At 50.9% G+C, this 81,901-nt stretch carries 73 protein-coding genes, 1 other RNA gene and 2 pseudogenes (1 of these 76 running past the window's edge); 29 read left to right on the forward strand and 47 right to left on the reverse strand.

Annotated features, from left to right (window positions below; translation table 11 throughout):
- Nucleotides 1-6, forward strand: the final stretch of a protein-coding gene (locus tag DDT52_RS16390) for a hypothetical protein (RefSeq protein WP_210732730.1). Its footprint begins 462 nt before the window's first position; the window shows 6 of its 468 coding nt (coding positions 463-468); the start codon falls outside the window, past its left edge; its stop codon occupies nt 4-6.
- Between the two features lie 328 nt (nt 7-334).
- On the opposite strand, the gene DDT52_RS16395 is transcribed toward DDT52_RS16390, so the two are convergent.
- The 4 genes from DDT52_RS16395 to DDT52_RS16410 form a co-directional block, all read right to left on the reverse strand.
- A complete protein-coding gene (locus DDT52_RS16395) occupies nt 335-1,105 on the reverse strand; it encodes a hypothetical protein (RefSeq protein WP_136157302.1) in 771 nt (256 codons plus the stop codon).
- A 58-nt stretch (nt 1,106-1,163) separates the two neighbouring features.
- The gene (locus DDT52_RS16400) at nt 1,164-1,829 is read right to left on the reverse strand and encodes a hypothetical protein (RefSeq protein ID WP_136157303.1); all 666 of its coding nucleotides are present in this window, start codon (nt 1,827-1,829) and stop codon (nt 1,164-1,166) included.
- Nucleotides 1,830-2,091: 262 nt separating this feature from the next.
- The gene (locus DDT52_RS16405) at nt 2,092-2,580 is read right to left on the reverse strand and encodes a GNAT family N-acetyltransferase (protein ID WP_136157304.1); all 489 of its coding nucleotides are present in this window, start codon (nt 2,578-2,580) and stop codon (nt 2,092-2,094) included.
- A complete protein-coding gene (locus DDT52_RS16410) occupies nt 2,577-2,870 on the reverse strand; it encodes a type II toxin-antitoxin system TacA family antitoxin (RefSeq protein WP_136157305.1) in 294 nt (97 codons plus the stop codon). The genes DDT52_RS16405 and DDT52_RS16410 overlap by 4 nt, the downstream gene beginning before the upstream one ends.
- A gap of 438 nt (nt 2,871-3,308) precedes the next feature.
- On the opposite strand from DDT52_RS16410, the gene DDT52_RS16415 reads away from it, so the two are divergent.
- Both DDT52_RS16415 and DDT52_RS16420 read left to right on the forward strand, forming a co-directional pair.
- Nucleotides 3,309-4,580, forward strand: coding sequence for a tyrosine-type recombinase/integrase (locus tag DDT52_RS16415; protein WP_136157306.1), 1,272 nt, complete (start codon nt 3,309-3,311; stop codon nt 4,578-4,580).
- 8 nt (nt 4,581-4,588) lie between these two features.
- A complete protein-coding gene (locus DDT52_RS16420; protein ID WP_136157307.1) occupies nt 4,589-4,912 on the forward strand; it encodes a hypothetical protein in 324 nt (107 codons plus the stop codon).
- A gap of 91 nt (nt 4,913-5,003) precedes the next feature.
- On the opposite strand, the gene tnpA is transcribed toward DDT52_RS16420, so the two are convergent.
- Nucleotides 5,004-5,390 carry an IS200/IS605 family transposase gene (gene tnpA, locus DDT52_RS16425; RefSeq protein WP_136157308.1) on the reverse strand — a complete coding sequence of 129 codons (387 nt, stop codon included), beginning with the start codon at nt 5,388-5,390 and terminating at the stop codon, nt 5,004-5,006.
- Entirely contained in the window at nt 5,347-5,571 is a 225-nt protein-coding gene (locus DDT52_RS20980) for a hypothetical protein (protein ID WP_168709794.1), read from the reverse strand. Before DDT52_RS20980 ends, tnpA begins: the two co-directional genes overlap by 44 nt.
- A 252-nt stretch (nt 5,572-5,823) precedes the next feature.
- Between DDT52_RS20980 and DDT52_RS16435 the strand changes: the two genes are divergently transcribed.
- Nucleotides 5,824-6,384, forward strand: a complete 561-nt coding sequence (locus DDT52_RS16435; RefSeq protein ID WP_136157309.1) for a YebF family protein — start codon at nt 5,824-5,826, stop codon at nt 6,382-6,384.
- A 51-nt stretch (nt 6,385-6,435) separates the two neighbouring features.
- On the opposite strand, the gene DDT52_RS21395 is transcribed toward DDT52_RS16435, so the two are convergent.
- The 9 genes from DDT52_RS21395 to DDT52_RS16480 all read right to left on the reverse strand — a co-directional run bounded on the left by DDT52_RS21395 (nt 6,436) and on the right by DDT52_RS16480 (nt 12,751).
- The gene (locus DDT52_RS21395) at nt 6,436-7,305 is read right to left on the reverse strand and encodes a lipid II-degrading bacteriocin (protein ID WP_136157310.1); all 870 of its coding nucleotides are present in this window, start codon (nt 7,303-7,305) and stop codon (nt 6,436-6,438) included.
- Between the two features lie 15 nt (nt 7,306-7,320).
- Nucleotides 7,321-7,878, reverse strand: a complete 558-nt coding sequence (locus DDT52_RS16445) for a DUF2514 family protein (RefSeq protein ID WP_136157311.1) — start codon at nt 7,876-7,878, stop codon at nt 7,321-7,323.
- Nucleotides 7,875-8,486: a glycoside hydrolase family 19 protein gene (locus DDT52_RS16450; protein ID WP_136157312.1), complete on the reverse strand. Its 612-nt coding sequence runs from the start codon at nt 8,484-8,486 to the stop codon at nt 7,875-7,877. Before DDT52_RS16450 ends, DDT52_RS16445 begins: the two co-directional genes overlap by 4 nt.
- Before the next feature lie 5 nt (nt 8,487-8,491).
- Nucleotides 8,492-8,815, reverse strand: a complete 324-nt coding sequence (locus DDT52_RS16455) for a phage holin, lambda family (protein ID WP_425591561.1) — start codon at nt 8,813-8,815, stop codon at nt 8,492-8,494.
- Between the two features lie 134 nt (nt 8,816-8,949).
- A complete protein-coding gene (locus tag DDT52_RS16460; RefSeq protein ID WP_136157314.1) occupies nt 8,950-9,363 on the reverse strand; it encodes a type II toxin-antitoxin system HicB family antitoxin in 414 nt (137 codons plus the stop codon).
- A gap of 48 nt (nt 9,364-9,411) precedes the next feature.
- The gene (locus DDT52_RS16465) at nt 9,412-9,588 is read right to left on the reverse strand and encodes a type II toxin-antitoxin system HicA family toxin (protein WP_136157370.1); all 177 of its coding nucleotides are present in this window, start codon (nt 9,586-9,588) and stop codon (nt 9,412-9,414) included.
- A 340-nt stretch (nt 9,589-9,928) separates the two neighbouring features.
- The gene (locus DDT52_RS16470) at nt 9,929-11,212 is read right to left on the reverse strand and encodes a glycoside hydrolase family 68 protein (protein WP_136157315.1); all 1,284 of its coding nucleotides are present in this window, start codon (nt 11,210-11,212) and stop codon (nt 9,929-9,931) included.
- A 271-nt stretch (nt 11,213-11,483) separates the two neighbouring features.
- On the reverse strand, nt 11,484-11,822 hold the full coding sequence (locus DDT52_RS16475) for a phage holin, lambda family (protein ID WP_109053928.1): 339 nt from the start codon (nt 11,820-11,822) through the stop codon (nt 11,484-11,486).
- Nucleotides 11,823-12,064: 242 nt separating this feature from the next.
- On the reverse strand, nt 12,065-12,751 hold the full coding sequence (locus tag DDT52_RS16480; protein ID WP_136157316.1) for an antitermination protein Q: 687 nt from the start codon (nt 12,749-12,751) through the stop codon (nt 12,065-12,067).
- 288 nt (nt 12,752-13,039) lie between these two features.
- Between DDT52_RS16480 and DDT52_RS16485 the strand changes: the two genes are divergently transcribed.
- Nucleotides 13,040-13,738 carry a LexA family transcriptional regulator gene (locus DDT52_RS16485; protein WP_136157317.1) on the forward strand — a complete coding sequence of 233 codons (699 nt, stop codon included), beginning with the start codon at nt 13,040-13,042 and terminating at the stop codon, nt 13,736-13,738.
- A gap of 115 nt (nt 13,739-13,853) precedes the next feature.
- Here the strand turns inward: DDT52_RS16485 and DDT52_RS16490 are convergent, their stop codons facing one another.
- From DDT52_RS16490 to prfC, 7 genes are all read right to left on the reverse strand, one after another.
- A complete protein-coding gene (locus DDT52_RS16490) occupies nt 13,854-14,570 on the reverse strand; it encodes a 4'-phosphopantetheinyl transferase family protein (RefSeq protein WP_136157318.1) in 717 nt (238 codons plus the stop codon).
- Between the two features lie 105 nt (nt 14,571-14,675).
- Nucleotides 14,676-15,953: a NupC/NupG family nucleoside CNT transporter gene (locus tag DDT52_RS16495; protein ID WP_136157319.1), complete on the reverse strand. Its 1,278-nt coding sequence runs from the start codon at nt 15,951-15,953 to the stop codon at nt 14,676-14,678.
- Nucleotides 15,954-16,305: 352 nt separating this feature from the next.
- Nucleotides 16,306-17,118, reverse strand: coding sequence for a TatD family hydrolase (locus tag DDT52_RS16500; protein WP_136157371.1), 813 nt, complete (start codon nt 17,116-17,118; stop codon nt 16,306-16,308).
- A gap of 18 nt (nt 17,119-17,136) precedes the next feature.
- Entirely contained in the window at nt 17,137-17,325 is a 189-nt protein-coding gene (locus DDT52_RS16505) for a CsbD family protein (RefSeq protein ID WP_136157372.1), read from the reverse strand.
- Between the two features lie 395 nt (nt 17,326-17,720).
- The gene (locus DDT52_RS16510) at nt 17,721-17,882 is read right to left on the reverse strand and encodes a DUF1328 domain-containing protein (RefSeq protein ID WP_109053922.1); all 162 of its coding nucleotides are present in this window, start codon (nt 17,880-17,882) and stop codon (nt 17,721-17,723) included.
- 145 nt (nt 17,883-18,027) lie between these two features.
- A complete protein-coding gene (gene osmY / locus DDT52_RS16515; protein ID WP_136157320.1) occupies nt 18,028-18,639 on the reverse strand; it encodes a molecular chaperone OsmY in 612 nt (203 codons plus the stop codon).
- Between the two features lie 516 nt (nt 18,640-19,155).
- Entirely contained in the window at nt 19,156-20,745 is a 1,590-nt protein-coding gene (prfC, locus tag DDT52_RS16520) for a peptide chain release factor 3 (protein WP_136157321.1), read from the reverse strand.
- A gap of 225 nt (nt 20,746-20,970) precedes the next feature.
- Here prfC and tam point away from each other — a divergent pair, with 225 nt between their 5' ends.
- The gene (tam, locus tag DDT52_RS16525) at nt 20,971-21,744 is read left to right on the forward strand and encodes a trans-aconitate 2-methyltransferase (RefSeq protein WP_136157322.1); all 774 of its coding nucleotides are present in this window, start codon (nt 20,971-20,973) and stop codon (nt 21,742-21,744) included.
- Between the two features lie 58 nt (nt 21,745-21,802).
- On the opposite strand, the gene DDT52_RS16530 is transcribed toward tam, so the two are convergent.
- On the reverse strand, nt 21,803-22,501 hold the full coding sequence (locus DDT52_RS16530; RefSeq protein ID WP_136157323.1) for a YtjB family periplasmic protein: 699 nt from the start codon (nt 22,499-22,501) through the stop codon (nt 21,803-21,805).
- A gap of 174 nt (nt 22,502-22,675) precedes the next feature.
- On the opposite strand from DDT52_RS16530, the gene serB reads away from it, so the two are divergent.
- From serB to nadR, 3 genes are all read left to right on the forward strand, one after another.
- Nucleotides 22,676-23,653: a phosphoserine phosphatase gene (gene serB, locus DDT52_RS16535; protein WP_136157324.1), complete on the forward strand. Its 978-nt coding sequence runs from the start codon at nt 22,676-22,678 to the stop codon at nt 23,651-23,653.
- Between the two features lie 18 nt (nt 23,654-23,671).
- Nucleotides 23,672-25,057: a DNA repair protein RadA gene (gene radA, locus DDT52_RS16540; protein WP_109053907.1), complete on the forward strand. Its 1,386-nt coding sequence runs from the start codon at nt 23,672-23,674 to the stop codon at nt 25,055-25,057.
- 124 nt (nt 25,058-25,181) lie between these two features.
- A complete protein-coding gene (gene nadR / locus DDT52_RS16545; RefSeq protein WP_136157325.1) occupies nt 25,182-26,438 on the forward strand; it encodes a multifunctional transcriptional regulator/nicotinamide-nucleotide adenylyltransferase/ribosylnicotinamide kinase NadR in 1,257 nt (418 codons plus the stop codon).
- On the opposite strand, the gene DDT52_RS16550 is transcribed toward nadR, so the two are convergent.
- The 3 genes from DDT52_RS16550 to zapA all read right to left on the reverse strand — a co-directional run bounded on the left by DDT52_RS16550 (nt 26,410) and on the right by zapA (nt 27,656).
- Entirely contained in the window at nt 26,410-27,024 is a 615-nt protein-coding gene (locus DDT52_RS16550) for a 5-formyltetrahydrofolate cyclo-ligase (RefSeq protein ID WP_136157326.1), read from the reverse strand. The two genes, nadR and DDT52_RS16550, sit on opposite strands and share 29 nt — an antisense overlap.
- 44 nt (nt 27,025-27,068) lie before the next feature.
- A non-coding RNA gene (gene ssrS, locus DDT52_RS16555) (6S RNA) lies at nt 27,069-27,252 on the reverse strand.
- Between the two features lie 74 nt (nt 27,253-27,326).
- Entirely contained in the window at nt 27,327-27,656 is a 330-nt protein-coding gene (gene zapA, locus DDT52_RS16560; RefSeq protein ID WP_109053904.1) for a cell division protein ZapA, read from the reverse strand.
- A gap of 188 nt (nt 27,657-27,844) precedes the next feature.
- Here zapA and DDT52_RS16565 point away from each other — a divergent pair, with 188 nt between their 5' ends.
- From DDT52_RS16565 to ubiI, 4 genes are all read left to right on the forward strand, one after another.
- Nucleotides 27,845-28,429: a YecA/YgfB family protein gene (locus DDT52_RS16565; protein ID WP_136157327.1), complete on the forward strand. Its 585-nt coding sequence runs from the start codon at nt 27,845-27,847 to the stop codon at nt 28,427-28,429.
- 61 nt (nt 28,430-28,490) lie between these two features.
- Nucleotides 28,491-29,810: a Xaa-Pro aminopeptidase gene (pepP, locus tag DDT52_RS16570; protein WP_136157328.1), complete on the forward strand. Its 1,320-nt coding sequence runs from the start codon at nt 28,491-28,493 to the stop codon at nt 29,808-29,810.
- Between the two features lie 55 nt (nt 29,811-29,865).
- Nucleotides 29,866-31,044 (forward strand): 2-octaprenyl-6-methoxyphenyl hydroxylase, encoded by a 1,179-nt coding sequence (gene ubiH / locus DDT52_RS16575; protein ID WP_136157329.1) that lies wholly within the window; start codon nt 29,866-29,868, stop codon nt 31,042-31,044.
- Between the two features lie 38 nt (nt 31,045-31,082).
- Nucleotides 31,083-32,294, forward strand: coding sequence for an FAD-dependent 2-octaprenylphenol hydroxylase (ubiI, locus tag DDT52_RS16580; protein WP_136157330.1), 1,212 nt, complete (start codon nt 31,083-31,085; stop codon nt 32,292-32,294).
- A gap of 52 nt (nt 32,295-32,346) precedes the next feature.
- Here ubiI and DDT52_RS16585 read toward each other — a convergent pair whose 3' ends face one another.
- Complete coding sequence (locus DDT52_RS16585) at nt 32,347-33,384, reverse strand: NADP-dependent oxidoreductase (protein WP_136157331.1); 1,038 nt, start codon at nt 33,382-33,384, stop codon at nt 32,347-32,349.
- Nucleotides 33,385-34,402: 1,018 nt separating this feature from the next.
- On the opposite strand from DDT52_RS16585, the gene DDT52_RS16590 reads away from it, so the two are divergent.
- From DDT52_RS16590 to DDT52_RS16610, 5 genes are all read left to right on the forward strand, one after another.
- Nucleotides 34,403-34,945 carry a YagU family protein gene (locus DDT52_RS16590; RefSeq protein WP_136157373.1) on the forward strand — a complete coding sequence of 181 codons (543 nt, stop codon included), beginning with the start codon at nt 34,403-34,405 and terminating at the stop codon, nt 34,943-34,945.
- 302 nt (nt 34,946-35,247) lie between these two features.
- Complete coding sequence (locus tag DDT52_RS16595; RefSeq protein WP_136157332.1) at nt 35,248-36,876, forward strand: ABC transporter substrate-binding protein; 1,629 nt, start codon at nt 35,248-35,250, stop codon at nt 36,874-36,876.
- Nucleotides 36,854-37,816 carry an ABC transporter permease gene (locus tag DDT52_RS16600; protein WP_136157333.1) on the forward strand — a complete coding sequence of 321 codons (963 nt, stop codon included), beginning with the start codon at nt 36,854-36,856 and terminating at the stop codon, nt 37,814-37,816. Before DDT52_RS16595 ends, DDT52_RS16600 begins: the two co-directional genes overlap by 23 nt.
- Nucleotides 37,806-38,669, forward strand: coding sequence for an ABC transporter permease (locus DDT52_RS16605; RefSeq protein WP_136157334.1), 864 nt, complete (start codon nt 37,806-37,808; stop codon nt 38,667-38,669). The genes DDT52_RS16600 and DDT52_RS16605 overlap by 11 nt, the downstream gene beginning before the upstream one ends.
- Complete coding sequence (locus tag DDT52_RS16610) at nt 38,666-40,336, forward strand: dipeptide ABC transporter ATP-binding protein (RefSeq protein WP_136157335.1); 1,671 nt, start codon at nt 38,666-38,668, stop codon at nt 40,334-40,336. The genes DDT52_RS16605 and DDT52_RS16610 overlap by 4 nt, the downstream gene beginning before the upstream one ends.
- 6 nt (nt 40,337-40,342) lie before the next feature.
- On the opposite strand, the gene DDT52_RS16615 is transcribed toward DDT52_RS16610, so the two are convergent.
- The 3 genes from DDT52_RS16615 to DDT52_RS20985 are packed head-to-tail and all read right to left on the reverse strand — an operon-like array spanning nt 40,343 to nt 42,221.
- Nucleotides 40,343-41,197, reverse strand: coding sequence for a helix-turn-helix domain-containing protein (locus DDT52_RS16615; protein ID WP_136157336.1), 855 nt, complete (start codon nt 41,195-41,197; stop codon nt 40,343-40,345).
- Nucleotides 41,198-41,218: 21 nt separating this feature from the next.
- A complete protein-coding gene (rhaS, locus tag DDT52_RS16620; RefSeq protein WP_136157337.1) occupies nt 41,219-42,055 on the reverse strand; it encodes an HTH-type transcriptional activator RhaS in 837 nt (278 codons plus the stop codon).
- Nucleotides 42,056-42,068: 13 nt separating this feature from the next.
- Nucleotides 42,069-42,221 carry a hypothetical protein gene (locus DDT52_RS20985; protein WP_168709799.1) on the reverse strand — a complete coding sequence of 51 codons (153 nt, stop codon included), beginning with the start codon at nt 42,219-42,221 and terminating at the stop codon, nt 42,069-42,071.
- A 280-nt stretch (nt 42,222-42,501) separates the two neighbouring features.
- Between DDT52_RS20985 and rhaB the strand changes: the two genes are divergently transcribed.
- From rhaB to rhaM, 4 genes are all read left to right on the forward strand, one after another.
- Nucleotides 42,502-43,977 carry a rhamnulokinase gene (rhaB, locus tag DDT52_RS16625; protein ID WP_136157338.1) on the forward strand — a complete coding sequence of 492 codons (1,476 nt, stop codon included), beginning with the start codon at nt 42,502-42,504 and terminating at the stop codon, nt 43,975-43,977.
- Entirely contained in the window at nt 43,974-45,236 is a 1,263-nt protein-coding gene (locus DDT52_RS16630; RefSeq protein WP_136157339.1) for an L-rhamnose isomerase, read from the forward strand. Before rhaB ends, DDT52_RS16630 begins: the two co-directional genes overlap by 4 nt.
- Before the next feature lie 4 nt (nt 45,237-45,240).
- Nucleotides 45,241-46,065, forward strand: coding sequence for a rhamnulose-1-phosphate aldolase (gene rhaD, locus DDT52_RS16635; protein WP_136157340.1), 825 nt, complete (start codon nt 45,241-45,243; stop codon nt 46,063-46,065).
- A gap of 73 nt (nt 46,066-46,138) precedes the next feature.
- The gene (gene rhaM / locus DDT52_RS16640; protein WP_136157341.1) at nt 46,139-46,453 is read left to right on the forward strand and encodes an L-rhamnose mutarotase; all 315 of its coding nucleotides are present in this window, start codon (nt 46,139-46,141) and stop codon (nt 46,451-46,453) included.
- 81 nt (nt 46,454-46,534) lie between these two features.
- Here rhaM and DDT52_RS21400 read toward each other — a convergent pair whose 3' ends face one another.
- The 6 genes from DDT52_RS21400 to nikA form a co-directional block, all read right to left on the reverse strand.
- The gene (locus tag DDT52_RS21400) at nt 46,535-48,091 is read right to left on the reverse strand and encodes a methyl-accepting chemotaxis protein (protein ID WP_136157342.1); all 1,557 of its coding nucleotides are present in this window, start codon (nt 48,089-48,091) and stop codon (nt 46,535-46,537) included.
- Between the two features lie 265 nt (nt 48,092-48,356).
- Nucleotides 48,357-49,154, reverse strand: a complete 798-nt coding sequence (locus DDT52_RS16650) for an ABC transporter ATP-binding protein (RefSeq protein ID WP_247595568.1) — start codon at nt 49,152-49,154, stop codon at nt 48,357-48,359.
- Nucleotides 49,117-49,977 (reverse strand): ABC transporter ATP-binding protein, encoded by an 861-nt coding sequence (locus tag DDT52_RS16655; protein ID WP_136157343.1) that lies wholly within the window; start codon nt 49,975-49,977, stop codon nt 49,117-49,119. Before DDT52_RS16655 ends, DDT52_RS16650 begins: the two co-directional genes overlap by 38 nt.
- Nucleotides 49,977-50,804: a nickel/cobalt ABC transporter permease gene (gene opp1C, locus DDT52_RS16660; RefSeq protein WP_109053885.1), complete on the reverse strand. Its 828-nt coding sequence runs from the start codon at nt 50,802-50,804 to the stop codon at nt 49,977-49,979. Before opp1C ends, DDT52_RS16655 begins: the two co-directional genes overlap by 1 nt.
- A gap of 1 nt (nt 50,805) precedes the next feature.
- Nucleotides 50,806-51,738 carry a nickel/cobalt ABC transporter permease gene (gene opp1B / locus DDT52_RS16665; protein ID WP_136157344.1) on the reverse strand — a complete coding sequence of 311 codons (933 nt, stop codon included), beginning with the start codon at nt 51,736-51,738 and terminating at the stop codon, nt 50,806-50,808.
- A gap of 200 nt (nt 51,739-51,938) precedes the next feature.
- Complete coding sequence (nikA, locus tag DDT52_RS16670) at nt 51,939-53,558, reverse strand: nickel ABC transporter substrate-binding protein (protein WP_247595569.1); 1,620 nt, start codon at nt 53,556-53,558, stop codon at nt 51,939-51,941.
- 680 nt (nt 53,559-54,238) lie between these two features.
- On the opposite strand from nikA, the gene mgtA reads away from it, so the two are divergent.
- Nucleotides 54,239-56,944 carry a magnesium-translocating P-type ATPase gene (gene mgtA, locus DDT52_RS16675; RefSeq protein ID WP_247595573.1) on the forward strand — a complete coding sequence of 902 codons (2,706 nt, stop codon included), beginning with the start codon at nt 54,239-54,241 and terminating at the stop codon, nt 56,942-56,944.
- 33 nt (nt 56,945-56,977) lie between these two features.
- Here mgtA and DDT52_RS16680 read toward each other — a convergent pair whose 3' ends face one another.
- The 3 genes from DDT52_RS16680 to DDT52_RS16690 form a co-directional block, all read right to left on the reverse strand.
- Nucleotides 56,978-58,276 (reverse strand): type II toxin-antitoxin system HipA family toxin, encoded by a 1,299-nt coding sequence (locus DDT52_RS16680; protein WP_136157346.1) that lies wholly within the window; start codon nt 58,274-58,276, stop codon nt 56,978-56,980.
- A 3-nt stretch (nt 58,277-58,279) separates the two neighbouring features.
- A complete protein-coding gene (locus tag DDT52_RS16685) occupies nt 58,280-58,528 on the reverse strand; it encodes a helix-turn-helix domain-containing protein (RefSeq protein ID WP_136157347.1) in 249 nt (82 codons plus the stop codon).
- A gap of 163 nt (nt 58,529-58,691) precedes the next feature.
- On the reverse strand, nt 58,692-59,792 hold the full coding sequence (locus tag DDT52_RS16690) for a DUF1615 domain-containing protein (RefSeq protein ID WP_136157348.1): 1,101 nt from the start codon (nt 59,790-59,792) through the stop codon (nt 58,692-58,694).
- Between the two features lie 160 nt (nt 59,793-59,952).
- Here DDT52_RS16690 and DDT52_RS16695 point away from each other — a divergent pair, with 160 nt between their 5' ends.
- The 4 genes from DDT52_RS16695 to DDT52_RS16710 all read left to right on the forward strand — a co-directional run bounded on the left by DDT52_RS16695 (nt 59,953) and on the right by DDT52_RS16710 (nt 65,522).
- Nucleotides 59,953-60,723, forward strand: a complete 771-nt coding sequence (locus DDT52_RS16695; protein WP_136157349.1) for an HNH endonuclease — start codon at nt 59,953-59,955, stop codon at nt 60,721-60,723.
- Nucleotides 60,724-61,312: 589 nt separating this feature from the next.
- Nucleotides 61,313-62,308 (forward strand): LysR family transcriptional regulator, encoded by a 996-nt coding sequence (locus DDT52_RS16700; protein ID WP_109053879.1) that lies wholly within the window; start codon nt 61,313-61,315, stop codon nt 62,306-62,308.
- Nucleotides 62,309-62,554: 246 nt separating this feature from the next.
- On the forward strand, nt 62,555-63,994 hold the full coding sequence (aspA, locus tag DDT52_RS16705; RefSeq protein WP_136157350.1) for an aspartate ammonia-lyase: 1,440 nt from the start codon (nt 62,555-62,557) through the stop codon (nt 63,992-63,994).
- Nucleotides 63,995-64,220: 226 nt separating this feature from the next.
- A complete protein-coding gene (locus DDT52_RS16710) occupies nt 64,221-65,522 on the forward strand; it encodes an anaerobic C4-dicarboxylate transporter (protein WP_136157351.1) in 1,302 nt (433 codons plus the stop codon).
- Nucleotides 65,523-65,721: 199 nt separating this feature from the next.
- Here DDT52_RS16710 and DDT52_RS16715 read toward each other — a convergent pair whose 3' ends face one another.
- From DDT52_RS16715 to DDT52_RS16730, 4 genes and pseudogenes are all read right to left on the reverse strand, one after another.
- Nucleotides 65,722-67,119 (reverse strand): MFS transporter, encoded by a 1,398-nt coding sequence (locus DDT52_RS16715; protein WP_136157352.1) that lies wholly within the window; start codon nt 67,117-67,119, stop codon nt 65,722-65,724.
- A gap of 785 nt (nt 67,120-67,904) precedes the next feature.
- A pseudogene (locus DDT52_RS16720) lies at nt 67,905-69,366 on the reverse strand (FAD-binding protein); the annotation flags it as partial.
- Nucleotides 69,367-69,473: 107 nt separating this feature from the next.
- Nucleotides 69,474-70,319 carry a sugar phosphate isomerase/epimerase family protein gene (locus DDT52_RS16725; RefSeq protein ID WP_136157354.1) on the reverse strand — a complete coding sequence of 282 codons (846 nt, stop codon included), beginning with the start codon at nt 70,317-70,319 and terminating at the stop codon, nt 69,474-69,476.
- Between the two features lie 8 nt (nt 70,320-70,327).
- The gene (locus DDT52_RS16730; RefSeq protein ID WP_136157355.1) at nt 70,328-71,110 is read right to left on the reverse strand and encodes a 3-ketoacyl-ACP reductase; all 783 of its coding nucleotides are present in this window, start codon (nt 71,108-71,110) and stop codon (nt 70,328-70,330) included.
- A 211-nt stretch (nt 71,111-71,321) separates the two neighbouring features.
- On the opposite strand from DDT52_RS16730, the gene DDT52_RS16735 reads away from it, so the two are divergent.
- Nucleotides 71,322-71,969 (forward strand): TetR/AcrR family transcriptional regulator, encoded by a 648-nt coding sequence (locus tag DDT52_RS16735; protein WP_136157356.1) that lies wholly within the window; start codon nt 71,322-71,324, stop codon nt 71,967-71,969.
- A 272-nt stretch (nt 71,970-72,241) separates the two neighbouring features.
- On the opposite strand, the gene DDT52_RS16740 is transcribed toward DDT52_RS16735, so the two are convergent.
- Entirely contained in the window at nt 72,242-75,514 is a 3,273-nt protein-coding gene (locus DDT52_RS16740; protein ID WP_136157357.1) for a DEAD/DEAH box helicase, read from the reverse strand.
- Nucleotides 75,515-76,838: 1,324 nt separating this feature from the next.
- Between DDT52_RS16740 and DDT52_RS16745 the strand changes: the two genes are divergently transcribed.
- The gene (locus DDT52_RS16745) at nt 76,839-78,065 is read left to right on the forward strand and encodes a phospholipase D family protein (protein ID WP_136157358.1); all 1,227 of its coding nucleotides are present in this window, start codon (nt 76,839-76,841) and stop codon (nt 78,063-78,065) included.
- Here the strand turns inward: DDT52_RS16745 and DDT52_RS16750 are convergent.
- The 3 genes and pseudogenes from DDT52_RS16750 to DDT52_RS21280 all read right to left on the reverse strand — a co-directional run bounded on the left by DDT52_RS16750 (nt 78,062) and on the right by DDT52_RS21280 (nt 81,663).
- Complete coding sequence (locus DDT52_RS16750) at nt 78,062-78,652, reverse strand: DNA adenine methylase (protein ID WP_247595570.1); 591 nt, start codon at nt 78,650-78,652, stop codon at nt 78,062-78,064. The genes DDT52_RS16745 and DDT52_RS16750 overlap by 4 nt on opposite strands.
- Before the next feature lie 242 nt (nt 78,653-78,894).
- A complete protein-coding gene (locus DDT52_RS16755; RefSeq protein ID WP_136157360.1) occupies nt 78,895-80,142 on the reverse strand; it encodes a type II toxin-antitoxin system RelB/DinJ family antitoxin in 1,248 nt (415 codons plus the stop codon).
- Between the two features lie 282 nt (nt 80,143-80,424).
- Nucleotides 80,425-81,663 (reverse strand): annotated as a pseudogene (locus DDT52_RS21280) (tyrosine-type recombinase/integrase).
- Nucleotides 81,664-81,901 lie beyond the last annotated feature (238 nt).

The following is an 81,901-nucleotide window of genomic DNA, read 5'->3' on the forward strand; positions in this document are numbered from 1 at the left end:
GAATAAAAAACGGGCGCTAAAAAAGCGCCCTTATAAGTTTGTTGGTAGTCGCAGCATTTCCTTAGCACTTAGGGTTCAGAAACCGACTCTTGTCGTAACTACCCGGCAGGTGACCAGCCACCTGACTGCCCGGCACAGAAGGCCACTTTCTGGTTGATGCCCCCTGAGAATGCTCTTGCAGTAAGGTAATTGTAGCCCGTATGGCGCAGATATTCAACTAAAGGTTGAATGCAGATTAAAGGCTAACTTTTACCGACCGTATCTCAAACCTTTCCGGCGCGAGGATTTCTGTTAATAGGTCGTCGTTCATACTGTCTTTGGACTAAGGTCGTAACTAATCGGCTTCAATAATTTTAATAAACCACCTGGGTATTTCCTCACGCGCGTCATCTGAACTCGTGTAAACGGGAATGCAGTGCCAAAACGCATAAAGCGTGTCGACTAAAGCATTGAGCTGGTCTTCGCTGACAACCAGATCATCATGATTTGTATACTTCCAGTCAGCAGCATCCTGCAGGTTACGCCGGAAGTACTCTGGATGGGTGTTTCTGAGCGCCATAAACGATTTGCCACTACCGTGCTTATAGACATTGACAATATTTCCATATGTGACAAGCAAAGGGTAGAACGGCTGGGAGGTAATGGTGATCCCCAGAGATTCAAGTAGCTCGATCAGTGTCGGCAAATTGATTTCCCAGATTTTGTGCTCAATACGTTCGCGGTCAATCCAGTGTTGCAGCTCCTTTACAACCCATGCACGCAAATCTTTATCCCAGCGGTGATAAAGGCCAGAAAGTATCGCCAGATAAACATCGGCCTGCATATCATCCAGCATCAGGCCGTAGTTAATGCCTTCATGGTAGGCTTGTTCTGCAATTGCTCCGACATCATCAACATCTGGATTAAAGTGCAGTCCGGCTTCTTCATACCATTTATCGCTGTGGCGGTGTGCTGCGCCTTCTATGTCAGCGAAATGAGGAAATATTAGTTCTCTAGCCTGTGTGACGTAAAAAGTATATCTTTCCAAGATATAGTCTCTATCCATTGAGGCTAAATAAAAGGTTGTCCATTTTTGGACGTGTCCATTCGTGGATTCCTGACTCATTATTTATACCCTTAAATAGGGATTAATACTTATATTAAAGCGATTCAGGGTTATTTTATTAATGTTCCTTACCCCACAGTTCAGCCTTTACTAGCTGATTCCAGACCATTTTTAATATTTGACCTGTTTGCTGATTTACAAACAGCGATGATCGTGCTCCGTGAGGGTAGCCCAATATCTGTCCCTTCATATTTTCCCATGATGGAGAAAACTCAGTATCTTTCCAGTGTGGTATTTCTCGTTCAAGCAAAAGCCCTAAAGCAGTTCGGCTTGGCACAGTGCCGTCCTCACAAAACTTGTTGACCCATTTACATTTTATCAGGAGAGGTACGGCCCCCTCAGCGTGTAAAACTATTCCATCAATTTTATTAATGGTGAAATCTGCACAAGGATGTCGCAAAGAGTTAATTGATTTAATCAACTGATCAACACCATGGGGATAGGGACAGGTTAAAATTCCATTTGCAAGATATACAGAATGATCCAAATTTCTGAAAATTCCATCCTGCATTGGGACCATGGGGGCATAATTTTTGGGGTCTGTTTCTAACATAAATGGATGCCATGCCGGATAACCGTCAACAAAGGGACCGCACTCCTGAGAAATTTTAGCTAACGTCGTTCTAATATGGGATCTTTGTTTTGAAGTAGCCTCATACGGTGTCAATTGCTTCACCGCCATTTCATAGCCATTTTCTATGGCATCGTCCGCTCTAAAGGCCATGGAGCTTTCCTCGATAACAAATAATAAAGCACACTATATCCATATTGCGCACATAAAATCAATGTTAGCGTATTATTTATTTTTTATGCATTAAATTGAATTTTTGTGTGTGACTTTTAACTATACCCCAATTAAGTGCCTCCCAGTAAACAGGACTAGGCTAAACTGGGGTTGTCTGACCTTCCTTTCCTTTACAAAAGAGGCAAGCCAGCCATGTAGAAGGCCCGCTATACGAAGAACAAATCGCTTTATGCGGGAGAAATCAAACACTCTCTACTAAGTCCCCCAACGTCACCATCAGCATCATCGAATCAATCGGCGAAGGCTCAAACCTCACCCGCAGGTAAAATTCCCGTGCCTCAGCAGACAGCGCGTGAACCAACATCCCACGAATACCGATAATCTCCGCCACCTGAATCACCCGCAGCCCGGCATCTCGCACCAGCGCCCGTCCGACGCCCTGACCGTGCAATGATGTATCTACCACCAAACGGCCCAACACCGCGATCGGGATCAGATCAGGCATATTGCGGCGTAAGCGTCCAGGCGCGGCAGTTGTCATCACTGCACTAGAAGCCAATGAGTAATACGCCATCACCTTCGAGTCGTCGCAGCAGACGAACGTTCGGGATGCGCCGGTTAGCTGATTTTTCATCGCCCGCTGTTTTAGCCAGTTGTCCATTGAATCCACGCCGCAACAAAAAAAGGAGAGAATATGCCCGGCGTGAAGGGGCTCAGGGGCTAAGATCACTTTTTCTGTTCCCACGGAGCGGGCGTTTGCATGGTTTTACGCAGCGCGGCGTTGGGTGCGGGAGCTTGATCCAGACGGACAAGAAATTCCTGATAGGCGTCCGGGTCCGCCATAATGATGTGCTGCTCGATCAACGCTTCCTCTGCGGCGGCGTGCGCGGCCTCCAGCACAAAGTCAGTGCGGTTTTTCCCTTTAGCCTTCGCCGCACGATCGATAAGATCGCGCTCGGCAGGCTTGATGTGTAAATTCAACGTCTCACACTTGTCAGAAACGTTGTTTGTCACTGGCATAATGAAATCCCCCGACTTGTCCTCTGGATATCAATTATCCAGCACATGTAACGCTAATGTCATTACGATTTACAGATAGCATGGGGAATCGAACCAAAGAAACTAACCGGACACGACGACAAGTGCAGCGCCCCCCACCCTTTGATCTACATACTATAAAGCGGGTCAATCTGCGGGTCTTGACAACCCGCGGGAATAAAATTTATGATGGAATTCAACTTAATAGAAAACTGAATGACCCCGAGTCCGGGCACCAATCATTCAGAAACGGACGCCCTTTGGCGTCCGTTTTGCTTTATAAAGTCAACAAGTTATCCCCTTCCGGTTGTCTACTGCTATCCGTTAAAATCTACTGGCAGCGCCTCCTATTTGTTGGTAAAAATGTTGGTAATCTCAGTTCGATGGGATTTTTACCAACATTTGCACAGGAGGCTTGCTATGCGCTTAACTGATATTGCTGTAAAAAACGCCAAGCCTTCCGACAAGCAGATCAAGCTATCAGACGGTAAAGGCCTGTATCTTCTCGTTCATCCCAACGGCTCTAAATACTGGCAAGCTGCTTATCGCTATGATGGTAAGCAAAAAGTCTTCTCAATTGGCACTTACCCTACCGTATCACTCGCAGAAGCTCGTACAAGCCTCTTAGAAATGAAATCTCTGTTAGCTAATGGTGTTGACCCGTTGCAGCAAAAAAAGGCTGTAAAAGCTGAGGAGCGCGGAGATTTTACGTTTGAAACTGTAGCGCGGGACTGGCACAAAAAAATGTCAGTTAGTGAGCGCTGGATACCTCAGCACAGCGAACGGATTTTAAACAGCCTCATTAATCATCTTTTCCCTACTATAGGCTCAAAAGATATCACCAAGTTGACTACGCGCGATCTTCTGCTTCCTCTTCGTAAAATTGAGGGCAAAGGCCAGCACGAAACGGCTTCACGCCTGAAACAACGTATTACAGCTATCATGCGTTATGCTGTCCAAGAAGATATGATTACCCATAATCCAGCCAATGAACTTGGCGGCACATTAATCACACCTAAAAGAACGCATTACCCAGCACTTGAACTTGAGCAGATACCCGATCTACTTGCACGTATTGATGCCTATAATGGCCGTAGATTAACGGTATTGGCTTTAAAGCTCACTATGCTTGTATTCATCCGGTCAAGTGAACTACGATTTGCCAGATGGTCGGAAATCGACTTTAAAAATGCGTTATGGGTTATTCCACCGGAAAGGGACGAGATCGACAATGTTAGATTTTCTGAGCGAGGATCTAAAATGCGAATACCTCATTATGTGCCGTTAAGCCTTCAGGCTATTGAAATATTAAAAGAGCTAAAAGAGATTAGCTATGATATTAGCAATGGTGAGGGATTGATATTCATCGGTTGTCATGATTATCGCAAACCCATGAGCGAAAATACGGTTAATAAGGCATTGCGACTTATGGGCTATAACACTCAAACTCAAATTTGCGGACATGGTTTCCGCACTATGGCTTGTAGTAGTTTGGTTGAATCAGGTATATGGGCTGAAGACGCTATAGAAAGACAAATGAGCCACAAAGAGCAAAATAACGTTCGAGCGGCTTATACTCACAAAGCAAAGCATATTACGCAACGTAGGCTAATGCTTCAATGGTGGGCTGATTATCTGGACGCAAACAAACAAATGCACATTATGCCTTTTGAGTTCGCAAAAAATTTATAGGAGGATTTATGGATACTGTGATTTTCAATAACAATGAAGATGCGTATAAAGAGTGGTTAAATGATAATCCTGAAGGATACGTTGTTAACCTGTTAGAGACAGTCAAAGGTACGGAAAGGAAATCTGACATAAATAGCACATGCATCCACCGTGTGAATTGTTTCTCGATTAACCCTTTAGTGTCAGATAAAGAAAAAACTGGATTTACAACAGGTCAGTATCAAAAAATATGTTCTTTATCAGAGGAATCTGCATATACAAAAGCTAAAGAACTTACAGGAATGAAAATGATCAAACACTGTTCTTTTTGTTTTAAACGTGTAGATATATAACTGTGAATACTAAAAATTAGAAGAGGCTTCAGCCTCTTCTAATTTAATTTACAGGCTCCGGAAAAGCGCATAAAAAGAGCCAGTCAGTTGCTTAACTGACTGGCATTACCTGGATATAGGCTGTATTTTTACCCACCGTATCTACGTAATACCCCCTGCACCAAAACTCCCTGTTTCTGTATTTAAATTTCAGTTCACCAAACTGCTCATAAAGCATCAGGCTACTTTTTCCCTTCAGGTATCCCATAAAACTCGACACACTTATTTTTGGGGGGATCTCCAGAAGCATATGGATGTGATCCACGCAACACTCCGCCTCCAGAATGTTCACATTCTTCCATTCACATAACTTTCTTAATATGCTGCCTATCGCCCTACGTTTTTCTCCATAGAACACCTGCATTCGGTACTTCGGTGCAAAAACTATATGATATTTACAGTTCCATCGGGTATGCGCTAAGCTCTTTTCGTCCCTCATTGGGATCCCCTTTCGACTTCTTGTTTAACTTTTGCAGTTGCCAGACCGCAAGGTGTTTTAACAAATCAAAAGGGGTTTTTATAACCGGCTTATAGCTGAAAGCTTTACGGAACCCCCAGCCTAGCTGGGGGTTTTCTGTGCACAAATCATAGCAGGCAGTGAATGTCTGCTGTAATGCCATAACATCAGTCTGCCGGATGGATATCGATATAGTATTCCTTGCCCTGCTCAAACTGATTGAAAGCGTCGGGGTTAGAGATATGCATCTGCAACTGCCCACCGGGCGTGTACTTTGACCAGGTTTCATTTTCTGCACTGCCGGAAGTTACAGCCCCATATGAACAACGCGGGATGAATCATCTTCTGCCTTCTGAATGAAATGGCAGATGAATTTTGCTTTAACGGACATGGGTTATTACCTCGGTTTCTTTGAATGAATACGTTATTTCGCTACCACACCCTGCGCTTGCATAAGGCACATACGCAATCAAATACAGATGCTCTTTTAGTTCTTGCTAGGATTTATTGTGCGGCTGAGTACAAACTAGCCGACCTTGGTAACGATGGCGGTCTTGACTTTCCTGTGCAAGCGTATAATTTACTATTAACATTGTTTTTTAAAGTAAAAATCATGGGATGGAAAACAAAGACAGCTTTATGTATTTTGGTGATTGCTGTTGCCGACTTTGGTTACGGATATTATCGTTGGCATACAGGACCTACGTGCGATGAAGTCACCTACGAAGAGGTGATTGACGCTGTAAGAAACGATCTGGTTAAATATCAAGTTCCACGATGGAAAGAATTCCAGGCAGATAAACTTGGTACCGACAAACCGGAGATCAGCTTCAGTAAAGGCGCATCATATACATCCGGAGATGTCTATAGTATTTCTGTGACTGTATCTGGACCACTGGAAGGACACCATACGGTTGCCATGTATATTTGCAGACTAGGTGGCGTTGAATATTCAGCCGGAACCAGAATTTATTGAGCTCATCCAACGATGAAAAGCAGCCACGCAAATCGTGACTGCTTACTCTGTTTAGAACAGACATCCATCTTTTGTCAACGATTCCCCATTCCGCCCATTTTCATTGATTATCAAATCGCCGGGAATATGGATCTTGTAGGGGGTTCCACCGAGCTCACGCAGTATCGTCGTTGACCACTCACCTAACGCATCGCGATGTGTACTGGCGTTAGCGTTGTATGTGTCACCACTCGTGTTAATCGTACCGTTATAATTCCAGCTACCATCGGCAGACACATTAAGTGTACCGTAAGTGGTCATGTTGATGTGACCGAGATACGCAGCTATAAAAAAACTGTCATTCATTGTGTTTCGGGGGAATTTGGAGTCAATCTCAAAGCTCCCAATTCCCCCACCGTTGATAATATCCATTATCTCAGGAATTTCGGTGACGCTGATATTGAAACCAACATCGTTTATATTTATAGACCTGTCTGTCCCATCCCCAAATACATAATGGCGGAACGCATCAACTGGAGCGAGCAATCCTTTCACTAACTCCCCCGCTCCTGAACTATTAATGAAATCAGATAACGAGTTGGAAATTGATTCATATTCGTTATACAGATCTTCCAAAATGTTTTGATTTTGTGAATTATCATAGAGAAAACTTTCACTACCCGTTTTAATAACACAATCGCTAGTGGGATAGGAAACACAGGTCAATAAAAATCCATTTTGTTGCGACTTACACAAAAAAGTACCATCAGACTGCTCCACCGAGCCACTTACAAGTATTGCGGCGCAGGTAGCACACGCTCCTGCTCGACAGGAGTAAGGCAACTCGATTCCCTGCCGTTCGGCAGCGTTTAATATTCGTTCATCATCTGAACATTCAAACTCATTACCAGTCGTGATATCCTGAATTCGGTAAACTGTCATTTTTTTACTCCATAACTATTGTTGAAAGATCGGTGAATTGGTTATTGCCCCGTAGGATTGCTCACACGTCAGGCCCGCTACTCTTGCCCGGTCAGCGTACGCTGCCAGCTCTCCCGCTCTGTCGTCAGCGCGCTGGAGCATGTCGGCGAGCAATATGCCGGTACTGGTTCTTGCCGCGCCTGCGGCGGCAGTTGCGGATATGCGGCCGGTTTCACTTGCTGCGAACTGGCGCCTGATTGTTGCGATGGTGTCGCGCAGGCTGTCAGCAGCAGACTGAGCACTAGCAGCATCAGTCTGTGCCTGTTCAATTTCACGTTGCGCATTAGTCGATATCGTATTGATCGCTTCCTGTCGTCGCCGTTCTTCCTGGCGCTCATCAGATTGTCGTTTTGCCAGCGCTTCAGCATCTGCTGTATTGCGCTGGTCCCACTTTTGTTGCCACGCAGCATTGGCATCATTCCGACCGGCTGTATATCGCCAGTGACTGAATCCCCAGATCAAAAAAGCCACCAGCGTTATTAGTGCCAGTGGCTTCCAGTATTTTTTTAGTAGTGCCGTAACGATTGCGCTCATACCAACACCCGCCGCGCCAGATCAAAACGCTCGCGCCTGTCGTCTATTCCATTCCGCCCGCCGTTAATAACCAACGTTACACGTTCAACGTCGGCGGCGTATTGCCCCAGCCGTTTTGATTTCCAGAACCAGCCAGCAGAACGTATGGCGTTAATATCCTGTTCCAGTAGTTCCGGGGATGTGACTAAATCCAGCGCCAGACCGTTACCACACGACCGGTAATTATCTAACCCGGTAATCTGAATCAGACCACGCCCGCGAAATTTCCAGCCATCAGCCTGTGATTTGTTGCCCAGCCGATTGGAGTAAACCAGATTAGCAATGGCAGCCTGGTTGGCTGGGTGCACCGATGTTCGACCAAGCATATCTGCCTGATACTGAGTGATACGTTTACCGAACGTCGCCACCAGCGCGGCGGGCGTGTAATTCAGCGACTCAACGATGCGAGAGAATCCGCCGGACTCATGCCCCACCTGTGCGATAAATTGCGCTTGATCGACTGGAGTAGAGATGCTGAATTCATCAAATGTTGCCTTTAGATGTGGAAACCATCGCGCAGCTAACCCGGCGCTGATGTTAGCCGCCTTTTGAAACTGATCTTTTGTCATAATGATTATGCCTGCGGGTTGTCGCCAGTCTTGTTGCCAATGGCGCGGCGGAGAATAGAACTGATGTAGTCAATGCCGAGGAAACCGATAAATACACTCCCTATCGATGCCCATGACGAATCCCAGCCGAGAGCCGCCAGTCCATCATTGATGTAATAGGCCACCAGCGAACACATAGCCGCATCAAGTAGCCGGCGAGGCCAACTGTCTCGACCAACGTATGCCCCACGCAACAGCGCCATAACCGCCGCAGCTGTGGAATAACCGACCTCTTTCTGAGAAAACCACGCAATAATTTGCGCCCACTGGTCGGGGTTTTTGTCCGGCATCTTCATATCCTTACCTCCCCAATGGTCGGCGCTGAGTGTGATTTACGGGAAAAGAAAAAGGCCCTGCCGTAGCAGAGCCTTGAATATTGCCTATGCGTGGAGTTACTTAACGCATAGTGATTTGGGTTAACACATTAGGCGGCGACCAATTCCAGACGCTTACCCAGTAAGGTGAGCGCTTTCTGAATTGTGTCTATTTTCGTTGAGTGATGCAGGTCAAACAGCCGTGTCACTTCCTGCTTTTTAACCCCCATGCGCGACGCCAGCTCAACCTGAGTTAAGCCGGAATCAATAAAGGCATTCAGCATAAGCACTTTTGCCGCTACGCTGGCTGGCACCTCTACGTAGTCACCGGTAATTTCTCCCAGCAGCGGTACGCGCTGGTTATCCTCGAAGTAAAAATCAAAGGACGTCACCAGCGCATCAAGTGCCATCGCCAGCGCTTCTTTTCGCGTATCGTCCTGAGTTAGCGCTTTCGGGATATCCGGGAACGAAACCATATAGCCGCCCAAATCCGGGTCTAACTCTAAATTTACTGGATATCGCATATCGTTATGATGAATCTCCGCGAGTACCAGCCCCGCAGGGCTGGTTTGTTATTTCAGGCCAAGCTGCTTAAGTATGGCCTTTCGCAATGGTTCTTTTCTCTCAGCGCCGGGGTGTCTTGGCATTACTCTTCGTTTCCCGTTGTATCTCAGTTTCAGATAGTTAGTACCGTTTGAAACTTCAACTCCCTGAGATTCAAGCCACCGCCTGAACTCGCTTTGCTTCACCATTCCTCCATTCTGTTGAACATGTGATTACTTAAAGGAGGGTGTTTTTTCTGTGTCAGTTGAAATTTTTCTATTTCCAACTCCACACCAGATCTATCGCTTCTTTAACCGTTGCCACTGAGCCTGGTTTTGTATCCCGCGCGTTGATACCACTTCGGATTAGTTGGATTCCCAGAGTGACGCACCTGGAATTCACAAGCTCATTGTGTTGAGACTGTCATGTTGCGGCTCCTTCTTGGATTGAACCACTTCTGGAACGACTCACACCGTTAAACGCACGGTGCGTAGCAGCCAGTACGGGTGATTAGACTGGGGCGGCGTCAACCGCCCCAAGTGGTGATTACTTCACTTCAACATCAATCATGGGAGGAATATAACCGTAGTCATACTCTTCAAGCACGAAGGTCTGTACGCCTTTCAGTTTGATCTGCACCGTCGGGGCTTCCGTGCCACCAATGCGATAGGTTTCTTCGCCCGTAGGAACGGAATCAATGAAAGAGGTCACCAGACCGTTAGGCATTACGTAGTGCGAATAAGTCTGGTAGGGCTGAGAAGGCGGGTTACCCAGCACCAGACCGGAACCATTCAGCGGCACATACGGTCCGAACAGATCCTCACTCACAAAACCGTACACGCCGTCAGGCCCGGTCAGCCCGTCGCCATAGGTATATTTATGACTGATAGTGAATAGATAATATTTCCCATCCTGGAAAACAAAGTGCGGGCGCTCGGTTTGATCGTTGACACCGACCGCCGTCACCAGCGGCGGCAGCAATTCCCAGTCGTCGCCATCCTCATCCCGGCAAATGGCAATACCGACGCAACCGGTCTGGAAACGCGAGTTACCAGCGTCTTCATAACCCGGCGGAACATCGCCCAGCTCATCCGGGCCGACGACATGCGTACCACGCACGCCGGCAACATTGCCTTCAAACAGCATATACAGCTGGCCGCTTTTCGGATCGCGGAACGGGCACGGATCGCGGAAGGCCCAGTACGGGTTCTGGCTTTCGGTCTGATACATTTTCCCGTCGGCCTCGAACAGCGATTTGACTTTCTTGAATCCCACCATTTCCACGCCATTTTCGGTGGTCACCACGCGTCCACGTACTTTTACGATGGTCGCACCCGGCGTCACCGCCGTGTAGTAAAGATCCACGTCGCCACGCTCGTTCAACAGGATCGGTGTTCCCGCCCATTCACGCGTGGTGGGCGAAATCCCCTCTTCCATTACGCGTCCGCCCATGATCCAATCTTTACCGGTACGGGAGAACCAGAAGTACATTTTTGCCCGTCCATGGCGATCGTTCCAGTCGCGGGTAATGTCATAATTGCCCTCTTCGTCCAGGTATTCGGGATCGGTTGAGTTGCGATCGGCGGTCAGGGTGAAAATCACGGACCAACCGTTAACCGAGGCGATATTGCCGTCCATATCGCGTAACGGCATGGTATCCCAGATAAATACCTCATCGCTCATGACCGGAAAATCACCACGAACCAGCGGCTGAGTGGTGGTCGGGTCATTTTCGTTGACCTTTAACGCATCAGCACGCGACCAAATCGTGGGTTTATGCGGCTGAGCAGATTTAAGGGAAGTTTTTTTACCTTGATTAATCGTATTCATAATATGTCTCGCTCTATAAAAAAATAAAACCCGCCCGAACAAATAATGATATTTGCTCAGCTTCGGGTTGTTTGGAGGCATTACGTTTATAAAAAACAGGCGTAATACCGGATTTAAAAAGAAAACAAACAGATGCAATCCGCAGAATAGCGGACAACATAAAACTGCAATAAACAATATTTCACTACGCTATCTCTTGCATGTCCTCCTTAATAAACAAGTTAAAGACGATATAAATTCACAATAAAAAAGGCGCCAGGCGCCTTTAAAATCATTTATTTATTTTCTTATCATTTTCATCACGGCCATTAATAAATCTCAATATACCGTAACGAATCTGTTTTACGCCGATAAAGCCAATTATTCCTCCCAACGCGGGCGTCAGCGTTTTTGGCAAGGAGTAATACTCAAGCGATGCAACCGCCGTCAGCGTCAATGCCCCACATAGCGCGGCTTCCAGCAACATCCTCTGCCAACTGCCACCGGTGTATGCAACACGGAGTATCGCGATGAAAACAGCCAATAATACGCCACCGGTGGGGACATCTCCACGCCACCAGGACTGTATTAATTCATAAGCGCCTGCCCAGCTGAAGATATTCATTTGCATACTTACCTTCCGAAAAGCGAGTAGTAAAATAAGACAAGTCTTATTCAAGACGTTATTTAAGCCATAAAAAAAGCCCCGAAAAAATTTCGGGGCTTAAATAAAAAAACCTGCCATCGGCAGGTTTTTGCTGTTCTCCATCAGAGAGAACCGAATCAATAAATCTCCATCATGGGAATAAATTTAACCATTTTCAGACACGAATGCAAGCCTTAATTTAAAAAAATTGATCTTATTTTTATATGTTATCGTGACGATGAAGTGATCACTGAAAATAACTGTTCCGCCGCACCAGCTTCCTGATGACAATGCGCGACCAGAGAGTCATAAAATACCTTCCAATTCCGCGACCATGTCCGCTGGGTTAAATCAGGCGCCAGCGTTTTTATTACTTTATACACTGCCGCCGACGTCGGTGGTTTCAATCCAGAACCACCACAGCGGGGACACATTTTTTCTACCGTTTTTCCGCTGGCTTTTGACGCCATCAGGTCGGTGATCTTTCCTCTGCCGCCACAGCGGCAACGATACAACGGATCGTCCGCAGTTCTGCAATATTGCTCAACCGCCATTTTTGCCAGCAAGACCATGCAATGCGCCTTCTGACGGCCCGCCGCTTTCCCCACCAAAGCCGGCGCCCGCTTGAGTGCAAACCGGGCAATGCCTTCTATCGCCCTGTTCCGTTCTTTAGGATCCTTGTCGTAACGGGCCAGAATCAGACTCAGGCCTAACGCCTCGCGCGCTTGCACCATCCCCAACGCCAGCAGAATATCGCTGTCGCGGTTCTTCGCCGCAGGCGTTGGCGCGGCCCGGCTGACGGGCCGGTCGCCACCACTCGGCCGGTAGCCATACGACGGCATGGCTTCTCGGCAGGTAAACATTGCCGAGGCCGATTTGGGGCCGCACAGGCTAAGCGCATGTTCAATATTCATTATGGGAACCTCCTATACCACCTAACATTGTTATCTCCGATAAGCGACCCGAACGCCGGGAATAAGCCCAACCGCATTGCCACATCCAGCCAGGTTTACCGTACTCCCGGATACGTACCGCCATAACCAGCGCAGGCAACGATTCTGCTTAGGTAACGCTACTGTCATTGCGTCAAAAATCAGGTCATTTTTTTGTTGATTTTATCCGCTATAAAGCAGACTATAGACAACGAAAATCAACAATACAATGAATAAATCAACATAGTGTTTATTTTTAAGTTGGTGAAAATGACAGAGCTTAGCGAACGCCTGCGCTACCTGATGCGCGAAGAAAAAATGAAGCAAAAGGATTTGGCGGAAATGATTGGCACCTCGCCGCAGACGGTGAATAACTGGTTAAAACGCGGCACGCTGAGCCGTGAATCCGCACAGGCCATCAATGAAAAAACCGGTTATTCACTGGACTGGTTGCTTAATGGTGTCGGTCAGCCGAAACCGGGAAGCAGTAATTTCAAGGCTTCCCGCCTGCATGTGACCGAATGGGAAAGCACCGATAACGATGACGACGAATTTGTGGAAGTATCGTTACTTGGCGTCCGGCTATCCGCTGGCGGCGGCGCGTATGATATTGATGAAGATGAAGTCTATGCCCTGCCTTTTCGCGCTCACACGCTGCGACGGCTGGGAATTCGGGTTGAAGATACCCGGGTGGTGACGGTGATGGGCGATAGCATGGAACCCAAACTGTCGGATGGCGATAAAGTTGCCGTCAATCTCTCGGATCGCCAAATCCGGGACGGCAAAATGTACGCCATTCGCATGGGAGAATTGCAGCGCGTCAAAGCACTCATCAAACGTCCTGACGGCAGTATCATTGTGCGCTCTTACAACCCGACGTATGGCGATGAGATTGTCACCAAAGAACAGATTATCAACGGTGAGCTGGCCGTGATTGGGCGCGTATGGTGGGTATCCGCGCTGGTATAAGCCACGCGGTCATAGAGAAACCGCTGACCGGGTAGTGGTGGCGCCGAACGGATGTAAATCCTCATCGACAATCCAGTGCGGATAGCCAGATAGCGTAAAAAAGCCGATGAATTTTTCAACAATACAGAAACGTGGTGACATCATGCGGTCTGAGCAGATAGACCCCTTTGAACCGACGACCGGCGTAAAACTGCGGCGTCAGATCGGCCAGCAACTCCAGTTCAAAAGTCTGTTTGGTGCAGTCTAATGCCACCATCCTGGCATCAAGAAAATCAAAGTAACGTTTGACCTGTGGATACAGCGCCTTGAACAGGCTCTCTTTGGCAGAAAAACTCAACGTCAACAGGCAGCGGAATGCTTCCTCCCGTTCGTGAAACCATTGATATTCTTCTTCATCAACAATACCCGGCCAAAGAGATTGCGCCCGCGCCTCGGACATATATGCCTCAATATCCACCCCGACGCAGGAGAGTGCATCACTTTGGAGATGCGCAGCACACAAGACGCTTTCCGCATGGTGGCTCAAAGAGCCGGTAATATTCTCAGGCCACTGCGGAGAACGATCGTCACCGCTATTCAGGACGAAATTCGCATACCCCAGTTCACGCAGGACATGTCTGGCCAAATACCGTCCAGCCAGATACTCGGCGCGACGTTTGGGTACAGAACGCTCAAGCGCCTCTGAAAAAGGGATACCGGCTTGAGAAAACAAGGCATCGGAATAAGCAGACAAACGGAAATGACAGCGAGCGACAATACCGGGATATGTGGCGCCATCCATTGCCTGCGGGAAAGTTATCCATTCAACATCATCAATAAAAGCAGAAAGCATGTCAGGTTACTCTTGAAGGGGAAATCACACTCAGGGCAATCCAGCACCTCAACCTTCAATGAATAATGGGCGACTCCCCGCCCATCATCACTCAATCAAGAACCATTACAGCGCTAAAAAGAACCCTGCGATGCTGGCGCTCATCAGGTTGGAAAGCGTCCCCGCGATCACTGCTTTCAAACCAAACCGGGCAATATCCTGACGTCGGCTCGGCGCCATACTACCCAGTCCTCCAATAAGGATAGCTATCGATGACAGGTTAGCAAACCCACAAAGTGCGAACGAGATAATCGCCTTGGTATGATCGGACAGCACCTGCAAACCAGCGGCGACAACAGAATCGTCAGCTTTCAGGTACTCGCTAAAATTCATGTAGGCAACGAACTCATTGACGATCAGCTTTTGACCAATAAACGATCCGGCGATGGTTGCCTCATCCCAGGGAACGCCAATCAAAAACGCCACCGGCGAGAAGAGCCAGCCTAAAATCAGCTCCATCGACAGCTGAGGATAGTTAAACCAACCACCTACCCCGCCGAGAATACCATTAAGCAACGCAATCAGCGCGATAAATGCCAGCAGCATAGCGCCCACATTCAGCGCCAGCTGCATGCCGGAAGCCGCACCGCTGGCCGCGGCATCAATTACATTGGCCGGTTTGTCTTCCGGGTCGACAAATCCGCTAATTTCATCACGGTCATGGGTGTTTTCCGTTTCAGGCACCATCAGCTTGGCAAACAGTAAACCGCCGGGAGCGGCCATAAAGGAGGCGGCAATCAGATACTCCAGCGGCACGCCCATCTGGGCATAGCCGGCCATAACCGAACCTGCAATGGAAGCCAGCCCGCCACACATCACGGCAAACAATTCGGACTGTGTCATATTGGCGATATACGGACGAACCACCAGCGGTGCTTCCGTCTGACCAACGAAAATATTCGCGGTGGCGGAAAGCGATTCCGTGCGCGATGTACCCAGCAGTTTCTGTAATCCCCCGCCAAGCAAACGAATAACCCATTGCATAATGCCCATGTAATAAAGCACGGCGATCAGTGACGAGAAGAAAACAATGATAGGCAGCACTCGAAGCGCAAAAACAAAGCCGCCGCCGCCAAAGACTTCAAACATCTTGTCAGAAGTCAGGCCACCGAACATAAAGGAAACGCCCTGATTACCATATGAAATGATGTTGGCCACGCCTTCCGTCATACCACCTAAAACCCGGCGTCCCAATGGCACATACAGCACTAATGCCCCAATACCAATCTGAATAATGAAAGCACCCAATACGGTACGTAATCTGATCGCCTTACGATTACTGGAAAGCATAACCGCAAACAATATCAGTACAATCATGCCAATAAGACTCATGATGAGTTGCATGTGTCATTCCCTTTAGTACGTTGTGATAACGATCATTTCTTGAAAACGATCATTCTTAAAATTTGATAACAACCGTTTTGGTAACAACGATTCATGGTCGCAGCGGGACGTCGATCGCCCGACAAGGCGGGAAACCAGAAACTATCGGTTGAGCTGGTTATAGAGACGGACTCCGGGCAGCAGCCAACTTATGTCATAAATACATACAACATCGAATAAGCCAAAATGCAAAATAGTGATGTGCATCACACTTTTGTTGTAGTTATATGAAAAAACAATGGCTGATTCGCGAATTTCTACACAAAAATCGCACTAAGTCACGCCTCTGGCGAGGCAAAACGCGAGCGCGTTTTCATCTGAGATCAAAGAGTCGGAGTGTATTTTGATAGATCGCCGCCGCCAGTTCCTCAGCGGGCTCTGGCCGTAACTGGCAGAGAGACCGGAATACGTCGATGACCCGTTCGGGGCGATTAGGTTGGCCCTGATAACCACTGACCGGCATATCCGGCGCGTCAGTTTCCAGCAGCAGGCGATCGAGAGGGAGACGGGCAATAGCCTGACGGGTCTTATTGGCTCTGGAATAGCTAATCGTCCCGCCAACGCCAATAAAATAGCCCAGCCGGATGAACGCCTGAGCCTGTTCCAGGCTACCGGCAAATCCGTGGACGACGCCAGTACGCGGCACATCAACGCGGCGTAACAGCTGCGCCAGCCGATCGTGGGTACGGCGCGAATGGAGGATGACCGGAAGATCGTACTGTTTCGCCAGTTTCAGCTGCGCCTCAAGCATCATACATTGGCGCTCAAACTGCGGTTCCTGCATATAAAGATCCAACCCTATTTCCCCCACCGCCACCAGCTTCTCCGGTCTCTGCTGTAAGTTCGCTGCTAACTGTGCCAGATCGGCGTCGGCATGCCGGGAAATATATAACGGGTGCAACCCAAGGGCGGAATAAAGGGGGGAATGCGAACGCGCCAGAGTCAGTACACGTTCAAAGTGGCGAGACGCCACGGCAGGAATAATAATACGTTCAACGCCTGCTTCGGCAGCCAATTGAAGGCTGACCACACAGTTGTCGTAAAACAACGGAAAATCGAAATGACAATGGGTATCGATAAAAGGGGAGCGAGTCGCAAGCTCAGGGCTTCCGACAGAAGGTAGCATCGACACGCGTCTTTATCCTCAGTGTAGTACTCTCTCCTCTGAGGATACCCGTTCATTGGCCTTTCCGTAACCCTCTTGCACCACGCCGGATAGATAACCATTATTTCCTTCCAGCCAGGCGCAATCACTGTCAAACCATTCAGCCCACAGCGTCCAGAAGTTCCCTTTCCACTGTTTCCATTTGCCTACAACGATATCGCTATTCATCATAGTCCTCCTGATAAAAGATCGAGATTCAGCAAACCACCACGAACAGTGTGATAGTTTTATGTTACAGCGGCATGGCAGTTCTGTCTTTCAGAAAATGTCCGATTATCCCAATAGATTTGTGACGGCCGCCTGCCCGTCCACGGAGCCAACGCCATGCGTTGTTAAAAAACACTCCCGGCGTTTTTTCAAGATGCAGAAAGGCACCAACCAGACGTTTGGGCGCGATGAGAATCCGCCGGAAGTAGAATTTGAATGCTGTTCGACACGACCCCAAAAGGGGGCAGGCCCGATGAGGCGTTAAAAGCCCCACGTACCTGTTTGGCTAGCGGAATAAAAGCGTGACGGGTATTGCCCCGTCAGAGTATGTAAAGCGGAAAGGCAAGATGAAAAGCCTAAGGCCGTTTGCGGTTGGTAAACAGGCTCACCAGGAACACGATAATCCCGACAACAAAGACAATCTTAGCCGCACCTGCTGCGGTTCCCGCCAGACCACCGAAACCCAAGGCGGCAGCGATCAATGCAATAACTAAAAAGATAATACCCCAATGAAACATACGCTCTCCTTACCAGAAAATTAACAATCATGACGGTCATCCTAACGCGAGTAATGCATCCAGATTGCGTATCCAGCGTGGTAGTGCCATGTTGTGTTGATGGTGGCGGGCCACCGTTAAACGGTACCCGCTGTAAAAAATGGGATTATTTGACGGTTAAACTGTTTTTTACGCTTTTAACACCGTCAATAGACTTGGCGATACTTTCAGCTCGCGCAGACTGTGCCTGGTTGTCCACGTCACCACTCAGCAAGACAACGCCGTCCTGCGTTTCCACTGCCACTTTACGTGAAGGAACAATATCATCAGCCAGTAGCTTAGCTTTGATGGTACTGGTGGTCATGGCATCACCCGCATAAGCACTAACCGATTGCGATGCGGTGTCTTTAACCTGTAGTTTGTCACTGACAGACGTAACCCCTTCAGTCCCGGCGGCAATGCCCACGGCACGGGTCGCTATCTCCTGACTGCCGACAAAACCGCTTAGCGTTACCACCCCCTGGGTGGTCTCAACAGAAATGTCGCCGCTGGTAATGGCTTTATCTTCCAGCAAGGCACTTTTTACTTTTGCTGTTGTTGCACTGTCGCTCATGTAGCCTGAAGCTTTATTTGCGGAACTATCGATTTTCTCACCAGTAGTATCAGCAATACGTTGTATTTTCTGTCCCGCGGTCCCTTCAGCCAGGGCAGTACCACCGGCCAGCACCGATCCCAGAACGACAGCGATCAGCGATTGTGTAAGTTTGGTTTTTCTCATCGATTTCTTCCTTTATGTTTTTCTCTATTACGCCCGTTTATGCCAAAACGCCGCACATCGGGCCGCATTAACGCAGGATAATTACGCAGGTGATTCAGGTCTGACATCAGCACCCTGAAGCGTTTGATAACGTCGCAAAAACAACGCAATAACCAGATATTTATTTTATAAAAAACAAATAAGTTAAAATAACAAACCACCTATAATCGCGTTAACAGTTAAACAAACTAAAACACTCAATACGTTGTTAACTATAGACCACTAAATGAAAAATCACAGGCGGATTGGAAGGAAAGGGGCGAAACACGCAGGAATTCAGATTTGTCTGTGACGTGCAGAACAACGCAATCCTTTGGATGGGGAAGATATAATTTATTGATATACATATAAAAATATGCGAACCAACACGCAGTGAAAGCGTATCGATTCGCATATCTGAATTTCAAAACCGAATTTCAAAACCAAATTTCAAAACAAGAGAGTACGAGACTATGCTGTTTATTTAAACAACGTCAATTAATGCTCGCGTGTCTTATGGAACTCTACCTCAGGATAACGTTCGCGCGTCAGATTCAGGTTTACCAGCGTCGGCGCCACATAGGACAGATTATCGCCGCCGTCTAATGCCAGATGCTGTTCATTCTTGCGCTTGAACTCCTCCAACTTCTTCACATCGCGGCATTCGACCCAGCGAGCGGTGGAGACATTAACGGACTCGTAGATAGCTTCCACGTTATATTCCGTCTTCAATCGCGCGACAACGACATCAAACTGCAACACACCAACGGCGCCCACGATCAGGTCATTATTGGTCAGCGGACGGAAAACCTGAACCGCGCCTTCTTCAGAAAGCTGCACCAGCCCTTTCAGCAATTGTTTCTGTTTCAACGGATCGCGCAGGCGGATACGGCGGAACATTTCAGGCGCAAAGTTCGGAATACCGGTGAATTTCATGTCTTCACCCTGAGTAAACGTATCCCCGATTTGGATCGTGCCGTGGTTGTGCAAGCCAATAATGTCGCCGGGCCAGGCTTCCTCGACGTGAGAGCGATCGCCCGCCATAAAGGTCAACGCATCGGAAATCACCACATCCTTGCCGGTACGCACCTGACGCAGCTTCATCCCTTTCTCATACTTGCCGGAAACCACGCGCATAAACGCCACGCGGTCACGGTGCTTCGGATCCATGTTGGCCTGAATTTTAAAGACGAAACCGGTGAATTTCTCTTCGGCCGCAACCACTTCACGCGTATCGGTTTTACGCGGCATTGGCGCTGGCGCCCAGGCAACCAGCCCATCCAGCATATGATCAACACCGAAATTACCCAGCGCCGTACCAAAGAATACCGGCGTCAGGTCGCCAGACAGAAACGCCTCCAGTTCAAACTCGTGAGATGCACCTTTCACCAGCTCAAGTTCTTCGCGCAGCTGCATTGCCAGCTCTTCACCGACGGCAACGTCCAGCTCCGGGTTATCCAAGCCTTTAACGATACGAACTTCCTGAATCGTGTGTCCTTTACCACTCTGATAAAGGTAGGTTTCATCTTTATAAAGGTGATAAACCCCTTTGAACAGCTTACCGCAGCCAATCGGCCAGGTGATGGGCGCACAGGCAATCTTCAGTTCGCCTTCCACCTCATCCAGCACTTCCATCGGATCGCGGATATCACGGTCCAGTTTGTTCATGAACGTCAGGATCGGCGTATCGCGCAGACGCGTCACTTCCATCAGTTTACGCGTCCGGTCTTCAACCCCTTTGGCCGCATCAATAACCATCAAACAGCAGTCCACCGCCGTCAACGTGCGGTAGGTATCTTCAGAGAAATCTTCGTGTCCCGGGGTATCCAGCAGGTTAACCAGACATTCGTGATAGGGGAACTGCATCACCGAGGTGGTAATAGAGATACCACGCTGCTTCTCCATCTCCATCCAGTCGGATTTTGCATGTTGACTTGAACCACGCCCTTTTACCGTACCAGCCGTCTGGATTGCCTGTCCGAACAGCAATACCTTTTCCGTAATGGTCGTTTTACCGGCATCGGGGTGGGATATGATGGCGAACGTTCTTCTTTTCGAGACTTCGCGGGCGTATTCACTTGGAGACATGATTTTCAGGTTTCTTCTGTTAGCCACCCGGCGTCAGCATCAAGTCAAAAACACACCGATGTCAGCGTCAGGCAAAGCGGAAATAAATCGTAAGCCGGGCATTTTCCCTGATTTAACGTTTATACACAATCGGTGACTGAAATCGGTAGCCAACCACCAGCAATATTCCTATGCTGAAGACGTCTACATCCATCCACCCGATGTCTGTTTCAGTAGAGAAATCATATGAATGATTGGAATCCCTCGCTCTACCTACGTTTTGAAAGTGAAAGAACCCGCCCGGCGCTCGAACTGGTTTCCCGTATTGTTCATCCCGATGCGGTTTATATCAGCGATCTGGGTTGCGGACCGGGAAACAGTACGGAACTGCTTCATCATGCCTGGCCTCGGGCGCAGGTTACTGGCATCGATACCTCGGACGCCATGCTGACGCAGGCTCGCTCACGTTTACCCAGCTGTCATTTTCAACAGGCTGACATCATGACCTGGCAATCACCCCGGCCCCAGGACATCATTTACGCCAATGCGTCGCTACAGTGGGTGCTGGATCATGACCGGCTGATGCCGCATCTGATACAACAGCTCGCGCCAAACGGTGTGCTGGCCATTCAGATGCCAGATAATCTTGAACAGCCAAGCCATCGACTGATGCGGGAGGTTGCAAGCCAGAATACATGGCGCGATAAACTGGGTGACGGCGACCAGATCCGGCAGCGATTACTGACCGCCGAACAATATTATGACCTGCTGGCAACCCAAGGTTGTGACGTTGATATCTGGCGTACCACATACTATCATGTGATGCCTAATGCCCAGGCCATTGTCGACTGGCTGCGAGCCACCGGACTCCGCCCTTTTCTACAGCCATTGAACGATCGGGAACAACAGGCATTTTTACAGGATTATCTGGCGGCACTGGAAAAAGTCTACCTGACGCGCCACGACGGGCAGTGTCTGTTGGCCTTCCCACGATTGTTTATGGTTGCCCGCAAGCGATAATCGCATCCTGAGGCGCAGCCACTCGTCACGGCAGCGCTATGGTTTAAAGCCGGAAGAGTCAGCCTTTTTTCTCTTCTCCGGTTTTTTGCTCATCCGCATCATCCGCAGACGCGTTTTCGTTCCCTGCACCGTCATCTTCTTCTTTAACCGGCGTACTGGCCGTAAGTAAATAAGGCGACTGCTGCCAACGGGTGCGACGGTTCTGCAACAGCGTTCGGGTCAAAATGATGCCGATCGCCAGCGACAGCAATATCATTAAGCGCAGAATATTCGTGGTGTTATCCACCTGTTTGGCCTCTGTCGCCAAAACGTGCGTATCAAGGGTAACGCGCAGGAACCCTATCGGCCCATCTTTTCCCTCGATGGGCTGCACCAGTTGATGATTGAAATAACTGCCGACCCGATTGCCGTCCAGCGCCAGCCGATCCCGCAGTTGAACCAGCTCTCCCGCTTTGGCGACCAGCGAACCATCCTGCTGATAAATACCGGCATCCAGAATCCGGCTGTGTTCAGTAAGCTGCTGAAGTATATTGTTAATCTTCTGGTTGTTATCATCCGTACTATCCATTAGCGGTGCGATGCTGTAAGCCACCTGCCTGGTCAAAGTACGCGCCAAATCCTCAACCTGTTCCGAACGGGCCATTTGGTGGCTCAAACTGAAATAGGAAGCGCCCTGCATCAGTATCACCAGCAGAGCTAAGCAAATCAGCACAATGGCTGTGCGATGTAGGCGGAATTTTACCCGAGCCCGAACCATGATAATCCTTACGCGATTTGGATACTTTATGTTGCCAGAAGCGCCGACGATAGGATAGCTTGTTGCCCTGTTTTCCGATGGATATGTTTGTGGTCGCGCCCCTGAATCAGGAAGCGCTCCCGGATAGCTGCCCATCCAATGCCACGTAATTACCGCCAGTAGAGGATTTGCCCCATGTCGAATAGTCTGACCTATCGTGATCTCCCGAATGAGATTAACTGTTGGCCGGGACTGCCGCTATCACTGAGCGGTGATGAAGTGATGCCGCTCGATTATCGCGCCGGGGACACCGGCTGGCTGCTATACAGCGACGTACTCGACAAGAATTTGATTTCCCGCTATCAACGCAAACTGGGCGCGGCGATGGTCATTGTCAGCGCCTGGATCGTGGGAGATTATCAGGTGGTCCGCCTGGCGGGGTCGCTGACGGCGAGAGCCACCAAACTGGCGCACGAACTAGGCATGGACGTATCGCCGATGCGCAACGCCCCCACCCTGCGCGCTCCCGGCCTGCTGGTGATGGATATGGATTCCACCGCAATTCAGATTGAATGTATTGACGAAATCGCCAAACTGGCGGGAACGGGCGAATTGGTTGCCGAAGTCACCGAACGGGCGATGCGCGGGGAGCTGGATTTCTCTGCCAGTCTGCGTCAGCGCGTGGGAACCTTAAAAGGCGCCGATGCCAATATTCTGTGCGAAGTACGTAAAAACCTGCCGCTGATGCCGGGACTGACCAACATGGTCAGCCAACTTCAGGAAGCAGGCTGGCATGTGGCCATTGCTTCAGGCGGGTTTACCTATTTCGCCGATTATCTGCGTGAAGAGCTGGGTCTGGTTGCCGCCGTCGCCAATGAAATGGGGATGAAAGATGGTAAACTGACCGGTGAAGTCATCGGCCCGATTATCGATGCGAAATACAAAGCCAACACGCTGCGTGAGCTGGCGGAAAAACTGGAGATCCCCCCGCAGCAGACGGTTGCCATCGGTGATGGCGCCAACGATCTGCTGATGATCAAGGCTTCCGGTCTGGGCATTGCCTATCACGCCAAACCCAAAGTCAACGACCAGTCCGCGGTGACGATCCGGAATGCTGACCTGACTGGGGTACTCTGTATTCTCAGCGGCAGCATGAGACACGAAGAACGTTAATCCGATTAGAGGTAACCTGTGGCAAAAGCCGTCAAACGCGCCTTTGTATGTAATGAATGTGGGGCAGACTATCCACGCTGGCAGGGGCAGTGCAGCGCCTGTCACGCCTGGAATACCATTACCGAAGTCCGTCTGGCCGCGGTTGCCTCCTCTTCACGATCCGATCGCCTGACCGGCTATGCCGGTGAAAGCGCCGGCGTCAGCCGGGTACAAAAACTCTCGGAGATCAGCCTTGAGGCCCTGCCCCGTTTTTCTACCGGCTTTCAGGAATTTGACCGGGTGCTGGGCGGCGGCGTCGTGCCAGGCAGCGCGATTCTGATCGGCGGTAATCCGGGGGCAGGTAAAAGCACCCTGCTATTGCAAACGCTGTGTAAACTGTCCGAACAGATGAAAACCCTGTACGTCACCGGGGAAGAATCGTTGCAGCAGGTGGCGATGCGGGCCCATCGCCTCGGGTTGCCCGCCCATAACCTGAATATGCTGTCCGAAACCAGCATCGAACAGATTTGCCTGATTGCCGAACAGGAACAGCCAAAGTTAATGGTGATTGACTCTATTCAGGTCATGCATCTGGCCGATATTCAATCCTCCCCCGGCAGTGTCGCGCAGGTCCGTGAAACCGCCGCCTACCTGACCCGCTTTGCCAAAACCCGTGGCGTTGCCATCATCATGGTCGGTCACGTCACCAAAGACGGCTCGCTGGCGGGGCCAAAAGTGCTGGAACACTGTATCGATTGTTCGGTACTGCTGGACGGTGACGCCGATTCACGTTTTCGTACTCTGCGCAGCCATAAAAACCGCTTCGGCGCCGTCAATGAACTGGGCGTCTTCGCCATGACCGAACAGGGTCTGCGTGAAATCAGCAATCCTTCGGCCATTTTCCTCAGCCGCGGCGACGAAATCACCTCCGGCAGTTCAGTCATGGTGGTCTGGGAAGGCACCCGTCCACTGCTGGTGGAAATTCAGGCGCTGGTGGATCAGTCAATGATGGCGAACCCTCGGCGGGTCGCCGTGGGGCTGGAACAGAACCGTCTGGCGATCCTGCTGGCCGTTCTGCATCGTCATGGCGGTTTGCAGATGTCGGATCAGGATGTGTTCGTCAACGTCGTAGGCGGTGTCAAAGTAACGGAAACCAGCGCCGATCTGGCGCTCCTGCTGTCACTGGTCTCCAGCCTGCGCGATCGTCCATTGCCGCAGGATCTGGTGGTGTTTGGCGAGGTCGGGCTGGCGGGTGAAATCCGTCCGGTACCCAGCGGTCAGGAACGCATTGCGGAAGCCGCCAAGCACGGTTTCAAGCGTGCGATTGTCCCCCACGCCAATATGCCGAAGAAGCCCCTATCCAACATGCAGGTTTTCGGCGTCAAGAAGCTGGCCGACGCACTGGATATTCTCAACGACCTGTAAAAAATCGCCAGGAGCGATTTTCAACGTCGCACAGCGACGGCCCATCATAAAAAATGACAGAGACAGCGATTCATCCGGCACGCTGTGTTATCTTGTTTAGTACACTAAACAGGAGTGTCGGACTATGTCGCCATTTGAGTATTTAAAATCCGCCATCCGGCAAAAGGGATGTACCTTACAGCAGGTCGCCGATGCGACGGATATGACCAAGGGCTATCTCAGCCAGTTGCTCAATGCCAAGATCAAAAGCCCCAGCGCCCAGAAACTGGAAGCGCTGCACCGCTTTCTCGGTCTGGAATTCCCCCGGCATGAAAAAAAGATTGGCGTCGTCTTCGGCAAATTTTATCCCCTGCATACCGGCCATATCTATCTGATCCAGCGAGCGTGCAGCCAGGTGGATGAGCTGCATGTCATTCTGGGTTATGACGAACCGCGTGACCGTCTGCTGTTTGAAAACAGCTCCATGTCACAGCAGCCGACCGTCAGCGATCGCCTGCGCTGGCTGTTGCAAACCTTTAAATATCAGAAAAATATTCGCATCCATGCGTTTAATGAACAAGGGATGGAGCCGTATCCGCACGGCTGGGACGTATGGAGCAAAGGCATTCAGACCTTTATGCAGGGAAAAAACATTGAGCCTAATTTCGTCTATACCAGTGAAGAACAGGATGCGCCGCAATATCGTAAACATCTGGGTATAGAAACGATCCTGATCGATCCGCAGCGCTCATTCATGAGCATCAGCGGCTCGCAAATCCGCCACGATCCTTTCCGCTACTGGGAGTATATTCCTACGGAAGTCAAACCGTTCTTTGTGCGCACGGTGGCGATTCTGGGCGGGGAATCCAGCGGGAAATCCACGCTGGTGAACAAGCTGGCCAATATCTTTAACACCACCAGCGCCTGGGAATATGGCCGTGATTACGTGTTCTCCCACCTAGGCGGCGACGAAATGGCGCTGCAATATTCCGACTACGATAAAATCGCGCTGGGTCAGGCGCAATATATCGATTTTGCCGTTAAGTACGCCAACAAAGTGGCTTTTATCGATACCGATTTCGTCACCACACAGGCATTCTGCAAAAAGTATGAGGGACGTGAACACCCGTTTGTTCAGGCGCTGGTGGACGAATATCGCTTCGATCTGGTCATCCTGCTGGAAAACAATACGCCCTGGGTTGCCGATGGACTACGCAGTCTGGGCAGTTCGTCGGCGCGTCAGGAATTCCAGAACCTGCTGAAAACCATGCTGGCAGAGAACAATATTCAGTATGTGCACGTTAAAGAATCAGACTATGACACGCGTTTTCTGCGTTGTGTGGAGCTGGTGCAGCAAATGCTGGGGAACGATCTCACCACTGCCAGCGGCGGGAAGGGGTAATAATTTCCGGCAGCGGGATATCCCAATGCTCGGTCGGCAAACGATCAACCTGCTGACAATCATGGGCCAGACCGATCGGATAAGGCCCCTGCTGCGACCAGTTCTGTAACGTGCGGTCATAAAAACCGCCGCCCATTCCCAGCCGCTGTCCCTGACTGTCAAACGCCACCAGCGGCGTCAGCAGCACATCCAACTGTGGCAGCGGCAATACCTGGCGGACATCCAGACGAGGTTGCAGAATTTTCAAACGATTCAAGACCAGCTCGGTATCCGGTGCATAGCGCAGGAACAGCAAATTCCCGGCGCTGAATGGGTGTAAGACCGGCAGATAAACCCGCTTCCCCTGTAGCCACAGCTGTTGAATCAGCGGCTGTGTATTCAGTTCACCATCGAAAGAAAGAAACGCCGCGATATTGTCCGCCTGCTGTACTTTGGGATGAAGACAAACCTGATCCACCGCCTGTTCAGCAAAGTGGGCCTGCTGTGCCGCGGTAAGCTGACGACGGCGCTGGCGCACATCCTGACGGATTTGCTGACGACGCAGGGCAGAAGAGAGTGGCGGTATGGATGATGGTGTAGGCTGCATACGGAAACGAAATGATGGCCGCAATGATTATACGTGAAAGAAAGGGAATCTCCGAGATGCCGCCGCAGGCTGTAACCCTTGAACCCTTGGTTCAAGGTGAACATAATGTCGCAGTCTTAAGGCTTCTCGGGCGAACCGAGCATGCTCACCAACCACGGAGCATTACATTCTGTTGGTTTGAAATATCGGCTCAGGGGACTGACCCGCTGACAAACATCTCAGAGAAATTTTATCCGTTACTCAGTAAAGACCTTATCACGTCTTATCGCGTAAAAACACCTGACTTTTGTCAAAAATCGATGTTATTCAAACTGTGGTCCCTGACGTTCCGTAATACGTCCCTGCTCCAACAGCGCCTGTTCGATGGTCTGTTGCAGCATACGGATACGCTGTTCCATGTTGGCCGCGTAATCACGGGTTTTACCCCGTTCCTGCGCCAGTTCATGACACACGTTAAGCGCAGCGATAAACACCAGTTGCTCGGTGTTTGTGACTCTAGTGCGAACTTTAAGATCTTGCAACCGCTGGTTAAGATCTTCCGCAGCCTGATTCAACGCATCCTGTTGTTCTGGCGGACAATTGACTCTTAACGAACGGCCAAAAATCTGAATATCTACGGGTTGTGCAGACATGCCACCTTCCTGCCTTGTTTCGTTTTCGCGCCCGCATGGAATAAATCCTGCGCTGCCTGACATCGGGCCAGTTAAAGCGGGCGTCACTATATATATCCCCAATATAAGATACAAGCCCTTTCTGGTATCCCCACCGGGCTTGGTGGTAGCATAACACGAACTAATCCTGCCAACGATGACGAATCCACATGTCTATAGAGAATACGTTTCCAGGCTACGAAGCCCTTGACCAATTGCTCCACCAGCAGCAAATCGCCCTGACCGCCGCGGAAATGCATGGCCTCATCAGCGGTATGCTGTGTGGCGGCAACCATGATGACAGTTGGCGAACGTTGGTTTTTGAACTGACGAACGAAGGGATGGCCTTTCCGCAAACGCTGTCTCAGCCGCTCCAGCATCTGTATCAGGTAACGCGTGAAACGCTCGAAGATGAAGGTTTCATGTTCCAGCTGTTCCTGCCTGACGAGAACAACGAAGCGGTCACGGTATTCGACCGGGCCGATGCGCTGGCAGGCTGGGTAAACCACTTTCTGCTGGGATTGGGCGTGGTTCAACCCCGACTGAACAAAGCCGATGGTGAGTTGAAAGAAGCGATTAATGATTTACGCAACATCGCTCAACTGGGCTATGACGAAGATGAAGATCAGGAAGAACTGGAACAATCACTTGAAGAAGTGATTGAATATGTTCGTGTATCGGCCATTTTGTGTCATAACGAATTTACCAGCCCACAGATTGTTGCGCCGGAGCAGAAAAAACCGACGCTGCATTAATCCGCTGCAATACCGGAACCGGTAGCGCAGAGCTGTACGGAATATTTTTCAGGAGCAGGTGATGAACCCACAAGAGTTCCTTCGTCGTCGTCAGACACTGCTGGAGAAAATGGCGCCGGCCAGTGCCGCAATCTTTTTTGCGGCGCCCGAGACGGCGCGCAATGCAGACAGTGATTATCCCTATCGTCAAAACAGCGATTTTTGGTATTTCACCGGGTTTAACGAACCGGAAGCAGCGCTGTTGTTGGTTAAAAGCGACGAAAAACATCACCATAGCGTGTTATTCAATCGCGTGCGCGATCTGACGGCTGAAATCTGGTTTGGCCGTCGTCTGGGCCAGGAAGCCGCTCCCGCCAAACTGGGCGTCGACCGGGCGTTACCGTTTAATGAAATCAGCGCACAGCTACACCTGCTGCTCAACGGTCTGGATGTGATTTATCACGCGCAGGGGCAATACGACTACGCCGACAAACTGCTGTTTTCCGCATTGGAAACGTTGCGCAGCGGCGCCCGCAAGGGCTTTACCGTCCCGCAGACAATCACCGACTGGCGTCCGTGGGTACATGAAATGCGGCTGTTCAAATCACAGGCGGAAATTGACGTGATGCGCCGCGCGGGTGAAATCACCGCGCTGGCCCACACACGCGCCATGCAGCAATGCCGTCCCGGCATGTTTGAATACCAGCTTGAAGGCGAAATTCATCACGAATTTACTCATCATGGCGCACGCTACCCCTCTTACAACACCATTGTCGGCAGCGGCGATAACGCCTGCATCCTGCACTACACCGAAAACGAATCTCAAATGCGCGACGGCGATTTGGTGCTGATCGACGCCGGATGCGAATACCGCAGCTATGCCGGGGATATTACCCGCACCTTCCCGGTCAATGGCAAGTTTACCGAACCGCAACGCGCGATTTACGACATTGTACTGCGCTCGCAACTCAAGGCGCTGGAGCTGTTCGCCCCCGGACGCAGCATCCGCGACGTCAATGATGAAGTGGTGCGCATCATGGTGAGCGGGCTGGTTAAGCTGGGTATCCTGAAAGGCGAGGTCGATGTATTAATCGCCGAACAGGCGCACCGTCAGTTCTTTATGCACGGGCTCAGCCACTGGCTGGGGCTGGACGTACACGATGTCGGTGATTACGGCTCCACCGATCGCGGCCGCCCGCTCGAACCCGGCATGGTGCTAACGGTGGAACCCGGCCTGTATATCGCGCCGAATGCCAAAGTGCCTCAGCAATATCGGGGAATCGGGGTGCGTATTGAAGATGATATTCTGATCACCGAGACCGGCAACGAAAACCTGACGTCCGGCGTGGTGAAAGACGCCGACGACATTGAAGCGCTCATGGCACAAGGGCCTTCTGCATAGCAGTCGCCAGAAATACGAGCCTACCCCAACAGGCTCTGAGCATCGGGATAAAAACATGACGGTAATGATTGTCGGCGGAGGCATGGCGGGCGCAACACTGGCGCTGGCAATATCCACGCTTTCACAAGGGAAAGTTCCCGTTGATCTGATCGAAGCAAAATCTCCGCTCGAACGGCAACACCCGGGATTTGATGCCAGAGCGATTGCCCTGTCGGAAGGCACCAGCCAGCAACTGGAAACCATCGGCATCTGGCAGACGCTGGCGGGCTGCGCTACCGCGATAACCGACATTCACGTCAGCGATCGCGGACATGCCTGCTTTGTCAACCTGAAAGCCACGGACTATCACGTGCCGGCGCTGGGCCACGTTGTCGAACTGCACGAAGCGGGACAGCGGCTGTTCTCCTTGTTGAAACAGGCGCCCGGCGTGCGTCTGCATTGTCCGGCAACAGTCGTCGCCGTTGCCCGTACGCAAAGCGAGGCGACGCTGACGCTGGATAACGGTACGGTACTGGCCGGACAGCTGATGGTGGCGGCCGACGGCTCTCACTCAATGCTGGCTGAAGCCTGCGGTGTACAGTGGCAACAGCGGGACTATGATCAAATCGCCGTTATCGCCAACGTGACGACGGCCGAAGCGCCTCAAGGCCGTGCATTTGAGCGCTTTACGCCACACGGACCGTTGGCGATGTTGCCCATGGGCAATGGCCGCAGTTCGCTGGTCTGGTGTCATGCCCGCAGCCAGCAGACGCTGGTTGATAACTGGCGTGAAGACGAATTCCGTCAGCAGCTACAGCGGGCGTTTGGCTGGCGTCTGGGCGCGATCGCCCACATCGGAGAACGCCACAGCTATCCTTTACGATTACTGACCGCCAGCCAGCATATCGGCCATCGGCTGGCGCTGGTGGGCAATGCGGCCCAGACATTGCATCCGATCGCCGGGCAAGGATTTAATCTGGGCTTGCGGGATGTGATGTCGCTGGCGGAAACCGTGGTTGAAGCCATGCAACATCATCTGGACCCGGGCCATTACCGCGTGCTCAGCCGCTACCAGCAGCGTCGCCAACCCGATCAGCAAACGACGGTGGCGATTACCGACGGACTGGTCAGGCTGTTTGCCAACCGCTATACCGCATTGGAAATTGGCCGTAATCTGGGGCTCATGACCATGAATAATCTGCCGTTGATGCGTGATGCGCTGGCCCGCCGCACACTTGGCTGGGTTGAGCGTTAAGCACGTTCTCCGGCAGGACATAACAGGAAAATACGTGTATGCAATCATTCGACGTGGTTATTGCCGGTGGCGGCATGGTTGGTCTGGCACTCGCCTGCGGTTTGCAAGGCAGCGGCCTGCGCATCGCCGTCCTTGAAAAACAGCCGGTTGAAGTACGAGCGCCCGAAAACGCGCCTGCATTGCGAGTCTCCGCCATCAACGCGGCCAGCGAGAGCCTGCTTCGTCATCTTGGCGTCTGGGAAAGCCTCGTTGCGCAACGCGTCAGCCCCTATAACGCCATGGAAGTCTGGGATAAAGACAGCTTTGGTCACATCAGCTTCAACGGTGAAGCGTTCGGCTTTTCACACCTCGGCCATATTATCGAAAATCCGATCATTCAGCAGACGCTGTGGCAGAAGGCCGGTCAATCCGGCGACATTACGCTGCTGGCGCCGGCGGTGTTGAAACAGGTCGCCTGGGGCGAAAACGAAGCCTTTATCACGTTGCAGGATGACAGCATGCTCACCGCGCGTCTGGTTGTCGGCGCCGACGGCGCACACTCCTGGCTACGCCAGCACGCAGATATTCCGCTGACCTTCTGGGATTACGGCCACCACGCGCTGGTCGCCAGCATTCGCACCGAATCCCCGCACCACGCCGTGGCGCGTCAGGTGTTTCACGGCGACGGCATTCTGGCGTTTTTGCCGCTGAGCGATCCGCATCTCAGTTCGATTGTCTGGTCGCTCTCGCCGCAACAGGCTCAGACCATGCAGGCGTTACCTGAAGACGAGTTTAACCAGCGGTTGTCGATAGCCTTCGATATGCGTCTGGGATTATGCAAGCTCGAAAGTGAACGGCAAACATTCCCCCTGATGGGACGCTATGCCCGCAGTTTCGCGGCGCATCGTCTGGTGCTGGTCGGCGACGCGGCTCACACCATTCATCCTCTGGCCGGTCAGGGCGTGAATCTCGGCTTTATGGACGTGGCTGACCTGATTGCGGAACTGAAACGGCTTCAGGCGCAGGGCAAAGACATCGGCCAGCATCTGTATCTCAGACGCTATGAACGCAAGCGGAAACACCGCGCCGCCGTCATGCTCGCCAGCATGCAAGGGTTCCGCGAACTGTTCGATGGCGACAATCCGGCCAAAAAGCTGCTGCGCGATGTGGGCCTGATGCTGGCAGACAAGCTGCCCGGCATTAAACCGACGCTGGTGCGTCAGGCAATGGGGTTACATGATTTGCCGGCGTGGCTGAGTGACGGTAAGTAAGCGGTCACTCAACATCAGTTCGCCGCACATGCGGCGAACGCTGAACCGAGCGTTACGAATCATCCCCGACTCTCACCAGCAGCTTGCCAAAATTATGCCCTTGCAACAGGCCGATAAACGCCTCCGGCGCGTTTTCCAAACCATCGACAAGATGTTCCCGATATTTGATCTTCCCTTCCGCCACCCACGGGGAAACCGCCTGCTGGAATTCATCAAAACGATGGCCGTAATCATCAAAAATGATGAATCCCTGCATCCGAATGCGCTTCTTCAAAATGGTCCCGGTCAACAGAGGCAGACGGTCGGGGCCATCAGGTAATCCAGTCGCATTGTAATTGGAGATCAGTCCGCAGACCGGAATACGCGCGGACGTATTCAATAACGGCAATACCGCATCGAATACCTTCCCACCGACGTTTTCAAAATAAATATCAATCCCTTTCGGGCAGGCTTGCTGTAGCTGCTCAGCAAAATCCGTCGCGTGATGATCGAGGCAGATATCGAATCCCAAGACCTCGACCGCATGGCGGCATTTCTCCGCGCCCCCCGCGACGCCAACGACATGACATCCCTTCAGTTTGCCAATCTGCCCGACCGTCGCGCCTACCGGCCCCGTTGCCGCCGCCACCACCAGCGTTTCACCCGCTTTGGGCTGCCCGATATCCATCAGTCCCATATAGGCGGTGAACCCGGGCATACCCAGAACCCCCAACGCATAGGACGGATTAGACGGAGATTGCCCCAGATTTTTTAACCCCTTGCCGTCGGAAACGGCATAATCCTGCCAGCCGCTATAGGCCAGAACCCAGTCACCAACCTGATAATCCGGGTGTTTTGACTGCACCACTCTGCTGACGGTCGTCCCGACCATCACCTCATTCAGTTCCACCGGTTTGGCATAAGATGGCGCATCGCTCATGCGACCGCGCATATAAGGATCAAGAGAAAGAAACACCGAGCGCAGCAGCACGCCGCCTTCCTTAACCTCGGGAATAGCCTGCTGCTCCAGACGGAAATTATCTTGCGTAGGCGCACCGTGCGGACGTTGCGCCAACACGATGCGACGATTGTACCGATCGGTTTGTGACATAAAATGCTCCTTTTAGGGCTGCCTCGTACTACTATTCAGAATATCATCATAGTTCATGGGCAGGCAGATGAAGCCGAGCCCCGCGACAATAGCGTCATCACCCAATCGGATTCGGCAATGGCAAAAAATACCACGGCCAATACGCCGGCGACCTGAAAGATAATGGCGATATCAATTTAGTTCTATTAGCTTAATAATTGTTTTCTTCAGTTATTACATTTAAAAATAGCGGCTCATCGCTTCACTTAAAAAATGTATTTACATAAATATACAATTAGAAATACTTAATAACGATTACAACGCCAACTGATGTCACTGTATTTACACTAACATTAACAGGGTATATCCAATAAATTTCCAGTTATAGAAAACAGCAATGCATGCCCCCTCAGTTGCTGACTAAAATAAACCCACGGGCAATTTTAATGTAGTCAACAGCCTGTAATCTGAAAGATGAACAGAGAGCCCTCATATAAAAATCGATTGTGATGACCAATGGGTGTATCATCCTTTCCGAATCAAGGTGTAACCTGATAGGTTAATGATTATTTTTCGATATCTTTTTCATAACCAAGCTGTCAATTTCTGTCACACCCGCGGCTTATCTGTCGGTGCGACCGAGTACATATTTTATGAAAACACGGTATTTGCCGCATCGAAAATAATCAATGATACCCGTCGGTATATACCCTAAATAATTCGAGTTGCAGGAAGGCGGCGAGTGAAGGAATCCCGATGAGCTTACTCGGGTAAGTGATTCGGGTGACGGAGCGTGGCCAACGCACATGCAACTTGAAGTATGACGGGTATAAGCCCTGTATTCGCCATAGAGGTACCTTTTATTCGCGCATTAGCATAATGCCGAATTTTATTCCTCAAAAATTGGAATGTTCTATACCTGCCTGATTTCAGGATCCTGAAAGTTGATAACTGAATGTCGTTTCGACAAGGAAACATGAGCAGAAAACCAACGATTCAGAATCATGAAAGACGATGGGTTTATTTAGGAGAAAATAACATGCAGTTACGTACGACGAAGGAAAAAATCCTGATAGCAATATTAGTTGGGATAATCGCCGGTATTATTTGCGCGCTCGCCAAATTTGGCTGGGAAATTCCATTCCCGCCCCGAACTCCAGCCCGCGACCTTACCAATCCGCCGCAAGAGTTACTGCAACAGCTGGGCATGTCTTTTGAAATGTCCCATATTACGTATTTATTTAATGGCAACCCAAGACCTATCATGAGCTTTATCATGCACTTTGGTTTTTCCATTACCTTTGCCGTCCTGTACTGCGTGGTGGCCGAGTTTTACCCCAAAATCAAACTCTGGCAGGGGGCATTTTACGGTCTGGTTCTCCATGTCGTCTTCCACATTATCCTGCTTCCACTGTTTGGCACCGTGCCAGCTCCGTGGGATCAACCGTTTGCCGAGCACTTCTCCGAGCTTTTCGGACACATGTTCTGCTTCTGGCTGGTTGAAATTGCCCGTCGTGACCTACGCAACCGCATTACTCATGCGCCGGATGCGGAAGTGCCCCTTTCGGAAGCTACCCGCTAAATAACGCCAGGCGATCGCGCGAAGCCTTGTGCGACACATAGAAACAGGGAATGAGGGATAATACCTCTTCCCTTTTTTTTCAGGCTGCGGTTAACCCTCTTTCGATATGACGTTATCTACGTTAGCCCTCCGCCGGGACCACGGATATCTCTTTTCCCTCTTCATTGTCATTGACCGATGATGTTTTTATATATTTTCTGGCATTAAAAATAACTTTTTATACTTTTACACCCTCCTCTCTGCTCACTACAGTGGCAACGATATTGACAGGACAACCCCGCCGCCCTCTAAGGAATCAGAGAATGGAAAAAAAATCACCCGCACGGTCGTTATCACGGCCTGAATTACTGACTGTCGGATTACTCTCGCTGCTTTTTACACTAAATCCACTTGCGCATGGCGCGGAAAGCGCGGAAAAACCGGTGGCAGGCGGTACACTGAATGTCGCGCTGGGCAGCGATACGCCGATCATTGATCCGCACATTACCGCCTATGGGGTGACGGCACTGATCGCCCGCAACGTGGTGGATTCGCTGGTCGGCCAGGCTGAGGACAACAGCTTTACCCCCTGGTTGGCGGAACGCTGGGAAATCAACGATGACAACACGTCCTATACCTTCCATCTGCGCAAGGACGTCACCTTCAGCGACGGCACCAAACTGGATGCCGAGGCGGTAAAATACAATCTTGAACGCATTCTCGATCCGAAAACCACCTCCAGCTACGCCAAATCGCTGTTAGGGCCGATCGACGCCATCACCACGCCTGATGCGTACACGGTCGTGATTCACTATTCCTCATCGTTTGCACCGTTGTTACAAGGGTTGAGCCTGCCTTATCTGGGCATCCAGTCGCCGACCTATCTGAAAAACACGCCGAATACCAGCAACACCGTGGTTGGTTCCGGGCCATTTATTCTGGACTCCTTTGTCAAAGGCAGCGGCAGCAGGCTGAGCAAACGCGCAGATTACAACTGGGGGCCCGGTTACGCGAAACATACCGGTCCGGCTTATCTGGACGGGATTACCTTTAAATATCTGCCGGAGGCCTCCGTCAGGCTGGGAGCGCTGACCAGCAACCAGGTTCAGGCCATTGACGCCGTGCCACCCGCTAATTATCCCTCGGTGAAAAAGAATCCGCGTCTGGATGTGGTCAGCTATGAAAACCCTGGCGTCAACCGCGTGTTGTACTTCAACACCACCAAAGGGCCGTTCCAGGACGTCAAGGTTCGTCAGGCGTTCCAGAGCGCCGCGGATACCGCGACGGCAGTGAAAGTGTCCTACTTCGGCACGCTGAAAGCGGCGGATAACGTCGTCGGTCCGGCAACGCTTTATTACGATCCCACGGTGAAGTCCCGCTGGGGATTTGATCTGCAAAAAGCCAATCAGCTATTGGACAGCGCAGGCTGGAACAACAAGGACAGCGAAGGCTACCGAACCAAAGACGGTAAGCGTCTGACCGTGACGTTTGTCTACGCCACAACGAACGTGGAAGCCGCTGACGTCACGTTGTTCCAGGCGATTCAGTATCAGGTCAAACAGGCCGGGATTGATCTGAAGCTCGATCCAACGGATGCGGGCGGGTTTACCAGCCGCACCAACGGCAATGAATACGATATTGCGTCCAACTTCTTCGTCCGCGCCGAACCGGATATCCTGCGCACGGTGTTCGATTCCGCCTACGCGCCGCCCAACGGCAACAACTTCACGCGGATCAGCGTGCTGGATGAGAAGTTAAGAAAGGCGGTAGGCGCCGGCGATGCCGAACGTAAACAGCTGTATACCGATATTCAGCATGAAATTATCGATCAGGCCTATGTCCTGCCCGTCTATATTCCGGCTTATCAGCTTGGTTTGTCGAAGCAGGTGCAGGGCATAAGCTGGGCGACCAACGCTAAACCGAATTTCTATGATGTCTGGATTAAACGTTAATCTGGCGGGATACGCTAAACGTCTGTTAACCATTCTGGCTGTGCTCTGGGGTGCAGCCACGTTGACGTTTATTGCCGTCAAACTCATCCCCGGCGATCCTATCGCCATTCTCAGCGGCGGCGACAACGTGGTTGACGACGCTTACCGCGCCGTACTGACCCGGCAATTCGGCCTCGATCAACCGCTGTGGATGCAGTATCTGCGTTATTGTGCCCAGGCATTGCAGGGTGATTTCGGCATCAGCTACCAGTATCGGCAACCGGTGCTGTCAGTCATTGCCGATGCCATGCGCGAAACGCTGCCGCTGGCGCTCGGCGGACTGACGCTGGCGCTGGTGCTGGCCATATCCAGCGCGCTCATCACCGCCGGGCGCTACCATCGGCTGCGGCGGCTGATCTCCTGGCTGGAGCTGACGCTGCTCAGCACGCCGGTGTACTGGATCGGGATTGTTCTGCTGAGCATATTCAGTTTTCGACTACAGTGGTTTCCCGTCACCGGCAATGACGGCCTGATCTCACTGGTGCTGCCCATCATTACCCTCAGCCTGCCGATAGCCGCGCTGCTCAGTCAGGTATTGCGCGACGGTCTGGAAGAAGCCTTATCCCAGCCGTTCGCTCTGACGGTACGTACCCGCGGCGTCAGCGAAACGATACTGCGGATTCGTCACGGTCTGCGCCATGCCGCGCTGGCGGCGTCAACGCTGACCGGTACGCTGCTGGCCGGCGTGCTGGCCGGTTCCGTGTTAACTGAAACGGTCTTTGGCCGCGCCGGTATTGGACAAATCACGCTGCACGCGATTGAAACCCGCGATATGCCGCTGGTGCTCGGCGTCGTCATGCTGTCAGCTCTGCTGTTTGTGGTGATCAACCTGTTGGTGGATGCTTTGTATTTGATTGTCGATCCCCGTTTGCGCAAGAAGGCGAACGCCCATGAGCAGTGAACCTATGATACTTCCCCGCGCCCCGCGCTCTGGCTATCGAAATCCCTGGCTGGCCACCTCAACGCTGTTACCCGCGGCGATCGTTTTCCTGCTGGTGCTGGCCGTCTTTTTTCCGTCCCTGTTTACCAGCCGCACGATTGATGAAATGGATCTTGGCGCGATCCTGCAACCACCGAGCGGCGAGCACTGGTTCGGTACTGATACGCTGGGACGCGATATCTTTGCCCGGGTGATCCACGGCACCTCGCTATCGCTGAGTATCGGCGTAGGCGCCATGCTGATTGCCTGTCTCGGGGGCGTGCTGTTCGGCACGCTTTCCGTGCTGGCGCCGGCGCCGATACGTCAGATACTGGTGCGCCTGCTGGATATCATGCTGGCCTTTCCCGATCTGCTGCTGGCGCTGCTGGTCATTGCCGTATTGGGGCGCGGCCCGGAAAATACTTTGCTTGCCGTCGGGCTGGCGGGGATCGCCAGCTATGCCCGGTTGGTGCGTTCACAGGTCCTACAGGTCAGGCTTTCCGGCTATGTGACCCATGCCATCGCGTTGGGTGAGCACCCGCTGTACATCATCGTGCGGCATATTATCCCCAATACGCTGCGTCCGCTGCTGATCGTCGCCACTATCGGCGTCGGACACGCCATTCTGTCGGCCTCCGCGCTGAGCTTTCTCGGATTGGGCGTCGTACCGCCCATCGCAGAGTGGGGGGCGCTGCTGGCCGATGGACGTAATTTTCTCGATATCGCGCCGTGGATCAGCCTGTTTCCGGCTACCGTCGTCGCCCTCTCCGTTATTTCAATTACGTTGCTGGGACGGCGTTTACAAACCATTCTGGCAAAAGGCAACGCATCATGACGCAGCAAGTGCCCCACGCAACCCACTCGTCGCTGCTGAATGTGGAAGGATTAAGCGTCAGCTTTCCCAGTGAACAGGGCGCGATTGAGTCGGTAAAAAACCTTTCTTTTCAGGTCAATGCCGGTGAGATTCTGGCGCTGGTCGGTGAATCAGGCTCGGGCAAGTCGGTGACGGCGCGCACGCTGGTTGGTTTGGCCGGAGAGCGGGCGAATGTCACGGCCAATGCCATCTCGCTGACGCGTCACGATGGCAGTCACTGCGATCTCCGTTTTCTGACCTATCGCGACTGGCGGCACATTCGCGGCAGGGAAATCGGTTTTATTTTACAGGATGCGCTGGTCTCTCTCGATCCGTTACGCAAAATCGGTCAGGAAGTGGCGGAGCCGATTCTTACTCATCAGCTACTCCCACGCACTCAGGTTCCTGAACGCGTGGCGGCACTGCTGCAACAGGCGGGCATCCCCGATCCGGCCAATCGTGCCGCCCAATATCCGCATGAGCTATCCGGCGGGTTGCGCCAGCGGGCCCTGATTGCCTCGGCACTGGCTGCCGGCCCACGTCTGCTGATTGCCGATGAGCCCACCACCGCGCTGGACGCCACGGTGCAAAAGCAGGTACTGAAGGTGTTTACCGAACTGGCGCAGGCAGGGCACGGGGTGTTGCTGATCACTCACGATCTGGGGGTGGTGGCGGAGGTGGCGGATCGCGTTATCGTGATGCAAAAAGGCCGTCTGGTGGAGAGCGGCAGCGCCCGCCAGGTGCTGAACGCTCCCGAACATCCCTATACACGGCGTCTGCTGGCCGCCATTCCTACCGCTGCCACACGCGGCAACTGGCTGTCCGGCGAGAACCCACTCAACACCCATACCGCGCCATTGATTGCATCCCCCGCGACCGCCACCACCGATATTGCGCTACAGGTCGATCGGGTTTCCGTTGCGTTTACCCGTCCCGACGGCAGCGCAATGAACGCGGTCAATCAGGTTTCCCTTCAGGTCAGGCGCGGCGAAACGCTTGGCATCGTGGGTGAATCAGGCTCGGGTAAAACGACGTTGGGAAAAGTCATTCTTGCCTTGCAAAAACCCGATAGCGGGGCGGTGTGGCTGGCCGAGCATCCCTGGAGCGCGCTGGAAGAACGTGAGCGTCGTCCACTGCGCGCCCGTATTCAGACCATCACTCAGGATCCGCTGGGTTCATTTGATCCGCAGTTTACTATTGAGCAAATTCTCCGCCAGCCATTGCGCCTGCGCCGCGATCTCAGCGCGGCGCAACAGCAGCAGCGCATTTTGACCCTGCTGGAACAGGTCGGCCTGACGCCAGATCTGCTGCCGCGCCGTCCGCATACGCTATCCGGCGGTCAGCGTCAGCGCATCTCGATTGCCCAGGCGCTGGCCTCTGAGCCCGACATTATCATCTGTGACGAACCCGTTTCGGCGCTGGATGTCACCACGCAGGCACAGGTGCTGGATCTGCTGGTCGCGTTGCAACGTCAACTGCATCTGACCATGCTGTTCATTTCCCATGATTTGGGCGTGGTCCAGCATATGAGCCACCGAATTGCGGTGATGAAAGAAGGGGAAATCGTAGAAACCGGCCCGGTGGAGCAAATCTTCAGTCAGCCACAACATCCTTATACGCAGCTGCTGCTCTCGACGGTGGTGAAATAAAGGCGCTCAGCCAACTTGTTGAAAACGCTGCCGATAGGTGCTGGGCGAGACGCCAAATACCTGATGGAAGACCACGGAAAAATAGTTGCTGTCGTCAAAGCCGCATCGGGCGGCCACTTCGCCGATGGTGTGCTGGTTATAGCGCAGGAGTTCCATCGCTTTGCATAACCGCAACTGACGCAGATATTGCGGTACGCTCATCCCGGTCTGTTCTTTAAAGCGCGCCCGCAAACCGCGCACGCTGACCCCATTCTGTTCGCAGAAAGCGTCAAAACGGAAAGGGGTGGCGATACTGGCACGCAGGGCATTCATCAGTAAATCCAACTGGTGAGCATCAGCCAGCTGCGGATTGTTCGGCAAGTGACGGTAGCGCATCGCCAGCAAGGCAATCTGCAACAACAAAACCTCACTCAATTGCAGCGACAACGCATCCGATTTCATACACTCCTGCGACAGCGCATCGACCTTATCACGAATGGTGTCCATCCCCTGTGAACCCAGACACCAGTAGCGCTCACTCTGCGGCTCATCGCCTCCGGGCAATAATGCCGGCCAGTCCGCCGATAGCGTCAACCGCTCGCGGATATAGATAATGTTATCCAGCTCCAGATCGTGCACAGACTCGTAGCTGTGCCGATCGCTGGCAGAGACATAAAACATATCGCCACGCGTGATGCGATAAGGCACATCATTCCAGAGATGCAGACCATTTCCGCGCCAGACGATGACCAGCTCATCAAAATCATGGTGATGCAGAGGAAACACAGGCTGCGGGTGCCGTTCAGCAACCATCACGCTATTTTTGTCGGTAAGGAAATAGTCTTCAGTCTGTAACTTCAAACCACGTCGATTTGTCACCATCCCCCACCTGCCTGCCGTTAACTATTCCTCATAACACGCCTGATGGCGTAACGATTTAGGGGCCAGGGAAAATGCCTTGCGGAATTGCGTCGAGAAATGATTACTGTCGCTGAATCCACAGGCATGCGCAATGGTGGTGATCGAATCATCACTTTGCTGCAACCGCCGACGCGCCTCCAGTAATCTTAACCGATTCAGATAACGTTGTGGCGTCATACCGGTATGTTGTTTCAACTGACGATGCAGCGTTCTCAGCGGTAACGAGAACTGTTCGGCCAACTCCCCCCAGTTGATCTCTTCACTGTAGTTGTTCTGTAACCAGCCCAGCAGGGCCTGTATGCCCTGACGCTGACAGCCGCTGCCCTGCGTCTGGAAACACCGTTGACGCAGCAGCACCAGTATTTGTAAAAACAGGCTTTCGCTGGCGGCGATATCTTCCGGGGTCGCGCTTTGCGCCAGATCGGCCAGATGACCGAGGTTTTGCTTTAACTGCTGCATCCCCGTCGCGTTAACCTGCCATTGCCCCTGCCATTCACCATTCGGGCCATAAGGCAAAAAGGTCGCAATATCAGAGAGAAAGCGAAAGCCACGCGGCGAACGATATAGCACGTTGGTCAGGCATAATCCTTCCACGTTTTCAAACAGGTGCCGATCGTTATCGCGCACGAAAAACACCGTACCACTGCTCAGGGCATAAGGCTGATCGTTAAAGACATGTACGCCGGCGCCCTGCTCCACCAGCACGATCTCCCAGAAATCGTGATAGTGTTCAGGAAACGCCACCTGCGGCGTGCGGGGCTCCACAGCCACCGTCACCGCCCGTGAAGCAAAAAAGTCATCACCACGAAGCAACGTCATTTTGATTCTCCACTTAACCCGCTCGCGGAGCGGTTATCGCGGCGGTCAGGTGTGCAATGCGCCACACGCTGCCCGCCGGGGAAATGAGGATCTGGATAACATGGTAGCCATAAGCGCGTGGAATGACCTTCAAATACCGTCGCCTGCGATGGCATTGTGGTGTCATTTTTTCAAGATCCTGCGACCAATTCGCTGAAGTGTGGATAGGATCACACCCGCTTTTTATGGCGGATAATCCCCGCGGGCCGTCGCAGGCGGCGTTTTTTACACGTCACCGCATCGAACAAATGCCGTAAAGCACTCGATGAATCCTCCCAAATGTGAACCATTTCACAGTCAGCTTGACTATTTTGCCAGTCACCGATGTCACATGGCACTCACCGGAAGGTCGCTACGCCAACGAATCCTTACACTGCACAGCATCAAACAGGTAAAGAGGAATGGCTATGGCGGTGAAGAATATCGTGGCGGTCGATCTTGGCGCTTCCAGCGGTCGGGTCATGCTGGCAACGCTACAGACAACGACACAGCATCTGGCGCTGAAAGAAGTCCACCGCTTTAGCAATCATCTGGTGTCCCGGGATAACCACCATGTGTGGGATCTGCAAGCGCTGGAACACGCAATTCTCACCGGGTTGCATCAGATAGACAGCATGGGAATTTACCCTGACAGCATCGGTATCGATAGCTGGGGGGTGGACTATGTGCTGCTGGATAAAGCCGGTGAGCTTGTTGGCCTGCCCTACTCTTACCGCGATCATCGTACTGATGGAGTGATGCCGCTGGTGACCGACGCGCTGGGGCGGGAAAACATCTATCAACGGACCGGCATTCAATTTCTGCCCTTCAACACCCTGTACCAGCTCAAGGCATTGTGCGATCGGCATCCAGAATACCTGCAACAGGCTGAACATCTGTTGATGATCCCGGATTATTTCCACTATCGCCTGACGGGCGCCATTACCTGTGAATACACCAACGCCAGCACGACACAGCTACTCAATCTGGCGGATAAAACCTGGGATGCATCGCTGCTGAACTATCTGGGATTCCCCAAACGTTTGCTGAGTCAGCCGGTACAGCCCGGTCATCTTGTTGGAGAATGGTCCGCACCCAGTGGACGGCAAATTCCCGTGCTGGCCGTCGCGACCCACGATACCGCCAGCGCTATCGTGGCTACGCCCCTGCATGACAAAGATAGCGCCTATCTCAGTTCCGGCACCTGGTCATTAATCGGCATCGAAAGCGATATCCCGTACAACAGCGCGCAGGCACTGACCGCCAATGTCACCAATGAAGGCGGGATTAACGGCACATACCGCGTGTTGAAAAACATTATGGGGCTATGGCTGCTGCAACGGGTCTGTCAGGAGCGGCAGATCCAGAATCTGAATGATCTGATTCAGGAAACGTCACGCCTGCCGGCCTGTGTCAGCCTGATTAACCCCAATGACGAACGCTTTATTAACCCGCCGTCTATGTGTAAAGCGATCCGCGAATTTTGCGCCGAACATCAGCAACCGGTGCCACAGAGCGACGCCGAACTGGCGCGCTGTATCTTTGACAGCCTCGCCATGCTTTACCGTCAGGTTGTTCAGGAACTGAGTGAACTGCGGCAAGCCCCGCTGCGCCAGTTGCACATTGTCGGCGGCGGCTGCCAGAACGAACTGCTCAACCAGCTGTGCGCCGATATGTGTCAGCTTCCCGTATTGGCTGGTCCCGTGGAGGCATCCACGCTCGGCAATATCGGCTGTCAATTGATGGCGCTCGATGCCGTTTCCGACCTGACTGAATTTCGTCGTCTGTTAACCCATAACTTCCCTCTGCACCGCTATACCCCACGTGCGGATATTGATTTCGCCAGGCACTGGCGCCGCTTCGAGGCCCTTTGCCATGCTAAAAAAGAGGAAACCACTGTATGAATAATGCGCTTGAAACCGCCTGGCATCTGGCGAAGGATCGTTACGCCAGTATGAATATTGATGTAGACGCGGTGCTGAAACAGTTGGATCAAATCCCTGTTTCCATGCACTGCTGGCAAGGTGATGACGTGGCCGGATTTGAGAATACCGGCGGCGCATTGACCGGCGGCATTCAGGCCACGGGCAACTATCCCGGCAAAGCGCGCACCGCCGATGAGCTGCGCGCCGATCTTGAGCAGGCATTTACCCTGATCCCGGGGCCAAAACGTTTGAATCTGCACGCCATTTATCTGGAATCCGCGCACCCCGTCGCCCGCAACGAAATCGCACCGGAGCATTTCAGCAACTGGGTAGACTGGGCCAAACGTCATCAGTTGGGATTGGATTTTAACCCCACCTGTTTCTCTCATCCGCTGAGCAGCGACGGTTTCACCCTTTCTCATCCGGATGACACGATCCGCCGGTTCTGGATTGAACACTGTCAGGCCAGCCGCCGTATCTCCGCCTATTTCGGTCGTGAGCTGGGTACGCCATCCGTCATGAATATCTGGGTACCGGACGGCATGAAAGACCTGACGGTCGATCGTCTGGCATTCCGCCAGCGCCTGCTCAGCGCGCTGGATGAAGTCATTGCGGAACCGCTCGACCCGTCACACCACATTGATGCGGTAGAAAGTAAGCTATTCGGGCTGGGCGCGGAAAGTTTTACCGTGGGCTCCAGCGAATTCTATCTGGGCTATGCCTCCAGCCGCGGAACGGCGCTGTGTCTGGACGCCGGCCACTTCCACCCAACCGAAGTCATTTCCGACAAGATTTCCAGCGCCATTCTGTATGTGCCGCGGCTGTTACTGCACGTTAGCCGCCCGGTTCGCTGGGACAGCGATCACGTCGTACTGCTGGATGATGAAACGCAGGCCATTGCCCACGAAATTGTGCGTCACAAACTGTTTAACCGCGTACATATCGGACTCGATTTCTTTGATGCTTCCATCAACCGTATCGCCGCCTGGGTTATCGGCACCCGCAATATGAAGAAAGCGCTGCTGCGCGCGCTGCTGGAACCCACCGATACGCTGCGTCAATACGAACAGCAGGGAGACTACACCGCGCGTCTGGCCCTGCTGGAAGAACAAAAATCCCTGCCGTGGCAGGCTGTCTGGGAACACTACTGCCAGCGTCATGACGTCATGCCGGGCAGCGAATGGCTGCAACATGTGCGCCAGTATGAACAAACCATCCTCACTCAACGTCAAGGGTAAGACTATGCAAGCGATTCTTTCTTCCTGGTTCGTACAGGGAATGATTAAAGCCACCAGCGATATGTGGCTCAAAGGCTGGGACGAGCGTAACGGCGGCAATGTCAGCCTGCGGCTGACGGCGGAGGATGTCACCCCCTATGAAAGCGATTTCTACCCGCAACCCCGCCATGAGGCGTTGAGTCAGGCCATGCCCGAACTGGCAGGATGCTGGTTTATCGTCACCGGTTCCGGCAAGTTTTTCCGTAACGTACAGCTGGATCCGGCCGACTCGCTGGTGGTGTTGCAAGTAGATAATGACGGCAAAGGCTATCGCATATTCTGGGGGTTGACCAACGGCGGCCTGCCGACTTCAGAGTTAGCCTCGCACTTTCAGTCGCACATTGTGCGGATGGGCGTGACGGACGGACGCGATCGGGTCATCATGCACTGCCATGCCACCAACCTGATCGCGCTCAGCTACGTACTGGAACTGGATACCGCGGCGTTCACCCGCGAACTCTGGGAAGGCAGTACCGAGTGCCTGGTAGTATTTCCGGATGGCGTCGGCATCGTTCCGTGGATGGTGCCGGGAACCGATGCCATCGGCACGGCGACGTCAGATCAGATGCAGCGTCATTCGCTGGTGCTCTGGCCGTTCCACGGCATTTTCGGCAGCGGCCCAACGCTCGATGAGGCTTTCGGCCTGATCGACACCGCGGAAAAATCCGCAGAAGTGATGGTGAAAGTCCGGTCGATGGGCGGTAAGAAACAAACCATCTCGACCGAAGAGCTGATCGCCTTGGGCCAGCGCTTTGGCGTCACGCCGATGGAAGCGGCGCTGCGCGTATAATCTTTCACTTTCAACCTGTTGTTAAAAGGCGTCACAGGATTTTCGCCTGTGACGCCCGATCGGGAGCGCCACCATGCTGCGTAAAGCCTTTGTGATGTCCGTTTTTCCTGAGTGTCATGCCGAATATGAACATCGGCATCATCCCATCTGGCCGGAACTGGCCGAGGTGCTGAAAGCTCACGGCGCCCATCACTACAGTATTTTTCTGGATAAATCGCGCAATTTGCTGTTTGGGTATGTCGAAATTGAATCCGAAGAACGGTGGAACGCCGTGGCGCAAACGGAAGTCTGTCAGCGCTGGTGGCAGCATATGACGGACGTCATGCCGGCCAATCCGGACAACAGCCCAATCAGCGACGAGCTGCAACCGGTTTTTTATCTGGACTGACACCGAGGTTGAAAAAAGGCTATTTATTGAACAGCCGGTCATGCTACGCCGGGAAAACTCCCGGCGGTAAACCGATATGCCCTATCGTACAGCGACGGATAGATAACCGGCAGATTCGCTTACGCGAAACTGATCGACCGTATGCGACAGATCCTGCGCCTGATCGCTCAACGATTTCGCCGCGGCCAGCGCCTCCTGCACCAGCGCCGCATTCTGCTCGGTGCTCTGATCCATCTGGGATACCGCCAGACTCACCTGCTCAATCCCCGAGCTCTGTTCTCGACTCGCCACGCTGATTTCCCCCACCATGGTCGTCACGCGCTGTACGCTTTCAACAATCTCGCTCATGGTCTCTCCGGCGCGCTTCACGAGTCCGGTGCCCTCACCGACTTTAGATACCGAGTCGTCGATAAGGTTTTTGATCTCCTTGGCTGCGGAAGCGGAGCGCTGCGCCAGAGTGCGGACTTCGCTCGCCACCACGGCGAAACCTCTCCCTTGTTCACCGGCGCGAGCCGCTTCCACCGCGGCGTTCAACGCCAGGATGTTGGTTTGAAACGCAATACTGTTGATGACCCCGGTGATATCCACGATTTTGCGTGAGGACACATCAATAGAATCCATGGTATCCACCACCTGCTTGACGACCGTGCCGCCCCGCACCGCGACATCCGAGGCAGACATTGCCAATTCATTGGCCTGTCGCGCATTTTCGGCGTTCTGCTGAACGGTCGAGGTCAATTCTTCCATCGCGGAAGCCGTCTGTTCCAGCGCGCTGGCCTGAGACTCGGTGCGGGACGACAGATCTTCATTGCCAGAAGCGATCTGCGCCGACGCCGAGGCGATCGAATGGGTACTTTCCCGCACCTGGCTGACCAGTTGCGAGAGGTTATCGCGCATCGCGCGGATAGCAAACAATATGCTGGTATCGTCACCGGGACGCGTCTGCACATCCACCACCAGATTACCTTCAGCGATTTGTTTCACCACGTCGACCGCGTACTGCGGTTCCCCTCCCAGTTGCCGCAGCAGCGTGCGCAACATGTTCCATGCCAGCACTGAAATAATCAGCAACAACACGACGCTGATGGACAGCAGAATAATCGCATCGCGCCAGAACGCCTGCTGAATATCGTCAATATAATCGCCATAGCCGATGATCCAGTCCCAGGGCTCGAATTTGACGATGGCATACAGCTTCTCAACCTCGTCCGTAGTTCCCGGACGCGTTCCCCTGGCGATCACCGTACCGATGGTATTATCCTGCAACGCGGCGCGATAACGCTCTCCGGCCTCTTTGCCGCCTTTCGCATCGACGATACCGACCCGTTTAGGGTTGGGATGCACATAGTTGACGTCGTTGGTGAATCCCCGCACGAAGAAATAGCGATCGTTCAGATGGAAGCTGCCGATGGCGCGTTTGGCTTCATTTTCTGCCTCTTCGCGCGATAACTGGCCTGATTTTTCAAGATCGTAGGATTTCTGCGCCGCGGCATGGGCGAGTTCCACCAGCGTAGAAAGCTGGCTGGTTCGCTCGTGCATCATTGATTTATACAGCGTGTTTAGCGCCACCGCGGCGAGAATAAGCAGTCCCAACAGCGTGGTGCCGCACAGCAACATTATTCTTGTTCTTAATTTCATCGTATTCATTTCCCTGACAATGATTAGGATAATTCTTATTTTGAAATTACACGACATTCACGCTATAAGCTATATCTTGTGCGCTTATAGCATCCGCTGGCAGGTAACATTCATATCAAAGATATCTCTGCTTTTTATACGAAAAATGGAATTAACGTCTGAAAAATAGCGAACCAATCGCCAACCATCAGAAAATATTGGTTAAGGCAACGTTTATCTCTTCGTGAAAGTGCGCGATTTTTTATCCGCACATCGGTCAGCGCGTTTAAAACGTCATCACCGACTGCAACAGTTGCTGAGCGTAGGGATGCTCAACTCGCCCCAGTGAAGACATCTCATCCACCTGCTCAATCACGCGGCCTGCCTGTAAAAATATCACCCGCTGACACAGATAGGCGACCGCGCCTAAATCGTGGCTGATAAACAGATAGGTCAACCCCAGACGCTCACGCAGTTCTGCCAGCAAATCCAGCACCTGCACCTGTACGGACACATCCAGCGCGCTGACCGCTTCATCCAGCACAATAAACTGCGGCTGGCTGGCGATCGCTCTGGCGATACAGACGCGCTGCATCTGCCCGCCGCTCAACTGATGCGGGAAACGCTCGCACAAATCCACCGTCAAACCGACCTGACCCAGTAACGCCGCCACCTGCTGCCGTACTTCCTGACGCGGCGTCGCTCCCCGCGCCCACAGTGGTTCTGCAACAATGTTCAACACATTCATTGAGGGATTGGCGGATGACGTATAGTCCTGAAACACCGCGCTGACTCGCGTCTGCTTTTCCCGCCTGCGCTGCCAGAAACGCAACGGCGTATAGAGCGGCTGTCCCGCCAGATGGATCTGCCCGCTTTTCGGCGCTTCCAGCCCCAGCAGAATACGCCCCAGCGTACTTTTCCCACTGCCGCTCTCGCCGATAATGCCCAGACACTCGCCTTTACGCACGCTGAACGAAACGTCATGCAGCACCGGCAACCACTTTCCGTCATGCTCAGCGCGATAGCCATGGCTCACCCGTTCGACGTCAACCAACGCGTCCATACGCCACCTCGCGGTATTCATCGTCACGCTCATCCGCCGGAGCGCCCACCAGCGCCTGATAACGTCGCTGCAATGCCTGACGGGATGCCACCAGATAGCGCGTATGTTCATGCCGGGGGTGACGCAGCACCTGCCGCACGTCACCCTGCTCAACCGCACGTCCCTGATGTATCACCAGTACGCGATCGGCGATGCGGTTCACCACGCCAAAATCGTGAGAAATAAAAATCATCGTGGTGCCCAGACGCTCGCGGATAGCGCGGAACTCCTGCATGATGTCATGCTGGGTAACCGAATCCAGCGCGGTGGTCGGCTCATCGGCAATCAACAGCTGCGGCTCCAGCGCCAGCGCAATCGCGATCATGATGCGCTGTAGCATGCCGCCGCTGATCTGACTGGGGTATTTATCAAACAATGCCGTCACGTCCCGCAGCCGGACCAGTTGCATCATCTCCAGCGCCCGTTCGCGCGCTTCGCGGCGATTCAGCGTCAGATGGGCGCCAAACGTTTCCACCATCTGCTTGCCGACCGATTGCAACGGGTCGAACGCATTCATCGGGTGTTGCAGAATCATGCCGATCGTTTTCCCGCGCAGCCGCCGCATCGCCTCCGGCGTTTGCGCCAGCAAATCCGTCCCGTTCAACCAGGCTTGTCCCGTGCAGGTAAACGGCTCGCCCAGCAACCCCATCAACGCACGACAGGTCAGGCTTTTTCCGCTGCCGCTTTCGCCGACCACGCCAAGGCAGGCGTGGCGAGGCAGCGAAAAGGCGATATCGTTCAGCAACGTCTGTCCCCCGGCTTTCAGCGCAACCTGCAACTGCTCAACGCGTAATAAATCGCTCATCAGTGAGACTCCCGTGGGTCCAGCGCATCGCGCAGACAGTCACCCAGCAAATTGAAGGCGGCCACCACCACCAGAATAGCCAGCCCCGGCGCCAGCATTTGCGTCGGATGGCTCATCATCACTTTCTGCGCCTCGCTTAACATGGTTCCCCACTCCGCCGTAGGGGCCTGCACCCCAAGGCCGAGAAATGACAACGCGGAAATATTCAGAATGACCCAGCCGGTGTCCAGCGTTGCCAGCACAACGATCTCGGACAGCGTATTCGGCAGCAAATGACGCCGCAAAATAAACCACAGCGGCGTACCGCTGGCGCGTGAAAACAGGATGTAATTTTTCTGACTGTGTCTGATCACAATGCTGCGGATCATGCGGGTATACCACGCCCACTTCACCAGGATATTCGCCAGGATCACGTTCACGATGCCCACGCCCAAAATCCCGACAATCGCCAGAATCATAATCTGGCTGGGAAAAGACAGCATGACATCACAACAGCGCATCATGATTTCGTCCAGCCGACCGCGAAAATAGCCGGACAGAAACCCAAACAGGCAGCCAATCATAATCGTGGCGGCCATCGTCAGCAGCGCCAGAAACAGCGTGGTTCTCACGCCGAACATCAGGCGCGACAGCACACAGCGGCCAAGATGATCGGAACCCAGCGGGAATCGGGCACTGAAATCGGCGTATTTACGGGCGATATTAATTTTGTTCGGATCGTTGGGCGCCAGCCACGGGGCGAGGATGCCGACGGCAACCACTACAATAAGCACCAGCAGGCAAAGCAATGCGACCTTATCGCGCAACAGTTTTTGCGAAAACAGCATATTATCCCTCGCGCCTCAAAGCCGGATCCATCCAGCGCTGAATGATATCCACCAGCAGATTACAGAACACAAACAGCACCGCCATCATCAGGATATAAGCCTGAATCACCGGATAGTCACGACTGAAAATCGCTGAAATGCAGAGCCGCCCCACGCCCGGCCAGGCAAAGATGTTCTCGATAATCACCGTTCCGGCCAGCAACTGCGGAATACTCATACCCAGTGCGGTAATGCTGCTGTGCAACGAATTCTTCAGCACATGGCGCACAATAATGCTTTTCTCCGTCAACCCCCGGGCGCGGGCGTAATAGACATAATACTGCTGCATATTTTCCAGCATGTTATTACGAATCAATCGGATATAGATGGAGATATAGACCATCGACAGCGTCACGGCAGGCAGAATGATATGCGCGAACGTGCCGCTGCCGCTGGTCGGCAGCCAGTCCCACGCCAGCGCAAACCACCAGATAAGCAGTAAACCAAGCCAGTAGCTGGGCATGGCCGTCCCCAGAAAGACCAGTGTCCGGATCAGGCGATCGAACAGGCTGTCCTTATACACCGCGCTTAACACGCCCAGCGGGATGCTGATACACAGGATCATCACCAGAGCCAGTCCGGCCAGTGCCAGCGTGGCCGGCAAACAGCGGGAAATTTCATCCAGAACCAGCCGGTTGTTTATGTACGAGTAGCCAAAATCCAGACGCATGGCATCGAACAGCCAGTAGACATAGCGCACCAGAAAAGGGCGATCCAGCCCCAGCTGTTGCCGCATGGCGGCGACTGATTCCGGGGTGGGGATGATCTCGTTGACCCGAAGGGCGACTTCCGCCGGATCGGCAGGCACCAGATTCAGCAGCAAAAAAGAGAGGAACGAGATACCGATCAGAATCGGTATCGTCAGCAACAGACGTCGGCAGAGATATTTTTTCACATAACAACCTGTAATTTCGCAGATCCATCCGCGACGCGGAAAGCATGGAACGGATAACAAAGTACACGCTTCAGCGATAACCAGAGTGGACGATAGCCCCTTACCAACGCCCAATCCGGACAACATGATAAGAGGCTATATTTGTCAACCGTCCGGGTTAACGCCACCGGCATCCTGATTGCCTGACGAACGGCAATGCATTACTCGCGATACATGCGATCAAACGGGATCTCAAACTGTGACGGGTTAAAATCCACGCCTTTCAGGCTCTTCACATAGACCGCCCGATTGCGTTCATAGGTCAGCGGGATATAGACCGCTTCATTATGTAACGTGGTCAGGACATAACGGTATAACTCCTGCCGCTCTTTTTCGTCCGTGGTAATCAGCGCATGTGAAATACTGTCATCGATCTGTTTTTTCTCCGCCAGCCCTTGCTGCGCGGCGTAATCGCCGTAAACCGGCAATTTCATCCCCGACAAAAAGGATTGAGGATCGTAAGGCGTGCCCCAGGAGATATTGAACACGATGTCGAACTTGCCCGCTTTTTGCCGATCGCGGTATGCCTGCTCTTCTTCGCCATTCAGCCTGAGTTCAATCCCCAGTCCGGCCAGTTCATTCTGCAAATATTCGGCGATCACCTTCTGTGAGGCGGTGTTGCTATCATAATAAATGTCGATGGAGAGGGGCTTACCGTCTTTTTGACGCCACTCCTGACCGTCTTTCCGTATCCAACCCGCCGCGTCCAGCAGTTTTGCCGCCTGATCCGGATCGTACGCATAAGGCTTCAGATCAACATTGCTGTACGGCACATTTTTAGCCAGCAGCGTATCCGCCGGGACTTCACTACCGTTGAAAATACCTTCCGCAATATCGATTTTATTCACCGCATGCTGTAACGCCTGCCGAACGCGAACGTCCTGCAAATTTTCCGACGTGGTATTGATCAGCAACATGCGGGTCGATACCGGCTCGGAAAGCCGAGTGGTGAACTTCTTATCCTTATTCAGTTGCGCAAAGGAATCGGCATCAATCATGTTTTTGCCATAAATCAGCTCGATTTCGCCTTTCTGCAATGCCAGCAACCGCGTCTGATTATCCGGTATCACCTTCATCACCACGCGTTCCAGTTTGGGTTTTTCGCCCCAGTAGTGCGGGTTGAGCGTAAACACGGCGTACTCATCAGTTTTGTGCTCACTCATCACATACGGGCCGGTACCGATGTAGGCGTTTACCCCCTGCTTCGTTCCCCCTTCTTTCATTGCCGCCGGAGAAATAAAGCGCATCGGCCTGGTGACCGCCAGCTCAATCAGGAAAGGGTAATAGGGCTCTTTCAGGGTAAAGCGTAACTGATGCTCGTCCAGCGCTTCCACCTTCTCGATGATGCGCACCATTTCCAGCCAGCCGTGACGTTCACGGTTTGCCAGTACGGCATCAATGTTCTGTTTCGCCGCATCGGCGTTAAACGGCACGCCATCGCTGAATTTCACCCCGTCGCGCAGCGTAAAGGTGTACACCTTGCCGTCCGCGGAGGCTTCCCACTTTTCCGCCAGCCAGGGCTCAATTCCCTGCGGCGTTACTTTCACCAGCGATTCGTACAGCATATTCTGCGCCCAGATCTCACCCGAATAGATATGCGGATTCAGATCGCGCGTGTCGCGGAAGTTGGCAAACGTCAGCGACTCAGGCGGTTGCGCCATCGCAGAGTTGGTCAATAACGGGGAGAGGCAAAGCAGCAGAGCGGCAAGGAGGGAGTTGGTTTTTTTTGTCCGGCCCGGTGCCATTTCCTGTAATTCAGCGGTTCTATTTAATATAGACATAGTAATATTCCATTTACTAAAAAACACAGTGATGTAGAAAACATGACCTGAAGTCGGTTGCTATTTTAACAAACAAGATTTTAGGTGAGAATTGTTATCGTTTATGAAACCATGACCCAGCGCAGAGAAAACAAGAAATGTTTATTTGTTTGCGCACCGCTATCGCGTCTCCCGCGACTCGCCATGGAAATGCGCACGCGTTGAGATTAGGTTTAGGAAACCGGGTTTACAGGTAAATACGACATGGCTATAGTTCCAGCCATCTTTTCTAGTGGGGATAGACATATTGGACAGTCATCGTTTTAACCATTCACCACTGGCAAGCTAACGCTATCTTCCATTTGATGCGTGGCTTGCCGATAACGGCGGGCAGCATCACTTCTGTTTTTTCCGAACTGTTGCATACCCATGTAAATAACATCATTTTCGCGGCATCGTCCACGATAGAGAAATGACCATGCGTACAGTTATCATTTTTTTAAATAGCCACGCTTTATTCCCTCCGGGCCGCGCACGTTAACCGTTAACGCGGAATAGGGAACGTATTCGGTTCTGCCCGTCCACCGTCCTCTCTTCCGCCATACCATCCATCTCAATTCTATCTGTTTATCCCGCCTTAAATTGCGGGGCGGGATCGCCATGCCTTACGGATGGCCAAAAGGGAAAACATCATGACCGACATGATTAACCAACATGAACAACACACCGATCGTGAACGTAAAAAAGAGGCCCTCAAGTTCGTTATTGCTCAGGAAGCGCAGCACAGCCTCGATCAGACACTGGCTAACCTGAACACCCATTTAAATGGGTTGACTGATGAAGATGTCGCCGATCGTCAGCAGGTTTATGGCGAAAACCGGGTCGCCCATGAGAAAGCGCCTCATGCGTTGGTACAGCTGATCGCCGCTTTTAATAATCCGTTTATCTATGTGCTGATGGCGCTGGCGGCGATCAGTTTTATCACCGATTACTGGCTGCCCGCCCGCCAGCACGAAGAAACCTCACTCACCGGCGTGCTGATCATCGTCGTGATGGTCAGCCTGAGCGGCCTGCTGCGTTTCTGGCAGGAATTCCGCACCAACAAAGCCGCCGAAGCGCTGAAATCGCTGGTACGCACCACGGCTACCGTCCTGCGCCGTTCCCGCTATAACACCGCGCCGGTTCGTCAGGAAATTCCGCTTCAGGAGCTGGTGCCCGGCGATATTCTCTACCTGTCCGCGGGTGATATGGTGCCGGCCGACGTCCGGTTGATTGAGTCACGGGATTTGTTCGTCAGTCAGGCCGTTCTGACCGGCGAATCGCTGCCGATAGAGAAATATGACGTGCTGAGCAACATCAGCGCCAAAGGCGCTCAGGCGCCACAAGGCAGTGAAAGCGATCTGCTGTCATTATCCGGCATTTGTCTGATGGGAACCAATGTCTCCAGCGGCACGGCAACCGCGGTCGTCGTGGCGACAGGCAACCAGACCTATTTTGGATCGCTGGCAAAATCGATCGTCGGTACGCGCGCCCAGACGGCGTTCGATCGCGGCGTAAACAGCGTGAGCTGGCTGCTGATCCGCTTTATGGTGGTGATGGTGCCCGTCGTGCTGCTGATTAACGGCTTTACCAAAGGCGACTGGATGGAAGCCAGCCTGTTTGCGTTGGCCGTTGCCGTGGGGTTAACGCCGGAAATGCTGCCGATGATTGTTTCCTCCAATCTGGCCAAGGGCGCGATTGCCATGGCGCGGCGTAAAGTGGTGGTGAAACGGCTGAACGCGATTCAGAATTTCGGCGCCATGGACGTACTCTGCACCGATAAAACCGGCACCCTGACGCAGGATCGCATCATCCTCGAGCATCATCTCAATACCCACGGTCAGAATGATGAAACGGTGCTACAGCTCGCCTGGCTCAACAGCTATCACCAGAGCGGCATGAAGAATCTGATGGATAAAGCCATTATCCATTTCGGTCGCGACAAACCGGAGACCGCCGGACTCAGCCGCTATCGCAAAATCGATGAACTGCCGTTTGATTTTGTCCGCCGCCGCCTGTCTATCGTGGTTGCAGACGAACACAATCACCCGCGCCTGATTTGTAAAGGCGCGGTGGAAGAGACGCTGGCTATTGCGACACACGTCAATGAAAACGGACAGTTGTTCCCGTTGGATGAGGCCCGCCGCAACGCGTTGCAAACGCTGGCGGAAAATTACAACCAGCAGGGATTCCGTGTGCTGATGATTGGCGTACGCGAGTTGGGACCCGCCGGTTGTCAGCTGCCGATCAGCGCGGATGATGAGCGAGATCTGGTGATCCATGGCCTGCTAACCTTTCTCGATCCACCGAAGGAAAGTGCCGCGGCGGCCATTCGCGCGCTGCATGAAAATGGCGTCACGGTCAAAGTGTTGACCGGAGACAACCCGATCATCACCCGTAAAATCTGCCGTGATGTCGGGCTGGAAGCCGGAGAACCGCTGACGGGCAATGAAATCGATATGCTGAGCGATCGGCAACTGGCTGCGGTGGCGGAACAGCGCACCATCTTTTCCCGGCTGACGCCACTACAGAAATCCCGCGTACTGAAAGCGTTGCAGGGCAATAACCATACGGTCGGCTTTCTCGGTGATGGCATCAACGACGCCCCGGCGCTGCGTGATGCCGACATCGGTATTTCCGTGGATACCGGCACCGATATTGCCAAAGAATCGGCGGATATCATTCTGCTGGAAAAAAACCTGATGGTGCTGGAAGAAGGCATTATCAAAGGGCGTGAGACATTCGGCAACATTATCAAGTACCTGAACATGACGGCCAGTTCGAATTTTGGCAACGTGTTTTCGGTACTGGTCGCCAGTGCGTTCATCCCTTTCCTGCCCATGCTGGCGATCCACCTGCTGATTCAGAACCTGATGTACGACATCTCACAGCTTTCCCTGCCGTGGGACAAAATGGATAAAGAGTTTTTACGTAAGCCGCGCAAATGGGACGCCAGGAACATCGGCCGTTTCATGCTGTGGATTGGGCCAACGTCTTCCATTTTCGACATCACCACCTATGCGCTGATGTGGTTTGTGTTCGCCGCCAACAGCGTTGAACACCAGGCGCTGTTCCAGTCGGGCTGGTTTATTGAAGGACTGTTATCGCAAACGCTGGTCGTACACATGCTGCGTACCCAGAAAATTCCTTTCATCCAGAGCACCGCGGCCCTGCCCGTGATGCTGATGACCGGACTGGTGATGGCATTGGGGATTTATTTGCCGTTTTCACCGCTGGGTCCGTTGGTCGGCTTGCAGCCTTTACCGTGGGAATACTTCCCGTGGCTGGCCGCCACGCTGATCGGCTACTGCACCGTGGCCCAACTGGTAAAACGCGCGTATATCCGTCGCTTCGGCCAGTGGTTCTGACACGCCGCCGCACGGCGGGCGTAGCGAGAAAATTCAAGGCAGCCGGGCAGCCTGTGAGCGCAGCCCGGCAAAAATCGCGGCACTGATGTGCTCCGGGAAATCGTCAGGAAGCCGCGTTTCAACTTCCGCAATGACCCGTTCCGTGTTCGCCTTCATCTCCGCCATCATCGCCACAACCTGTTCCTGCGGGTATCCCACTTTGCTGGCGGTAGAAAGGTAGTGACGCGGCAAAATTTTATGCCAGTGGAAATGGCGGTTATTACCAAGCACCGCCATCGCCATTTTCGCTTTCTGGGCTGGTATCCCGGTCGGTCCCATGAGAGGAAAAGCCGACATCACGTCGTACAACGGCGTCATACGGTATGCGCTGCCCGGTTCGATAAACACGCTGAAATTTTTCGCATGGCCGTCAATCGCGGCCAGCATCCAGAACAGTATCTGACTTTTGAAAAAAGTGTCTCTATCCTGTCTCGCCTGCTGTGAACCGAGCAACAGCGCCATTGATCGCTCAATGCCGGGGCCGCCGTCAGATTCGTATTTTAACGCCGGCGCAATGCCCGACGCCTGACAAAAATCCTCCTGCGGCAACCGCATCAGCCAGGGCTTATCGCCACTTGACCAGCGCCGGTCAAAGCGTTCAACAATCAATACTTTCTGTGAATTAAATCGGGCGATTTCCGCCTGAGCGACCGGAAAACCAAATTTCTCGGCAATTTTCAGGCACAGCCATTCGTTTTCGACACTCTCGCTAAGATCAATATGGTTGTTAGCAATATAACCAATCGGTAGCTTGAAAATATGGCTGGTTGGCGTACTTCCCTGCGGACGATGCCACCGGTTTTTATACCAAAGCAGCGCCGTCTTTTCCTGCGCACCGGCGAGAGAGATACGAAAGTCCTCAATATCAGCCTCCATCCCCAATGGCGCCTCCCGATAGCCTTGTAACAACGCTTCTATTTCATCGTCACTGAGCGCTTCTGCCTGGACATCAGTTACTGGTGCGATAGAAGCACCAGCCGGATAGAGCTGAATAGCGCCAACGCAATCGCCGCCAATACTTGAAAGTAAGTCAAAGGGCTGTTTAGTCGCGATACGAAAACGAGCCTGGATCCGGCTGCGAATACTGTCGTTATCCGGCAGTAAATTATCAAAGAAGTTATAAACCACATCGCCACGGTAGGTGGCTCGCTGTAAAGGCAACGAGAGGGAAATGGCGCGCGCGCCCGAACGACTCAGCCAATCAGGGGAATAAGTGAACGTCATATCACTTCCTGCGCCTTTCGCCAGCGCGCCGACGGCAATGCCATTAAGTGCAACAGTAAGGATATTCATCGTTTACCACTCCTCACTCCATCCCTGACTCGGTTGCTGACTCCCCCGTTCGGCAAGGTGAAGCTCCAGATCCAATGCCGCCAGCAGCTTGAACAAGGTTTCAAGCCGGGTCCCCCCCGGGTGATTCTCGAAATCAGACACGGTGGATTGCTTCATGCCCATGCTCTCGGCAACGTGGCTTTGATTCAGTTTGCGCTTTTTACGTTCATCACGCATGGCATGGGCCAACATACTGGCAGAGGTGATCTTCATTTTTTATCCTCCTGAAGGGATAAAATTAATAATATCCCCTATAAAGGATAAATCAAGAAATATCCCTTATAGCGGATATCTATTATTTATCCGCTATGGAGGATAACTATACCCTGCCAGTGCCTCAGCAAAAACTATGGCGGACTCATGACCACGACGCTGATTATTGCGCTCTGGTCATACAGCGCTGGCGACGCTCGTCAACCCGTTTGGCGAACCACGCCGTCGTTAATTTACGGGTGATTTTCGGGCTTTCCAGCGTAATGCCCGGCAAAACTTCGCGGGGAGCCTTGCCCCCCGCCGATTTATCGGCTAATGCATAGACCCGTTCATACAACCCGGTTTTTTCAAAATCCAGACTGTTGCCTTTTTCCAGCGCGCGCCGGATCGCTGCATCGCTCATATCCAGACGTTTACCCAGCGAACGCACGGCCAGTTCCGTCGAACCCGGTTTATTGGAACCGTAATTGATCAAATCGCCATCCAGCGCCAGCGTAATACCGCTCAATCGACTGACCGCACGCTGGAATGCCGCATTGCGGCTGGCATACCAGCCGGCGTTAAAATCGGCAAACCGGTAGAGGGACTGCGTGTAATTCGCGGGATAGCCGAGCAAATGCCTAATGCCGAAGTACATTCCGCCGCGGCGGGTGAATACTTCACGGCGAATGGTGCCATCTACCGTGTACGGATAGCCTTTGGCGTTAGCCTCGGCGAAGGCAATGCTCACCTGCATCGGCCCGCCGGTACGCACCGGATTCAAGCGGCCAAACAGTTTCTGTCCCATCGGCACCATAGCAATGAAATCATCAAAAATGGCGCTCAGCTCTTTTTCGCTGCGCACCTTGTCCAGCCGCTCACTGTAGCTCTTGCCGTTGGGGGATTTAATCAACAGCGCGGTGCGCACCAGAAAGGCCGGCACATGCACTTGCTCGGCACGTCGGTCGATCTCCTGCCAGGCGATTTTCGATAAGCCCGGCACCTGCGGATCGGCTTTAAACGTGGATTCCTGTTCCGTCACCGCCAGGACCGAACATAAATTCTCATTGCTGGGATCGATACCCTGCGCGGTAAAGGCGGCGGCAATGTCGGTTGCCCATCCCTGACGATCGTTGACACTGGCAGGCAACAGTTGCATAAGCCGGGCTTTGACATCCGCCGGACGCGGCGCCGGCGTCGGTGGGGTTTTGCTGGAACAGCCGGCCAACAGCAGCAGGACAACCAGACACAGTGGTCGAAAAAGGGGGATACGATAATGTGGCATCTTACCTCTGATTATTCTTATACAGGCAGCCAAGACGTTATCTCAGCCGAAGAGGATGGTCCAGTCTGACGATCTGGAAGTCCGCATGCATTTTATCGTCTTACCTGGCATAGTTAGCGATATCGCTAACCGAACACGCTAACCACCTGACGGAAAACGCATGGCAGCCACCAATCACTGGACACGGGACCAACTGCTGATCGCCTTCACGCTCTACAGCCAATTACCGTTCGGCAAGTTGCACTCGCGCAATCCTGATATTATTCACTATGCGGCGTTGATTAACCGCACGCCCTCGGCGCTCGCCATGAAGCTGGTTAATATCGCCAGCCTCGATCCGTTTATTACTGGTTCTGGCCGAACTGGCCTGCGCGGCGTATCCAAAGCGGACCGTGAACTGTGGCAAGAGATGGACAACGACCCCACGCGGTTTGAGCTGCAATGTCAGCAGGCGATGGCGCGTATTGACGTAAACCGTCCCATATCATTGCAGGCCAGCGATGTCGAAGAAGACTATCGGGGCGACGAGAGGATCGCGCAGGTCAAAACACGGATCGGCCAGCAGCTGTTTCGCAAGCGCGTTCTCAGCGCCTACGGCGAACGCTGCTGCGTCACAGGTCTGGAGGAACCCGCGTTACTGGTAGCCAGCCATATTCGCCCGTGGAAAACAGCGGCTGAACACCGTTTAAATCCCAGCAACGGGCTCTGTTTGTCCAACCTGCACGATAAGGCTTTTGATATGGGGCTGATTACCTTTAACGACCATCTGGAAATGCTGCTTTCTCCCAGAATCAAAAAGCTGAAAAGCACCATCAGCGAACTCAACTTCGTCCAATACGAAGGCCAGCCGATACGTCTCCCCGATCAATACCCGCCTGATATGTCACAGATGGCCTATCACCGTGAGCATATTTTTCTGGGGAGAGGATGAGGCGGATAATGACACGGCTTGAAATATGGGGAAATGAGATTGATGACAAACCCATCGCGATAGGATCGAGACAGTCGAATTGCTAACCATGTTGCTTAAACGTAAATACCGTAATTAAAGATTAAAGCATCCCGGTAAAGCGATCCACCAACACAAAATGATACGTTACCTTACCTGATATTCATTATTTCTCTCTTATTCTTCACTCGTGCTCACAACAATATGCCCATGTATTGCATTAAATAAGTCGTACAACAACGAGCAGCCGCTACTGACAGAAAACATCGGTTGCAAAAACCAGCGCGAAATAAACAGCGGGAATAGCACCAATCTTATTAATAATCATTAAGTTAATCTATTGTTAATATTTTCACCGTGCACTATGCGGCTTTCCGTACCCGCTACATTCAGATTAACTACACCTAGTTATAAGAAAAAATTAATCAGTGACGCGACCCGTATTTTTTCCGAGTTGCGCTCACTAAGCTTGCATCAGTTACAACGTCTGCTGGCAGGATAATATGAGGTAAACTACCGTCTATCCCAGTGCTTCAATAAGCATGTACCCTTGCATCGTAGGCAATAACACATGGTTAAACGAACAATGTCCGCCAATAAATCGATCGACATGTATGCAGTCCACGTTTTTGTGACGATGGCTGAGGCAGGCAGCATGACCGCAGCAGCAGCGCGGCTGGGCCTGACGCCGTCAGCAGTTTCGCAAACGATCAGGCTGTTGGAAGACGATTTCGGCGTCATGTTGGTCAATCGGGCGAGACGCCCTTTTGTATTGACGCCTTATGGCATTGCGTTAAAAAACCGGGGGGAAGTGCTTACCGAAGAGATCGCGAATCTGAAAGCTCAGGTTCTGGAAGCAGGACGCGGCATAAAACCCGATCTGCGGATCGGTCTGGTCGACTCTTTTGCCATCACCTGTGGTTCAGTATTCACGAAACGCCTGTTGAAAAGCTCATCACAGTTGTTGATTCGCACGGGATTAAGCCCACAGCAGGGCGAAGCGCTGATGCGGCGCGAACTGGATCTCATCGTCACCAGCGATCCGTTGATCGATACCGATAGCGTGGTGCGCTACCGCCTGTTTTCCGAAGGTTACTTCATTATCACGCCGCCGGAGTATCGCAAACGCATCAAGACAATTGAAGATATTCGCGAACTGTCCGCCGCGTTACCGCTGGTCAGGTTCAACCGTAACTCACAGATTGGCATGCAGATTGAACGCTATCTGCGCAGAATAGATATTCGTGTCCCCAACATGCTCGAGTTTGATAATGCGGATACCTTAACGTCGATGGTCGCGGCGGGAATCGGCTGGGGCGTCACCAGCCCCATCAGTTTCCTACAATCAGAAACCTATTCCCGGCAGGTTCTGACACATATGCCAGAGCAATTGAACATTAAACGTTCACTTTATATTGTCGGACATCGTGATGAATATAGCGCTTTCTTTGACGAAGCCTGCGATGTAACACATGAAATAATCAAAACCGTCTTTATTCCAAAACTGGAGAATCTTAATCGGGGAATAGAAAAACTGGTTTCTATTAATTCAGATAACACGGAATAGCGAACCTATAACGTTTTCAGTTATTGAGGATTCGCCGCCGATGTAAATAGATAAATACGCCATGACGTATTTATCCGGGATTTATCATCCCTAAAAAACAATCATTCAATCATGATTTAATAAAAATCGTGATGGCTAAATATCGCCTTATTAATAAGTGGGCCGTTTTTCTGAATAGCGTCAACTAACAGCCCAATATTTTAAATACCATCAAATGCCATCGAGCAAGAGAAAGGAATAATGAATATGTCAAATAACATTCGAATAGAAGAAGACCTGCTAGGCACACGTGAAGTCCCTGCTAATGCGTATTATGGTATTCATACACTTCGGGCTATCGAAAACTTTTATATTAGCGAGAATACGATTAGCGACATTCCGGAATTTGTTCGCGCCATGGTCATGGTGAAAAAAGCGGCGGCATTAGCAAACCGGGAATTGCAGACAATCCCACGTAAAATTGCCGATACGATTATCCAGGCCTGTGATGAAGTGCTGAATAATGGCAAATGCCTGGATCAGTTTCCCGTCGATGTTTATCAAGGGGGCGCGGGCACGTCGGTTAATATGAACACCAACGAGGTGCTGGCGAACATTGGTCTGGAACTGATGGGCCATCAAAAAGGCGAATATCAATACCTCAATCCGAACGATCATCTGAACAAATGTCAGTCTACCAACGATGCCTATCCGACCGGCTTTCGTCTGGCGGTGTACAGTTCAATCCTGAAACTGGTGGATGCAACGACTCAACTGGGTCAGGGGTTTGAGCGTAAAGCCAAAGAGTTTGAATCTATCCTGAAAATGGGCCGTACCCAGTTGCAGGACGCGGTTCCGATGACCCTGGGTCAGGAGTTCCATGCCTTCAACATCCTGCTGAAAGAAGAAAACAAAAACCTGCTGCGTACCGCGGAACTGCTGTTGGAAGTGAATCTGGGGGCAACCGCGATCGGTACTCGTCTGAACACCCCTGATGAATATCAGCATCTGGCCGTACAGCATCTGGCGAAAGTCAGCGGCTTACCCTGTGTCCCCGCGGAGGATCTGATCGAAGCGACGTCCGACTGCGGCGCCTATGTGATGGTGCACAGTGCTCTCAAGCGTCTGGCGGTGAAACTATCCAAGATCTGTAACGACCTGCGCCTGCTGTCTTCCGGCCCGCGTACCGGCCTGAACGAAATCAACCTGCCGGAGCTACAGGCAGGATCGTCCATTATGCCGGCGAAGGTTAACCCGGTGGTGCCGGAAGTGGTGAATCAGGTTTGTTTCAAGGTTATCGGTAATGACACTTGCGTAACGATGGCGGCCGAAGCTGGCCAGTTACAGTTAAACGTCATGGAACCGGTCATCGGACAAGCCATGTTTGAGTCCATCCAGATTCTGTCTAATGCCTGTTACAACCTGCTGGAAAAATGCGTCGATGGCATTACCGCCAATAAAGACGTGTGCGAAGCGTACGTCTTCAACTCCATCGGTATCGTGACCTACCTGAACCCGTTCATCGGTCACCATAATGGCGATATCGTCGGGAAAATCTGCGCCGAAACCGGCAAGAGCGTGCGTGAAGTGGTACTGGAGCGCGGTCTGCTCACCGAAGCGCAACTGGACGACATCTTCTCTATCCAGAATCTGATGCATCCGGCCTATAAAGCAAAACGCTATACCGACGAAAAAGAATCCGTTTAATCACTTTCTGTTAATAACAACGGCCAGGCACAGGGTATCCGTATCCTGTGCCTTCATTAAAAAAATAAAAAATCATAAAAATCAAAACGATATTTATACCCAGCTGATATCAAGAGACGGGAAGGCGGCCCCAAAGGGGTGAAACACGGAAAGGAGGCGAATCGCCAGTCAACGTCTCTGCAATATGAAGGACGGGGGTATATCAAATTGTTTTAAGGAGCATTGTATGCTGGTCCTGGAACTCATTATCGTGCTGTTTGCCATCTATCTGGGGGCGCGGCTTGGCGGTATCGGTATTGGCTTTGCCGGTGGTCTGGGAGTCTTGATTCTTACTCTGGGATTCCATATAAATCCGGGCGCGATCCCTTTTGATGTTATCGAAATCATCATGGCGGTTATCGCCGCTATCGCCGCCATGCAAGTGGCGGGCGGCATGGATTATCTTGTCAGCCTGGCGGAAAAACTTCTCCGCCGTCATCCTAAATACGTCACCTTCCTCGCGCCTCTCGTTACCTATTTCATGACGCTGTTGGCCGGTACGGGGCACACCGCCTTCTCTACGTTGCCGGTCATTGCGGAAGTGGCCAAGGAACAGGGAATAAGGCCTTCGCGTCCGCTGTCGATTGCCGTCGTAGCCTCACAGGTAGCGATTACCGCGTCACCGATTTCTGCCGCCGTCGTGTTTGTCGCCGGTATTCTGGAACCGCACGGCGTCAGCTATCTGATGTTGCTGGGGATTTGTATTCCTACTACGCTGGCTGCCGTCTTGCTGACCGCCATCGTCACCAATTTCCTGGGTAAGGAACTGAAAGATGATGAAATTTATCAGGAACGTTTGAAAAAAGGTGAAGTTGCTTTACGCAGTACAAATGCGTACGAAATAAAACCCGGAGCAAAACTTTCGGTACTGCTGTTTTTGCTCGGCATCATTGCCGTCATGTTTTATGCCACCGCGATCAGCGATACTGTCAAATTGATTGCTGACCCGGTTTTACCGCGTAATGAAGCGATCGTGGTGTTTATGCTGACGATTGCAACGCTGATCTGCGTCACCTGTAAAATCGATACGGGGAAAGTGCTCGCGGCCAGTACATTCAAATCAGGGATGAGCGCGTGCGTCTGTGTGATGGGGGTTGCCTGGTTGGGTGATACTTTCGTCAAAGCGCATATTACCGATATCCAGGAAACCGCAGGCTCACTCCTGCAAAGCTACCCGTGGATGCTGGCTATCGTCCTGTTCTTTGCCGCCATGCTGCTCTATTCACAGGCTGCGACAGCCAAGGCATTGATGCCAGCGGCACTGATGCTCGGCGTTTCGCCCGTGACGGCGGTGGCATCCTTCGCGGCGGTATCCGCCCTGTTCGTCTTGCCGACCTATCCGACTTTGCTGGCCGCCGTGGAAATGGATGACACAGGTTCAACCCGTATCGGGAAATATGTGTTCAACCACTCGTTCCTGATACCGGGCGTGCTGACTATTGCGCTGTCGGTGATATTCGGGTTTATTCTTGGTAATATTCTGCTGTAAATCACTAAAGACGATCGCCTGAATTCATTTTCAATGTACTAAACAAGTCACATGAAAAAGCCAGGAATACTGGCTTTTTCATGCCCGCAGAATAAGTTGTCAGACGCCAACATGAGAAAACCTATTTAAAAACAGAAATAACATATTTTATAAAACCGTATCTTTGTCATAGCATACGGTTCTATGAAAACTTCAGCTGTTATTGTGTCTTTGATACTTTTATCATATCAGATTCTTGATTCGTTTTTAGCATAGCCTCTTGTTTGCTGTTTCCAATGACTTTTTTATTGATAAGCACCGCCAGCGCACAAATAAAGATAGGAATGGAAAGAAAATAAAACATATTAATAGCCTGGATGCCTGTCGATAATATCAATCCGCCGATAAAGGCCCCAAGAATTGCACCTGTACGACCAACAGCCGTCATTGTACTGGTTCCCGTAGCGCGTATTTTTGTTGGGTAATAACTCGATGATAGTGATGTCCAGCCTGTATTAACCGAGTTTACTGTGATCCCCAGGAAGAATGCCAGGATACCAATAATTGTCAGATTATAATGGAATTGAGTCAATAACAGTGAGAAGACGACACCGCCGGACATCCCCAGGAACATTGTCCGATGGTAACCCCACCGGTCCATAATCAAACCAATAGAAATATTACCTAATGTTCCCCCCACCTGAACTATTGCGCCGATTAAAGCGGCATCAGTCAATGTGAATCCACTTTCTCTGATTAATAAGGGCATCCAGTTACTTAAGAAGTTAACACACATTAAATTCATAAATAATCCCAGCCACAGGCTAAGAGTACAGAGTAAATATGGCTTCTTCAATATTTCTACCAGGGTAAACTTCGGCGCCGACACAGAATGAGATTTATTTATCTTAATTGTGTCTAATTCTACGCCATCATCATGACCGCCGGTAACCTTTTTCATTACTTTATAGACATAGTCTATTCTTTTATTATTTTCTAAAAGATATAGAATAGATTCAGGAAGATAAAAAACGATAAGAATTAGCGATAAGATAGGCAATAATCCACCAACGATGAAAACGCCTTCCCATCCAAATATTGGAATAACTTCTTTTGCAACAAAACCGACCAGAGCGCTTCCCAACGTTATGCCACAATAAATGATACAAATCAGCGTTGATTTATATTTTACCGGCGAATATTCCGCAATCAGTGTTGCCACATTAGGCTGTGCCGCACCCAGTCCGAGCCCAGTCAGAAATCTCAGGATAATCAATATTTCTATGTTGGGAGAATAAGCAGAGGCGATTGACAGTAAGCCAAAAACCAATACAGCAAAAAATATGACATTCTTTCTTCCAAAACGATCGGCTATGGTTCCGCCCATCAAAGCACCGCAGGCAAGCCCCATTAACCCCGCACTCATTGCGACGCCAAGCACATCATGGCTGACTTTCCACTCATCCATCAGTGATGGCGCAACAAATCCCATGATCGTCATATCAAATCCGTCTAATGTTAAAACCAATAAACAGATTAAAGTTAATACAACATGGAATTTTTTTAACGGCTGAGACTCGAGATATTCCCGAAGACTCGCTTCATCAGAAATTTTCATTTTTTCCCCTCAATTAAAAGATATATACCTAATAGATTTCAAGTTGCAGGAAGGCGAAAAACGAGAGAACCCCGAATCACTTACCCAGGTTAGTGATTGAGATAAACGAGTACGGCCAACGCCCCTGCAACTTGGAAGATGATGGATATAAGTTGTTAATAAACAAAATAATTATAAATAAATTTTTCCCATCAAAAAATCAGGCCAGTTTTTCTCAAAGAAAATATCATCTAAATTTACCGAATTATTTACTAATCGCGTTTGATTATAAAATGCCTTTCCCGTCCATTTAATAAGATATTTTTTCTCTCTATCTTGTTTTCTTTCACTTCTAAAACGCCATTTATCAATAACGCCATGACGATCAGAGGGTATAGCATCTCCCTGCTCATCCAGAATGATGCGGGCTCCCCGACTTCCACCGCCGGATGAAATATATTCATTCAACATGCTTAATACCGCAGCGGAAGTGAGCGAGAAATGCTTCCATAAAATAACATTTGCAAGCTGCGTTTCACTATCCACTTTTATGCCATGTGAGCTGATATCTGAAAAAAGTTTTAACGATAAGGATAACTCATCCTGAACGTCTTTAGTCGACACAATAAAACCCGCTTTGTCAGACATCCGGTTCCTGATTTGTGCTTTTATCTCATGCATAGACAGTTTTGCAGAAGACAAACAATCCTTAATATAAGAAACGATTTCATCAATTGCAGAAGACACTGATTCATCGGATAAATTAATATGTTGAAAATCTGATATCAGATCATAAGATATTTTTTGCGCGACCCGGACCCCAAAGACCTGTCCCGAATTTAAAGCCGCTCCTCCAGGTCTGGTGACTCCGTGGGTACCGGCAACTTCGCCGACAGCGAAACAACCTTTTAAACTGCTTTCTCCCCAAATATCAACATCAATCCCGCCATTCATATGCTGATTATTTACAGAAAATTCCAGAGGCGTCGTTGTAATGTCGTGTCCGTGCATTCGATACAGTTCAATGGCCAGAGGATTCATATGCTTTAACCTTTGAATCGGTAGCGCCTGATCGCATTGATTATTACTAAGATATTCTTTTACGTCCCTATCAAGATTTTCTAAAGAAAAGGGAATGTCGCCGGGGACGGGTTCTGGATTACGATTAAAATCCATATACACCCGGTGTCCTTTTCTGGTTTCATCGGCAATAGCCATATCAATTAAACTCGAACCATATTCCAAAGTGCGGGTTGAATGGAAAGGCCATTGATATCCTTTTCTAAAAACATTTGAGACCAGCTCTTGCGTTGTTCGATAATAATCAGCAAGGAAATTTATTTCATTTCCATCCGAATCAAGGGAGTAAATATAAGGGATAACCTGTACATATGTCCCTGATAAATTCCATGGGAACGTGGTACTTGCGGTACTAATCCCGAACTGGCTCTCAATAATATTAGTCAGTGTTATTCCAGCTTCTAAAGCCAGACCTAATGAGCCGTAACACCCTCTGGGATAAACACTATCCCGGTACATACTTCCTGGCCCGCCAGTCGCTAACACAATATGGGGAGAAGAGATGATGCCTAACTTTAGCTCATTATGATAATGAGGCAAATTGATACTTACAATAAGGCCCGAGCAGGATTCCTTACCCTCCTTATCTGTATTTTTTAATAACTTTAATGCTGTGGTATTTTCTAAAATGGGAATACCAAGACGCTTCACTTCTTCTAATAATACTTTTACCATCAATCTCGATGTCCTCGGGCCGCAGCTTGTCGCCCTTCCCGCCTCATCGTGATCGGTCTGATAACGTAATATAGAACCATACTTGTCTTCCGGGAGATTTAACCCCAGAAATTGAAGCCCTGCGATGGTATTAATGGAGCCTACAGATTCAACATAGGCTACATCTTTGTCCATTCCGCCGCCTGAACTTAAATCTTCAGCAAGTTTGAAAAAGTTGTCGCCATTTTTTGATGTTGACGCGGTAAACAAGGTTTGCTTATCAGAGCCAGAACACGCTGACGTGCCTTTATAAAGACCTGATGTTGCAAGCAGTACATTAACATTTCGGCGTTTCAGCTCCACCGCCGCCCGTAACCCAGCCGCGCCAGTACCAACAACAACGGCATCATATTTATATACCGGGATAGGCATGTTATTGATATTTTCTATATCATTTTCTTCTGGCGCAATAAATCCTTTTGGCAGTTTAACATGAGTTAAATTATCTAAAATCTCCTTGCTCACTCCACTCATCTGGTGCCCCTTACATGCTAACAAGTATATTTCCAAATCGATTGTTAATGGATTTGTATAAAAACGATTATATTTAAAAAATAATTAAAACAATGCATTTTTCATACTTAACAAAATTTAGACATACGTTCGATACTGACATCCAGTGTGGATGCTATGTTTTTATTCCACCAATTGTTATGAGAAAAAATCTCTAACTCAATTAAACCATCAAATCCCGCGTCTTCTACCCAACTTCGAATTAAAGGAATATCGATTACCCCATCACCAGGCATGCCGCGATCGTTCACTAAATCCGTAGTTGGAACTAACCAGTCCGATGCATGAAAAGCAAGGATACGTTTTCCTGCCCGTTTAATTTGGCTATATAAATCGGGATCCCACCAGACATGATAAACGTCAACGGCAACCCCTAATCCATAATAACCATCCGGATCGAGTTCATCACACCAATCCAACGCCTGACGTAAAGAACTTAGGCAAGAACGATCGGCTGTCGTCATAGGATGAAGCGGTTCCAACGCAATACGAACCCCGACCTGACGAGAGTGTTCTAATAGCTGTTGAATACCTTTTTTAACCTGCGATCGTGCATCTTCTAAATCTTTTGAATAGCCCGAAAGACCGCCGACAACTTGCACATAACAAGAACATTCCAATTCTGCCGCCAAATCTAACGCCTTGCGATTGTCATTAATCGCAGCCTCTCTCTCCGTCTGATTGGGAGCGGTATAATATGTGCTACGACATAAACCGGAGATAGACATATTACAATCTTTAAGCTTTCGCAAAATATCCTGGGGACGGCTTTCCTCAAGCTCTTTCCTCCATGGGCTAATAGCGGCAATGCCCCTTTTAGCACATTCATCAATAATTTCTGAAAGTGATGTTTTAAATCCAAGTGTCGCCGTATTAATACAGTATAAATCCGGGCGCTGCGATATACTTCTCATTACTCCCCCTAAAAACGCGGCATGCTAAGGCCACCGTCAATAGCGACAGGAACACCACAGGTATACACTAATTTCCCTTCAGCCATAGCTCTCACCGTTGATGCAATATCTTCCGGATATCCCCAGCGTCCCTGAGGAACGAGTCCTTGCGAAATTAATTCATCATAATATTGTGTCGCAGGGATGGTCATATCCGTTTTAATAAGGCCCGGTCTAATTTCATATACACCAATACCTAATTGACTCAGACGCATGGCAAACAGTTTAACCGTTGCTGATGACGCGGTCTTGGCAACGGTATATTCCCCACGGTTCATGGCTAACATCACGGCATTAATTGAAGTAATAAATATGATTGACCGATGATTTTCCTGAGCGTTCGGATTCTTCATCAGCCGCTTGCTAAATGCCTGAGTCAAAAAGAAAGGCGCTCTTGTATTTACCAGTAAATTCTGGTCGAAACTTTCTGGAGTGACATCCAGTAAGTCTCCCCTTTTTTGTACGGAAATGCCTGCATTATTCACCAGACAATCCATTCTTCCCCACTTGTTTTCTGCGCTATCCAGCATTTCTTCATGAAGAGAGAGATCGGATATATCCGCGTGAAAACATTCAACTTCCGCCCCTAACTCCTGAAATTCTTTTTGCGCTTTTTTTAACTTTTCGACACTTTCATCATCTGTTCTGTCATTTATCAGAAGATTAAAACCGGCTTTTGCTAATGCCATAGCACAACCTTTACCAATGCCTCTGGCCGCGCCTGTGATAATTGCTACGGGTTTAGAACTCATTTTCGTTTCCTTTATGCGTATATGAATAATAAATGTTAAATCATCTTATCCAGCCTGAAATTGAATATATTCTCCTGATTTTTCACTTTCAACTAAACGGTTGGTTATCTGTGATTAACATCACACAATAAAAACCTGCCGTTTGCATTGATGGCCTGATACTGTTACATATACAATGGATTTTACTAACTAGTTGATTTTGAGAATCTATATGACAAAAAGCAATATTAAACGCAAAAACGACCCTGTTTTAACACAGACACTTATATTGGATGCTGCGACAAGCGAATTTGCAGAGAAAGGGTTTGACGGCGCCAGAGTGGATCAAATAGCGCAAAGAGCCAATGTTAACAAACAGCTAATCTATTATTATTTCGTCAATAAAGATGAACTATTTACACGTACGCTCGAACTGGCTTACCAACAAATCAGAACACATGAGTCAGAACTAAAACTGGATAATCTTCCTGCCGATCAGGCCATTCTGGCTTTAGTTGAGTTTACCTGGAATTATTATCTGGAACATCCTGAATTCATTTGTTTACTAAACAGTGAAAACCAGATGAAGGCACGCCATATGGCAAGCTCGCCGACTGCGGTTCAAATTAACCAACCATGGCTAAGTCTTTCGCAACGCATTATCGATAAAGGAATAAAAGAAGGTACGATTCGGCCCGATATTGATGCCATGCAGCTCAACATCAATATATCCGCACTTGGTTTCTTTTATCTGATAAATCAATCCACGCTATCCATTATTTATAAAAAAGATCTTATGAATAAAAACACGTTAAAAGAAAGATTAGATGTTATGAAAGATACAATAGCCTGCTGGATTTGCCCTCATTCTAAAAAATGAGTTCAACATAATAAATAATTCATCCGGTTTTATTTTAACTCAGAATGAAAACGGTAGCGAACAGCAGGAACTGGAGAATCACTTACCCGCTTTTGATCATATTCAACAGATAAAGCATTTTCCAGTTTATAGTGACTGTATTATTGATTATAAATTGATTCAATATAATCAATAATACCAGTCATCATTTGAAATAAGCGCACAGAATTTTGCGTCAGGTTAAATGCACCATCAGTTTTCTCTTCCGCAACTACTCAGTTCTGTAAATATAATCAGCTCTGTATTAATTTGCCGGCGCTTTCCTTAGCATTCATGCTCTGCGTTGATTTCTGCCGCGCTTCCAGCTTCTCATGCGCGACGTTAAAATACTGGCACCCCGACCAGATATTTTTACTGCCGACAATATAAACCCGTTTCTGTGCACGTGTAACCGCGACATTCAACAGATTAGGTTTCGCAGACGCCCATTTTGCTGCGCCGCGGTGTTCCTCTGACAGGCCCAACACAATAATCACGTTTTTCTCTTCTTTACCCTGAAACGTATGTACGGTGCCGACACGTTCGTTGATCCATGCACCACTACCGTTGACGCCACGCAGCTCCTTGCGCAGATACACTTTCAGCCGGTTTTTCACCCGCTTAAACGGAGAAATAATGTAGGCGTCAGGCAATGTTGGAGACTGTTCCAGCCACGCCCGCAGCATAGAAAGCACATACTGCCCCTGTTCAGGGACAAAGTGTTTACCATCAACTTCACCACACACATCAAACCAGCAACTATCTCCCCAGAGGAAATCATCCTGTGGCCAGAGATCATCCCGTCCATGCAGCATCTTATTGTTGTATGCAATCGCATTGGCGATGCTGAACATCGGCTCATCACAGCGGCGATGCACACGCAGCGGGCTGCCAAGCCAGATCTCTTTCGATATTTGCATTGTCCCGTATGGGTTAACCCGATCTGCCAGATTTTGCACTGACTGCACAGTGGGAGACCAGTCCCGCCATGCCTCACCGAAATCTCGTCGGGCGATGGCTTCAACAAACGCCGGTGGGATGGTAAATACGGGTTCAATCTGCAACGGATCGCCAACAACAACGGCCCGTTTCGCTCTCCAAAGCGCGCCTACTGCCTGCTGCGGCGTTGCCTGCCCTGCTTCATCAATAAACAGCCAACCGATGTCACCTTCTCCGAAAGTGCTGAACTGGCGCGCCACGGAGGCAAAGGTTGATGAGACAACAGGCACGATCATAAACAGCAACCGCCATAGCGCCATGCACGCCTGTTTATGTTGAATGCCACCATTGATCGCTTGCATTAATATATAAAATGCCTGATGAAGATTGCTCTCTTTGTAGGCTGCCGCCAACCATGCCTGATGCAGCTCAAGGGCTTTGACAGTCAGAAGGCTACGAGCTTCATTCAACGCCTGACAATGGCCAAAGGTAGTGCGCTGGAATGCTGGCGCTTCGATATCCGTCTCTGACGTGGCAAAAACCGCATCGGAGTATTTCTCTTCGAGCAAGGCACACCGCTGCTGTTCCTCTCTCAAGGCATTAGCTAATTGCTCGAACCGGTTTTTTTCAAGTTGATAACTGGCGTCAACGATGGCACGCCTCCGTTCCAGACCGCCGATAATCGCCCGTTCACGACACCAGGCCCCGACCTGCAACGTCCACCATGCCGTCCTGCGGTCTCGAAGTTTTGCCAGCCGCACGTTCAGCCTAAGCAGGCGAGCACGACATTGCTCCACTTTTAACTTTTGTTGTTGGCAAGCCTCCTGCTGATCCCGCAACGCTTCCAGCTGTTTCAGCTCATAAAGAATGCCCTGGAATCCTTCCTGCGCGGTATTGAAAGCGTTCTTCGCTTCTGCGAATGCGTTATCAGGTAATTGCTTAATCGACTCTACCAGGGTGCGATAACTATCGGCAGGTGCCGAGGCAACGCCTTTTTCCGACTTAAAATAGAAAACACGCTGTCCAAATATTTCACGGTTCTCCTGTTTTCCCAGCGCCGCGGCAATCAGTCCCCAACAATCCGTTTCAGCGGTTAATGGTTTGATTTCATATAACTTATCGTTTTTCTGCTCATGGAGCTCGAAAATACGAGTTTGTGCTGCCAGCTTTTGCGCAACGGGTTTCAGGTAACCAATCTGCCGCCAGGCTTTGCCCAGACTTTTTTGCTGGGGCAATTCCCGAGAAATGTTCTCCACCGCTGCGTTATTATTGGATGCCACCACCATTTCATAGCCCGCGAGCTGGGGGGACAGACAGGGAATAGTGAAATGTTTGCTATCCAACGTCAGACAGATGGTTTCCCCGAATGCCTCAGAAGCACGATCAAGGCTTGCCAGAATGGATGCTCGTTTAACCAAATTGCTGGCAACCAGATCCCGCAACATAGTGGTTTTACCCGTGCCGGGTGGGCCATTGACCGAGTAAAGCCCTGACAGGGCCAGTTCTTGCTCAAGTGTGTTAATCGCGAACTGCTGCATCAGACTCATATTGTGCGCAGAATCAGACGGCCAGCGCCCGGCAGGTAATTGACTTAGCCTCAGTTTATCCAGCAGCAGCGAACGGCCATCTGGCGTCATCAGATCCGGTTTTCTATCCCTGCTGCCGATAAGGTAACGTCCCAATGGAGAATCAGCGAGCAGCCCTTTTTCTTTTATCCAGTTAATCGCTTTTTCAATATCGCGAAGGTAAAAGCTATTCAGAATAGTGATTTCGCCCGCGATATCTGGCGAAGATGCAGATATTTCGGTAATCGCCGGGTTTACCGATATTTGAGAAAGGCGAGAGAGTTCAGAAAGCCTGTCCGGATAAAACGTTTGCTGTTGCTGATCCTTACAGGGAGAGTTTTTTTTCTTTCTGGTCTCTTTTAGCTTAATAAAAAGCGCTGGCGCCGGAACTTCCGGGCTGAAATGCGTCCATTCTGCCATTGCCTTCAAAAATTCAATAATTTCGTAAGTCGTCAGGACGAGCGGTAATCCATGCTCTTTTTTTAGATTATTAGCTACCGCAATAATTTCCTTAAAGCGCTTTTGTAACTTCCCGCTCGCAATTTGGTAAGATTCCAGATTGATGTCTTGCAATCCGCCAGTTTCCAGTTGCCCTAGCGCCCATGTGACGGTAGAGAACTCAAAACTCTCGCCATCAATATATCCATCCTGATCGACGAGGCATTTTACCGAACAAGTCCGCCCTTCATCCTGAAGTTGTTCATCCTTAACATCTGCAATATCGGGCCAGGTTTGTTTTGCGCGGGCAAATATTTCCTTGCGATCGAAAATGCCAAAAAAAAGCTCATAGTTATATTTCTTTGAGGGTAAATAGTCTCTTCCCGCCAGCCTGATCTGTTGGGGATCGATCCAGGGAAGCGCTGAAGGAATTTGCAGTGCCTCCACTGTCAGTCTCAGAACGCCATCAGCGTTATCCTCCAGACTTTTAATATCAGTGGACTCGAAAAATTCAATCTTGTGCCAATAATCGAGAATTTTAAGTGCCTGAATGATTGAGAGACTTTTGTTCTTGTCGTCGTCCATGAGATGCCAATGTCCTTATGTAGTAAATTCAGTAACTAAAAACATACTACTCCTTAGCATGGCGAGTATTCAATGATCGATAAAGTTGCTAAAGCGCTTCTTTAAAAAACAGTTATTAGGGTGGATACACATGATGTCAAAAGCACCAATTAAATTGATTTCATTGACCACCAAATTGACCCTTTCATGTTTTATACAACGCTATTTTTGGAGACTATTTACAGCAGATATGAGAGAAGCTGTCGCTGAGATAATCAGGGATATAGCCTCTCCTTTCTGACAAGAGAGGCCAGTAAATTTGACAGACTACTAAGTGCGAGAGACCGGCACGCAAACTTTACAGTGGGCGATAACTATTAGGTTAAGACATTCTAACAGCATATGTCCTACCCTACGGAGAATAGGTCAATATGTAGTGGTCAACTAATTTTGGCCACACAAGCTGACTGTTCGTGGAACAGCCGCTCTGATTCATTTGGCGTTAAGCCGCCGTAATACTAGTGGGCCTGAGTGCACTGTAGAGCGGTCTATCGATGACCGCGCCTCCACGAAGCTACCGTAATCCCTTGATAGTACCCATTGACTTTTCAGACTACGGAAGAACCTCTCCATTGGGCTGTTGACGATCCTCTGTCAAGAGCGGGCGATTTGCATGAGCGAGATCCGATAAAATAAGAGGATAAAGCTCCCGGACGATATAACGTTTTAGACATCTGAGGAGCTCCTTGGTCGATAACTGCTGCGGTGAATGCCAAACATCCGGCATAACACCTCGTCCGGATATTGCGTTCCCGTCCTGTATGTTGTCGTGAACTGTTCAGGGAGTCCGACATCAAGAGCGCGATAGCCTTTTTTAGGGTTTCGTTCTCCATTTCAAGGCGTTGTATACGTTTTCTCATTTCCCTGAGTTCGGTCTGCTCAGGAGTCAGAGGTAGCCCCGGAGGTACTTTTCCCTGACATTCCATGCGTAACGAGTTAACCTAGTGGTTGATAGCCGACAGACTGATGTTCATTGCCTTCGCCATGGGTGCAGTTCTGGTCGAGGACCAGCTTTGCTGCTTCGAGTTTAAATTCAGCAGTAAATGCCTTGCTCATTGGTTCACCTGTAAGATTTTGAGATGAGCATATCACCTCTACTTAGATGGCCAGTTTTAGTTGACCACTACAAACCAAACTTTTCTTCACACGGGATATGCCAGGAGAGCGCCGGGTTTGAGCTTGGCTTGGCTGTCTTGTGGATGCCGTTTAAATTTCGTATGCTCGAGTCTCAAGGCTGGCTTTCGAGCCTTGCTTTTATTGAATATCAGTCGTCAAAGGAGGACTTATGGAGCTGATGAACCAGCCCTTTACCGGACAGCTCGGAAACCGTCTTATCGAATTGCTCGACTCACCGGACTATCACACTCTCAACATTGCAGTCGCCTTCGCAAAGAATAGCGGCGTCCTCAGAATCAAGGATTCGCTCGAAAGATTCAGAAAACGAGGTGGAAGAGTAAATGCTTATGTGGGCATCGACCTTCGCGGGACTTCGTACGAGGCTCTTACAGCTCTGCTACTCCATACGGACTCTTTGAATATAGTGCACTCTGAAAATGGCCAGACATACCATCCAAAGATCTACCAGTTTTTAGGGAACGACAAGGGACTGATAGTTGTTGGCTCACACAACCTGACCGGAGGCGGTCTGTGGGCAAACTTCGAAAGCTCAGTACTCATCCCAGTAGACATGTCGAGCGGCGATGATATGCAAATACTAAGGAGTCTGGACGACTACATCGGGGAGCTGACCTCACTCGATGACTCATTCATGTCGATAGAAGAGCAAGACGACATTGATAAACTCCTCCAAAATGGCTATTTATCTAAAGAAGTCGCCCAGCAAGTGCGCCTTGCGAAAGCTGCTATACAGGATACCACTCGAGAGCGTCTATTCGGCAATGGTACTCCAGTAAAGCTACCTCGCATTACCATTCCGCAGAAAGAGAAGACAGCAGAGGTTTCCTTGGCCCTAGCGAGACCTATTTATGTTCCACAAAGTGACGAAGGCCAGACTATTTGGTTTGAAACCAAGAAGATGACTGGAGGATCACGAAATATACTCGATCTTTCAATGAAGTCCCTGATTGAGCGGGGAGACCCCAAAGGAACCACTTTTAACCTTGGAGATCCAACTTTCATGCGCGGTGGGGTTGAGTTTTTCGGTATAAATCCTACAGCTATCGATCAGACCAAAAACATTACCCTCAACTTCGAAGGGGTTGACTATAAAGGCAACACAATACTTTTCCCTGATGGAGAGAACGCAAACGGCACGTGGAGACTCCAGATCAAGGGAATAAGCTCTTTTGAAAACAAGATCACCCATGCTTTTGCAACCAAAGGCGAGGCGCACTACTTGGTCAAGAAAGTAATCACCTTTACTAAGATTCAGGGTGATTACTACTTCATGTCTGTATTCCCGGAATCTGAGCTTGAGAATTTCAAGGCTGCTTCACGTATATTGGCTCGAAATGGGTCTACAAAAAACGCTAAGCTGCTTGGGCTGCTCTAGAAGCGACTTAGCCATTCTTCGTGTTTCCCTTTCCGAATCCCGCTAATGCCGCCCTTAGCCCCGCCGAATGTGAGCATCAAGGCGTTGTCACTCAACGGGATTCTTTCGGAAATGAACAACGGGACCTGATTTACTTCGCGGAAGCGGTCTATGAATGATGTGATATCGAAGCCGAATGCATACCCCGTCGTGCGTTGATATGGTGGGTCTACATACACTACAGCATTGCTGGGCAAGGGGTCACTAAGGAGCGTCATGATATCCTTGTTGAAACAGGTCACTCCTTTCATTCCATTCACGAGGACATCGATTCTGCGACGCAGCTCGATCGGAGAGGGTTGCATCGGATTGGCAGGACTGCGGCGTATGCTAGTCGCGGTTGGCTCCCAGTAGTCCCGAAAGCACGCATTCGCCCAGCGTTCTCCTTTGCGCCAAATTTGCTTTCCTCCAAAAGAGCAGGCCTGAAGCACTGGATAAAGTTCCACTTCATGGTCACCCCCCGGGAGCGCCGATAGCGCCGACATGTGAGCCTTAAAATCGCGTTTATCACTCGGCAACTCGGACAAAATCCGATCAAAAACGTCCATATTGAACGTACCGGAGCCTATAGCGGACCAGAAGGAACCCCAAGAGCTGATGTCGAGCATCCAAATGCGTGATGGGTCTACGCCTCTGTTAACCAGCTCGATGGAGACCGCGGCAGATCCGCAGCACAGGTCGTAGAATCGCGCGTCCGGCCCGGGAGCGGCCTCTAGAAGATGGTCGACGATTTGAGCCGCTACGCGTTGCTTGCCGCCCTGATATGCGCAGGGTACGCGCATTCGGCAGCTCATAAGGATTTCCTGCGGATCAGGATCCGTGCATAAACGCGCCGGCCGTTGATGATGCCGACACCTCCCCTGTCCTCAGAATGCGGATGATACCCTACCTCTCTAAGGATCTCGGAAGATACGTTGGTGCGTGCGTTGCCGTTGGCAAGCATAATGATATCGAACTGATCCGGACTGTATTTGTCGAGAAACGTGATTGGCACCCCCATAATCCCGTCGTAGTCGACTGGAATATTTTGGGTGCGCCCAACGTCGATAGCATCGTAGTTTTCATAACGTGGGTATTCGTCTGGAGTGTAGCGACTGGTCAATTCCATAGGCACGTGCCGACTGCTAGTGTCCAAGTTGGTGAACCAACGTACGCCCTTAACCCGGATGAAACGTCGCCCTCCCTCGTCTATACCGCAGCCGGCGGCATTTAACGGGTAGCTATCAGGCACATGGAATTTGCGATCCCCAGAGCGGATGGATTCACCATACCAGACTTTATTGTTACAGAAGAGGGGGAAGACCTCTTTGTATGTTGTAGCGTTCATGTTCCCAAGAATAATAAAATTCTTTTCGTGACGCTCCAGCAGGCTAATGTACTCGCGGAAGAGGCTGAAGGGTGGATTGGTGGCCACTATGTCGGCCTCCTTAAGTAAAGCTTTGCACTCATCTGAGCGGAAATCACCGTCACCCACGAGATGCACGAGAGAATTGCCTAACATGGCAAACAAGGGCTCTAAATCCAACGAACCGTCTGGCCTCACAAGAGGCTCGTCAGGCACTTCGGTTACTACCGCCTTATAAGCGCCTGTCACTCCCTCTAATGGATATTCCCGTCCTGCGATTGGGGAGCAGGCGTAGCAGGTGGATGTAAGCCCCGCTAGCCCGAGCTTGTCGAAATTAAGCACAAAAAACCGGAAGAAAGCCGACTCAAAAGGATCGTCACAGTTACAAAGTATGGTCTTTCCCTTTAGTTGTTCTCGATGCTTCACCATTTCCCTAGCCACGTCCTCGTACTGCGTATAGAACTCATCTTTTTTGACTATGAAGGCATGATTGAGAGTCGCATTTCCGGATTTAGAGTGTAGTTTTGGGCGTTCTATTTTTATATCAAATGGCATGGTGCCCTCGCGAACCACCGCTTTTAGAAATGTATTAATTGCGGCGGACATGCCGATGCCTATCTCGTCGAACACTTCGCTGGCGCGTCTCTTGACGTCCAAGTCGATGCGTATTGTCGTAGTGGGTTTCGAAGACATATTTGCCACTCCTTAGTGAAATACAATGTAGCACATTTTGTTATGAGGTCCAACGTAGCACATCGTAAAAATGGCGGTTTCACCATTTACTCCTCCGAGTAAATAATCGATGCACTGACAGACACAGCAGACAACGGGTTTGGTCCATTTAACTATTGCTCTTGACCGGCTACAGGGGGTTGTTCGCAGCACGCTGGGTGAGGCTATGTTTAAAGTCAACGGCTGACTGCTAATCTGCCATCCATTTTTTACTGTCACGCACCATACCATTCATGACTGTCATTAGTTTCGAACCAGTAAATAGTTCTTGCTCAGCTTTGAGTAATCAAATGGGCTAACCCCTTTCTCCCGGTTCGCATCCAGATAATCCGCCCACCACTGCACCATTAACCTACGCTCTCCCAGATGCTCCGCCTTGTGGATGTATGCCGCTCGTACCGAGTTACGTTCCATATGGCTCATCTGCCGTTCTACTGCATCTCTTGACCATAACCCCGATTCAATCAACGAACTACAGGCCATCGTTCTGAAGCCGTGACCGCAGACCTCAACCTTAGTGTCGTACCCCATTACCCGCAGGGCATTATTCACCGTGTTTTCACTCATTGGCTTACGAGGATCGTGATCGCCAATAAAGATCAGTTCATGGTTGCCGCTGAATTGCTGTATTTGCTTCAGGATAACCAATGCCTGACGGGAAAGCGGCACTAAATGAGGAGTACGCATCTTAGAACCACGATGAGAAGTGCTTCACACCCTCTATCGGTTTTCTCTCAGGAGGGATGGTCCACATCGAGGTTTCAAAATCGATCTCTGACCAACAGGCAAAACGCAATTCGCTGGAGCGGATAAAGATCAACAGTGTCAACTCTACCGCCAAACGGGTTAACGGCCTGCCGGTATAGCTATCGATGCGCTGAAGCAGTTCAGGAGTGCGCTTTAATTCCAGCGCGGGACGGTGCTGCCGATTGCTGGATGCAACTGCCCCAGCCATTTCCTGTGCCGGATTGTAGTCGATTAATCCACTTTGTACGGCGTAGCGCATTATTGCGGTTGTGCGTTGCTGAAGCCGTGATGCCACTTCAAGACGACCCGACTGTTCCACCGCTTTGATTGGGGCTAACAGGTCACGCGTTTTAAGTTCGGCGATGTTACGTTTGCCAATAGCAGAGAAGAGGTTATCTTCCAGACTTTTCAGCACACGGCGGCTGTGCTCTTCCGACCACTTTTGATTGGTGGCGTGCCACTCACGGGCTACAAACTCAAAGGTGAATACCGCCTTCGCCTGTTCCTCTTGCACCGCACGTTTTTGCTCACGCGGATCAATACCGGCTGCGACCAGCTTTCTGGTGGCCTCCCGTTTTTGTCTTGCATCAGCCAGTGAAACTTCGGGATAGACGCCAAACGCCAGTATTTTGAGCCGTTGGGATGAACCAGCAAAAACATGCCGTCGCCATCAACCAGCGAATACTCTTTTTCCTCGGGTTTAGCAGAACGTACCTTGGTATCTGTCAGGGCCATGATGGTTATCCTTACATAATCCTGCTGTGAGTATATAAGCAATATCGAACCAGCATATATACTCGGTTCTATACTCACAAGCAGATTAATGTGGGTGAAGTCAGATTGACTTCCGTTGACAGAAAATTCGGTCGAAGCCTTGTGTGGCGCGGATTTCAGACATAAAAAAAGACCTCAGTTGAGGTCTCAGACTGTTGACGAACCCCACATTTTCCGTGGGGTTCTTGTTTTATAAGCG

This window comes from Brenneria roseae subsp. roseae (genome assembly GCF_003115845.1).
GTDB classification, from domain to species: domain Bacteria; phylum Pseudomonadota; class Gammaproteobacteria; order Enterobacterales; family Enterobacteriaceae; genus Brenneria; species Brenneria roseae.

Excerpts from the sequence above, each read along its gene's own strand:
- DDT52_RS16550 (WP_136157326.1), bottom strand. The coding sequence starts at position 27,024 with ATGCAGCCTACACCATCATCCATACCGCCACTCTCTTCTGCCCTGCGT.
- opp1C (WP_109053885.1), bottom strand. The coding sequence starts at position 50,804 with ATGCTGTTTTCGCAAAAACTGTTGCGCGATAAGGTCGCATTGCTTTGC.
- DDT52_RS16445 (WP_136157311.1), bottom strand. The coding sequence starts at position 7,878 with ATGAGCGCAATCGTTACGGCACTACTAAAAAAATACTGGAAGCCACTG.
- DDT52_RS16485 (WP_136157317.1), top strand. The coding sequence starts at position 13,040 with ATGACAGAGCTTAGCGAACGCCTGCGCTACCTGATGCGCGAAGAAAAA.
- DDT52_RS16565 (WP_136157327.1), top strand. The coding sequence starts at position 27,845 with ATGTCTATAGAGAATACGTTTCCAGGCTACGAAGCCCTTGACCAATTG.
- DDT52_RS20980 (WP_168709794.1), bottom strand. The coding sequence starts at position 5,571 with ATGGCATTACAGCAGACATTCACTGCCTGCTATGATTTGTGCACAGAA.
- nikA (WP_247595569.1), bottom strand. The coding sequence starts at position 53,558 with ATGTCTATATTAAATAGAACCGCTGAATTACAGGAAATGGCACCGGGC.
- DDT52_RS16585 (WP_136157331.1), bottom strand. The coding sequence starts at position 33,384 with ATGTCACAAACCGATCGGTACAATCGTCGCATCGTGTTGGCGCAACGT.
- aspA (WP_136157350.1), top strand. The coding sequence starts at position 62,555 with ATGTCAAATAACATTCGAATAGAAGAAGACCTGCTAGGCACACGTGAA.
- DDT52_RS16745 (WP_136157358.1), top strand. The coding sequence starts at position 76,839 with ATGGAGCTGATGAACCAGCCCTTTACCGGACAGCTCGGAAACCGTCTT.
- DDT52_RS16435 (WP_136157309.1), top strand. The coding sequence starts at position 5,824 with ATGAATACGTTATTTCGCTACCACACCCTGCGCTTGCATAAGGCACAT.
- DDT52_RS16685 (WP_136157347.1), bottom strand. The coding sequence starts at position 58,528 with ATGAAGATCACCTCTGCCAGTATGTTGGCCCATGCCATGCGTGATGAA.
- DDT52_RS16700 (WP_109053879.1), top strand. The coding sequence starts at position 61,313 with ATGGTTAAACGAACAATGTCCGCCAATAAATCGATCGACATGTATGCA.
- rhaM (WP_136157341.1), top strand. The coding sequence starts at position 46,139 with ATGCTGCGTAAAGCCTTTGTGATGTCCGTTTTTCCTGAGTGTCATGCC.
- osmY (WP_136157320.1), bottom strand. The coding sequence starts at position 18,639 with ATGAGAAAAACCAAACTTACACAATCGCTGATCGCTGTCGTTCTGGGA.
- DDT52_RS16735 (WP_136157356.1), top strand. The coding sequence starts at position 71,322 with ATGACAAAAAGCAATATTAAACGCAAAAACGACCCTGTTTTAACACAG.
- DDT52_RS16410 (WP_136157305.1), bottom strand. The coding sequence starts at position 2,870 with ATGCCAGTGACAAACAACGTTTCTGACAAGTGTGAGACGTTGAATTTA.
- DDT52_RS21395 (WP_136157310.1), bottom strand. The coding sequence starts at position 7,305 with ATGACAGTTTACCGAATTCAGGATATCACGACTGGTAATGAGTTTGAA.
- tnpA (WP_136157308.1), bottom strand. The coding sequence starts at position 5,390 with ATGAGGGACGAAAAGAGCTTAGCGCATACCCGATGGAACTGTAAATAT.
- DDT52_RS16680 (WP_136157346.1), bottom strand. The coding sequence starts at position 58,276 with ATGAATATCCTTACTGTTGCACTTAATGGCATTGCCGTCGGCGCGCTG.
- DDT52_RS16510 (WP_109053922.1), bottom strand. The coding sequence starts at position 17,882 with ATGTTTCATTGGGGTATTATCTTTTTAGTTATTGCATTGATCGCTGCC.
- DDT52_RS16450 (WP_136157312.1), bottom strand. The coding sequence starts at position 8,486 with ATGACAAAAGATCAGTTTCAAAAGGCGGCTAACATCAGCGCCGGGTTA.
- mgtA (WP_247595573.1), top strand. The coding sequence starts at position 54,239 with ATGATTAACCAACATGAACAACACACCGATCGTGAACGTAAAAAAGAG.
- rhaD (WP_136157340.1), top strand. The coding sequence starts at position 45,241 with ATGCAAGCGATTCTTTCTTCCTGGTTCGTACAGGGAATGATTAAAGCC.
- DDT52_RS16690 (WP_136157348.1), bottom strand. The coding sequence starts at position 59,792 with ATGCCACATTATCGTATCCCCCTTTTTCGACCACTGTGTCTGGTTGTC.
- DDT52_RS16595 (WP_136157332.1), top strand. The coding sequence starts at position 35,248 with ATGGAAAAAAAATCACCCGCACGGTCGTTATCACGGCCTGAATTACTG.
- DDT52_RS16400 (WP_136157303.1), bottom strand. The coding sequence starts at position 1,829 with ATGGCCTTTAGAGCGGACGATGCCATAGAAAATGGCTATGAAATGGCG.
- DDT52_RS21400 (WP_136157342.1), bottom strand. The coding sequence starts at position 48,091 with ATGAAATTAAGAACAAGAATAATGTTGCTGTGCGGCACCACGCTGTTG.
- DDT52_RS16420 (WP_136157307.1), top strand. The coding sequence starts at position 4,589 with ATGGATACTGTGATTTTCAATAACAATGAAGATGCGTATAAAGAGTGG.
- DDT52_RS20985 (WP_168709799.1), bottom strand. The coding sequence starts at position 42,221 with ATGACACCACAATGCCATCGCAGGCGACGGTATTTGAAGGTCATTCCA.
- tam (WP_136157322.1), top strand. The coding sequence starts at position 20,971 with ATGAATGATTGGAATCCCTCGCTCTACCTACGTTTTGAAAGTGAAAGA.
- DDT52_RS16600 (WP_136157333.1), top strand. The coding sequence starts at position 36,854 with ATGATGTCTGGATTAAACGTTAATCTGGCGGGATACGCTAAACGTCTG.
- zapA (WP_109053904.1), bottom strand. The coding sequence starts at position 27,656 with ATGTCTGCACAACCCGTAGATATTCAGATTTTTGGCCGTTCGTTAAGA.
- DDT52_RS16730 (WP_136157355.1), bottom strand. The coding sequence starts at position 71,110 with ATGAGTTCTAAACCCGTAGCAATTATCACAGGCGCGGCCAGAGGCATT.
- DDT52_RS16695 (WP_136157349.1), top strand. The coding sequence starts at position 59,953 with ATGGCAGCCACCAATCACTGGACACGGGACCAACTGCTGATCGCCTTC.
- DDT52_RS16750 (WP_247595570.1), bottom strand. The coding sequence starts at position 78,652 with ATGGACGTTTTTGATCGGATTTTGTCCGAGTTGCCGAGTGATAAACGC.
- nadR (WP_136157325.1), top strand. The coding sequence starts at position 25,182 with ATGTCGCCATTTGAGTATTTAAAATCCGCCATCCGGCAAAAGGGATGT.
- DDT52_RS16480 (WP_136157316.1), bottom strand. The coding sequence starts at position 12,751 with ATGAATATTGAACATGCGCTTAGCCTGTGCGGCCCCAAATCGGCCTCG.
- DDT52_RS16415 (WP_136157306.1), top strand. The coding sequence starts at position 3,309 with ATGCGCTTAACTGATATTGCTGTAAAAAACGCCAAGCCTTCCGACAAG.
- ubiH (WP_136157329.1), top strand. The coding sequence starts at position 29,866 with ATGACGGTAATGATTGTCGGCGGAGGCATGGCGGGCGCAACACTGGCG.
- ubiI (WP_136157330.1), top strand. The coding sequence starts at position 31,083 with ATGCAATCATTCGACGTGGTTATTGCCGGTGGCGGCATGGTTGGTCTG.
- DDT52_RS16530 (WP_136157323.1), bottom strand. The coding sequence starts at position 22,501 with ATGGTTCGGGCTCGGGTAAAATTCCGCCTACATCGCACAGCCATTGTG.
- serB (WP_136157324.1), top strand. The coding sequence starts at position 22,676 with ATGTCGAATAGTCTGACCTATCGTGATCTCCCGAATGAGATTAACTGT.
- DDT52_RS16615 (WP_136157336.1), bottom strand. The coding sequence starts at position 41,197 with ATGGTGACAAATCGACGTGGTTTGAAGTTACAGACTGAAGACTATTTC.
- rhaS (WP_136157337.1), bottom strand. The coding sequence starts at position 42,055 with ATGACGTTGCTTCGTGGTGATGACTTTTTTGCTTCACGGGCGGTGACG.
- pepP (WP_136157328.1), top strand. The coding sequence starts at position 28,491 with ATGAACCCACAAGAGTTCCTTCGTCGTCGTCAGACACTGCTGGAGAAA.
- DDT52_RS16500 (WP_136157371.1), bottom strand. The coding sequence starts at position 17,118 with ATGCTACCTTCTGTCGGAAGCCCTGAGCTTGCGACTCGCTCCCCTTTT.
- DDT52_RS16455 (WP_425591561.1), bottom strand. The coding sequence starts at position 8,815 with ATGCCGGACAAAAACCCCGACCAGTGGGCGCAAATTATTGCGTGGTTT.
- DDT52_RS16505 (WP_136157372.1), bottom strand. The coding sequence starts at position 17,325 with ATGAATAGCGATATCGTTGTAGGCAAATGGAAACAGTGGAAAGGGAAC.
- DDT52_RS16475 (WP_109053928.1), bottom strand. The coding sequence starts at position 11,822 with ATGCAAATGAATATCTTCAGCTGGGCAGGCGCTTATGAATTAATACAG.
- DDT52_RS16610 (WP_136157335.1), top strand. The coding sequence starts at position 38,666 with ATGACGCAGCAAGTGCCCCACGCAACCCACTCGTCGCTGCTGAATGTG.
- DDT52_RS16740 (WP_136157357.1), bottom strand. The coding sequence starts at position 75,514 with ATGGACGACGACAAGAACAAAAGTCTCTCAATCATTCAGGCACTTAAA.
- rhaB (WP_136157338.1), top strand. The coding sequence starts at position 42,502 with ATGGCGGTGAAGAATATCGTGGCGGTCGATCTTGGCGCTTCCAGCGGT.
- DDT52_RS16630 (WP_136157339.1), top strand. The coding sequence starts at position 43,974 with ATGAATAATGCGCTTGAAACCGCCTGGCATCTGGCGAAGGATCGTTAC.
- DDT52_RS16650 (WP_247595568.1), bottom strand. The coding sequence starts at position 49,154 with ATGAATACCGCGAGGTGGCGTATGGACGCGTTGGTTGACGTCGAACGG.
- DDT52_RS16655 (WP_136157343.1), bottom strand. The coding sequence starts at position 49,977 with ATGAGCGATTTATTACGCGTTGAGCAGTTGCAGGTTGCGCTGAAAGCC.
- DDT52_RS16755 (WP_136157360.1), bottom strand. The coding sequence starts at position 80,142 with ATGTCTTCGAAACCCACTACGACAATACGCATCGACTTGGACGTCAAG.
- DDT52_RS16470 (WP_136157315.1), bottom strand. The coding sequence starts at position 11,212 with ATGAATACGATTAATCAAGGTAAAAAAACTTCCCTTAAATCTGCTCAG.
- DDT52_RS16605 (WP_136157334.1), top strand. The coding sequence starts at position 37,806 with ATGAGCAGTGAACCTATGATACTTCCCCGCGCCCCGCGCTCTGGCTAT.
- DDT52_RS16715 (WP_136157352.1), bottom strand. The coding sequence starts at position 67,119 with ATGAAAATTTCTGATGAAGCGAGTCTTCGGGAATATCTCGAGTCTCAG.
- DDT52_RS16590 (WP_136157373.1), top strand. The coding sequence starts at position 34,403 with ATGCAGTTACGTACGACGAAGGAAAAAATCCTGATAGCAATATTAGTT.
- DDT52_RS16495 (WP_136157319.1), bottom strand. The coding sequence starts at position 15,953 with ATGCAACTCATCATGAGTCTTATTGGCATGATTGTACTGATATTGTTT.
- DDT52_RS16460 (WP_136157314.1), bottom strand. The coding sequence starts at position 9,363 with ATGCGATATCCAGTAAATTTAGAGTTAGACCCGGATTTGGGCGGCTAT.
- DDT52_RS16490 (WP_136157318.1), bottom strand. The coding sequence starts at position 14,570 with ATGCTTTCTGCTTTTATTGATGATGTTGAATGGATAACTTTCCCGCAG.
- DDT52_RS16710 (WP_136157351.1), top strand. The coding sequence starts at position 64,221 with ATGCTGGTCCTGGAACTCATTATCGTGCTGTTTGCCATCTATCTGGGG.
- prfC (WP_136157321.1), bottom strand. The coding sequence starts at position 20,745 with ATGTCTCCAAGTGAATACGCCCGCGAAGTCTCGAAAAGAAGAACGTTC.
- DDT52_RS16395 (WP_136157302.1), bottom strand. The coding sequence starts at position 1,105 with ATGAGTCAGGAATCCACGAATGGACACGTCCAAAAATGGACAACCTTT.
- DDT52_RS16725 (WP_136157354.1), bottom strand. The coding sequence starts at position 70,319 with ATGAGAAGTATATCGCAGCGCCCGGATTTATACTGTATTAATACGGCG.